The following is a 115,343-nucleotide window of genomic DNA, read 5'->3' as shown; positions in this document are numbered from 1 at the left end:
TTGCCTGTTGTTAGAATCGCGTCCACCTTTTGGAGCGGTCGTTTCCATATTAGAAATCGATTTTTTGTTGAGTTGCAGATTTTTCAGTTTTCTTTTTTTCATAAGTTTACGTTTAAAAAATTAATAGTGTTTAACAATCTTCCCAATCACAAGAACCGCCAGAACCACAATTGGCTTGTGTTTGACAGTTATTTGTGTTGTTTCCTCCATCATTTCCACCATCATACGGACAATAGCAATCGCTCATAAAATTAGGATCGTTAGATGGACAATCTTGCCAAAAGCAAGAACCGTTATTTGATTCATAACCACCTTTTACAGCAGTTCTTTCCAAATTGGAAATTGATTTTTTGTTAAGTTTTAATACTTTGATTTGTTTTTTCTTCATATTTTAAATTACTACAATTAATAACAAGCTTAACATTGTCCATTATACCACTGAACTCCGTAACCATAACATTGTGATTGTGGCCAATTAATGGGCATCCCGCCAGTTCCGCCACAAAATCTAGTTCTTCCTCCATTAACTTCTTTTTGGTCTTTTTTGTCTAGCGCTTTTACACCTTTTACGTTTAAAATGTTTTTTAACATGGTTATGTTTTTTTGGTTATCTCTGAAAAGTAAAAAAAACAAATGAAAACTAATTACGGAAATACCATACTTAACATTTGAAAATCTGTTGTTTAGCAGAGTTCTTAATAATTTCCGTAGTTTTGAGAAAATCGATTCACTATATAATTACAGAAATATCCATGAAAACATTCAAAAATTGTGTTTTTTTAGTGCTTACCGTACTTTTTGTAAGCTGTTTAACTACCGAAAAAGAAATGAAAGAAATTAGCAATTATGCCAACGATACACATTCGTATGCAAAACCAAACGAAGCTGTCGCAAAACATTTAATATTAGATGTTGATGTTGATTTTGATAAGGAAATCATCACAGGAACGGCAACATATACAATAGAAAGTATCAATGCTTCCGAAATTGTTTTTGACGCGAAAAACTTAGTGATTCAACAAACTTTGGTAGATGGAAAGGAAGTGAAATTTAAGCTTGGCGCGAATGATCCTGTGTTGGGACAAGCGCTGATAATTCCTATTGAAGCTGATTCAAAAATTGTGGCAATTACGTATGAAACAACAGATAAAACAGAAGCATTACAGTTTTTAAATCCGCAGCAAACTGCCGATAAGGAACACCCGTTTTTACTCACGCAAGGACAAGCAATTTTAACGCGAACATGGATTCCTATTCAAGATAGTCCACAAGTACGATTAACATATTCCGCGAAAGTGAAAGTTCCAAAAGAATTGATGGCAATAATGAGTGCCGAAAATCCAAAAGAAAAAAATGACAGCGGACAGTATCGTTTTGAAATGAAACAACCTATTTCACCGTATTTAATAGCCTTAGCAGTTGGTGATTTAGTCTATAAAGAAATCAGTCCTAGAACTGGTGTGTATGCTGAAAAGTCAATGATTGATAAAGTACATTACGAATTTGCAGATATGGAAAAAATGGTGAAAGCTGCTGAAGATTTATACGGAGCCTACGCTTGGGATCAGTTTGATGTCGTAGTACTGCCTCCAAGTTTTCCGTTTGGTGGTATGGAAAATCCGCGATTAACGTTTGCTACACCAACTGTAATTGCCGGCGATCGTAGTTTGACAAGTTTAATTGCACACGAATTGGCACATTCATGGTCAGGGAATTTAGTAACAAATGCTACTTGGAACGATTTTTGGCTCAACGAAGGTTTTACCGTATATTTTGAAATGCGTATTATGGAAGCGTTGTACGGAAAAGAATATGCAAACATGCTTGCTTCTATTGGAAGACAAGATTTATCTGAAGAAATAAAAAACTTCCGTAATCAGCCAGAAGCGACACGATTAAAGTTAGACTTAGAAGGAAAAAATCCGGATGACGGAATGAATAGCATTGCTTACGACAAAGGATATTTGTTTTTGCGAACACTTGAGGAAAAAGTGGGACGTGAAAAAATGGACGCTTTCTTAAAAGATTATTTCAACAAGCACGCGTTTTCTACCATGACTACAGAGAAGTTCGTCAACTATTTACATGATGAATTATTGTTAAAGAATAATGTTGAATTTAACGTAGATACTTGGGTTTACAAAGCTGGAATTCCTGGGAATGCTTCCAAAATTATTTCAGATAAATTTTCAGAAGTAAACAAAGTTTTGTCTGATTGGCAATACAAAACGATTAGTGCGGAGGAAGTTTGTGAAAAAGATTGGAACATTCAACAAAAAATACATTTCATTAGAAACATTCCTGAAGAACTATACGACGGATTGTTTGAAGAATTAGACAGCGCTTGTAATTTTTCAAATGCTACAAATTCTTATATCGCAATGGTTTGGTTTGAGCAAGCCATCAATCATGATTACCACGGCAATAATGTTGATGCACAAATAGAAAACTTTTTGATGACTGTTGGTCGTCGTTGGTATGTTTCTACAATTTACAAGGCATTTAAAAGAAATGGGAAACTAGATGAAGCTAAACGAATTTATGAAAAAGCACGACCAAATTATCATTCAGTTACCGTAAATACGATTGATGAAATGTTGGGAGTTTCGTATGAGTAGCATTTATATGAATATAATAAAAAGAAAAAAGGATACAATAAGGGCATATTGTATCCTTTTTCTAAATGAGATGATATCTAAGCCAGCAGGTTAAGGCGTGGAATAATGACTTAAATATACTTAGTAAATAATTTATCAGATTATTATTATAAAATTCGGAAATATTTACAACATTTCGTTACGGTTTTACCGTATAAGCACTATTAGTTTGCTATTGAAACGTCAGTATTTTTGTAGGAATTTATAATCTTAATTCTTTTCGTAAAACGCTATCTTTTACGCTATTTTTTGACCAATATGGACTTTTCAATTGTTTGATTCTCGTAGCTTTAGTAGTTAATGTTTTTGCAGAATTTCCGTAACCGCTTGTTGAAATTTCAGTCCAACCTGTAATGTCGTGCGGAAAGCTAGTATTAAAGTTGATACTTAATTTTCTGTTCAATTTTGGATAGTTTATAGTATAAGTTGATGTTGCTCCAGAGGTTGTTAATGTTGCAGAAGCTTTGTATGTTTTTAGCGGAATGTGTTTCATACGCAATACCTCAAAAGCAGGAATGATTTGTTGAGTTCCCACGGGTAATTGTGTCGGATCGATTCTGAGTTTTGTCCACAATTCATCTTCTAAAATTGCTTTCTCAACGGAAAACTTTTGATCGGATTCACTTTCAAAATACGAATACGATTGTACGTTAAATTCTGATCTGTTATTAAGTTGTGTAAAAACATGTCCACACCATTCTTGCATGGAAGATGTCACTTTAATCGCATGTTGGTTGTTGGCTACAGGATAAAATGTGCTCGACATGATGCTATACGGATAGATTCCGGTGTAAAATTTTTTGGTAGCGTTCAATTTTAAAATTGACACATTATTCGATCGTTGTTGATCTGCTTTTACCTGTTTCTCAGGATTGAAATCTTCTGTTACATAAATTAACACTGCTTTTCCTTTGTGAATTTCGCCATAGCGCGCTTGTTCCAATTCGAAGGAAGTCAATTCGGCTTCTCCTGCATACCAATACTTTTTAAAAGCTTCTGAAGTGGCTTGTGCAGGTTTTTTGGTGGTAGTTTTTACTGTTGAAGTTATATTTTTTGTCGTTTCTGCGGAAGCGTCATTTTTAACATTCGAACAGGCAATAATGGTTCCTATAATGGTAATTCCTGCTAAAATAAGTTGTCGGGAAATGGATTTCATCGTTTTTTTATAAAGATATTTAAAAACGACGATATTATCAATGAATTTTATAAGGTGTTGATTTTTGGAAAAAATTATATCGAAAGTTGCTTTACATGAAATTTTAAATAAGTAATAAAAGGAATTATATCGTTAAAAATGTTTGATATAAAGTTTGCGGATAAAAAACTATCTTTGTTATACAAAAAGTTAGATTATGAACATCGAAGCCACAAAATTAGAATTAATGCATCTTTTATTACAGACAGAGAAAGAAAGTATTCTTAAGAAACTCAAATCTGTTTTTGATGAAGAACAAGCAGATTGGTGGAGTGAAATGTCTGAAAGTGAACAGCAAGAAATTAAAACTGGTTTAGCGCAAGCAGATAATAATGAATGTATAGCTAATGATGCAGTAATGAAACGCTTTGGTAAATGGCATTAAAAATTGTTTGGACACCACAAGCACTACAAGGATTAGAGAAGGTTTTAGAGTATTTAGATAAAGAGTGGACACAAGAGAAATTCTAAATTTAGAAAAGCAGATAAGCGATCTTTTGAACCGTATAAGTAAATATCCTAAAATTTATCCTCAAACGGGGAATTTCACTAATGTTCACAAAGCACTTATTGATAAAAATAATTATGTAATCTACAGAGTTCGACCTAAAAAGCAATTAATTGAAATCATTAATTTTCGAGGAACTAAACAAAAACCAATAAAATAAAAGAACTTAAAAAAGTAATCTATAAGCAAATTTCTTATTTTAAATTCTCTCTCCAATTTTTCGCAATACTACTAATCATTCAAACTGTTAAAACAGCTTCAATGTATTTTTTCGAATTCGAAAACTTACAATTACAATAATTAATAAGGTAATGATGGCAGCAATGATACAGATGAAACTGAAAGATGCTTCTTGTTTTAGTTGAATTGGTGCCGTATCACCATGCAACACAAATCCTGCCCAATAGAACGGTTTTTTAAAGTTAGCATCGTCCGTATTTTTTAGGTAATTCATCTTTGCATTTTGCAACGCACGTGTTTTGTTTTCCCCTTTTTTAAGGTTTTTGTAGAAATCTACCATGATCTCCTGCGTTACTTTATCAGGAACTTCCCATAAGCTCGCCAAAGTTGATGGAACGCCAGCCAAAGTAAACGCTCTGTTGAGTGAAACCATTCCTGTTGAAGCGTCTAATTTGCCTTTGCCTGTGTTGCATGCACTTAAAACGGCCAACTCAGAGTTGAGGTGCAATCCATACAGTTCTTCAAGATACATTTTGGTTTCTTTGTCATTTTCATTGAATAATAAATGACTCAATTCTGGTATTTCGTTGTTCACATTTGCGTGCATTGCCAAGTGAATAATTTTGGCTTTGCGAGAATATTTGATAAAATTGTCTTTGGTCGCTAAAACAGCTTCAAAAAGTTTACTTGGAAAAATAGTGTTGAGCGATTTTGATTCGTTTTCTGCGCCATACAAACGATATTTGTTATCACGTAACGCAAGTTGCCCTATGTTTCCCTTTTTTTCTGGATATTGTGGCGTAAATACCACAAGGTTGTCATTTTTTAAAGTCAGATTTGACTCGTTTTTGTGATGAACAAATACCAAATGTGTTGCATAATTGATCGTAGCTTCTTCAATTAAATACTTTTCATTTGTGGTGATTAAGGTTTCAAACGGCAAGTAATGCAAAACATTATCAGGAATAATGGTGAGCGCGCTAAAATTTGTAGTTTCAAAAGGAAACAAATTTTTATACAAAGCATTTGCGATTTTTTTGTCTTCTTGTTGCTTGCTAAGTTGATTGTAATAACGTTCAACAGTTGCTAAAATTTCCGTTGAATTGTCTAATTCATAAAAATCAATTTGATCTTTTGTGATTTTGTAAACAATCAATTGATCGCCAATTTTTTGATATTTTACAATTACTTGAGAAGGTTTCATGTTTGCCTGAGTTGCGTTGATATCAAACGCTTCAAAAGCAAAGTTGGCAATGTTAGGAAATTGTTGTTTTAACGTTGTTAATTGCTGTTTTAATTTTCGTTCATAATCAAAAATAGCAGTTGTGTCTTTTCTGCGTTTTGCAATAACCAAAGCTTTTCGTAATGCTTGTTCTTTTTGGATCAATGCATCAGAAATATTGGTTTTATTCAAGAATCTACTTTGATGAAATTTTTTCCAAGCCAATCTATTTTCAATCACTTCCATTCGGTTCAGTAATGTTTCAATGTTGAAATTGTGATGACCAAAACCGAGTTTTTTCATTTTTAAAATTCCACCAATCGCCGTTTGGTAATACGTAGTGAGTTTGTCGTTGAAACGTTCTTCACGATAACAATTTTCAAACTGAATTAATCCTAATTTATACATTTTGGAGGCAAGCGAAAGTATTGTGGGATCTTTTGGATATTTTTTTACGATTGCATCTGCCATTTCCACTAAAATGCCCGTTTCATTTAAGTCATAACTCGGCACAAAGTTTGAAAATTCTTTTTTTAATGGACTTTTTCCTTTGTGAATGGCAACTATGGAATTTTCTAGGGAATGAATGACTTCTTGTTTTTCATCTAACGCAAGTAAAATATTAGCCTTTTCTGCTTCAAAATAAGAGCGACGATCATCATTTTTTGGTAATTTTTTTAATAATGAATTGATTAATCGTACAGATTGTTTGTATTTCTTTTCAAATTTAAATGCTTTTGCTTTGTTGAATTGAAATTGATAATAATGTGTTTCGTAATATGTTTTGTCTAAGTTTTGAAGCGCTTTTTGAAGGTTTGCATGTGCCAAATTGCAATCGGAAATTGTTACTGAATCTTTTCGTAAATATGCGTCGCCCAACATATTTAGTGCAACAGCATACATGCGTTTTTCTGCAGTGTTGAATCTTTTTTGACGCTTTATTTTTTCTAAATTTTGAATATGTTTTTTGAGTGTTGTAATGTCTTTTTCCGTAAAAACAGTTTTATTGCTTAAAATTTCCGTCGCTTTGTATTGAAACAATACGGGTTTGGAAACCTCATCTTTTACAGTAGCAATATTGTCTTTATGTGTTGCATATAATTGTCGTGCTTTTTTTAGGTAATTGTTCGCTTCTTCTTGAAAACCAAAACTTGCTGCCGAACCTGCAATATCGGCATAAATTGAAAGTAAATAATCGTAGTTTGGTTGCTGTACAGTTTCCATGATGGAAGCCGCTTTTTTTGAACTTTCGAAAGCATCGAGATAGCTTCCCAATTCGTATTCAGAGAATGCACGTTCGTAATGCAATTCTGCTTTGTAATTTATTCCTGCATCAGTTTTTGGACAAGATATAATTCCTTTGTTGTATGATTCAATAGAAACATCAAAGCGTTGTAAGTAATATTCAGAAGCACCTTTGTAAAAGTAGAGTGTTGCGGTTGCTAAGCTGTCTAATTGTTTTGTATTTGTAGCCAATAAATCAATGGCTTTTTCTGTTTGTGCTAGCGTTTTGGTGTAGTTTTTTGCATTGTATGCAATTGTGGCAGATTTCAGTATAGTTTGTGGTGTTTCTTGCGCATGCAAAAATTGCAACGAAGAAAGAAAACATGAAATAATAATACAAAGTATAATTTTTTTCACTTACTGGGTTTTTTTAGGGAATCTCATTCAAGATACATAAAGTCGTGCGAACAATTTGTAAATTCTTTGTGAGATTGCACTTTTAATGTATGAATAGCACTATATTTTATATGAACGGTATGTGAATCGTATGTTGTTGATTCACAACCGTCCATAAGTATAACAATTCGAAACGTAAAAAACCGACATTGTTATTTGTTGATTGCGGGAACTGTTTTAGTGTATATTTAGTTTTCTGGTAATTGCTCTTGTATTTGATAGGTACTAAAGTTTAAAAAATTTCCTGGATGCGCTAAGACATTTTGAAGAATTATTGGAGAATCTGGCTCAGTTCCTGTATATTGTGTTTTTCCGTCCATATTGATGTCGTGGATATTATATCCGTTTACGACGTAGGTTGGGAAATTGAGAAAGTTGCCCGAATCATTTAATACTTCCGATAAAATACTTGGTACATCTGGATTTGTGCCTGAATATTGCACAATATCATCACCATTTACATTTCCTGTCCAAAGTGCCATAGAATTGTTGGCTAATTGTATTTGTGCATTTGTGCCAAAGGTTGCAAATGCAGTGTCTGTAAAATCGACTATTGTTGTACTGGCTTCAGTAAGAGCAATTGGATTTGCAGACATGACACTTAAATGATTCCGATGTTTTATGACTACATAATGATTGCTAGGTGGTGCGTTTAAAATTAATGAGGAGTTTCCATCTAAGGCAACGACATCTCCATCGCGTTGCAGTAATGCTGATGTTGCCGCTACAATTTTTGTATTGTCATTTGCTTGTCTTAATTCTACCCAAACCCAATCTACTATTGCATTATTACCTGTTGTAGTAAATACCGAAGCATTAACAGTTGCATTATCTGCGTATGGACTTGTGGTTGGAATGAAATCGTTTGATCGTAAATCGTCGTTCATTAAACCGACAGTAGTTGGACTTAACGATGGACCTTGTAAAAAAACAATTGGATTTATTTTAATTTTAAGATTTGCACGAATAAAACCTTCTGAAATGGTCATACTTCCTTGATATTCTCCTGTGAAAGTTTCCCCTAAAGTGTATAATATTTGAATATTTTCAACAGTAGTTATGTTGCCACCACTATCAATACTACTCTTTAAAAGTTGTTGCCCAAACGTATCATAAGAAATCAAAAATGCAATCACTAATATTATATTTTTCATAGGATATTTTTTTAATTTTCTTGATATTGAATTTGTATGGATCGTACATTTGTATTAGGCACATCCCAATTTTGTCCGTTGATTGGAATTACTCTTACTATGTACATGAAATTTTCATTATCAATGGTTTCTGAAAGTCCTGTTACTGCGTCTGATCTATTACTACTCATATTTCCAGAACTATTAAATAAACCTATAGAAACAACGGAAGATCCATTAGTAGCAGAAATACGATATAAAGAAAATTGAAGGTTTGTGCTTGTCGAATTATCCAAATAGTTTGCTGTATATCCAGTAATAGTAACGCCATCTGGTAAATGAACAGGTGCTGTTATAGCTCTTTCTGCAACATTGTCAGAAAGATATACAAAAGTAAAGTTTCGTCTAATTTGAGCATCCGAAAAACTCGCTTCAAAATCATACGGACCAATTGAATAATTTTTAGTATTTGTTATACTCGCCACCAAATCTCCATCAGCAGTTACTTTTACATTTCGCGTTCCAGTTCCAGATAAATCATCAATATTTACTGTTCCATCGATCATTACTTTAAAAGCGGTGCTACTTAATGAAGAATTAAAAGGTCCTGGAGATCCGTTTCCTACCATAAATATAGCATCAGGATCATCAAAATTATGTCTTCCTACAGCAATGGCTCCTCTACCAGATGCAGTGGTTTGTTCTCCCAGAGCGACAGCGTTATAGCCTGTAGCAACAGTGTTTAATCCAAAAGCAATAGAATTTTCACCAATGTTTGCATCATTCCAATAGGAGTAATTAAAGGTTCCTCCATTGGTACTTCCTGCACGCAATGCGCCTTTACTTTTATCAAAAAAGAAGCGTTTATCGTCGTTGTTTGTGCTAAAATCATTTTCAAACTGATTCGAACCAGCAATGATACTTCCATTACTTTTTACTACAAATGCATTTTGACGTTCGGTATCGCTTGTTCCGTTACCAACAATCAGTGAAGCACTATTATCTTCTACATTGTATGTACCATTTACAAACTGACTTGAGTTGTTCGATTTTGTACCAACTCCAACGACCAAAGATGCATATCCGCCAGCAATTGTTCCATCGCCTAAGGCAGTAGAATAGGAAGTAATTGCTTGTGTATCTTTTCCAAAAGCAGTTGTCCCAACGCCATTTGCTCTAGTGTTTCTACCTGCGGCAAACGAATATAAGCCACGATTGCTATCATTCCATTGTGTACCGTCAACAGAACCTACTCTGAAGGCAACTTTCGATTTATCAAAGAACATTCTGCCATCCAAATTGACATTGTTTTCATCTTCCGTACTTGTGCTTCCAACTACAAAATCAGCATTTGTATTCGTTGCCGAAATTCTGTTTGGAGTTGCTTCCGAAAAAGGACTTACATCGCCTGTTGCACTTACAGTTTCTGCATGTAATGCATATGGAACGGTTTTAAATTCAGTTGTGCCAAAATCTACAAATCCGCTTCCAGAATCTATTTCCGTTTTTACGAAATGTGTGTCAAATCCCCAATTAATCATTTGAAAATCTCCAGAAACATTCACGCCTTCTCCAATATTCACAATTACAATTCCATTGGCGTTTGTGGTAGTTGTATGTGTTTCTTGATATACTATATTGGTCGCCATGTTTCCTTCAAAAATGGTAAATTGAATAGTAACCGATTGATTTGCCATAGGTAAACCGTTAGTATCAGCAATCACAGCTTTGTAATTGATACCTCGTGTTTGCGAAAATGAATTTATGCTATAGAAAAGCATCAGGAGAAGAAGTGAAAATCGTGCTTTCATCTGTTGGTTAGTTTTTGAGTAGTTTAAATATTTTTGATTGCGTTTTGGAAGTGATTTCAACCAAGTACATTCCGCTAGTAAATGTGGAGATGTCTATAGATTTTTGTGAATTTTCTAATTTTCCTTGCGCAATCAAATGTCCTAAAGTATTGTAAATGTTGTATTGCATTTGATTCGTAATATTGGAAAATTGAATCATGTTGGAAGCAGGGTTTGGGTACATGTTCATTGCGTTTGTTTCAAAACTTTCAACATTTAACACGCTAGCATCTTGCAGACTTGTCAGTTCGGTTCCGTTGCCAGATTTGTTTCCAGCAAACCAGAGTTTATTTTGGTATTCAATTAATGAATTGACCTGAACTTGTATAATTTCTTCAGAGCTTCCTGTTAATGCTTCTGTTCCCGCAGGCGTTCCATCCGTAACCCACAATTGTTGGGAATCAAAATAGAAAAGTTTGTTGGCGTAATTAATTGCTCTTAAAAACTCGATAGATTCTCCTGTATCGGTAGCACTTACTACTTTTACAGTTCCGCTTTCTGTTCCGTTTGTTTTCCACAATTCAAAATCGGAAGTAGTATTGTCAGAAGCCACAAAATACAATTCGTTGTTATACTCAGTAAAATTTGGAATATTCAATCCGCTAGCAAGATTATCCGTGTCAATATCTTTTACTAAACTTGCTGTGGTTCCATCCGTTTTCCAGAGTTCCGAACCAATAATTTGTCCAGAAGTTCCGTTGTAGCTTCTTGCTTTAAAGTAGAGTTCGTTGTTAAAAATAGTCAAATAAGAAGGATTGCTTCCAGTGCCAAATGCAGGATTTAGATTGTTTGGAAAAATATCATGCTTGATGATTGTTCCTGCAAAAGTTCCATCGGTAACCCACAATTCACGTCCGTTATTGGTATTTTCATCCTCAGCAGTAAAGTATAATTCGTTGTTAAAAACGATCATTTCAGCAATATTATCCAAACTACTGCGAACAAGTTCTGTATTTGCGGTTGTTCCATCGGTTTTCCACAATTCACCGTTTCCGTTACGATTTACATAAAAATAGAGTAATCCGTCAAATACAACACCGATGATATTTTTACCAGGTTTTGTCATAAATGTTGGTGCGCCATTTTGTGCATCTTCAAAGTTTTTTACGGAAACTGTTCCAGCTTCGGTACCATCTGTTTTCCAAAGTTCTATAGAAGAATTAGTGTATGCGCGGAAGTATAATTCGTTGTTATATTCCACAAATAATTGATTGATATCATTCGAATTAAAATCCAAACCGTTTGACGAACCACTTCTGATGTCTTTTACCAAAACTGTGCCCGCGTCAGTTCCGTCGGTTTTAAATAATTCTTGTCCTATGCCAGAAACGAATGCCGAAAAGTACAATTCGCCATTCATCACATAGAATGATTCTGGAGAATAACCGCCGCCGCCATTCAAATTGGTAGCTATAATTTGTGTTCCAGCTTCTGTACCATCACTTTTATATAATTTTTTAAATGAAGGTGTAATTTCAAATGCCTGAAAGTACATTTCACCGTTCATTTCTGTGATGTACGTTGGAGAACTTCCGTTGCTTCCCGACCAAATATCAATTTGCTCAAAGGTATATTGTGCGTTTGCTTGCGTTGCTAAAAGCATTACAAGTCCGAGTAGTATTTTTTTCATCGTATTACTTTTATTTCATTTTAGATTGATTCACAGAAAAGCTCACTTTTACATTGCTAGTTATGGTATTTTTAGAACCATCATCCATGCGAATTTCCATGGTAAGTGTATCTTCAAATTCTCCAGAAACGACTCTGCGTTTTTTCACGACACCTTCTTTCCAAGGTGTTACTTTTGTAATTTTTGTAGTGCTACAACCTGTAAAATCTCCATTAATTCGATCGTAAGTTTGATTGCCTTTCAAATCAATAAAATTTAAGCTTCCACAACCTGAAGTACTCGGTTTTGGTTGGTGTGTTCCAACTGTTGGTTCTCCCAAAAAATAACGGTTGATGTAATGAACTTGAAAACCACTTTCAGTTGTCAATTTGGAAGCGTTTACATTACTTGCACCTTCAAAAAACTCAATATTTGCTTGGCTTGCAAAGTTTCCTTTTTCAGGATAAAATGTGTGTGTTCCTTGTAATGGTCCGTCACTAAATGTAATGGTAATAAAGTGTTTTTTACTTTGAGAAAAAGCAGCTGTAGTGCATAAAAATAATAGAATATATAAATGTTTCATTTTGATTTTTTTAATGTTGAGATTTGGTTTTTTACATTGATTTGTATGCGCTTGCGTCAATCTGTACGTTTGCGTTTGTATCAACTTTAATCACTTTCATGGTGGCACTTTCGTTAGAAGAAACATAATTGAGTTCCATCACAAAACCTTCAAACGGACCATCATTTTTCATTCCTAAAATTGGTACAAACTTGCCTTTAATAGGGAAGTTGTTTGAAACCCACGCATGTACTTTTCCACCATCATTTTCGTAGAAATATTCATGACAGGTATATCCAAGAATTGTTTTCGTTTTTCCAGTTTTTACCAAATCACTTTTCTGCGGAACTTTATCAGCATAATCCAACTGACCTAGTTCTTCGTTGGTCACTTTCTTTTTAATCTTCATTCCAGGCATGTCCATAAACATAATGCTAGATGTTGGTGTAATCACTGTGTAGACTTGTCCACCAGAATCGTCGCCACCATTATCTAGTTTCATGCAAATAATGTTCGGATTTTTCTTTTCAAATAAAAACTCAATTTGAGCTTTGTCGTTTCCATCGGCTTCCATTTCAAGCGTAATACTTTGATTGAAGGTGTAGGAATTACCAGCATTTTTGTTTTTTGAAGCTTTTTTATTGCCTAAAACCTTGTCGAGCATATTGTCTGCGGCTTTTTCGGCTTCTTCCATGGCTTTTTCTTCCACTTTTTGCTCCACTTTATTTTCTACCTTGTTTTGAATACGCTTTAAGAGTTGCGAATTCGCATTTTGTGCCGCCAAAAAGAAGCAAACACAAGCGCTCATTTTAAAAATTGTTTTCATGATTTATTACGTTTCGTTTCCTCTTTATATATTTACAGGAAGAAAGGTTAACATCGCAGGGAATTTTTTTTAAGTTGAATTTAAACTTGAAATCAAATTTGAAAAAATCTTAACTTCCTAGTTAACCTTTTGCCCTGATACGACACTGAATGGAAAAGCAACAATTAGATTTACAAGCACGATTGCGCAATGATGACAAAAAAGCGTTAGAGGAAGTTTATGTGCTTTATAAAGAAGCTTTTATAAATTATGGTTTGCGATTCCAATTGGAAAAAGAAGATTTGATCGACGTGTATCAAGACAGTGTTATTGCGATGTATCAAAATTTTATTCGTAAAAAAGTACAGTTAGAAAAAAGTACGTTAAAAACGTATTTATTCAGTATTGGAAAACATAAAATTTATGACCGATTGAAAGAACGAAAGTTATTTGTTGGTGGCATAATTGTAGAAGATGATTATGAAGAAATGGTATTGGATGAAAGTACGCTAACCAATGAGCAAGCGCAATTGCGAAAGTATTTTGGTCACTTAGGCGAAAGCTGTCAACATATTTTAAAATTGTTCTATTATCGTAGTTTAACGGTAAAAGAAATCATTGAGCAAACGCATTACAAAGATGCGAACACCGTGAAAAGTCACAAATCGAGGTGTTTGAAAAAATTAATCGCACTGATAAAACCGAATTAATGGAAAACGAAGAATTGATTCAAAAATATATACAAGGAACGTTGGATGAAGTCGAACAAAAGCAGTTTGATACTTTATTAAAATCGAATCCTGAATTTGCCAATGCTGTAGCTGAATTTAAAAATGTTCATGCCGCCATTAGTTCGCATGAAAAAGACCAATTAAAGTCACATTTGCAAACTTTTGAAGCGACTCAGGAAGCATCTGAAGCTACTGAAAAACCTTCCAGAAGTTACAAACGTTTGGCAATTGCGATTGTATTATTACTGTTTTTTGGGTTGCTTGGGAATTACATTATTCAACAAGCAAATACAAATGAAATATTGTATGCAACGTATTTTGAACCGTATCCGAATGCATTGCAACCTGTGACACGCGGACCAAGTGATGGAATGTTGCTTACAGAAGCAACGCGCGCTTATGAAGCTAAAAATTACGAAGAAGCGATTAAAACTTTTGATTTGATTCAAGCAGGATTAGACAATCCAGATGTGGAAATTTCATTTTACAAAGCCATGAGTTTACTCAACTTAGGGAAAGAAAAAGAAGCGTTGGATATTCTTCGCGAAATAAAACATCAAAAAACACGATTTACACCACAAATTTATTGGTATGGCGCATTAATTCATGTAAAATTTGATGAAAACGAAAAAGCATTAAAAGCGTTGAATTATTTGGACGAAATTCAAACGACATACAAAGCAAAACAAAGAGCTATATTGAAAGCGAAGTTGGAGTAATAAATTTGAAACTTTATAACAAAAAAGCTTAAAATTAATTTATAAAGTAGCCTTTGAGTTTCTTTTCATCATCATCATAAAATAAATCTAGTTCATAAGTTTCTTTTATAGGTTTTCCATGCCATTTTATGATGTCAAATTGCAATTCACGTAAGTTTTTACGAATCAATCTATTGCACTTTCTATTGCTGAAATTGTCCCAAAAAATATCCCATTTCGATTCTGAAAAAGAAGCAATTTTAACTTTGGTCACTTTTCCTTTTTTGCCAATAGTTATGATGTATTTATCATCGCAATAATCTTTGGAAAGTGTTTCCCAATCTAGTTTTTTAACTTGCTCAAAGAGAATTTTAGGAATTGATTTTTGGTTAATTCTTGAAATTCCATTTTCAACCTCAATATGATTGTCAAGTAGCTTTCGTTTTTTTAGATTCCCTTTTCTAAAGTGTAAAATTTCTTCTTTCAAATAAGTAGTTTCTGCAACTCCGTCCCATCGTAACATTTTATCTTTTGGAATGACTAGAAAGGATGAAAACCAAGTAGCTTTTACCACACCATTCTTAAAATGAGGGAATACAGTTTGTAGAATTTTCTTGCTGTGCTTTGCATCTTTAATATCTGTTAAGTACAGTTGGTTGTTTTTGAATTCCCAAACAGCTTGAAATCCTCGCCAAAGATTTGTGCCAATATGTAAGCCTTTTTCAAACTTTGAAATCGTGTGAGATAGTTTGTCAAATTTTTCTTGGGAAAGTCCTTCCAGCGGTAATGTATAGATGTAAATAGTATCATTGCCAATTTTTAACAAATCAGGTAATTGCGGACTTGTCGCAAAGACGAAGTTTGACGATATGGTTAATAAGAAGATAAATAGTAATCTCATTTTTAATATGTATAAATGAACTCATATTTGGGTTTCCCAAACGTCAGCTCGATTGACACGCTCTGAAATTTGAAGTACAAGAATTTCTAAGTACACAGCAATTCAATATGTAACATTCAAAATTCAACATTTTCTATATTAAAACAACGTTTCAATCTCAGATAAAACCTTGTATACCAAATGCGTTGGTAAACCTACTACATTCGCATACGAACCTTCAATACGTGCAACTTTTGTGTAACCAATCCATTCTTGAATGCCGTACGCGCCAGCTTTGTCAAATGGTTTAAAATTGTTGACATAATACCAAATTTCATCGTCTGTCATATTTTCAAAATACACTTTTGTGATTTCATGTACTGTTTTTTGAGAAGTCGCAGTGGTAAAGCAAACAGACGTGATGACTTCGTGACATTTTCCGCTCATAACTTTTATCATATCAAAAGCTTCTTGTGCATCTTGCGGTTTTGCTAGCGAAACGCCTTCGTGCCAAACAACGGTATCGGAAGTCACTAAAACCTCATGCTCTTTCAATTCATCTTTAAAAACGGAAGCTTTCAATTGTGCGAGATAATCTGAAATTTCGTGGTGTTGCAAATGTTCAGGATAAACTTCATCTACAGATTTTAAACGGATTTCAAAGTCTAATCCTAGATCTTTAAAAAACTGCTGTCTTCTTGGCGAACCAGAAGCTAAAATAATATGGTATGTTGAAGAAAGTGTTTCGAGCATAATTTTTAAGATAATAACAATTCAATCAAATCAATAGGATCAAAATAATAAAATATAATTGTTGAAAGAATTCCGAATAACATGATAAATTTCAACAATAAAGACAGCATTTTGTATTCTCGTTTGGAATCTGCTTGCCAAATTTTGATGATAAAATACAAAAGCGGTAATAAGATTGTAAACAATGTGTAAACCGTTGTGACCGTTTTTCCTTGAAGATAAATACTTGTTATATATAGTATAAAACAAATTAAAAGCGCTGCTAAAATCGCAATAATTTTGTTAACTCTATTTCTTCCTAAAACAATTGGTAACGTAGAAATATTTGCGTTATAGTCACCATTTACATCTTCAATATCTTTGACCAATTCTCGCATGAGATTGATTAAAAAAGCAAAAGTTCCATAGATATAAATTGCAATGAGCGAAACATCTTTAAAATAATTATAGTGTTTTCCACGAATGGTATGTCCTTTATCAAAAGCAATCAGGATGAATAAACTACTGGCAACCAAAGCAGAAACTACAATATTTCCAATTAGTGGAAAGCCTTTTAAATATGAACTATATAAGAACAACAATACAGCGATTCCGATAAATAGTAAAGAAATCCACCAACGGTCAATCATAAAACCAGCGTAACTTCCCAAGCCAATTCCCACGAAAGTGAACAAGAAATAGCCTAGATATGCATTCTTTTTTGAGATAAACGTATCAATAAAAACCTTGTGTGGTTTGTTGATGCGATCCGTTTTTACATCAAAAATATCATTGATAATATTTCCGCCTACGGCAATGAAAACTGTTGCCAAAACTACACATGAAAATAGGTCAATCTTAATATAGCATTTATCAAAAGGAACAATCCAATAATAAAAAAACAGCAATTGTGTCAAGGCAATCATGACTAAGTTTGGAAACCGAATGAGTTGTAGAAACTTTGTCATGAATCTAGGTTTAATCGTATTTTGCGTCAAAATTCTCGTCCCAAGTTCCTTGTACTTTCATCACTTGCGAAATTACGTCTCTTGCCGCGCCTTTTCCACCATCGACATGCGAAATATAGTCACAAATTTCCAATACTTCATATGCGGCATCTTGCGGACAGCATGACAAACCTACTTGTTTTAACACAGGAACATCAGGAATATCGTCGCCCATGTACAACACATTTTCAAGCTTGATGTTTTTCTTCGTCAGATATTCATCTAATTGAACAACTTTTTGATGCGCACCTAAGTAAATATCAGTAATTCCCAAACCTTGCAAACGCTTGCGAACACCTTCGTTGGTTCCGCCAGAAATGATACACACATTATAACCTTTTATAACGGCAGTTTTGAGTGCATAACCATCTTTAATATTCATTCTGCGTAGCATTTCGCCAGAGGAAGTTACGGTTACAGTTCCATCAGTCAATACACCATCAACATCAAAAATGAGCGTGGTAATTTGATTTAAATATTCTTTATAGCTTTTATCTTCCATAGGTTTTTGCAATTGATTGCGTGAGCAATGTATATATTTCTTTGTGAATGTCTTTGTCTAGTTTTTCCAAATGATCGTCAATGGTTTTTTGATCGCCACGTTTTGCAGGACCAGTTTGTGCCATGTACGGCGTTAACGTATGAATTTTATTCGCAGTTTCCTGAATGAGTGGATGTAAAATTTCAAATGGAACATTATTGGCTTCGCTAATTTCATGCGCAATTCGATACATATGATTGCTAAAATTATTCACAAAAACAGCCGAAACATGCAAGGCACGACGTTGCTCTGAACTAATTTTATACGAATTGCTTCCAATCGCATCAGCAATTGATTTTAAAATCTTAAAATCTGCTTTTTCGCCCGTTTCCAAACACAGAGGAATTTTAGTAAAATCTACTTTGACGCCTTTGGTAAAGGTTTGCAACGGATAAAAAACTCCGCGCCTGTTTTTTTTGTGCAACATATGCATGCTCGCACTTCCTGAAGTATGCACTACCAAACGATCTGTAAATGGCAATTTGTTAGCGATGGCAGCAATGGCATCATCCGCAACAGCGATTATATAAATATCGGCTTCTAACAACTCTTTTAAGCTTGTCGTTGTATTTGTAGCGTTAAAATAGGACAATGCTTTTTGACTTCTGTTATATACCTGAACAACTTCTAAGCCTTCTGTAGCTCGAAATACCGTATATAAATGTTGCGCCAAATTTCCAGCACCTAAAATGACCATTTGTATCATGCCGCTAAAATAACAACACTTTGTGGTTTTTAAAACTTTACGGAACTACTTTTCTGTCTATAAAAGTGAATTGATACGAAAAAGAAGGTTTTATCCTGACAAAAACACCAAATATGACCAATATCATATTTTAAAATATTGAGAGTGTAGATATTTGTCAAAAATAAAAACAATAATACATAACATCATGACACTATACACACAATATTACAGCGAGTTTAAAGACAAATACACCATGTACATTCCGTTAACAATTATTCTACAGAGTTGTTTAGGAGGAATAGCGGCAATGTATATTTTAATGAACGGATTGGATAACATGTCAGGGTTAATTCAATTATTTTTCTGTGTAATATTGACTTCATTTTACAATGCAGCAATCTTAGCACAGCTTAGAGAAAAATGGGTTTTCAACATGTTAATCATAAGCTTGCTATTCAGTATGTTTGCGATCATTTTTAATGCATTGTAAATTAAAAAAGCATAAAGTTTCCTTAATTCATATAAGTTATTAAATAGCTGAGTTTGGTGCAAACATACTAAACTTGGCTATTTTTGTGTTTTGTGTTTTTTGATTGAATTATTGAAAAAAATCTAACAAGTCTAAAAAGGTCTAACAATTCTAGCGAGTCTAACAAGTCTAATAAAGTCTAACAAATGAAAAAAGATATTCAAAATAGGGCAGATGTTCATTTATTGGTGACGACGTTTTACGCAAAAATTAGAAAAGACGAAATTTTAGGTCCAATCTTTAACAATCGCATTCAACATTGGGATGCACATTTGGAGCATTTGACAGATTTTTGGGAAAGCAGTTTGTTCTTCGTCAATAAATACAAAGGAAATCCATTAGAAAAGCATATTGAAGTTGATGCCGCAATACATCATATCATCAATGAAAAGCATTTTGGAATTTGGCTCAATCACTGGATTCAAACCTTAGATGCACTTTTTGAAGGCGATAAAACAAGCATTGCAAAAAACAGAGCTCGCAAAATGGGCACGTTCATTTACATCAAATTATTTGAAGCTAGAACAGCAAAATAAATCCCTCTTTTTAGAATATTCCTAAATAAGCATAAATTGAATGTTAAATAGACTTTAAATTATGTAAAATACCGTATTTTTGCATACTGAAATTTTGATCTAAACGATAACGCTACACAATGGGTAATATCCTCAAGAATATCCTCTTTTCTACACGATTAATGGCTGTCCTTTTCTTTTTATTCGCTTTTGCCATGGGAATAGGAACTTTTGTAGAAAGTGAATACAGCACAACAACCGCAAGAATTTACGTTTACAATGCATGGTGGTTTGAAGTAATAATGCTTTTTTTCATGATAAATTTCTTCGGAAACATCTTTCGCTATCGCTTGCTTCGCAAAGAAAAATGGGCAACATTGCTAATTCATTTATCTTTTATATTTATTCTTTTGGGAGCATTTATCACGCGTTATGTAAGCTACGAAGGTGTCATGCCGATTCGTGAAGGCGCCACAGAAAATACGTTTCTTTCTGAAAAAACATACATCAAAGCGATGGTTGATGGTGAAATTAATGGAAAACCTAGACGTAAAACGTTGAAAGGTGATTATTTAGTTTCTTCTGAAGGAATTGCGTCAGGATCGTGGATGCAAGGAAGTTTCCCTTGGAAAACAGACTTTAACGGTCAGCCGTTTAGCATTGACTACAAAGGATTTATTCAAGGTGCGGAAGAAGGCATTTTGCCAGATGAAAATGGAGAAGAATATTTAAAAGTTGTAGAATCTGGAGGTGGAGATCGTCACAATCACTTCTTAAAATCGGGAGAAAAACCTAGCAACTTACACAACATACTCATCACATTCAACAATCCGACAGATGGCGCTATCAACATTATGAGTGACGAATACGGAAATTATACCATAAAAAGTCCGTTTGGTGGTGAATACATGATTATGGCGGCACAGCAGAAAGGAAAAGTATACAAAGACAGTGTACAGCCTTTTCAATTACGTTCGTTATATAATTTAGCAGGATTGCAATTTGTAATTCCTGAACCAGCAATAAAAGGAAAAATTGGTGTGGTAGAAACTCCTGCACAACTCAAAGATCAGGCAGATGCCATTATTTTAGAAGTATCTAGCAAAGGGGAAACCGAAGAAGTTCGCGTCATGGGCGGAAAAGGTCGTACCAATGCTCCAGTAAAAATTACCGTAGGCGGATTGGACTTTTGGTTATCTTTTGGAGCAGAACAACTCACACTTCCTTTTAGTATCAAACTAAATGACTTTATTGCCGAACGTTATCCCGGAACACAAGAAGGTGGCGGTTATAAATCATTTATGAGTAAAGTTACTTTAGTAGATGAACCTTCGTTTGATTATGATATTTATATGAATCACATTATGGATCATAAAGGATATCGTTTCTTTCAGGCACAATTTGACAGAGACGAAAAAGGAACCATTCTTTCCGTAAGTCACGATTATTGGGGAACAAATATTACGTACTTAGGTTATATGTTGCTTTACCTTGCTTTAATGGTAATTTTATTTGACAAAAACACACGTTTTGGCGATTTAAAAAAGCAATTAGAAAAAGTGAAAAAACGTAAAAAGACATTGACAGCTATTGTTTTATTGTTCTTCAGTTTAGGAGCATTTGCACAAGAAACAAGCTCTGAAAATACTATTCAGCAAGATACTGTTGAGCAACAAGTAGAAGATGCGCACGCAGGACACAACCATGCGCCAGGTGAAGATCACGATCACGAGGTTGTTACGCAAAGCATTACGGACAAACAAATAGATTCTATCATTGCAGCAAATTTAGTTCCTAAAGAACATGCAGATAAATTTGGTCGTTTGGTCATTCAGGATAATGGGCGTATGAAGCCTATAAATACGTATGCGCAAGAATTACTTCGTAAACTGAGTAAATCAAATACTTACAAAGACAGTATTTCAGCAAATCAGGTATTGCTTTCCATGATTCAATATCCAAAATTATGGTACAATGCCCATTTTATCAGCCTAAAACGTCAAAAGCATGACAGTTTGCGTAAAATTATTGGTGTAGAAAAAAGTGATGGTTATGCCATGTTACTAGACTTCTTTGATGAAAGAGGACAATACAAATTAGCTCCTTACTTAGAAGATGCATACAAAACCAATACGCCAAATCAGTATGAAAAAGCGATCAAAGAATTTGATTTAAAACTCGGATTACTCAACCGAGCAGTTTCAGGAGAAATCTTAAAAATATTTCCAATTCCAAATCACGAAGATAACGATTGGATTTCGGGTGAAGATTATAGAACAAATCCAAATAGAGGATTTCAACCAAAAGACTCTTTGTATGAGCGTTACGTAAAAAATGCAATTCCTGTGTATACGCTCATCCTAAATGCAGCACAAAAATCAGGTGATTACACAGAAGCAGACAAAATGCTCGAAAGTTTCCGTAAGCGTCAAGAAGAATTTGGAAGTACAATTCTTCCTTCTATTGAAAAAATTGATGCGGAAATCATCTACAATAAATACAACATTTTCGAAAAACTAATGATCTTCTATTTATTAGTTGGTTTGTTAATGTTCATCTTTATTATTATCCAAATTTTTGACGACAACAAAGGCTTACGCTTTATTATCAAACTATTTAAATGGTTGGTAATAGCGTTATTTTTTGTACATACTGCTGGACTTATTGCGCGTTGGTATATTTCTGGTCATGCACCGTGGAGTGATGCATACGAGTCCATGATTTACGTAGCTTGGGCGTCCATGTTGTTTGGGTTACTATTTGGACGAAAGTCAGATTTAACCACTGCTGCAACCACATTTGTCGTTGCCATGATTTTATGGGGCGCACATATGAATTGGCTTGATCCCGGAATTGCCAATCTGCAACCTGTATTAAACAGTTATTGGTTGCTCATTCACGTTGCAGTTATTGTGGCGAGTTATGGACCTTTTGCACTTTCTATGATTTTAGGAATAGTATCGCTATTGCTCATTATTCTTACGAATAAAAAGAACAAAAAGCGTATGGAACTTAACCTAAAAGAAATTACAATCATCAATGAAATGTCGGTAACGGTAGGTTTGGTCATGTTAACCATTGGAAATTTCCTTGGTGGAATGTGGGCAAATGAAAGTTGGGGACGTTATTGGGGTTGGGATCCAAAAGAAACGTGGGCGTTAATCAGTATCATGGTGTATGCGTTTGTCTTACACATGCGATTGGTGCCAGGATTGCGTGGACGTTGGTTTTTTAATTGGATGACAATTTCTGCATTCGGATCAATCTTATTTACGTATTTTGGAGTGAATTTTGTCCTTAGCGGATTACACTCGTATGCTACAGGTGACGCCGTTTTAGGATTACCTTTTGTGCTAACCGCTACTTTTATTTGGTTGGTGTACGGAGGAATCAGCTATTGGAGATATCGTATTCATTATAAGAAGTAGTTTTTTTTAGTAATAAATATTGAATTTTGAATTTAGCGAAGCAAAAAAGTAGGCATTAGCTTTTGGGAATTAGGTATTAGTCAAGTTCTAAGAGAAATTGGAAATTTAAACTAGAAATACGAACATACTTTGAGCGACAGTGATATTTAAATTTTAATGTGCCAATTTGAAAATTTGGAAATGTATCAATTAGTTTCAAACAATATTCAAATTTTTCTTAGAAATAACCTTGAATGATTGAATTTTAAATCTTTGAATTGAGCGAAGCGAAAAAAATCAGGCATTAGCTTTTGGGTATTAGGTATTAGTCAAGTTTTTAGAGTAATGGGGAATTTAAACTAAAATACGAACATACTTTGAGCGACAGCGATATTTAAATTTTAATATGCCAATTTGAAAATTTGGAAATGTATCAATTAGCTTCAAACAATATTTAAATTTATCTTAGAAACAACCTTTAATCATTAAATTTTTGAATCCTTGAATTAAGCGAAGCGAAAAAAATCAGGCATTAGCTTTTGGGTATTAGGTATTAGTCAAGTTCTTAGAGTAATGGGGAATTTAAACTAAAATACGGATATACTTTGAGCGACAGCGATATTTAAATTTTAATATGCCAATTTGAAAATTTGGAAATGTGTCAATTAGTTTCAAACAATATTCAAATTTATCTTAGAAACAACCTTGAATGATTGAATTTTTAAATCCTTGAATTAAGCGAAGCGAACAAAAATTTGGTTTATCTACGAACAGATTGCCACGTTGCTATGCTTCTCGCAAAGGCATATACCAATAATTTTAAAATCTAGTACCGAAGCGGTCTAACATCTAAAAGCGATAGCGATCTAACAGGCGAAGCCGATCTAATATCTAAGGCTAAGCCAAACCTAAAATCCAATTGCCTTATCATCTCCACGCGTATCTGCACCACCTTCTAAGGTTCCGTCAGGTAAGACCAAAACACCTTCTACTTTTCCAATCACAATACTTTCACTGACATCAATGGTATAGCCAAGACGCTCCAATTCTTTTCGTACTTCTTCACTAAAACCATTTGGTTCCATCTTTACCGTATCGGGTAACCATTGGTGATGAAATCGCGGTTGATTGATCGCTTCCTGCATGCCCATATCATATTCATGTATATTTAAAATAGTTTGCAAAACCGACGTAATAATCGTTGATCCGCCAGGCGTTCCGACAACCATATACAACTTGCCATCTTTCTCTACAATGGTAGGTGTCATAGAACTTAACATACGTTTTTGAGGTGCAATTTTATTTGCTTCCGAACCAATCAATCCAAACATATTTGGTTCGCCAGGCTTTGAACTAAAATCATCCATTTCATTATTTAAGAAAAAGCCCAATTCCTCACAATACAGTTTGGAACCATACGCACCGTTAATTGTTGTAGTGACAGAAACCGCATTTCCAAACTGATCTACGATAGAGTAGTGCGTCGTTTCATCACTTTCCACAATGTTAATGGTTCCGTGAGATACTTCCGAAGAAGGTGTAGCTTTCTCAAACGAGAATGATTTCATACGTTCTTTTAAATAGGAATCACTTAATAAATCTGCAGGAATATCCACAAAATCAGGATCGCCCAAATGAAAACCTCTATCAGCATACGAACGTCGTTCCGCTTCTGTAATCACCTGAATCGATTGTACTGTATTGTGTCCTAAACTATCTAAATCAAAAGGTTCAATAAATTTCATAATTTGTTGCAAGCAAAATCCACCACTAGAAGGTGGCGCCATCGAAATAATACGCAAATCATCATACATAAATGTGATTGGTTTTCGCCATTTCACTTGATAATTCATCAAATCTTTCATAGTCATAATTCCACCAGATTTCTTCATAAAAGCAACTAATTTTTGACCTGTTTCACCTCGGTAAAATTCGTCACGTCCATTGAGTTTTATACGTTCTAGCGTTTTTGCGAGTTTCAAGCGTTTTATTGTATCTTTAGCTTTCCATTGTGTTGCAAAAAAGGAAGAATCACCATTTACTTCAACAATCAAATCGCGATATTTTTCAAGTCTTTGCTGTTGTTTTTCAGTCACAACGACACCTTTTTTTGCCAAAGCAATTACAGGATCAATAATTTCGCTCATCGGCAGCTTTCCATATTTTTCATGTGAAGCGTAAATTCCAGCGATATTTCCAGGAATTCCAACTGCCATCGCGCCAAGCGTACTTTTTCCTTTAATAATGCTATCATTTTCATTTAAATACATTTTTTCATACGCCAACAATGGTGCTTTCTCTCTAAAATCCAATGTGCCAATTTCGCCATTTTCCATACGATATACCATAAATCCGCCGCCGCCCAAACTTCCTGCATACGGATATGAAACAGCCAGCGCAAGTTCGACCGCAGCCATGGCATCAAATGCATTTCCGCCTTTTTGCAGAATCATATTTCCTATTTTTGAAGCTTCTTCACGCGCCGAAACTACCATCGCATGTTTTGCAATGACGCCTTTAATTTTTGATTTTTCAGTTTTTTTTGGTTCTTGTTTGCATGAAAATAGCAAGATGCTACAAAGAAAAATATAGCGTAAATTTTTCATAAATGCGTATGTTTTAATTCGATTAGTTTCTGTTTTGAAAATTCGATCAATTCACTAAAAAAAGAAGTAAATTCTGCTTCAAACTCATCATAAAATTCTTGAAGTTCTACTACGGCTAAATTCATCTTTGAACGGTTCTGTGTTCGTCGGTTCATTCCTTCCAAAACCTTTGTTATTCCTTCAATAGAAGCATAACTTAGTAACCAATTTTCATGAATCATGTGTGGAAGCAAACGTTGCACATTCGGCGGAAGAAGTTCAAAATTATCTTCTAATAAATGATAAAAATCGTCCACGAAAGTTTCTAACGGAACAGATGAATAATTTTTCCAGTTTTTAGCTAAAAAATGATCGTATAAAATATCAACAATAACGCCACTGTAATGACTGTAATTTTTGTGCAAACGTTTCGTGCTGAGTCGCACCGTAGGATGCGCGTCTGTAAACGTGTCAATGTTTCGATGAAGCAAAATACCATGCTGAATTTGTAGTGGATATTCTGTATATTTTTTCCCTCGAATACTATCTGCGATAAAGTTTCCAATCTTTATATTGTCATCGTCTTGAGAAAGGTAAACATGTGCTAAAAAATTCACGTAACGTTTTTTAAATTAAGCATCGCCAAAAGCAGCAAAGCGATTTCTCTAAATTACATAAATATTCGTTTACAGAATTATGAAATCATTAATAATTATGAGTTGGGAATGAAATCCATCAATATCTTTTATATTTGCCTGAATTTTAATTAATAGAAGTATGACTTTAATCAAATCAATTTCAGGGATTCGAGGAACAATAGGAGGAAGTGTTGGTGATAATTTAACACCAATTGATGCAGTAAAATTTGCAAGCGCCTACGGAACTTGGTTGAAAAATGAATATAATAAATCTGAGCTTACGGTAGTGATTGGTAGAGATGCCAGAATTTCTGGAGCCATGATTCAGAGTTTAGTGGTCAATACATTAGTTGGTTTAGGAATCGACGTGATTGATCTTGGGTTGTCAACAACGCCAACGGTAGAAGTTGCGGTTCCGTTGGAAAAAGCAGATGGCGGTATTATTTTAACTGCAAGTCACAATCCGAAACAATGGAATGCGTTAAAATTACTAAATCATAAAGGAGAATTTTTAAATGGAGCCGATGGTGCGCAGATTTTAGAAATTGCTGAAAGTGACGATTTCGATTTTGCCGAAGTAGACGATTTAGGAACGGTAACACAAAATGATACATACATTGACAAGCATATTGAGGAAGTATTAAATCTTGCGTTGGTTGATGCAGAAGCAATCAAAAAAGCAAACTTTAAAGTCGTGGTAGATGGTGTAAATTCTACTGGAGGAATCGCGATTCCGAAGTTGTTGCGAGCATTAAATGTTGAAGTTGTGGAATTGTATTGTGAACCAAACGGACATTTTCCGCACAATCCAGAACCTTTAAAAGAGCATTTAACGGATATTTCAGAGTTAGTTGTCAAAGAAAAAGCGCATTTAGGTATTGTGGTTGATCCAGATGTAGATCGTTTGGCATTTATTTGTGATGATGGCGAAATGTTTGGGGAAGAATATACACTTGTCGCTTGCGCGGATTATGTATTGGGCAAAACAAAAGGGAATACGGTTTCTAATTTATCATCGTCACGAGCATTACGCGATGTCACTGAAAAACATGGTGGAACATACCAAGCAAGTGCCGTTGGAGAAGTAAACGTAGTGATAAAGATGAAAGAAACGAATGCGGTAATTGGTGGAGAAGGTAATGGCGGAATTATTTATCCTGACTCGCATTACGGACGTGATTCTTTGGTTGGAGTTGCGTTATTCTTGACACATTTGGCAGAAAAAAACATGACTGTTCGCGAATTGCGTGATAGTTATCCGAGCTATTTTATGAGTAAAAATAAAATTCAATTAACGCCAAGTTTGGATGTTGATGCAATTTTAAAAGCGATGGAAGAAAAGTATGCAAACGAAAATGTAACTACAATTGATGGTGTAAAAATTGACTTTCCAGAAAATTGGGTGCACTTGCGTAAATCGAATACGGAACCAATTATTAGAATTTACACAGAAGCAACATCACAATTGGAAGCAGATACCTTGGCATTGCGTGTTATGAAAGAGATTGCTGATATTGCTGGAGTTTAATAAACACGAAAATTCAGAAGAAAAGCTATCCGTTTTGGATAGCTTTTTTTGTAAAATAACGTGAGTTCGAAGTAAGAATTTTAGTTTGAAACTTTTCTTTTCCGCAGTATAGCAAGAGTTTTTCGTTAAAAATTTTCGAAACCTTGGAGAAAATTTAGAAAAACTCATGCGGTTTTAGTTTTTCCCTAAAAGAAAAACTAAAAATACCTCTGGAAAAGTTCCCTTTCTTTTGTTTCTTTTCTTTGGGTAAGCAAAGAAAACGAAAATAAAACATTGAAAATGAATTATATAGCAGGATTATTTCTAAAATTACTGTAAAAATAAATTGAATGATTTATATCGAACAGATGTTAAAATAGTTTAGCATTCAAAGCATTTTAACTTATTTTCATCTACATCTTCACGATCGCTTCCTTTCAGTGGTTTTTCGAGCAATGGTTTTGTGTCTAATACACGTTTAAATTCTTTGGCTAAGACAAGAATATTATCGCGGCGCGCTTTAATTTTTGCAGCAATATCTTTTGCGTATAACGCATACAATTCATCATTCCAATAGCGCAAAGCACTTTCTATGGCTTCATCAGTTAGGTTTTGTTGAATGTATGTAGCTTCCGCAATAAAAATTTCTTCTGGAGTTTCGTGTAGAAAATAGACATCAAAATCATAAATGAGTCCTTCCATATAGTCAATATCTTTTTGAAAAGGGCGCAATTCTTTTACGACATTTTCATTGGTTAATATTGATGGAATCAATCCGCTAGTGGTAAAAAAAGCATTGTCTCGGTCGCCAGGAATTGGATAAGCTGTGTACGTTGAATCATTTTGAGAAACTGCCCAACCCCATTGTTTGGTATGTCTGTCCCAATCGCCAATAATAAGATCGAACAATCGTGCGCGAACGAGACTTTTACGATCAATTTTCAATTGGGTTTTCAAATCCATTTTTAGTTCTTGTAATTCTTCTGTATCTACAAGTTCGGTAACATTTTTATACGACGTCCAATTGACTTTTCCTTCCGTTTCATATTCCAACAAAAACAGGCGATTGCCATATTTTTCATTGTAATTTTTTAGCGTTTTTTGTTTTGGTAAAAAAACGGCTCTCGGATTTGTATGCGGAACGTTGATTGCTTTGGAAAGTCTGGCAACTACAGGAGCTGCGTATGGATGTTGCGATGAAATTCCGTCAATCACAATATTTTCTAGTTTGAGTGTTTTCGCAAATTCAGGAACTAATTTTTCTGGATTTTTATTGATGCTTCGCAATGTGTATACGACACCATCTTTTTTACTTTGTATGCGAAGCGAATGTGTCTGTTTTCCGCCTCCTTCTTTTATAATCTCAACACCACCAAAAAGTGTATCGAGAAAAACAATGGGTAGTTTTACTTTTGTTGCCCAAGCATCACGATAGTTTTCTCCTTGTAATAGTGTTTTGATCATGTCAGATTCGTACAAAGAACTTGCACTTACGACGACTGTTTTGTGTTTTGTGAAATCGGTTTTAGAAATATCTTCAATGTTATGAATGGTGCAAGTTTCAAATGTTTTCTTTGAATTGGCAACACGAATGTACACCACAATAATAATTGCGATAAGCAGAATAGTAGTTATTTTTAAAAACTTTTTCATGTTAGGGAATCAGCTTGTTTTCTCGAGCATGTGCTAATGCTTCTGTGGTATTTTCAATGAGTTTTACTTCAATGTCTGTAGCATTTTCAATAATTGCTTGTACACGTTTCATTTGTCGTTTATTGGTCGTAGTTCTTATGTAAATTGCTTTGATTCGGTTTGGGAATTGTTTGGCAATTTCGATATAAATTTCATGATCCAAATCGACAGCATCGCCAATTAAAACAAATGGCAACGAAGGATATGTATTGAGTATATGTGATATTTTAATGAATTTATTGCGTTCTAAAAAACTTTCTTTCCTTTTATTTTCAAATCCAATATCGCGCAATAACAATGTTCCTTTTGGAAATTCATAAAATTTTAGAAAATCAATTAAGTATTCATGCAGGTTCCACGGACTGTTAGACAAGTAAAAGAAAGGATTGTCTTGTGTTCCGTTATGTCCTTTTTTGAGTAGTGAATAAAATTCCTGTGCGCCATCAAGCGGAACTCGGTTAGAACTGTGTTTAAAGAACGAATTAATGATTACTTTCCATTTAAATGTTGAAGATAATCCTGTTTCAATCACAGTATCGTCCATATCTGAAATGATTCCGAAACCTGCATTTGTTCCAGGAAATAGAATTTCGTCTGTAATCGTATGCGTAATTGTATCGTCAATGATTAGCTCATACGTAATTGGCAACCAATGTGTGTTTTTGGTAGTATTTACTTCAAAAGTATGATCGGTATCTACATGGATATATCCTTCTTTATCTGAAGTTAATTCAATGGTTTTATCGTTAATTGTAACTCTTACAAGTGCATTTTCTACTTCATCTGTTTCAAAGCGTTTATAAGAGTTGTATAAACTTTTGATGGCGCTGTCTTCCTCAGAATGTTTGATGCCTTCATCTTCTAGTACGCGTGCTTGTGCGTAAATTTTATTACGATTAGCATATCCGCCGAAAGGCATCACAATAACTGGATCTTCATCGTCAATTAGTCGTGATATAAATTTAAATAATGGCATATATTATCCTTCTTTGTTTACAATGATCGCATGAATTACACCAGGAATCCATCCTAAAAGCGTTAGTAAAATATTAATTAAGAGTTGACTGCTAATTCCATGTTTTAAAGCTACGGCTAATGGTGGAAAAATGACACTTAGAATAATTGTTAAAATTGACATATTGTGATTGTTTTTATTGATTTAGTCAAAAATACGAGCAAAAACGATGATAGATTAGCTTAGTTGCAATTTTTGTTAACGCTAATGCATGAATGGTTTTTGAGTCTGTTAACAGGTTGTTGACGTTAATTTTTGTAGATTTGAGTATTGCATAAATTTTCTATTCCTGTAGCTCTTATGTTTCTTGTTGTAACAAAACCAACAAATATGCTACCTATTTTAGTAATAGAACACAATCTTCATGGAAACCATATATACACATTGGAAAGAAATGCTCATCAACATGATTGATGAAAAAACAGCAACATACAACCAAGAACTACATAAAAAAGCCGAAACAGATTATTTAAAACGATTGCTCGAAAAAATGGCAACGCATGCGGCTTCTCCTGAAACTTTGGTAACTTTTCAAGAAGAAATGAATGTGCTTGTAGAAGCAATTCCAACTGTAGCAGGTTTTAAAGATAAAGAAATTCGACGCGATTTTATTAAAAAGAAAAGCAAGCTCAAAAATACCGTAATTACCAAACACAAATTAGTCAACAAAGGATATTATGTGAGTATTTGGATGCCTCTTGGAATTGCACTAGGAATGCCATGGGGCGTTGTATTTGGCAATATTGCCTTAGGTTTGCCAATAGGTTTGGCGGTCGGACTTGCCATTGGAAGTTCGTTGGATGCAAAAGCCAAAAAAGAAGGTAGAGTGGTGTGATTTATTTTTTCTTCTGATATTCCTCAGGAACTTTATCGCGATGTTTCCAACGTTTGTGAACCCAATAATAATATTCAGGAACTTCGCGAATTTGCTTTTCTAATTCTCTGTAAAACAATTCAGTCGGTTCATTTTCAGGATAATTTCGGATGCCATTTGGCGTCAAAGGAATAAACGTTCCTTGATAATGTCCGCGTTTTACTTTTTCAATCTTAAAATAAATAAAAGGCATGTTTGCTTTGCGAGCTAAAACCTCAGAACCGTTAAAACAAGGCACGGTAATATTCATAAATTCAGTCCAGTAGTAGTGGGGCAACGGTTTTGGTGACTGATCGCTTACCATATAATAAATAGCAAGTTTGCCAGCATCTTCGTTCTTTTTAATTGTCTTAAACGTTTCTTTCGTAGTAATAAGCGTAGAATTTCGTTTCTCGCGAATGTCACGAACGAGCTTATCAAAATACCTATTTGTTAGTTTCTTGTAAATTCCGTATCCGTGTAGCGACACATATTCTTTTACAATATTCATCCATTCCCAATTGGCATAATGTCCCGAAATTAAGATGATACTTTGTCCTTGCTTTTCATATTCGTTCAACACTTCAATATTGGGGAATACAAATCGTTTGCGTAGCGAAGCATCAGAAATTGTCAGTGATTTTATCATTTCTAGAAACATATCACACAAATGGTGGTAATATTTCTTTTCAATCTTTAAACGCTCTGCATCAGTTTTTTCAGGAAAAACTAATTTTAAATTCCCACGAACAACCTTTTTTCTGTAGCCAATAACATAATATACAAGAAGGTAACAAAAATCAGAAAAAAGATATAGCAACGGAAATGGAAGAATGGAAATCAACCATAAAATTGGATATATAAGAATGAACGCGATAAGCTGCATGTATGTACTAAATTTTGACAAATATAGCTATATTTGACACTTAATTAGGCTATTTGACTATGAATTTGGAATTGGTAACTATTGGTGTAATTGTAGCAAACGTTTTGGTATCTCTCAAAGGCTTTGACGATTACGCTTTTCGAAGTAAATACATGTTTAATGTAGGAGCAATTCATCGTGGAGAACACTTACGAATGATAACATCTGCATTTTTACATGCAGATATGCAACATTTGGCTTTCAATATGATTACGCTATTCTTTTTTGCAAATACAGTCATATTTGAACTTGGAGCTACAAATTTTCTATTAATTTACTTGGGAAGCTTATTGTTAGGAAGTTTGTTTTCATTCTACTTTCACAAAAACGAATATCACTACAGTGCTTTGGGCGCGAGTGGAGCTGTTTCAGGAATACTATTTTCGGCAATATTATTACGACCACACATGATGATTAACTTTATCATTCCTGGATATGTATTTGCGGTAGGATATTTATTGTTCTCTATTTATGGAATGAAAAAAAGAACAGGAAATATTGGTCACGATGCACATTTTGGTGGCGCTGTCGCGGGATTTATAATTACATTAGCACTTCGCAAAGAATTATTATTTGAGCAAACATGGATTGTTATTGCTATGGCAGTTCCGATTATCGCATTGTTTGTATTGAACAAAATGGGGAAAATATAAAAAGTACTTCTTCCAAGAAAAAAATAAGTCGTTTCAAGAGGTTTAAAAAACAAAAAGTCCACACTTACGTGTAGACTTTTCGAGTTAAAGTGGGGAGAGCAGGATTCGAACCTGCGAAGACATAGTCAGCAGATTTACAGTCTGCCCTCGTTGGCCGCTTGAGTATCTCCCCAACGATATTTGTTATAAAATCGGTTGCAAATATACTATTGTTTTTGAACCGTGCAAATAAAAAATATACGTTTTTTTAGTTAAAAAACTAACTTGTTGAAAATCAGTTTTAGAAATTTTAAATTGTATGTGTTGAATATTGAATTAAAGTAAAACAGAATAATCGTAAGTATTCATAAAGTGAAAATTTAAACCCACAACTCACAACTCAAAATTCATAACTACTTACCGAGTAATTCTTTAATTTTAGCTTCCAAAGTTGCTCCACGTAAATTCTTCGCCACAATTTCTCCATCTTCATTTAAAATAAACGTAGCAGGAATTGAACGAACGTTGTATGTACGCGCAATTCCATCTCTAAAGCCATCTAAATTTGATACTTGATGCCAAGGCAATTGATCTTTTTCAATAGCACGAATCCAGTCTTCTTTAGCGTTTTTCTGGTTTGGGCGACCATCTAAAGAAACACCGATAATCTCCAATCCATCTTTGTGATATTTATTGTAAATCTTTACAACATTCGGATTTTCCTTGCGACAAGGTCCACACCAAGCTGCCCAAAAATCAATTACGGTTACTTTTCCTTTAATATCATTTAAAGAAATCTTTTTTCCTTCCGGATTTGGCGCTGAGAAATCTGGTGCAATCGAACCAATAGCCGCACGCAACATTTCTGTTATTTTGATGAATAAATCTTCCGCAATTCGCGTTTTCTTCATATCATCAGGAAGTCCGTCGTAAAAAACTTTTGCTTTTTTTGCGTTTGTCAATTTATTTTGAAGTAGACGATTGACCAACATTACAGAAATATAAGATTTTGGATGATCGATTACGTATTGCTCTTGATATGCAATCGCTTCTTTGTCAATATCACCGATTTGCTTTCTTATTGCAGCGATTACCGCTGTATCTTTCATCTTTACCGCAGCTGCATACCGTTCTCTTACTTTTCCAACTTTTTTAGACAAGGCTCTGGAATTTTCAATAAAATCTACATATTCCTGATTGTGCTTACCACCAGAAACCTTCGATTTAGACAAGCTATCTCTGTACGCTTCTACTTCAACCTTTGCATTTTCAATCAATAAATTAATGTTTCCTTGCGCACCATTTACATAAATAAAACCTAATTGTGGATATTCAACTTTTCCTGTAAAAATAAATTTACCATTCTGAACAATCGCAGTGTCTTTAGGTTGTGGAACACCTTTATCATTCGGAACTTTCAAAAATGCACGCACACCATCAGGAATTCCGCTAATCGTAGTTTCTATCGTATAACCATCAGCTAAACTCGTATCTTTATTTCCTTCTCCACAAGAAGTAAACAATAACATACTGGTAATACATGCAATTAAAAATACTTTTTTCACGTTTGTATACATTTTTATTGAAATATTAAATTAGTTAAACGTGCAAATTTAATTAAATGCAAAGAATTACCCTAAAAAAATCAGAACTGATAACGTACGCCAATGGCTAAATCCATATCCAAATTATCATTAAATCCGTTGTCAAAACCCAATTCAGGTCGTATATCTAGCGAAAGCTGTAACGGAAAATCAAAACTATACTCAATACCAACATCGCCCGCTAAAAAAGCATAAAAACCATCGTTGGTCAAGTTTCTATTGCTATTCCAGCTTCCAACGCCGCCGCCAGCGCCAGCATACCAATTAAATCCACCATCAATATTCCAAATCCATTGGTACAATCCAGTGATTTTATATGCATCGTATGCATCATTGTCTTTCCAGCCTAAATCTAGCTCAAGTCGGTTGTTGTCCCACAAGGCTCTTTGATATGAAATTTCAGTGCCAAAACCATTATTTCCTCCGATTCGTAGTCCAATAGCATTCTCAGAAATCTGTTGTGCAGACGCCATATATCCTACAAATAACATACTTAAAATTACGAGCTTTTTCATGTCTTTTAAAATTTAAGGTGTTTCTAATGTTAGCAGAATTATTCAACAATTATGCCAGTTACATCATTTGTTTTTACTGGAAGATATCACATGTTCATATCTTATTGTGATACGCAACTCATTTGTTATTTATAACTAAAAAAATAAGTTTATATTGCTGCGAAAATTATACAGCAGAACAATAACAGTGGCATGAAGACGAAATTGGAACAATTGAAAAATACCTTTTCAGGAACGATTTTTTACGATGACTTACACAGAATTTTATATGCTACTGATGCTTCTGTATACAGAAAACTTCCACTAGCAGTTGCATATCCTAAAAATACGAGTGATTTAAAATTATTGATCGATTTTGCAACAACACAGAAAACATCACTCATTCCAAGAACCGCAGGAACTTCACTTGCAGGACAATGTGTAGGAGAAGGCATTGTGGTTGATGTATCCAAATACTTTACAAAAATCCTTTCAGTAGATGAAAAAGCAAAAACGGTTACCGTGCAACCTGGCGTTGTTCGTGATGAATTGAACACCTATTTAAAACCATTAAATTTATTTTTCGGACCAAATACATCAACATCCAATCGTTGCATGATTGGCGGAATGGTTGGTAACAATTCTTCTGGAACAACATCAGTTCAATATGGCGTTACGCGTGATAAAATCATTTCCATGGATGTGATACTATCTGATGGAAGCGAAGTTACTTTTGGAGAAATTACTACGGAAGAATTCCATCAAAAAAGAACTTTGACTACGCTTGAAGGTTCAATTTATCAAAAAATATACGAATTGTTGATTGATAAAAACAATCAAGCGCGCATCCGAATTGAATTTCCAAAAGCCGAAATTCACCGAAGAAATACTGGTTATGCTATTGATGAATTGTTGAAAACGCAACCTTTTTCAGAAAATGGAGAAACGTTTAATATGTGCAGATTGCTTTCTGGAAGCGAAGGAACGTTGGCATTTACTACAAAAATCACCTTGCAATTAGACTATTTGCCACCAACACATAGTTGTGTGGTTGCAGCACATTATCGCAGTATTGAAGCTTGTTTGCAATCGGTTTCAGGCACTATGAAACACAATTTGTACACTTGTGAAATGATGGACAAAATTATTTTAGATTGTACAAAGTCAAATCTGGCGCAAGCCAAAAACAGATTTTTCGTAAAAGGCGATCCGCAAGCAATTTTGTTGCTCGAATTGCGCTCAAACACGGAAGCAGATTTAGCCAAACAAACTAATGAACTTATCATTTCCTTAGAAAATGAAGGGAAAAGTTATGATTTTCCTGTCTTAAAAGGTGACGAAATTGCCAAAGCGATGGAGTTGCGAAAAGCTGGTTTAGGACTGTTAGGAAATATCATTGGCGATAAAAAAGCAGTGGCATGTATTGAAGATACTGCCGTTGCGCTAGAAGATTTATCAAAGTACATTTCGGAGTTTTCTCAGTTAATGAAAAACTATCAGCAAGAAGCCGTGTATTACGCACACGCTGGCGCGGGAGAATTGCATTTACGCCCAATTTTGAATTTGAAAAAGAAAGAAGATGTCGTTTTGTTCCGAAAAATTACGCGCGATGTTGCCAAATTAGTTAAAAAATATAAAGGTTCGTTTAGTGGCGAACACGGCGATGGAATTGTGCGTGCGGAGTTTATTCCGATTATGATAGGAGAGAAGAACTACGAATTGTTGAAAGAAGTAAAAGCCGTTTTTGATCCGAATAACATTTTTAATCCAGGGAAAATTGTTGATGCTGCAAAAATGGACACGTCTTTGCGGTATGAAATTGATCGTACAGAACCTGAAATTGAAACGATTTTCGATTTTTCGGACAGTCAAGGAATTTTGCGAGCTGCCGAAAAATGTAATGGTTCTGGCGATTGTAGAAAACCTGCTTCGTTCTCAGGAACGATGTGTCCAAGTTACCGAGCAACGACTAATGAAAAAGATACCACTCGTGCGCGCGCCAATGCGTTGCGTGAGTTTTTAACGGTTTCAGAGAAAGAAAATAAGTTCGATCAACCAGAATTGAAGGAGGTTTTTGATTTGTGTTTGAGTTGCAAAGCTTGCGCTAGCGAATGTCCAAGTAATGTAGATGTTGCCGCGTTGAAAGCAGAGTTTTTACATCAGTATTACAAATCGAATACGCCAACTTTTCGCGACAAAGCGTTTGCGTTTTCTACCAAATCGAATCGATTGGCGAGCAGATTTTCAGGACTTTCAAATTTTGTAAAAACGAATAGTTTTACGGCAAAAATCATTAAAAATAAATTAGGCGTTGCGCAAGAACGAACCTTACCTATTAATTCAAAGAAAACACTCGATAAGATTTTAAAAAAGTCTGTAAGTCAGTTGAATAAAAGTGTTTCTAAAGCTAAAAAAGTATATATTTTTAGTGACGAATTTACCAATTACTTGGAATCGGAAATCGGACAAGACGCATTGGTAGTTTTATCAACATTAGGTTATGAAATTAAGCATGTTGCGCATGAAGAAAGCGGACGTACATTTATTTCGAAAGGTTTCTTAGAAGAAGCAAAAAAAGTAGCGAATAAAAATGTAGAAATTTTTAAAAACATCATCAACGAAAATGCTGTTTTGGTAGGAATTGAACCTTCTGCCATTCTCACATTTCGTGACGAATATATTCGTTTGGCAGATGATAAAGTAGCGGCAAAACATATTGCAGTACATACCTATTTATTGGAAGAATTTTTAGCTGCCGAAATTCAAGCAGGCGAAATTACTTCGGAAGCGTTTACGGAAGAAGCGAAAAACGTAAAAATTCATGTGCATTGCTATCAAAAATCACTCTCTAATCAGAAATGTACGTATGATATTTTGAATCTTCCCAAAAATTATAAACCTACCATTATTGCTTCGGGTTGTTGCGGAATGGCAGGTTCGTTTGGGTATGAAAAAGAACATTACGAAGTCAGCATGAATATTGGCGAACAATCGTTATTTCCAGCAGTTAGAGCTGCGGAAATTGATACAATGATTGCTGCAAACGGAACAAGTTGTCGCCATCAAATTAAAGATGGAACTCAAAAAGAAGCGTTGCATCCAATTACAATTTTAAGACGTGCTTTGCGATGATTTTTTTAGTAAACAACAAACAGGTTCCATTTTTAATTTTCAATCAATCAATCGGACATAACAAACAGGAATAGTTTTCGTGTTGAATGCTAATTTTTTGATTTTGCCTGATTAAAAACACGAGTCAACCAGTCATTTACCAGACAATCTATAATGATATGCACACGTGATTGATCGCTGTTATTTTTAACTTCATGTTCAATATTAAAGTTGCAATACCAACATTCGCCTGCTTTCATCGGAATTGCTTCATCATCCACCAACATTTTAACCTTATCGTTTGTTTGCACAGGAATGTGTAAGCGGATTTTTCCTTGCTCAAAACTATATCCTGTATCTCTGTGTTTTTGAATACTTGCGCCAGCGTCGAGAGTGTGAATGCGAAAGGTTTCTACATCGCATTGAAACATTTCAAAGATGGAAAGCAAATATGGACATTTTTTTAACGCGTTGTTGGGTAAAAAAATAGGAAGTCCGTCTTTCCCAATAATAGGTTCTATAAAATGAATCAGCCATAAAGTTTCTAACATTACAGAGGAATTGTAGATATCTTGATAATCTTCTTTTGAAAATTGAGAAAGTTCTTTTTTTATGACTTCTGCGTCAAATTCAAAAGGTAATTTTAATGCATTCATACAAGCAAAAATTTTTATTTTTAATTACTTGCAAAAACCTCACTTTCATCAGAAAAAGCTTTAAACTCCAACGGATTTCCGCTATAGTCAAATACAAACATGGTACGTTGTTCGCCTGTTTGTCCTTTGTAGCGCGTTTGTGGTTTTACGACAAACTCAATATTATTGGCTTCCAGTTTTTGTTGTATATCTTCAAATTGAGAAATGGTAAGTAAGCAACCAAAATGTGGAATAGGAACATGTATACCATCAACTTTTCCGCAATAATCAAGCTCTGGAAAATTGGAGCTAACATGTCCCGACAATTGATGTCCGAAGAATTCAAAATCAATCCAGTTTTCGGTTGATCGTCCTTCTTTACAATTCAAAATATCAACATAAAATGTACGTGTTGAAGCAATATCTTTTATCTTAAAGGCATAATGAAAAGCATTCATATACTTATTTTTAGAATCCTAAATTTTTTAATGCTACAATTTAGAAAAAGTAAAACGATCATTCTTGGAAATAGAAATAAACTTTTTCAGATTAAACACTGTCAGAAAAGTTTACTAACTATTTTTTTTGTATTTTGAGGTGTTCTTAAAACCTGAATTTTTTGAAAAAAATACTACCTACCATACTGCTAAACTTATTTTTTATACTTCCTGTTTTAAGTCAGGAACTCCCTAAAGAAAAAATACAAGACAGCATTACCAAATATTCTTACTTAACTGAGGAAGCTTCTGATAATTACGACTACAAAGAATCTATAGAAGCAGCAAATATTGCACTGTCGTACGCGATGCAAATTGACGATTTTTACAATATATCAGTCTTATTCAATGATTTGGGATTGGCGTATGAGAGTATTTCCGAATTAGAAAAATCTAAAAAAAATTACCTTCAAGCACTTCGTTATGCCGAAAAAATTAAAAATGACACCTTGCAATGTTGGGTGTATAATAATATGGGAAATATGTATTCGGAAGGTTTTAAAAAGATTGATTCTGCCTTGCTGTATTACAAGAAATCTTTAGAATACGCCCAAAAAACAAAAGATACTTTCGAAATATTAACTCCAATTTTAAATATTGGTTGGACATATATTGACATTAAAGAATTCGATCTTGCGTTGCCATATTTGAACGAATCACAAAAAATGATTTATACACGTCACGGCGACGATCCTGGAAAAGCACAAATTAATTATTTGCTTGGTAGTTATTACATGAACAAAAATGATTTGGAGAAAGCCGATGATTATTTTAAAACTTCTTTACGATTTGCTCATGATGCAGAGATGCTAGGCGAGTTGACAGAAATTTACGAGAAGTATTCTATTCTAGCAAAGAAACAAGGGAACAATGAATTAGCATTGAATAGATTGCAAAAGCATTTAGAATACAAAGATTCTTTATACAATAAAGACAAAGTAAGGGAAACGCAGGCGGCTGTGGCTAAATTTGAAGTAGATGATTACAAAAAGGATTTGGAACGTGCAAAAGCCGCCCAAAAAACACAAGAAACGATTATAAAAAAATCACAGCAAATCTCATATATTCTTATGATTGCAGGTTTTATCCTGATTTTACTGTTGATAAATATGTTTAAGAATTACAAGTTTAGAAACAAAGCACTGTCTAAACTTCGGTTGAAAAATGCGGAATTGCGGGAAGCAAAGGAAGAAGCAGAACAACAAGCCAATTTGAAATCTCAATTTTTTTCAACGGTAAGTCACGAATTACGTACGCCTTTGTACGGTGTTGTTGGTTTGACAGCATTGTTATCAGAAGATTTTCCTAATTTGAAGGATAACGAAAATTTTAAATCGCTTAAATTTTCAAGTAAATACTTATTATCGCTTATAAATAATGTTTTACAGATTAATAAAATTGAATCGAAAGGAGTTACACTTGGGCGAACACCTTTTAAAATTAGAGATTTAATAAATGAAGTTGTCAATTCGTTTAGCTTCGCTATCAATCAAAATAAAAATACTGTTCATCAAGAAATTGATCCAAAAATTCCAGCCGTTTTAATGGGCGATTCGGTACGATTGTCACAAATATTGATGAATTTAATAGGAAATGCTATCAAGTTTACGGAAACAGGAAATATTTGGATTCGATTGGAATTAGTGCATCAAAAAGAAAAAATGCATACCATAAAATTTACAATTGAAGATGATGGAATTGGAATTCCAAAAGACAAACAAGTGTCTGTATTTGAGAAGTTTGTACAGTTGCGTCCGATTGAAAAAAACTATCAAGGAACAGGTTTGGGTTTGTCGATTGTAAAACAATTATTGGTACTATTTGATAGTCATATTAGACTGAAAAGTGAAGAAAACAACGGAACAGAATTTACTTTTGTCATTGCGTTTGAAGAAAGTTGTGAGTCGTCGCTAAAAAGTGCAAATCCTCCAATAGAAAGTATTGATGGTATTGAAAAAAGTATCTTAATTGTTGATGATAATAAAATAAATCGTGTCATTACGAAACGTATTTTGCAAACCAAAGGATACTTGTGTGATGTTGCTGAAGGCGGATTGGAAGCGATTGAATTATTACAGGAAAAAAGATACGATTTGATTTTAATGGATATCAATATGCCGAATATTGACGGAATTGAAACGACAAAACGCATACGTAAAACCGACCAAAAAACGCCAATTATTGCTTTGACTGCTGTAGAAGAAGATCAAATAAAAGATCGCATACACGATGCAGGAATGAACGATTTCATCATCAAACCGTACGATTTAGCTGAATTTCATCAAATAGTTTTAAAAAATTTATACAAGGGCATTATATAAAATACGTACTTCCGTACACGTAAATACTACACAAAATCAATTCGCCAATAAAAAGACTTATGGCAAATGTTACAGGATTTATTTTCATCGCACCAGCCGTGTAGCAAATTAAATCGGTAGGGACAAAAGGGAAAAATGCCCAAAACATGATAAATAGCGGTCCATATTTTCCAGAAAGTTTTTCCTTCACCATATTGGTTGTTTTGGTATTCTTATCAAACAATTTTGCAAAACCGAGTTTATCTGAAAAATAATAAACGATCATTGAAGAAATTACAATTCCGATGACGGAAAGAAGCAACACTAAAAATAAATCATTGGGAAATAAATAGACGCCTGCAAAAATGAGCGCTGTACTAGGAAGCATGACAAATCCTCGAATTAGGTGACAAAAAAAGAAAACAGCCAATCCGTAATTTCCAAACGCTTGAATGTTTTCAGCTATATTTTCTCTGGAAAATGTTTCTGGAAAGATAAAATTATAAACAATAAAGCCAATAATGAGAACAATCCAAAAGCGCCTAAAAAACGTAATGTAACTTTCTTTCATGAATTCTAAATTCGATACAAATACTTGACGACAAAACTATATAAATGTTACGGATTTCCTTTGAAATTTATATAAATTAAAAGATTAAAACTGAACACTTGAAAAATCTAAACAAGTCTAACATGTCTAACAAGTCTAAGAAAGTCTAATACTCAAAAATCAATTCCATCTTAATATCACCACGCGCATACGGATTGTTAGGTTCAATAGGAATTTCTACAAAACCATATTTTCGGTATAAGTAAATAGCATTTTCAAGTTTTCGGTTGGAGTAGAGGATTAGTTTTTCAAACTTCTGATTCTTAGAAAACTCCAAACAATATTGCAACAGTTGTTGTCCAATTTTTTTTCCTCTTAAATGCGGTGAAACTGCCATTTTGCTGAGTTCAAATACACTTTCGTCAATCTTAATCAAAGCAAAAGTTCCAACAATTTCTTCGTTTAATTTGGCGAAAAAAATATGTCCGCCATTATCAATAATATACTTTTTTGCCTGACTCAGCACTTCTTCATCGTGTGGTTCGACATAAAAATAAGTTTCCAACCATTCTACATTCAATTCGTAAAAATTGTTGCTGTATTTTTCATCAAAAGGAATAATTGTGATCGCTTCCATTTTTTACTTGCGAATAAAATCTGTAATTAAATAACTCAATAATTTTCCAATAAGATACATTTCTCGCGGATCATCAGGATTTGGTGCAGCTTCACACAAATGTAAATAGGCTGCATTTTTTTGATTCCCAAAGAAAGATACAAAAGTACGTGCTTGATTTGCGGTAAAACCACTTGGTGTCATTGCGCTACTTGGCACGTTTTCAATAGAATCGCAGTCAACCTCAACACCAAAAGGACGATTGTTTATAAAATTTAAAGCAGTATTTAATTGAAACGAAAAACCTTGCTCTTGACGAATATGGATTCCTTCAAAAGTATTGTATTGTATGCGTTCAGGACAGCTGTCAATAGTTTTAAAAACCTTTTTTGAGGTATAATTTTCGTGCAAGCCAAACATAAAATACTTGTCAATAAAATATTTTTTAAAAGCGTAACTAAAACCATTTCCACTGTGTCTGCCTTCTAAGCTTCTAAAATCGGTATGTGCATCAAAATTGATGACATTTATGGCTTTACTTTTGCCTAACGCTGTTCCTTTACAATTTCCGTAAGCGTTATTATGTCCGCCACCAATTACAATCGGAATCTTTCCTGTGCTTACAATTTGAAACATCAAATAGGTTACTTCTTCATCAATTTTAGTGACCAATTGTGAAAGTAAAATGTGATATTCTGGAGATTTTTCATCAAAACTATCAGCTCTTTTCATCAATTCAGAAAAATCCAAATGTCCTAATACCAACACACGTCTTCCTTTATTAAAAGCATTATCTTGTGTATTTAATAAGGATTTTAATCCTGCTTTCCAAGCAGTTGTTGCGCCAGCTTTTCCACGATTGGCACGAACGCCAATATCTTCGGGAATTCCAAAAAGCACATATTTGGCTTCGCTTTGTTGTAATTGTTCAACTAAATTTTCTTGGGAAGAAAGTGTCTCTACTTTTTCACCAAATTTAGTTTCGCCTTCTCGTTTTGAAATAAGCGCGTTTAGGCTTTCGCGTGTGTACAAATGTAGCATGAGTTGTTGTCGGTTGCGTATTGCTAAAGTACGTTTTTATATGGTTTGATGAAATAATGATTGGAAAAAGATTGTGTTATTTGATTGAACTTTTTGATTTATTCAGAAATAGCAAAAATACATTTCTCACGAATGTTCCAAATTTCTTCAAAAGAGTAGGAGATTTGTTCGTCTGCAATCCATTGTTTGAGAAAGTTTTGATGAAAATCTACTTTGTAACTGCCGATTTGCGGTGGAAGAATTTCTTGTTCAATTAACAAACTGTCTTCGAAAGAAGTTTCATTTTTGGTTGTTCGCGTGACATCTAATAGGTTTCCGTTGATTTTAAGATATATATGCGCTTCGGGAATGTAAGCTAAGTTATAGTTGTCTAAAACCTTTCCAACACCTTTGGTATTTGCTTCGTTCATTTGGTAAATGCCAATAAATAATTTTACGTTTTCCTTCTGACTTTCCACAGCAAGTTGTTTTAAAAACGCGTGTTTTGTGGAACATGTTCCTTTATTTTCGAATACGATCAAATGAAAATTAGTACGATCTGACGTTCTTCCATAAGGCAATTGATTTACGTACGCAATGGCACTTTTAAAATCATAGATTTCCTTTTTCAGCATTAAACTGGACAAGGAACCATTCTGCGGAAGCGGGAAATTTAGCATTTTTTTAGTTATGAGTTATGAGTTGAACGCTCTCTTGAATTTTATTCAAAGAAAAACCTTTTTAATTAGTAACAAACTGACATGTAGCAAACTCCTCGCAGTGACGTTTCTAAGAAGTCTAACAGCGAAGCGTTTCTAACAATCTAACAAGTCTAATTTCAAAGAAAATACGAATTTCAACTAGAAACAGACTGCCACGTCGCGAACTTCTCGCAGTGACGTTTCTAAGAAGTCTAACAGCGAAGCGTTTTCTAACAACCTAACAAGTCTGATTTCAAAGAAAATACAAATTTCAACTAGAAACAGACTGCCACGTCGCGAACTTCTCGTAGTGACGTTTCTAAGAGGTCTAGGATTTCTGTCTTCACAGGAACAAGTCTAACAGCGAAGCGATCTAATATCTAAAAGCGTTAGCGATCTAAAAGCAAAGCGATCTAAATAACCTTTCCATTAATCAAAACCTGTTCAATATTGTTATCGCCAAACGCATATGGCAATACATGAAACGACTCAATTTCTTTAGTAATTATCAAATTGGCAGCTTTTCCGTTCGTAATACTTCCATGCGTTTCTGAAAGTCCCATAGCGTATGCTCCATTGATTGTCGCAGCATTTATGGCTTCTTCTGGCGTCATTTTCATTTTGATACATGCGGTGCTGACCACAAAATTCATATTTCCTGAAGGTGTTGAACCTGGATTGTAATCAGTAGCCAACGCGACAGGTAAACCTGCATCCATTAATTTTCTTGCTTGTGTATACGGAATGCTTAAAAAGTACGAACACGAAGGCAACGCAACTGGCATAGTATCGCTTCCTTGCAATGCGGAAATATCGTCGTCATTAAGTTCTTCTAGATGATCTACAGAAAGTGCGTTGTATTTTACACCTAAAGCTACGCCACCAAATGCATTGAATTGGTTTACGTGAATTTTTGGCGTGAGATTGTATTGTTGTGCCGCTTTTAAAAGTCGTTCAGTATCTTCAAGAGTAAAATAGCCTTTTTCGCAGAAAATATCTACGTATTCTGCCAAGTTTTGTTCGGCAATTTTGGGTAACATTTCATCAATTACCAAATCCATATAACCATCTTGATTGCCTTTGTAATTTGCAGGAATGGCATGTGCGCCCAAAAAAGTAGTTTTTATCGGAAAGTTGTAGGTTTCTTTCAAACGTTTTGCCACGCGTAACATTTTGAGTTCCGCTTCTGTGGTGAGTCCGTAACCCGACTTGATTTCAATAGCGCCAGTTCCTAATTTCATAACTTCTTCCAAACGTTTTGCTGATTGGGCAAAGAGTTTGTCTTCTGAAGTTTCTTGGAGTTTTTTAGCCGAATTTAAAATACCACCTCCACGATTGGCAATTTCCTCATAACTCAATCCGTTGATGCGATCTACAAATTCCTGCGATCTGTCTCCAGCATAAACTATGTGCGTATGACTATCACACCAAGTTGGTAAAACTACTTTGTTGGTACAGTCGATGATGGTATCTGCGGAAGCGATTTCAATAGCTGCCATCAAACCAAAACTTGAAATTTTATCATCAACAATGTACACATACGCATTTTCTAGTTTTGGAAGCGTTTTCATATCACTTCCTGAAACTTTAGAAACGTTGGTTTCACGGACTTGAAGTAATTCTTTGATGTTGATGAGTAAAGTTGTCATGTGCTAAAATTATACGTACAAATGTAGAAGCAAAGTGAATAAATCCCTAATTTTGAAGGAATAAATTCTCAATTATGCGAACTATCGGACTTATTGGCGGAATCACGAGTCAATCGACTATTTTATATTATCAAATTTTAAATAATTTAGCGGCAAAACACAAAGGCGAACCGCATGCAGCAAAGTGTATTATTAATTCGGTTGATTTTGGAGAGATTCAAAAATTGCAACACGACGGACGTTGGGATTTGTTAGATGATATTATGGCAGAAACCGCAAAAAGTCTTGAAAAAGCTGGAGCTGAATGCATTCTGATTTGCGCCAATACCATGCATTTAACTATTGATGCTGTTCGTAAAAGTGTGTCTATTCCTGTGATTCATATTGCAGAAGCGACTGCAGAGAAAATTTTAGAGAAAAAGCTCAATACGATTGCATTACTCGGAACAAAATATACGATGGAGAAAGATTTTTACAAAGCAGTTTTGGCTTCTTTTGGTATAAAAACATTGATTCCGAATGAAGCTGAACGTGAAGAAGTACATCGGGTAATTTATGAAGAATTGTCAAAAGGAATGCTGAAAGAAAGTTCGCGAGAAGCGTATGTAAATATCATTGAACGTTTACAAAAAGAAGGCGCAGAAGGTGTGATTTTGGGCTGTACCGAAATTCCGTTGTTGATACAGCAAGAAGACGTTGCCATTCCTGTGTTTGATACGACAACAATTCACGCTACAAAAGCTATGGAATTGGCATTGAGTTGATTGTAGGATGATTTCTCAGATCATTTTTAGAATTGAAAATTAGTTACTACTTTTATAGATAATTATATGATTACTGGCATAATTATGTAATATAAAAAAGCTCCGAACATATGTTTGGAGCTTTTTGCTTTATACGTATGTTTTGTGATTTATTGCTTTATCAGCTTTTTGTTAACTGTTTGGTTTCCAATTTGTAATTGTAAAATGTACAATCCGCGTTGCAAACCTTGCACGTTAAGTTCATTAGTTACATTCGCTTGTGTCAGTACTTGTTTTCCTGCGATGTCGTAAATACGAACATTTGTAACTTGTACATTATTTTTTGTATTAATGTACACGATGTCTCCATGAGTTGGATTCGGATAGATTTGAAAAGCAGTTGCTTCAAACGTATCAACACTTAATGTTTGCGTGTGTCTTCCTAAATCTGTACATGTGTTAGAAGCAAAAGTATCCCATTCGCTTGCTGTATACGTCGTATTTGGAACGCTGATACTTGGTTTTCTTACCAACGTTGTATTTGATGCATAAGTTGTTCCGTCTCCTAATGTTCCTAAAATATCAATCAACACATCATTTTTAAATAAACCAATCGCGTCATTTCCGTTGAAGCCTGTAATAGTATCATCAGAATCATCTACAACGCCTGTACATACAGCTAGTCCTGTATTTGCAATCACATATACATCGCCATCAGCAATCATGGCACCCGCAGGAAATGTGTAGGTAGAATTCCAAGCTGCATTTCCGTTGGTACTTATTTTTAGTGTGTACATGTTTGCAGGATCATTCAAATCAATTGTAGCTCCTGTATAATTTGCAATTTCAAGTGCTTTATTGAATGAGCTTCCTTCCATATATTCTGAGAAATACAAATTCCCATTTCCGCTTCCGCCACCAGCTAGAGTTGTTCCATTTGCTGCTGCAGATTGTGCTGAAGTGTTTCCTTCTGCATCTTTTGCCAATACTGTAAATGCATATGTTGTAGAAGCAGATAAGCCTGAAACTGTTGTAGTAGTTCCTGCAACGGTTTGATTGAAGGTTCCATCAACAAAAACATCATATTCGGTAACACCAACATTGTCTGTAGAAGCTGTCCAAGAAATATCAATGGTATTGCTTGTTTCGTTGCTTGTCATTACATTCATTGGTACGGTTGGTGCTTCGGTATCACCAGAGTAAATTCCCCAACGATCTTCTGCAGGAGTTCCGCCCCAAATTTGTGTAGCCAAACGCGGATTGTCTATAAATGGATTGCGATTTCCTTGTGCTGTAGCGTTGGAAATATTTTCATGATATGTGTTACGTGCATCTTCCAGAGGCGACACAGGATCGGCAGCATTCCATTCTAATAACAAATCGATCATATTTGAATCTACACTGTTTGTGGTTCCATCTGCAACTAAATTTGGCGCACATTGATTCCCATAACGAATGTACATATACATTACAATTCGGGCAACGTCTCCACGCCAGTCTGGACCGCCTTGAGTGGCATCACCAGGATACCAAAAAGCTCCAACAGTTCCTGAGTTTCCTGAACCTGTAGCAAATAAGCGACTTCCGCGTTGTCCGTTACGTTGTACATCTGTAGGACGTAAATTGTGTGCGTCACTATATGGAGGTCCGTTTGAGGTATTGGAATCTAAATCTGGACTTGCTAATGAATTTGCAAACGTGTGTTCTCTATTCCATTCGCCAACATTTCCTCCATTGTTGTTTTTATTTCTAAATAAATCGTTGGTTACATCGCCATCACTTCCATCTTCCCATCCGTAGAGTAAAAATACGTTGTTGGTATTATTTGGATCAACATCAGTAATCATAATTGCATCCCAAATTTCAGAATATGATAATGAATTTGAATGTGTATTTATTACTTTCGTTGCCAATGCATCACGCAATTGTATTCCTGACAATGTAAGGTTTACATCGTCATAATACGGTTGTTGTGCAACAGCAGTAAAAGAGATCAATCCGATTAAAAAAAGTACTGTTTTTTTCATTGTGTAATATATTGAAATAATTTAGGGTTCTATTTTCGTTGTAGTAACGCCATGTAAAAACCATCAAAACCAGATTCTGATGCTAATAGTTTTTTATCTTCTACTAAAGTAAAATCATCATTGGAAGCTAAAAACTTCTCCACTTGTTCTTGGTTTTCCGATGGTAAGATAGAACATGTAGCATAGACCATTTTTCCGCCCGATTTTACCATGCGTGAGTATCGTTGTAATATATCTTGTTGTGTGTCTTTAATTTTGTCTAGAAATTCTGGTTGAATTTTCCACTTTGCATCTGGATTTCTACGTAAAACGCCCAATCCGGAGCAAGGCGCATCAATCAATACACGATCGGCTTTGTCGTATAATTTTTTAATCACTTTCGTGGAAGTTATCACGCGTGTTTCAATATTATGTGCGCCGTTACGTCGTGCTCTACGCTTAAGTTTGCGCAGCTTTCCTTCGTATATGTCTAAAGAAATTAAGTTTCCTTTGTTTTCCATCAAAGCGGCTAGATGCAATGATTTTCCACCTGCACCAGCACAAGTATCTACGACTTTCATGCCTGGTTTTACATCTAAAAATTCAGAAACTAGCTGTGAATTGGCGTCTTGAACTTCAAAAAATCCGTTTTTAAACGCTTCATTTTTAAAGATATTTGCACGTTCTTTTAGGCGTAATGCTGATGGATGTCCTTTTATGTCTTCTGTTTCATGTTCCAAAGAAGCCAACAAAGCTTTTAGTTTTTCTTTGGTAGTTCGTAGCGTGTTTGCTCTTAAAATTACGTCGGCTTGTTTATTTAACGCATTAATTTCTTTCGTCCAAACGTCTTCGCCTAATTCGGCAACACCTAATTCGTCTAACCAATCTGGAATGGATTCTTTGATTTTTCTGATTTTAGAAACTTCGTCAAAACGCCCTTTTATTCTACGAGTTGGTGTTCCTGCAAGCTGATTCCAGTCTGGTAATTCAATACCGCGTAATGTTGCCCAAACGGCAAAAATGCGCCATAAATTTTCACGAGAGTAGTTTTCTTTAATATCTGCTATTTCAGCATATAAACGTTTCCAGCGAACAATTTCATAAGTAGTTTCTGCAACAAACTTACGATCACGACTTCCCCAACGGGCGTCTCTTTTTAGTAATTTTTCAACTACTTTATCGGCATAAGCTCCTTCATTAAATATCAAGTTTAGTCCATCAATAACGGAAAAAACTAAATTTCTGTGTAATCGCATGTGATTCAAATTAAACCGCAAAGGTATTGTTTTATGTTTATTTTTTGTTTGTTAGTTGTTTCTTTTTTGTACTTGTGCTTATTTGTTGCTGATAATTTTTTCAAAAAGTCATTTTAAAAATTAAAAAGCAGAAAAGTCAAATTCTCTAAAAAACTACTTTACTAACGTGCAGAAAAAGTCCAATGTTGCTTCCGAATGTTCCGCCAACGAATAATCTTCAAGTGTGATGCTGTTGACCAAATCAGGGTTTTTATTAAGGAGTTTTTTACGATTTATTCTATTTGCAATTTCATACGGAATCTGCAACAACCAAGAAGGTACTTTGTGTTCTAGTTTAAAGATATCATATCGTAAAAAGCGTGCGACAGATTTTTTATTTTTCTCATAATACGCTTCAGTTTTTGCATTTCCTTGAACCGCTTGAATGGTATATTTTGAAAATGTTTTTTTGAATAAATTGGACAAATCATCAAAAGTATATTCTTTGTAATGCCAAGGATTTCTCGCAATCGTTTTTACTGCATTTGGTGTAGAAATATATGCTTTGCCATTTGGTTTTAAAACCCGATGAATTTCTTGTACATACAATTCGGCTTCTTTAATATGTTCAATCACCTGAAACGAAACAATGACGTCAAAACTATTCGATTTTAATTGTGTCAACGGCGGAATTTTCTCCTGAATAATTGTCGTATTCGGATATTTATTATTGATAAATTCTGCGGTGTAGGGCGATTTGTCAATCAATGTTAATGTATCAGCATTTTTATACAATAATTCCACTCCATAACCTTCGCCACAACCTATTTCGAGTACGTCTCCATGAATATGTGGCGCCACAATATGATACGCTTTCAAGGTGCGTTGAAATAGCGGATTGTCGGATATAATTTTAGAAGAAGTAACTTCAGTTGAAAATAACATAATCAGGGGAATTAGTATGGCCAATTTCGTTTTTGCCACGTTTGAAAAGCAGCATCAAATTGTTGAAATGTTTCTTTGCTTACAGGCGCATTTTCTATACCGTTTGGAAATTGTTGCATCATTTGAAAATACATGCCTTTTAGGCGATATGCATGCCGTAAATTAATGATTGGATATGGCGGATCGAAAGAAGTCATCCACTGTAATTCGCCCCAAATATTCTGCATGGCAGTACGACAAATTTCAGTTCCTTTTTGTCTATTTCCTGCGCGAACATATAGTTTTCCAATTGCATATGCATATTGTTTATACGGAACAGTTTCGTTTGGAAACAATGCGTTGCATTTATCTAAAACGGCAATTGCTTTTTTGGTGTTTCCTTCTTCCAATAAAGCTTGTGCTAAAAAGTAATAATTTTGACGTAATATTTCTCGTGCGTAGGTAATATTATCACTTTTTATAAATTTATCATTGTTTGAAAAACCTTCAAAATTTACCGTGTCCATTAAGTATGGAAGCATCATTTTAGTGGCAACAATCTTCGGATTTACTTTCGGGTCAGTACGCTGAATTGGTGCTAGTATATTTACCATTCCATGTTGAATAAAATATGGTTCTAAATTCATTAAATGATCTTTCTTTCCGTTGATTGCAAAACAAATAGGTCGTTCGTGAATATTATTCATCAAGAGATTCATCAATACAACTTCATTCATACCATAAAACTTTTTGGCATGTTTCCAAGTGATTGAAGCAGTGTACGAAGCATTTAATTTTGCTGGATCAAAAAGCTTTTTCATCCGTGTCGTATCAATAGGAATAGAAAAAGAAGTGGAAGGAATGTAATGTCGCATGCGTCCGTTCCAGTTAATACGGGTGTTCTCTTGTTTTAGAAATTTAAACAGTATGGGTAATTTTGCAGCTTCCTGAGTTTCTTCCTGCAAAGGAAATAATTTTTCAACACCGCTGACATACAACGCTTTGTCAAGATCAATTTTTATAGGTTTTGAGTCGTAAACGGTATTTTTTAAATTTTCAATATGTGTTTGTATGTTTAATTGGTCAAAATTAATGACGCGAACATCCTTTCGATAGCCTTCAACTTGTTGCAAATACCAAAGTGGAAACGTCATATTGTCACCATTTGTGATGAGAATTGCTTGAGGCGGACAGGCATCTAAATATGCTTTTCCAAAGTAATAGGCAAACTCGTCATGTCCGCGTTGGTGATTGTCCCAACCTTTTGCTAGCAGTTGAATTGGCGCGGCGAGAAGAACGATTGTAGCGACAATTCCAATACGTATTTTTTGGTTTTTAATTTTTTGTAAGGCTTTCGCCAGAAATATCACTGAGAGTCCAATCCACAAGGCAAAAATTACAAAAGAACCGATAAAAATATAATCGCGCTCGCGAATTAAAATACTGGAAGGCACGGGATTTACATAAATGGTAATTCCGATTCCGAAAGTAAGAAAGAGCAATACGGTTGTCCAAAAATACTGTTGGTGTTTGCGCAACGCGATGATTCCCAAAATACCAAGAATAAACGGCAAAAAGTAATACGCGTCGTTTCCTTTATGGTTTTTATAATGTGGCGGAACCACAGCTTGATCGCCAACTCTACTTTTATCCAAAGCATTGATGCCACTAATCCAATTTCCATCTTTGATATAGCCCAAACCGTGATGATCGTTTTGTCTACCAATAAAATTCCAAAACAAATAACGAGCGTTTAACCAAATTACTTGATAGTTGATGAAAAAACTTAAATTTTCACCAAAAGTTGGTTTGTTGATGGTAACCACCTCATCACGTACAGGATATTTGATAGGTTCTCCAAAAATGGGTGTCCATGCTTTGTACTTTTCCGCGTCACCTTTGTCAAACATTCTAGGAAAAAACATCTTGAATTCGTTGGCATAATTCACTTGTTTAAATTTTCCGTCATGTACTTTTACATATTTATTTTGAGCTGCATCGAAGGTATATTCGGGTTTTCCATCTACAAACCCGATATCTTTATCTAAAGGAGCGTTGTACACCGGACCTTTTAGCAGTGGAATAGAAGCAACTCCAAATTGTTCTGCACGCACATATTGTAACATTTTATTGCTATTATCAACACTTTCTGCAATTAAAGTAGTTGCTCCTGATCGTTGTAAAGGCATTAGGAAAGCGCTCATTCCGACTAAGAAAAAAATCGTTCCTAAAGTAAGATGATGAAGTGTAGTTTTTTGACGCTTTCGCGAGAATAACAACAGGAAACTGAATACAAGTGTTACAAGAAGTAATACAATAAGAATTCCTGTGTTTACAGGCATTTTAAACGAATTTACAAGCCAAATATCGGTGTTGTTCGTTAGTTTGATAATTCCCTGAACAATACATCCGTAAATGATAAAAAAAGTGATGCAACCTGTTAAAATGGCAAGGATAAAATTCTTAATGGTAAGTCCAAACTTTTTATGTGTAATGAGGATTGAAAGTGGAATTACGATTGCGATTAAAATTAAATGAACGCCAGTAGCAATGCCTAATAGAAATGTAAATAGGAGTATAAAAATCACTTCTTTTCTTTTGTCTAAAGTTTGTTCCCACAATAACATTATGTGAATCATTCCTGTCATTAAGGCAAATGATAAAGTGTAGACTTCTGCTTCGGTGGAAGCTGTCCAAAAACTATCTGAAAAGGCAAGTGTCAATGCGGCAGTAATTCCTGAAATGAGCACAATTGTAGGTGAGTGCTTACTTTTGGTTTCAGAAAGTATACGCTTGGCTATATTTATAGTGATTCTAAATAATAAAGTAATTGTCAATGCTCCAAAAAATGAAGAAATCAAATTAGTGATTAGTGCAGCTTTAGTTGCAGGGAAAAATGATAAGACAACTTTACAAAGGATTGTATAAAAAGGTGCGCCTGGTGGATGTGATGCTTGAAGTGTATAATTACTCGTGATAAATTCAGGACTATCCCAGAATGTAATGGTGTTTGAAGCGGAAATAGCGTAGACAAAAAACACGAATACAAACAGTATCCAACTACTTAAGTTTTCAGCTTTTGGCATGTACAGTTAGGTTAATTTTACCCTGCAATATAAAAGAATTATTCAATCTAAAAACAACCAATTATAAATAAAAAGGTGTCAAATACACAGATTTGGTAAAAACAGGTATAATTACGCAGCTTTCTTAATGATTAGTTAATTATATTTGAAAGATATGTTAAATTAATATTTTTTATATTTGATTAACCATTTTATTTTTACAAAAAACTAACAACAATTCTATTATGAAAAAACAATTACCCCTCGTAGTTGTGTTTGTATTAAGCTTCCTCGGAATTACGGGCTTACAGGCACAAACGTTAAACGAAACTATGGGTACTGGTTCAGGAGTATCGATTTCTTCTGGAGACTTCAACACATTTTATGGAGATAGTACAGGTAGCTTTGTTACTTCTGGTTCAAGAAATACCTTATTTGGGTATAGTGCAGGGCGAAGCGTCACCACAAGTGAGCTTGTTGCCATTGGATATCTGGCAGGATATTCAAATACAACTGGTTTCGATAACACGTTTATTGGATATGAAGCTGGACGATTAAATATCAATGGTGGAGATAACACCTTTATCGGTGCTGAATCAGGAGAGAATAACACGACTGGTTATGATAACACATTCGTCGGAGAAGAATCTGGAGCAAACAACACTACTGGTTACGAGAACACATTCATAGGAGAAGATGCAGGTTTTAGCAATACTACAGGTTACAAACAAACATTTGTTGGTAATGAAGTAGGTATTTCTTCTGATGTAGGATATCGTAACACTGGTATTGGTAGTGAAGCGATGAGTGATGTTGACGATGGTCACCACAACACGGGAGTTGGAGATTCTGCTGCAATTGATATTGGAGATGGTATTTATAATACAATGGTAGGTGCTGCTGCAGGTGTAGCAACAGAATGGGCAGATTACAACACGTTCATTGGAGCACAAGCAGGTTGGGATAACAACCGTACAAATAATACAGCTAACGCAAACCACAATACATATGTAGGTTTTTCTGCTGGTTTTACAAACCGTGAAGGACAATACAATGTAGGTATGGGATCGCAAGCAGATTTTGACAACACAAACCGTTCTAATACAATGTTCTTCGGGTATAATATTACAGCAAGTAACAACAACGTAATGGGATTCGGTAATGAATCGTTCCTAGATGGACAATACTCTATTTCTATGGGTATCGATCATGATATTCGTGGAGATTATTCTATTATGATGGGGTATTTAGGAAATATGACAAATCTAGCAGACTATTCTGTTGGTATTGGTGATCGTGTAGATATTGAAGAAAATGATGTAGTAGGTATTGGACGTTCTGTAGATGTAGATAATCAATTTGCTGTAGCAATAGGTTCTACAACTGTAGCACAAAATGATGGAGCCATTGTCATTGGTTACCAAGCTACTTCAACAGATCCAAGTGCTTTAGATCCTACAAATAATATTGCTATTGGAGTTGCTGCAAATGTGCAAGGTACAAACTCAGTTGCTATTGGTAATGCAGCTACTGCTATAAATGATAATACTATGGTTCTTGGTGGAGCTACAAATCCATTAAGCGTAGGTATCGGAACAGATACACCAAATGCAAATGCTTCTTTAGACTTAACAGGAGCAACCAAAGGTTTACACTTAAATAGAATGACTACTGCAGAGCGAACAACTTTTGGAAGTTCATTAGGAGCAACCGATGAAGGTATGACAGTGTATGATACCGAAACTGATAGTATTTATTACTGGGATGGAGATTCTTGGGAAACAAATATGAATACAGACGAACAAGCAATTTCGGTTGCTGGTGACGTATTAAGTATTACTGGAAGTGCAGGTACCGTTGATCTTTCTCCATACTTAGATAATACAGATGCACAAGCAATTTCAGTTTCAGGTGATGTGTTGAGCATTACAGGTGATGCAGGAACGGTAGATTTATCTCCATACTTAGACAACACAGATAATCAAGATTTAGCAATTGCAGCGAATGTATTAAGTATTTCTGGTGGTGCTACAACGGTAGATTTATCAGGATATTTAGACAATACGGATAGTCAAGCAATTTCAGTTTCGGGTGATGTACTTAGCATTACAGGTGATGCTGGAACGGTAGATTTATCTCCATACTTGGACAACACCGATAATCAAGATTTAGCAATTGCTGCGAATGTATTAAGCATTTCTGGTGGCGCTACAACAGTAGATTTATCAGGATATTTAGATAATACTGATGAGCAAGATCTATCTTTATCAGGAACAACCTTAAATATTTCTGGAGGAACAGGAGTTGATTTATCAGTAATTCAAGATGGAACAGGAACAGATGCGCAAGCAATCTCAGTAGCTTCTGATATTTTAAGTATCACAGGAAATGCTTCTACGGTAGATTTATCTCCATACTTAGACAATACAGATAGTCAAAATTTATCTTTATCAGGAACAACTTTAAATATTTCAGGTGGAACTGGAGTTGATTTAGCTGTGATTCAAGATGGAACAGGAACTGACGATCAAAACTTAACTTCAGCAACTTTATCAGGAAGTACCTTAACAGTTGCTATTGAAGGAGGAACTTCTGTAAACGTTGATTTATCTCCAATCTTATCCACATTAGAAGCAGAAAATACAGCACAACAAGCTCAAATTGATGATTTAACAACAAGAATTGAAGCAATTGAAGCATGTGCATGTGATGGAACATTATCATTGCCAGGTGGATCGCCAGCATCAAGAAGTGGCGCGGTTTTATATCAAAACATTCCAAACCCTTTCAATGATACTTCTTCAATCCGTTACTTTGTACCACAAGACATGAGTGGAGACGCAAAAATGGTATTTGTAAATACAGCAGGACAAGTAATCTCAATTGTAGATTTAGCTCAAAAAGGAGATCAGGAATTAGACATTAATACAAGAACATTATCTTCTGGTATGTACTACTACACATTGTATGTAGGAACTAAGAAAGTTGCCACTAGAAAAATGATTGTTGAATAATATATTCTTAAGATTCAATCTTTAAAATAACAGAAAAAGCTTCGTGGTTTACGAAGCTTTTTCTATTTTTAAACCATATGAAAACGGCTAACTTAGATCTTCTAAACACAGGATTGATTGTATTATCTTTCTTTTTGGCATATTGGTTGCCCTTTGAACTTTTTCTATTTTCCTATGCAGTTTTAGGACCTTTGCATTATCTGACAGAAATCAATTGGATTCGAGATAAAAACTATTTTGTAGCGAGTAAATTTTGGATTTATATTGTTGTTATCTCTGCAATACTAATATCATTTCCGCCGTTAGTTCGTTTAATCACACCAGAAGAACACATAAATTCAGAAACAATACTTTTTATAACCAATGTTCTTCCTGCATATTTTAACGCCTGTTTATTCATATCAATAGTTGGAGCAATTGGTTTTACCGTATTTAAAAACACCACCTATCAATACATTACCTTTGCTTTAGGTTGTGTATTAGCAGTGGTATTTCACAACTTATCAATATATCATTTGCTAGTTGGTATCTTTCTTCCAACGGTCATTCACGTATACATATTCACAATCTTATTTATGTGGTATGGAAATTTAAAATCAAAAAGTAGAATTGGTAGTTTCAACGTTATTTTAATGTTCTTAGCGCCAGTTTTTATCATTTTTCTAACCGTACGACCTTTTGATTACATCTTAGGTTTTGATACCAAAAACATTTATCAGGACAATATGTTGTTCATCTTAAATGCCAAAATTTCACAAGCTATTGGACTCACGGATGGTACCAGATTTTCCTTTGAAGGAAAGTTATTCATCAAAATTCAAATATTCATTGCTTTTGCTTACACGTATCATTACCTAAATTGGTTCTCAAAAACTTCCGTAATTGGCTGGCACAAACGACTCACACAAAAACGTTCGGTTATCATAGTTACTATGTGGATTGCTTCTGTAGCCTTGTATTTCTACAATTATAAAATAGGCTTTACGTTACTCTTATTTTTAAGCTTTGTTCATGTATTTATGGAGTTTCCTCTAAATATACTTTCAATAAAAGGCATTGGGCAATCAATTTTTAACTCAAACAAAACCTAACATGCGTATTTTAATTTCATTGCTCATTGCGACCTTATTATTCTCTTGTGAAGCAACAAAAAAAGAAGCAACGCCTATTGTCAAAAAAACAATTTCATCTGTTAAAATTACGCCTATTTTTAACGATTCCATCAGCATCAGAGCCATTGCAGTAACGCCAACAAACGATTTGATTTATGGCGGAAATAAAACAACTATCGGACATTACAACGCAACAGCAAACACACATACAAATTTACTTTCAGAAAAAGTATCAGACACCTTAAATGTAAGTTTTAGAGCAGTTGCGCATGTAAATAATACAACGTTTGGAGTCAGTATTGTAAATCCAGCATTGCTGTTTAAAATCACTCAGAATGGCGAAGTAAAGTTAGTTTACAAAGAAGCACACGAAAAAGTATTTTACGATGCAATTGCTTTTTGGAATGAACAAGAAGGCATTGCCATGGGCGATCCGACTGCCGATTGTATCAGTATCATTATCACACGTGATGGCGGAAATACTTGGCAGAAAGTTTCCTGCGATCAACTGCCAAAAGCGAAAGAAGGAGAAGCTGCTTTTGCGGCAAGCAATACGAATATTTCAATTGTTGATGACAATGTTTGGATTGCCACAGGAGGAAAGGCGAGTAGAATTCTGCATTCAGCAGATAAAGGCAAAACTTGGAATGTATTTGAAACGCCAATTGTACAAGGAATTGAAACGACAGGAATGTATTCGCTAGATTTTTATGATGCGAAAAACGGATTTGCGATTGGTGGCGATTATACAAAACCTGATAGCAACGAAGCCAACAAAATTAGGACTTCTGATGGCGGAAAAACATGGCAAATTGTCGCAAAAAACACAAATCCAGCATATCGAAGTTGTGTGCAATATGTGCCCAATAGTGATGCAAAAGCATTGGTCGCAGTTGGTTTCAAAGGAATCGATTATTCAAATGATGCCGGAAACACTTGGAAACATCTTTCGGACGAAGGATTTTACACAATCAAATTTATCAACGATTCCACCGCGTATGCTGCGGGGAAAAATCGTATTGCGAAGTTGAACTTTTTGAGGAATTAATGAAAAGTTTAATTGGACGCATTTTTTTAAAAGAATCAATTACATGTAAAGGTTCAATTGCAGAGTTAAAAGAAAAACTGCAACAAGAAAACGATTGCGAATTTAGCGTCAAATGGATTTCAGATAATGAATTCAAATTTCTTGCAAATTTTTCTGTAGGTACTATTATACTTGATGATAACGCTGCATATTTTGATGGAATAAAAGGATATGCCAAGTTAATTGCTTTGGAAAAAGGTAAAACAGAAATAGTACTTACTACAAAACTACGTATTGAACTATTCTTCACAGGAATTTTGTCTTTCGTATTTCCTATTTTCTTTTTTTTTAGTAATGAAAATCTACCTTTTTGGCTTCTTTTCATGTTTCCAATTGTTACTATATGGTTTTGGTTCGTGTACAGATTTCAGGAGAAAAGACTCTTTAAAAAAGTTAAAAAACACATTAAAAACCAAACTTACTGAAACTTCTCTACAATAGGTTTTACGCAACTATGATTTAGCATATACTGCATAAAATCAAAAGCTGGTTTCGCCATTACGCGACTCATGGCAGGTTCAATAATCGTATTGGTTTCTTTGGAAGCACCTTTCATCAAATCTTTAATTTCAGTATTGTTTTCTTCAATAATTTCTGTAATTCTTCGCACGCAAACAGTATCTTTAATTTGTTGCCCGTAAATTGCCTTTACATCTTCCAAACTAAATTTATGTGGTAAATAGATGCTTTCAAAGCTTATGTTTGCGTTTTTCGAATCCATATAGTGCAACTTATCTTTTATATAACCTGGAAACATCTCTGTTGCCGCCACCGAGTTTAAAATTGCAGAAATTTCACTCGATTTATTAATAGCTCCGCCGTGACAATCTTCCATAATTTCCTGCATGCGATATTTTACATATGCCGATTTATCATTGATAATGTTGATGAAAACTGTTTTTTTTACTGTAGTAGATGTGTCTATCGTATTGATAGCTTCATACAATTTAAAAGCAGATAATAAACCTGAGTTTTCATACAATCCACCATCATTATACTGTCCGACACCTTCAATAGTTGCTGCAGGACTAATCAACGGAAATCGATTTGTAGTAGAAACTGCGTTGTAAAAACTCAATGTTTTATTATTGGGAAGTTCTAAAATATCATCTGCTCCAAAATACAAGCGTTTTTCAGCTTTACCACTAGCAGAAATTGAAACTGCCATTCCTTGTCGTCCTTTAATATTGGTAGTATTGCTTATTAAAATTGGAAAGTGGTCTTTATCTTTATACATTTCTGCCCAATATTGTCTGTATGATTTTTTATTAAATTCATCTTCCGAGAAACCTTCCTCATCTGTATGTTCTGCATACGTACGCATGGCACTGGTTGATCGGTCTTTTCCTTTTAAATCGCAAGGAACCAACATATGTAAAACCCAATCTCTACCAAGCAAGTGTATTACATCCATAGATAAAATATTTTCTGTACCAATATTTCGAATGATGGCTTCTCGTTTTTCTCGTGTTTTATTAACATGTTTAATCGCTGAATAATTAATCAAACCAATCGTTCCGCCAGAAGCGCCAGACAGGCACACGGTTTTGTCATATAGTGTATTGTTTTTATCTAAAGCATTCAACACGGTCATGGTCCACGCATTTGCCTTCATTCCGCCACCATAACAACCAATATAATAACGTGTGTCAGGTAAATTGGCTACATAATTATTCAGGTTTACATCTTCTTTATTTACAGTTTCAGGAATCTGTTCAAGTTCAAATAAATTATTAGCACTTGCCAAGCGGTTCACAATGATAAGTACTAAAACGCTGGTAGCAATTAAGAAAAAGTATTTTGCTTTGTTAGCTAATGCAAAATTTTCTCTTGATAAATTATAATAAATAAAATGTTTCAGGATGATAACGATCATTCCGTACAACAAAAAGAAATAGGAAATAATAATGATGATTGAGTTTACCTTCATCGCCCAAGTGGGAAAAATGTTCAATCCGAATAATAGTAATGCGTTGAAAAATCCAAAATAAGAAACAATTTGTAAAAAGATGATATTGTTGCTCATAGCGCCTAGTGACAAGTTTCCGATTCTTAGTTTAGCTAGTTTTTTAAAAAAAGAAGTTTGCCCGAAATACTCATATTTTTCAAAAGCTTCTACAATTTTCTCCTTTTTTTCTTCATAGCTTCGTGTATCATTTTCGTTATGCATTACTGAAAATGATTTGATAACTGCTTTTATTTTTTCATTAAAAAAGGCATATCTAAAAAGTGTTCTATAGGTTCGATAATATGTATAGGTAATGGCTTGTAATGTAACACATAGCAAACTCAAAACCACTGTAGAATATCTGTAAGGATGTTCAAAAAATAATAACAAAAACAGTAATGCAATATGTGAAAATATAGTAAGTACTAAGAAGATCAAATACGTATTGATTGGAGTCGATAATTTTTCTTTTCCTTCAAGTGTAGCTGTTTGTTGTTTTGCAATTACTGTATTTCCTTGATTTGTATCATACGACATCAGTTCAAAGACGTTATCACCAATTTTACTGATTGCACTTTTATGATCGTGATACCATTTGTCTTTACGTTTTTTTAGCACATACAACCACCAAATTAATCCGAAAACTAATACACTTGCAAGTCCGTTGAGTTTTGAATCGATATTAAAATTAGCATCTGCCGTATACGCCAACATATAAAAAATAGCGCCATAGAAGAAAACACCGATAGTTCTACGTAAAAAACTAATGTAATTTTCATAATCGTTATTGCCTTTATTATCTGCGTTGCGATACCAGATAATTCCAAAAAGACTAACCCTTTTTGAGATTTTCCAAACCTTATCTTTAAACTTTCTGTTGGATTTTGAGAATAAAAAATAATTAGGATAGTGTGAAAGAACAATGCAATACATTGGTGCAAAAATAAGCAGTAATACGATCACAAACCAAACAGGATGATAATACAAATCGACAATAATGGAGTTGAGTTGTGGTGCTTTTGGCAAGGTAAATCCTATGATGATTAAGAATATCAGACTAATCCATGAAGAAGTGATAAATTCTTTAAAGATCACAAAGCGATCTTTTAGAGAATAGCGTAACCAAATAAGCAGTACGACTAAAATACCAAGTGCGTATCCAACTTTTTTAATGTTTACAATCGTTTCAGGATATTCATTGCATAGTATATAATAGGAATTTTCGATGTAATCAAAACCGAGCGCAATAACTGTAAATACAATGAAAAGTTTATAAATCCATGACGATTTGCTCACTTTTGAAGCGACATATTTACGTAGTATAAGCCATAATATATATGCCCAAACAAAATCGAACACAAAAAAAGCGTAAAAAACAGCTTTTTGAAATCCTGTAGTATTTGCTTTAAACCAATCTCCTGTAACTTGTGGTTCTGTAAACTGTGGATGTTGTACCCAATCGTAAATATTGAAGATGTTGCCACAAATCATCATTAAACCAGCCAATACGACAAAGCTGATAATGTAATTTTTAGAAATATGATTGCGTTCAAAATATTTAAACGGACTGAATGGATCTTGTATTTTGGAATTCATCTGTGCTAATTTTCTTAAAACTACAAATGAATTTTGAAAATAAAAATACTTATGTATAGGTATTTTAAAAAATAGCCTAAAATGTAAAAGGAATGCTTTGCACAGCATTCCTTTTAACCAATCACCAAAAAATATAAACAGTGATAAATTATCACCTTTTTACTATTCTATACTTTAGACTTTGTTTGTGACAAAAGGTTTAAAAGTGTAGTGTTTTTTTAAATTAAAAATTATTACTAAATACAAAAAGAGCATTTTCTTTACAAAAAAATGCTCTTTTCTAATCAATGCATAGGTTAAGAATATAAAAATATTCTAGGTTTTTTAGGGCATTGATTTTCGTTTACCTCGTCTGTCACGGAATTGTTTCATCAGTTTTTTATTAAAATCACGTTCTACTTTTTTCAATAGAATGATCTTTTTTGCAGGAAGTACTTTTCGAAGTTTCTGCATTAAATCTCTTTTATTCTCGTACATTTCTTTTTCAAGAGCTTCCAAACGTACCAAGATTTCAGAAGCTTCTGCTTCCGACATGTTATCCATGTTTTTTACTTCTCTTTTTATCTTCAAAAAACCTTTTACACGCAAATCGTGATTTTTTTCATCAAATGCGTTATAAATTGGCCAAAACTTTTGCGCTTCATCAGCAGATAAATTAAGATTTTCCGTAAAGTAAGCAATCTTCAGTTTTTTAATCTTCTCTTTACTTTCTCCTCTTTGCGCTGTTCCGATGAAAAGCCCAAAGCACAAAAATAGTAGTGTTGTATATAATTTCATATGTATATTATTCAATTAATAAATCGTAAGGATCTGCGCTGTTTTCCAAATAATCTATTGTTTCTGTTTCGTTTAAATCTACTTCAAAAATAGTACTAACATCAATATTTTCTTCTTCATACACATTCATCAATTCATAATTATTCAAAGCGATCAAATCGTTTTCTATAAATGAATTAATTTCTGTATTTACAACGTTATCAATGTTAGAAAGTTCACTGCTATCTGAATTTCCAATAAAAGTAATCACTCCTAAAAATAAAATACAAGCTGCGGCTGCATATCCAATATATGTAAAATAGTTTTTCTTTCGCTGTAGCGGAATTACCTTTGTGGTTTCTTCTTTAGCGAATAACTTAGTAGAAAGTGAATCTTCCAAACCATCAAAATACGCATCAGGCACTTTAAATCCTTCTTTTTCAGGAAGCATACTTTCAGAATGTAATGTATCAAAAAGACGGTCTTCAAAAGTATTGAAATAGTCTTTAGGAGTTGTAAATCCTGCTGATTTGTCGTTATGTAATTCGTTCTTTTTCACAATAGTTTGACTCTAAATATAGTAAAAGGTTTAATCTGTTAAAAAGTTTTCTATTTTTTTTACGGCATGATGATACGATGCTTTTAAAGCGCCCACAGAAGTATCTAAAATCTCGCTCATTTCATTATAGGTAATGTCATCAAAATACTTCATATTAAACACAATTTGCTGTTTTTGTGGCAAGGAAGCAATGGCTTTTTGCAGTTTCAACTGAATTTCCTCGCCTTCAAAATAAACATCTGCCTGTAAATTATTTACCAAATGATCTTGCAATTCTTCTGAGGAAATTCCAGATTTCTTTGCACGTTGATTGATAAATGTAATCGATTCGTTTGTTGCAATACGATACATCCAAGAATATAACTTGCTATCTCCTTTAAACTTATCAATACTTCGAAATACTTTAATAAACGTATTTTGAAGCACATCATCGGCATCATCGTGACTTGTTACCATTCTACGGATGTGCCAATACAAGCGTTCTTTATAGGTAGACACAAGCTGACGAAACGCTTTTTGCTGCGTTTTCGGATTCTTTAAATCTTCAATAAGGCTTGTTTCTACGATATTCAAGTGTTTTCTATTTGACTCTTTGACTTTGTAAAGTGGCAAAGGTTTAATTTAAAGGTATGAAATAAAAAATAGTGTATCTTGAATTGGGATTTACGATTATAAATTTTTTGAATCCCACCAACGTCAGATCGAGTGGAGTTTTAGATTAAAATTTCGTATCGAGATCTACTAATAAATAGTATTTTTAAAGTACTTCTATAGTCCTATTGAGCGTAATCGAAATACATTTTTTCTGCATTTTATTGCGAAAAAACGTTCGAAGTGACGCTTTGTAATTTGAAGAAGTGTAGTTTTTTAGCACACGGCAATTCAACATTCAACATTCAACATTTAAAATTTAGCATTCAACATTTCAAATCGACTGCATCTGAACCAATTTCGTATACACCATATTGTTTCGAATCAATTCTTCATGCGTTCCTTGCTCCACAATTTCACCTTTTTGCATTACGACAATCATGTCTGCATTTTGAATTGTAGACAATCTGTGTGCAATGACAATCGACGTTCTGTTTTTCATCATGTTTTCCAAAGCAACTTGCACCAAACGTTCACTTTCCGTGTCTAGGGCAGAAGTAGCTTCATCCAAAATCATGATCGGTGGATTTTTCAAAACGGCTCTAGCAATGCTCAGACGTTGTTTTTGTCCACCAGAAAGTTTTACACCAGAATCTCCAACGTTATGATCGAGCAGTTCGGGAATGTCTTTGACAAATTCCCAAGCATTGGCAATCTTTAAAGCTTCAATCACTTCTTCGTCGGTTGCATCTTGTTTTCCAAGTTTTACATTGTTGCGAATGGTGTCATTAAACAAAATAGAATCTTGTGTAACCAATCCCATCAAACCACGTAACGAAGCTTTGGTGAGCGATTTGATATTTTCTCCATCAATTTCAATACTTCCTTCATTTACATCGTAAAAACGCGTAACAAGGTTTGCAATCGTGCTCTTTCCACTTCCAGATTGTCCAACCAACGCTACCGTTTTTCCTTTTGGTATTTTTAGCGAGAAGTTTTTGAGTACGAGTTCGTCTTCGTATTTAAATGAAATATCATTCAATTGAATTTCAGAAGTAAATTCGCCTTTTACTTTAGCATCTAAAGCATCTGTAATTGGAGATTCAGTATTGAGTATTTCCAATACACGATCAGCCGAAGCATTTCCTGCTTTTACTTTGTAACTCGCTTTACTAATCGCTTTCGCGGGAGTCAAAATGTTGTAAGCTAATGCCATGTATGTAATGAATTGGTCAGGTGTCAATACTTTATCAATCAAAACTAATTTTCCACCATAGAGTAAAATAACAGCAATTACAACGATTCCTAAAAATTCACTTGTTGGAGAAGCTAAATTTTGTCTGTGTGCTAAGTTATTTGAATATTTATATAATTTGGAAGTAGAGCTGTTAAATGCATTATTGAAATGTTTTTCGGCGTTGAATCCTTTGATGACTTTCAATCCGTTAAGCGTTTCATCTAAAATAGAAAGAAAAACACCATTTTCTTTTTGAACTCTATCAGAATGTTTTTTGAGACTTTTACCAACTTTTGAAATGATAAATCCTGAAATTGGAATAAAAATAAATACAAATAATGTTAGTTTAGCGCTGATAGAAAACATCACAATAATGGTAAAAATGATGGTTAAAGGTTCTCGAACTAACAATTCTAAAATTGCCAAAAGCGAATTTTGAATTTCATTAACATCTCCTGAAATTCTTGCAATAATGTCACCTTTTCTTTTTTCTGAAAAATAGGAGACAGGCAATGTGGTTACTTTATGATATAACTTATTTCGAATATCTTTTAAAATTCCATTTCTAAGGTACGCTAAAAAGAAATTTGAAAAGTAACCTGCGGCATTTTTAAGTAAAAATGTAGAAATAACAATACAAATCATCAAAATTAAGACTGCATATTGTCCATCTTCTTCTACCTTTTGAGTGATAAAAAAGTTTAAATAATCATTTAAATAATCTCCATAACCTCTAATTCCTTTATAAGTTTCTCTGATCGGTTCTACGGTAATTGGCTCCGCCGTTTTCAACAATACTTTCAACATCGGCATGAGCGATACAAAAGAAAGCGTTCCGAATAAGGCATACAAAATGTTGAAGAAAATATTTAAATATGCATACTTTTTATAGGGAATTATATAATGAGATAATTTTTTTATGTAATCCATTTAGTCGAGTTTCATTTCTTGTACGATGCGAGCTATTTTTGCATCGAGTTGTTTTTCTACGTTTGCAAAATCTTCCTTATTTGCTAATGGCAGATTTACACTAAAGTAGAATTTAATTTTCGGTTCTGTACCGCTCGGACGTGCTGCAATTTTAGTGCCATCAGCCGTGTAATAAATCAAAACATTTGATTTAGGAATCGAAATTGGCGTGCTTGTGCCAGCTTCAATGTCAGTTGTCATAGATGTTTGATAGTCTTCAATTCGCACTACTTTTGAACCGTCAAGCGTTGTTAATGAATTTTCTCTCAAGTCAATCATAGTCTGCTTTATCTCAGCGGCTCCATCAATTCCTTTTTTAACCAAAGAGATCAATTTTTCTTTGTAAAAACCATGTGCTACATACATGTCAATTAACGATGCATAAAATGAACTTCCATTGGCTTTTGCTGTCGTTGCAATTTCGCATGCCAATAATGCAGCCGTTACTGCATCTTTGTCACGTACAAAATCGCCTGTCATAAAACCGAAGCTTTCTTCGCCTCCGCCAATAAATTCCATTTCAGGAAAATCTTTAATCATTTTGGCAATCCATTTAAAACCTGTCAATCCAATTTTACATTCAACATCATATGCATTTCCTAAGGTTGTCATCATTGGTGTTGATACAATTGTCGAACCTATAAACTGCTTTCCGTTAATTTTGTTATTATTTTTCCATTGTTGCAACAAGAAATCGGTCATCACAACCATCGTTTGATTTCCGTTGAGTAGAATCATGTTTCCTTCCAAATCGCGCACGGCAATTCCCAAACGATCACTATCAGGATCCGTTCCAATCACAATATCTGCATTTGTTTTTTCGGCTAATTGCAACGCCATTTCTAAGGCTTCAGGTTCTTCAGGATTTGGTGAAACTACCGTAGGAAAATCTCCATCGGGTTTCGCTTGTTCTTCTACAATATGAACATTGTTGTAACCAGCACGTTTCAAAACTTCGGGAATCATCGTAATAGAAGTCCCATGTAAAGAGGTAAAAACAATAGTTACATCATCTTTATTTGGTGCTTTAAAATCTGCATTGGCAACGCTTGCCTTGATAAAGGCTTCATCAACATCAGTATCGATTAAGTGAATTAAATCTGCATTTGCATCAAACTGAACTTGAGCAAAATCTAAGGCATTAATCTCCTCAATAATTTCACCATCTTGTGGAGGAACAATTTGTCCGCCATCAGTCCAATATACTTTATAACCGTTGTATTCTGGCGGATTGTGAGAAGCTGTCAACACAATTCCACAATGACAATCTAAATACTTTACGGCAAACGATAATTCGGGCGTTGGACGCAAATCTGAAAATAAATACACTTCAATTCCATTTGCCGAAAACACATTAGCAACCACTTGTGCAAGTGATTTACTGTTATGTCTACAATCGTACGCAATGGCAACTTTAAGCTGTTCATTTGGATATGTTTTTTTTAGGTAATTACTCAATCCTTGTGTATTTTTACCTAAAGTATATTTATTGATTCTATTCGTGCCAGGTCCCATAACACCGCGCATTCCACCAGTTCCGAAAGCCAAATCTTTATAAAAACTTTCCGTGAGTTCTTTTGGATCTGAATCGATAAGTTGTTGAACTTTTGCCTGTGTATCTGAATCGAAACTTGAAGAAAGCCATGCAGTTGCTTTGTCCAAAATTTGAGTATCAATCTTTGCCATGTATAGAAATTTAAGCTACAAAAATAATGAATTCATTTGGTTTCTATTTTGATACGGTAAATATTTTGGATAACTTTATTGTCCGATTATACCGCTATGAAAAAAAATCCTCTAAATTTTTTTTGCATACTCCTATTTTTTTCAATCTCGGTAAGCGCACAACGGGAAACTGCCAATTGGTTTTTCGGAGTCAATGCTGGTCTAAATTTTAATACGGGAACACCGATTATTTTAGATACGGGACAAGTAGATACACTAGAAGGATGCTCAACGATTTCTGATGCCAATGGTTCACTGTTGTTTTATACAGATGGAGTTACCGTTTGGAACAGTATGCATGATGTAATGACCAATGGAACAGATTTGATAGGAAGTTTATCAAGTACACAATCGTGTGTCATTGTTCCAAATCCTGGAAACGATAACATTTTTTACATTTTTACCACAGATGTGGTGGATGCGTACAATGGAAATAATGCCGGACCAAGTAATGGTTTTAATTATTCTATTGTTGATATGTCGCTTGGCACAGGATTGGGCGCAGTAACGTTAAAGAATGTAAATTTATTACCGAATACTTCCGAGAAGGTAAGTTCTACCTTAAGTTCAGATGGAAATTTTTGGGTAGTTACACACCGAAACAATCAGTTTTTTTCGTTTAAAGTAACTGCGGCAGGTGTCAACACGATTCCTGTAGTTTCAAATACAGCACAATCAATTCCTGATTATAGAAACATTAGAGGAAATATGAAAATTTCACCTAACGGCAACAAGCTTGCCATTGCGCATACCTTATTTGAGCCTGAGCAAGCAGGTTCTTTGTACTTGTATGATTTTGATTCGACTACAGGTTTTGTGACAAATGGAGAGTTTTTAGCAGATGATCTTATGTTTTATGGTGTAGAATTTTCTTCGAGCTCACAACGTCTGTATGCTTCTGGTAAATTATTTGGAGAAAATTCTTTGGCAAACATGCAAATTCAACAATACAATGTTGCTGCCGCAGATGTTGCAAATACTAAATACGTTGTTCACGATTATGCACAAGCTCAGGTAATTCCTTCTTTGGCGGGAAGTTTACAACTTGGATTGGATAAGCGTATTTATCACGCTTTACCAGGTTCAAACTTATCAACTATCAATTCGCCAAACCTATTGGGAGCATCTTGCGATTTTGACTTTCAAAGTGTTGATTTAGGATTTAATTTTTCTCGTTTCGGATTGCCAGCTATGGTACAATCGTATTTTGAAAGTATTGCTACCATTGAAAATTTTTGCTTAGGCGATCAAACGACATTCACAGTTGCTTCTGAAAATGATATCACTGGAATCACTTGGAATTTTGATGATCCAGCTTCAGGAAGTGCAAATACGTCAAATGCAATCAATGCAACACATACTTTTTCTAGTGTCGGGTCGTACACCGTAACCGCAAATGTGACATTTTCAAACGCACCCGATCAACTATTTACAGAAATCGTAGTCATTCAAGATACACCAAATATCGCGCCTGTATTTACACTCGAACAGTGCGATGTAGATGAAAATGATAGCGATGGTTTATCAATCTTTAACTTAGAAGAAGCTATTACAGTAATTGAAGAAGATAATGGAAGTGACAATATTGATGTGATGTTTTTTGAAAATATAAACGACGCACAACTCAATGAAAACATGATTAGCGATTATTTCTATGCAAATACCACAAACAATCAAATATTGTATGCGCGTGTGTTTTCGTATGTAGATTGTTTTACGATTACGCAAGTGCGATTGCAAGTAAATTCAGGAACCAATTTGGGCGAATATGATACTATTGAAGTGTGCGAATTAAATGGTACAAGCATTTCGGTTTCACAAATAGAAGAAACTCTAGAAAATGACTTTTCTGGCGCAACTATAAGCATGTACAATACTAGAAATGACGCGCTATTACAAGAAAATCAATTGACTGATTTTACGCCTATAAACGCAAGTTCTAATGACGAATTGTACTTTAGAGTTTCCTACGGAAGCAACTGCGGATTTATTGGAAGTGTGCTCATCACTGTGGTTGGTCAGCCAGAAGTAGGCGATCAGCAAGCATTTTTATGTGGAGCAGAAGGCGCGGCTGTTGAATTGGCTTTTGAGGAAAGTTTTTCAAGCTATTTGTGGTCTACCAATGAAACAACACCTTCCATTATGGTTACAGAAATAGGAACCTATACAGTTACAGTGACCAATAGTGCAGGATGCGAAAAGGAAGTTTTGTATGTGGTTAGTGAAGAACCGCCACTGGAAATTGAGCGCATTGAAGTTAATGATTTTCAAGATGTAAATACGATTAAAATTATTGTTGCCGCAGAAAACGATCAGGAAAACATCAGTTATTCTCTAAACGGAGGAAACTCTTTTATAGAAAGTAACGAATTTGTAAATATTTATCCTGGCGTGTATGATGTTGTTGTTCGTCGTGGCGAATGTAACGCTGCTGCGGAAACGATTTTAGTTGGAGGATTTCCAAAGTTCTTCACACCAAATGGCGATAATATCAATGATACATGGCAATTATTGCAAAAAGAATATTATCCGAATGCTACCATAGAATTGTATGATCGTTACGGGAAAAATTTAAACTACATCAAAGCAGATAGTGAATGGGACGGAACGTATAAAGGAGTGCCATTACCTTCAGGAGATTATTGGTACAAACTCACGCTAGAAAACGGAAGAATCATCAAAGGAAATGTAACGTTGAAGCGTTAAAAATTTTCAGTTTCACTAATCTTGTAGCGTTCCTTATCACGTTTGCTTCGCAACACAATTTCACCAAGAAAACCAGCTAAGAAAAACTGTGTTCCGATAATCATAGTCGTTAGGGAAATATAAAACCACGGATTATTTGTGACAAGAATGGCTGGCAAATCATACGCAAGTTTGTATAATTTGGTAATTCCGATATATCCAGCCGCAGCAAATCCGATCATAAACATCAACACGCCCAAAGCGCCAAACAAGTGCATCGGACGTTTTCCGAATTTAGACAAAAACCAAATCGTAATCAAATCTAAAAAACCATTGATAAAGCGGTCATAGCCAAACTTGGTTTTTCCGTATTTACGCGCTTGGTGAATGACTACTTTTTCCCCAATATTGTTAAAACCAGCATTTTTAGCCAATACAGGAATGTATCTGTGCATTTCTCCATACACATCAACATTCTTTATCACAATATTCTTATAAGCTTTTAAACCGCAGTTAAAATCGTGTAGTTTCAATCCTGAGGTTCTTCTCGCAGCCCAATTGAATAATTTTGAAGGAATATTTTTCGCAATGACCGAATCGTAGCGTTTCTTTTTCCAACCAGAAACCAAATCATAATTTTCTGTTGTAATCAGATTGAATAATTCTGGAATTTCATCAGGACTATCTTGCAAATCGGCATCCATCGTAATGACAACATCGCCAGAAGCTCTTTTAAAACCTGCATGCAATGCTTGCGATTTTCCATAATTCTTTAAAAAACGAATTCCTTTAACTTCTGTGTGCTTTTGAGACAATTCATGAATAATCTTCCAAGAACGATCGGTACTTCCATCATCGATAAAAAGGATTTCATACGAGTATTTATTGGCTTCCATCACACGTGAAATCCACGCATACAGTTCTTGCAAAGACTCATCTTCATTAAGTAATGGGATCACTACAGATATATTCATAAATTGATCTTATCGTTGTTTGTAAAAGGCATTGATGACCAATGACGTAATCAAAGAAACAAAAAATCCTGTAAACAGACTCTTTAAAACAATATCAATAAACCAATTGAATTTATAATTCTCCTTATAAAAGGTAATCTTTTCAGTAACTTCTTCTGGTGAAAACTGAGAATCGAGTTGTAAATCCTTTTTGGCAACCGTTGCTAATTTTTCTACATAATCAGGTTCTATAAAATTGGCATGCAAAATTTGATACAACCAAAAAATAATTCCACCTAATAGAATAACGCCAATTCCTGTCTGTAATCCTTTGCGAATGCTAAACAATTCACCTTTAAAATCTTTATTGACTCTCAAAATTGCAACAACGATAAAAATTACCGAAATTGGCAGCATTAAAATGGCAAAAATATTTGTAGCATCTGTGTGAATATTTTGCTGATATTGCAGCAGAAAAGCTAGAATATTCAAAATTCCTAAGGCAATTCCGAAATGTGATGTTTTTGAAAACATGAAGGTGTTTTTATATGCAGGAGACAAATATAGAAATTCAAGCTTAGAAAATGTCAAAATATTTTTATTTAAATGTTGCACATTCAGAAATAATAATTAAATTTGCACCTCGAAAATTGAGAAAGTTATAAAAGAATACAAAGATGAAACAAGGTATACATCCAGAAAATTATAGAGTAGTAGCTTTTAAAGATATGTCTAACAATGATGTATTTCTTACAAAGTCTACGGTAGATACAAAAGAAACTATCGAAGTTGATGGTACTGAGTATCCGTTATACAAATTAGAAATTTCAAGAACTTCACATCCTTATTACACTGGTAAGTCTAAATTAGTAGATACAGCAGGACGTATTGACAAGTTCAAAAACAAATACGCGAAATTCAAGAAGTAAGAATTTTGATAATATCACACAAAATGTCTTTCAGGAAACTGAGAGACATTTTTTTTTGAAAAATAACTACATATAGTGCTATATTTACAAAAACTCAGCAAACATGAATTATATTCTCTTTGATGGAACGGTACGAAATGCATTGTTGCCATTTACTTACACAAGACCTGTAGCCGATATTAGAGTTGGAATACTGACAATTAGAGAAAAATGGGAAGCATTCTTAGGTGGAACAACCACAACAATTACAGAAGAATACCTATCTGAAAAATATCCAATGGTAGAACTAGAAGAAAACGTAATGATTAATGCTTCTTTTCTGCCAAATGCTGAATTAGTTGCACTGATACAAGGATTAACCGCAAACCAAGCAATCTTTGCAGGAGATGAAATCATCGCTTTTCACACTACAGATCAACAAGATGAGGTTGATTTTGATACGTATGACATTATTTCGTATGAAGCAGCATGTTTGCGAATTGAAAATACGTGGGATATTTTCTCTAAAAATGCAGAAGCCATTCAGGCGGATTTCAACTTAATTACACGAGACAGAACATCACAGCCAATTCCAGCAACGGTAAACGTCATTGCGCCAGAAAATATTTTCATTGAAGAAGGAGCAATGCTTAATTTCTGTACACTCAATGCGAGTTCAGGACCAATTTACATAGGAAAAAACGCAGAAATCATGGAAGGTTGTGTGGTTCGTGGTGCGTTGGCAATGTGTGAAAACTCAGTATTAAAACTTTCTGCTAAAATTTACGGAGCTACTACACTTGGACCATATTGCAAAGTTGGAGGAGAAGTGAATAACTCCGTATTAATGGGCTATTCCAACAAAGGACATGATGGCTTTTTAGGAAACTCAGTCTTGGGAGAATGGTGTAATATCGGAGCAGACAGCAACAATTCAAATCTCAAAAATAACTACGCGCCAGTGCGTTTGTGGAGTTATGAAACGGAAAACTTTGCCAAAACAGGATTACAGTTTTGCGGGCTCATGATGGGCGATCACAGCAAGTGCGGAATCAACACGATGTTCAATACAGGAACGGTAGTTGGTGTAAATGCAAACATATTTGGTTCAGGTTTCCCTAGAAACTTTGTGCCAAGTTACAGTTGGGGCGGCGCAAGCGGATTCACAACGTACTTAACTAAAAAAGCTTTTGAAGTTGCAAAAGTAGTCATGGCACGTAGAAAAGTCGAATTTACAGCACAAGACGAAGCCATACTGACACATGTTTTTGAAGAAACTAAAAAGTGGCGTAAGGATTAAATAATAACAATAAAAAAATAAAGAGAAATGTTAGGATTAGTACTGATATATTTTGTTGGAAAACAATTTTATGACATGGCAAAAAAATACGATCAATCAGCTTGGTTGTATGCCATACTTGGTGTAGTATCTTATTATGGAGGTATCATTGCTGGAGGAGTAATTTTGGGAGTAATCATAGGATTATTTTTCCCTGAATTTCTAGATACAACTTCAGAAACCGTATTAGGATTGATGACCATTCCTATTGGAATATTAGCATGCTGGGGATTTTATCAATTACTCAAAAGAAAATGGACAAAAGATTTTGAAGAAAAAGAACGCAACAAGCCAAAAATTGAAGACATCGGAAAATCAGAAGAAGAAAAGCCTACAGAAGATTTTTTAATTGGAAATAGAAATTTAGACGATCTAGGAAAAAAGAAAGACGATGGATTTCGTTTCTAAAAATAACAAAGCCGTTACTCAAAAAGTAACGGCTTTTTATATAAATTTCAGGTTTTAAATTGCTAGAATTGAAAGATTAGTGGAACTTCTTTTGAAAACTTGTGTACAAACAAAAAGTAATACATCACAGCGATTAAAATTATACCTGTAATCGTAAATACTAAAATCGTTTTTCTTCGTGCTTTTCGTTGCTGCTCTTGCACTTCATCTCTCACTTTGTTCAACGTATACTGTGAAGCTTCTTTGTAAACTGCTTCAGACGATTCTGTACCAATATAGCGCTCAACGCGTTCAAGCTTGTTGATGCGTTTGCGTTTGTTATTTCGAATAACATTATTTGCATGTGATAAAAATCCTGACATAACTTTAGTTTTTGGTTAAACACAAATTTTAAGCGTTAATGTGTAACTGAATTTACAATCGTCATAATTATTACGATTGTTACAGGAATTGCCAATGCAAAAGCTAATATCAATTTATTTCTTTCTTTGCGTTCTTGTTTTTTTATTTTTTCCTGAATTACCATCAATTGTTTTTTGGTAGCTTTTGGAAATTCCTTTATAATCTTTTTTCCTTCAAATCTCAATAAATGTGTGCTGAATGGCGTGTGTTGCTTCCTTCGTTTCTTATCTCTTTTGAATGCTTCTACAGCATAAAGTCCAAATCCTGATCCTAACATAATCTTCTTCTTTAATAATTCAACATACACTATTGGTATATAAAAGAAGCGAAATGTTACAATTTTTGAAAGTTATTTCGCTTTTTGAACACGTTTTAACTCCAACAAATTCAACGCATTAATGCCTAAACCTTCTACATTTTCCTGTGTAAATCGTACTACTTGATCGTAATACAGAGGAACCAATGGCGCTTCGGAAATCAGCAAAGAATCCATTTTTGTATACAAGTTGGCACGTGTAGTTGCGTCCGTTTCGCGCAAAGCGGTTTCGTACCATTCATCAAACTGTGCGTTCTTAAAATGTGTATAATTTGGACCGTTTGGTGTAAAGTTTTTACTGTAAAATAAAGACAAATAGTTTTCTGCATCTGGATAATCGGCAATCCAACTTGCTCTAAAAATGGGCAATTCCCCTTTTGATCGTAATTCGCGTAAAGTAGAAGCAGGAATGACATTTACACTCGCTTTAATACCAATTTTTTCTAGCTCTCGCTGAATATACTCGCAGAAATTCAAATACTGTCCGTTGGTAGTAATAGCAACTTCTGGAGACGTATTTCCTGTTTCTTCAACATATTGCTTCACCAGATTCTTCGCGGTTTCAGGTTGATAATCAAATCCTTTGATATTTGCAAAACCTGGCAAACCTTTTGGGATAAAACCATGAATGGCTGGCGTTCCAATGCCACTTCGTAAATACGTAATCATCTTTTGACGATCAAAACTATAATTCATCGCTTTTCGTAACAAATGATGACTTGATATGTTTGTACTATCGCCAATATAAATTCCTAAATATTCGGTGTTTAAATATGGTCCAGAAATCATATTCACATTTTCTGCGTACGTTTTACGTAATTTTCCAGAAGCATCTAAAATTTCATCTTGATACGACGGATCAAGCGAGTTTAAAAAATCAATATTTCCTTGAACAAACTGTAAAAATTCACTCTGTTTATCAGGTAAAAACGTAATGGCAACAGCTTCCAAATATGGTAAATTTTCCCCAGAAGCATCTTTCTCAAAATACTTCGGATTCTTGCGCAAAACCAACTTCGTATTTTCTTCCCAAATCTTAAACTGAAAAGGTCCAGTTCCAATTGGATTTGCTCTAAAATCATTGCCGTAATGTTCCACAATTTCTTTCGGAACTACCGAACAATATTTCATTGTAAGCAAACTTAAAAAAGCAGGGAAAGGTTGTTTTAGGGTGATTTGAAACGTTGTAGCATCAATCGCTTTAAAGCTTTCAACACTCTTAAAAATCCAGCGTCCACTAGAAGCAATTTTATCATCTAAAATTCGTCCAAAACTATATTCAAAATCATACGCATTAACGGTTCGTGTACGTTTATTTCCAAACAATTCGTGTTCGTGAAACAGTACATCATCACGCAAAGTAAAAACATACGTTAATGCATCTTCTGAAACTTCCCAAGACTTTGCAATAGCAGGAATCACGTTCAAATCGGTATCCATTTCCACCAAGCCATTAAACAGTTGATGAACTGCCCAAATATTCCGCTGATCTTTCGCAAAAGCAGGATCTAACGACGTAATATTTGCATGCTCGTTATAACGAAAAACCAAATGATCCCGATTCTCTGTGCTGTTTTGTTGACATGAAAAAGAAATCAACAATAAACAAAAGATTGATATAGAACTAATTACCAATTTAAAATGTTGCATTGTTAATTTTATCATATGCTGAAATAATTGTAAATTTGCAGGCTTTTGCCTTTAATAATTACACGATAACGTGTTCATTAGAAGGTTTAAAAATACATAATAAAAAACACAAATCGCTACCGTTTTGGTAGAAAAGTACAGGAATGAACGATAGAAAAAAAGTCGCTTTTTATACGCTAGGTTGCAAACTGAATTTTTCAGAAACCTCTACCATTGCCAGAAACTTTCAAGAAGAAGGATTTGAAAAGGTAGATTTCTCTGAACACGCTGATATGTATGTAATTAACACATGTAGTGTAACGGAAAACGCGGATAAACGCTTTAAAACGATCGTAAAACAAGCGCAAAAAGTAAATCCCGATGCGTTTGTCGCAGCTGTTGGTTGTTATGCACAACTAAAACCAGAAGAATTGGCAGCAGTTGATGGTGTAGATTTGGTACTTGGCGCGACAGAAAAATTTAAACTCACATCGTATATAAACGATTTGTTGAGCCGTCCTGAGCGAAGTCGAGGGATCGGAGAAGTGCATTCCTGCGAAATTGAAGAAGCCGATTTCTATGTTGGAAGCTATTCTTTTGGAGATCGCACGCGTGCATTTCTAAAAGTGCAAGATGGTTGTGATTACAAATGTACGTATTGTACCATTCCGTTGGCAAGAGGAATTTCTAGAAGTGATACACTCGAAAATGTACTGAAAAATGCCAAAGAAATCTCAGAAAAAAATATCAAAGAAATCGTTTTAACAGGCGTAAATATTGGCGATTATGGGAAAGGTGAATTTGGAAACAAAAAACACGAACATACTTTTTTAGAATTGGTACAAGCATTAGATACTGTTGAAGGAATTGAACGTTTACGAATTTCCTCAATAGAACCAAACTTGTTAAAAAACGAAACGATTGACTTTGTTTCAAAAAGCAACACGTTTGTGCCACATTTTCACATTCCACTGCAAAGCGGAAGCAACACACTTTTGCGTTTAATGCGTCGTCGTTACATGCGTGAATTGTATGTAGATCGTGTCAGAAAAATAAAGGAAGTCATGCCAGATGCTTGTATTGGTGTTGATGTTATTGTTGGTTTTCCAGGAGAAACTGACGAAATTTTCCTAGAAACCTACAATTTCTTAACGGAATTAGATATTTCATATCTACATGTATTTACGTATTCTGAACGTGAAAATACGGTTGCTGCCGAAATGGAAGGCGTTGTACCGCAAAATGTGCGTAAAAAACGTAGTAAAATGTTACGTGGTTTGTCTGTCAAAAAACGTAGAGCATTCTACGAAAGTCAACTAGGCAAAACGAAAACGGTTTTATTTGAAGGCGAAAACAAAGAAGGTTACATTCACGGTTTTACCGAAAACTATGTAAAAGTAAAAGCGCCTTGGAATCCAGCATTGGTCAATACGCTTCATAAAGTAAGTTTGACTAAAATTGACGATGATGGAATGGTTCGTTTTGATTTTGTCAATGAAATGGTAGCTTCAAGCTAGTTGCAAATGCTTTATTTCTTATCATTAAATCGATTAGAAACCAATCTTCATCGAAAGAATGGTATGATTCATGTAATTATCATATCATAACACAAGTTATTACTATATTTAACTTCTAAATTGGCATTTTATGAAAACAACACTACTCTCTATATTAGTCTTTACATTAATTAGTTGTAATGCTTCTTCAAAGGAATTCATTGGAACTTCATGGAAAGTTACTAGCTTAAATAATCAAGGGAAATCGGTTGCAGTTACGAATGATGTAATTTTAACCATTAAAAGTGATACAGAATTTACACTAAAACTAGATAAAAATAATTGCTTCGGAACGTACGCAATCACAGGGAAAAATACTATTAAATTAAGTGGTTTAGGTTGTACGGAAATGTGTTGTGACTCTGATTTTTCAATGGCAGTTAGTAGCGCTTTATATGATGTTTCTACCATAAATTTAAACAAAGATAAAGTGACTTTGTCGGGAGAAAATACAACTATTAAATTCGTAAAATACGATGCTTCTCTACAAGGAAGAAAGTCAATAACGAAAGAAACGGGGAAATTCACAAGAGAGGAAAAAATACCAACCCCAGAAACAACTGATGTTGGAAAATTTGAAAAGCCTGCAAAAGATGATGCTTCTGTAAATGGAACTCCAAAAGGCAACTTCATAACCTTATACAAATCTCCATGCAAAGGAACTTGTGAAGAATTTACCATGTTGATGTATGAAGATGGAACTGTGATTTACACAGGAAAGTTCAATGCGGAAGTTCAGGGAAAACATATGACAAAACTAGCGGAAAGCAAGTCAAAATCGTTATTCCAAGAATTTGAACAAGCAAATTTCAATAATTTTAAAGCGAAATATGACAACGAGCGCATCATGGATTTGCAGAATACATATTTGACGTACAAGGGCAAAAAAATTCACATACGATATAAAAATGCTGCGCCTAAAAAATTACAGGCATTGCTTGAAAAAGTAGAAAATCAGGCAAATGAAGTATTGCAAAAGCTAAAGAAAAAATAACAAAGAACAAAGAAAAGGGAACTGTCTAAGTTCCCTTTTCTTTGTTCTTTGTTCAGAATTAGATTCGTACACCAACAGGCAGTAAATCTTTATATTCTTTGTGCTTACGTAAAAAACTAGCAATTCTTGGACTAGTCGGTACGACTCTCAAGTTTCGTTCTTGAATACTGTCTAAAACAGTTTTGATGAATGAATTTTTAAATTCAATATCATCAAGTTCTTCAGGAACAATTAATTTTGTCAAAAAGATTTTACGCTCTTGAAGTGAATACTCGATTTTTGCAATACCGTGATCTGTTTTGTACTCAAATTGACGTAAAAATTCGTTATCGTTGATAACTATTTCATTATCCATAGCAGTTTAATTTAAATTAATCTTAAAATGGTGTGATTAGAAAGAAAAATGTTGGGTTAACTTTTGCAAAGATAAGAAATTTACAGTAGATTTCCGAGTTTTTAGTACGACTATCTGTATGAAACAAGAAAAAACACCTGTATATTTTATGCCAGGGATGGCGGCAAATCCTTCTATATTTAAACATATTAAACTATCTGAGGATGAATTCGACACCTACTTTTTAGAATGGTTTCTTCCCGAAAAACAAGAAACATTAGCGGATTACGCACTGCGAATGACGCAAAAAATAAAACATAAAAACATCATCTTAATAGGTGTTTCTTTTGGTGGAATTTTGGTGCAGGAAATGGCAAAACATATAAAAGTTAGAAAACTTTTTGTGATTTCAAGTGTAAAAACAAAACACGAATTACCTCGCCGAATGAAATTCGCAAAAAGGACTAAAATCTACAAATTACTCCCAACAAGTTTAGTTAATAACATAGAAGTGTTGAGCAAATTTGCGTTTGGAAATTTGGCAACAAAACGTTTGGAGCTTTACGAAGAATATCTTTCTGTGCGCGACAAAAGCTACATCGATTGGTCTATTGAACAAATCATCAATTGGGATCAAGAAAAACCGTTGCCAAATACAATTCACATTCACGGTGAAAAAGACCTCGTGTTTCCTATGCGTCATATTTCCAATTGTATTGCTGTCAAAAACGGAACGCATATCATGGTTATCAATAAATTTAAATGGTTTAATGAAAACCTTCCAAGGTTGATTCAAGAGTAAAAATCCTTCTCCTTGTAATTTTTCTTCAATTTTAACAACAAATTACCAAGATACTAGCGTGATTGTAAATCAGTTTGTTATTTTTGTAATTACTACCCAATCTTTTTTACAATTCACCAAAAATAGCTAACTTAAAGTCGATTAAGAAAATATTTAAAAAAAAAGTACACATGCGTAAAATTAAGAATGGATTTGCCTTTTTAGGACTACTATTTCTCGGAATATTATTAATGAATGCCGTACAGCAAGAAAAAGGAATTACAGCAGCAACAACTTCTGAAACTCAAAAAACAACAAATGTTGCAGAAAAAGCAGCACGAAACAACGGAAACGATTACAATGTATACGCGTTAGACCTTCCAGAAACGCTTAATTTTGCGGGAGAAGAAGTGCCGCTACACTTGCCAGACATCAGAGAACGCATGGATCGTGAATTGTTGGTAAATACATACTGGCAATCAAACGGATTACTCTTATTTAAACGTGCAAACAAATATTTTCCAGTTATTGAACCAATTTTAAAAGAATACGGAGTTCCTGACGATTTCAAATATTTAGCTGTCATTGAAAGCGGATTGCAAAACGTAACATCGCCAGCAGGAGCCAGAGGTTTTTGGCAAATTATGAAAACCACTGGACGCGAAAATGGCTTGGAAATTAACTCAAACGTAGATGAACGTTATCACTTAGAAAAAGCAACACGCGTAGCTTGTAAATACTTATTAGCTTCCAAAGAGAAATTTGGAAATTGGACAGCGGCAGCTGCTGCCTATAATGCAGGAAATGCTGGAATTGGGAATCGTATGGAAGATCAACAAGTAAATTCATACTACGATTTATTACTCGGACAAGAAACAGGTCGTTACATCTTTAGAGTTGTGGCTTTAAAAGAAATCTTTACCAATGCAAAAAAATATGGTTTCAACTTTGAAGACAAACACTTGTACAATCACATTCCAACGTATGAAGTAGAAGTAGATACAGCCGTAACAAACTTTGCAAGCTTTGCGAAAGACTTCGGAATCAACTATAAAATCTTAAAAATCCACAATCCGTGGTTGCGCGAAAACAAATTGAATAACAAATCGCGAAAACTATATAAAATCGCAATTCCTGAAAAAGGGTATTATACGAAATAATTTAAAATTCTGAATTCAGAATTCTGAATTAGAAAATCTCCCAATAAGTTGTGTTAGACTTTTTGGGAGATTTTTTTATTAAAAAGTAACATCTATACTTTAAAACAAATTCACAAAAAACAAACCAACGAAAAACAAAAAACAAAAATTGCTTCTTACCTAAAATTTTCGTTCTTTTGAGTGTTACCAACCGATGTACACACAAGTCATCACTTTTTTACCTTCTTGAGCATACAAAATAACATACTACAAACCATTCATCATTTACGAACTTCGGGACAATTTGTGCTATACACAAACCAACCAAAAATAAGCGCAAGTGAACTCAATGATGTAGCTGATTTTTTAGCACAAGAATATGAAAATGAATCACTTAATTACCCGTTTGAAGCACCAAAATTTCACAGAGAAGCTGCCGTTTGGGGAGCAAAAACAATCTATTATGCAGCACAGTTTTTGGCACATCGATTGGAAGAACCAAAAAATCTCGGGAAGTTTTTCGAAGCGTTCAAAGGTAAATTGTCGCCAGAAGTACAACTTTCAGCCGACATATCACTGCGATTTTTACCCTTCATTATCAAAGAATTAGAAAGCATTGACTTTGACGATTGGCTCATCAAAATACTCAAAAAAAACATGCAAGGATTTCAATATTCGGCAATTGGTCACGACCTAGAACTTGAAATCAATGAAGAACAATTGGCAACACTCTTTCAAAATAATTGTTTCCGAACATTATTTATAGACAGAGTTATTGAAAAAAAAGATATTGGCTTAACGGCACACAAAATCATTCACGAAAACGTCGCTATTCACTTAGGAGAACACACAAATCACTTTTGGAGAGCGTTTATTTCTGAAGCAAAAACACTATGAACGAAACAATAAAATTACGCGCAATACTCGATGAAATCAAAAACATCTTCGTAGGTAAAGATGAAGTCATCGATCTATTAGGAATTGGTCTCTTGGCGAGAGAAAACGTATTCCTTTTAGGACCTCCAGGAACCGCAAAAAGTGCGATTGTAAAACAATTATCAAGTCATGTTATTGGCGGAATTAACTTTGATTATCTATTGACACGATTTACCGAACCAAACGAAATCTTTGGTCCGCTAGACATCCGATTGCTAAAAGAAGGAGAATTGGTCACCAACACAGACGGAATGCTTCCAGAAGCTTCCTTGGTGTTTTTAGACGAAATATTCAATGCAAATTCAGCGATTCTAAACAGTTTACTCATGGCGTTGAACGAAAAAATATTCCGTCGAGGAAAAGAAACAAAAAAATTGCCTGCGCTAATGTTCATCAGCGCGAGTAATCAATTACCAGAAGACGAAGCGTTGGCAGCTTTACTTGATCGTTTTCTAATTCGATTAAAAGTAGACAATGTAAAACCAGATCGCTTAGAAGAAGTATTGCAAGCAGGTTGGAAGCTAGAACGAAACGAAAAATCAGCACAAACGTTAATCTCTCCAGAGGAAATCAAAGGTTTACAAAGCAAAGTAAAAGAGGTTGATTTGGCATCAATTCGAAGTTCGTACATTGCGTTGATTCACAGTTTGCGAAACACAGGAATAGAAGTGTCGGACAGACGTGCGGTAAAAATGCAAAACTTGGTGGCGGCAAGTGCAATGCTCTGCGATCGAACAGAAGCCATTCTTTCCGATCTTTGGGTTTTAAAATATATATGGAGCACGGAAGAACAAATAGAAACGCTTCAAGCAACAGTAAATGCATTGATAGAAAAGGAAGAAACTGACGAAAAAGCACATCCGCAAGCGTTTTTCAACAAAGCACCAAACCCAAAAGAGTTGATGAATGAAGTGGAAAACTTAAAAAATAAGTTCGCTTCCGCAGAATTGTCTCTGCAAGAATTAAACGTCATTAAAGACAAATTGCGCTACCTGCAAAATCGTACCGATTGGGTAAAAGATCAGCAGAAAAAACAATACATAAACACGGAAATAGATCAATTGTGGAAACAGATCTTACACAAGGCGTAACCGAATATTGGTTGCGATTGCCTTCAAAATACAAAGAAAAACTAGCGCAAATTCGTGTTTGGAAATCCTTGCGAATGGCAACGGATATGGACGATATTTGGGTGCGAGGTATTGCGCCACATCAATTGCACAGTCCAGAAATACGTAGCATTCCATTCAAAAAAATATACTTTCAGCGTGACAATGCATTATTTCTCTTAGGAGGAAACTTGCCCGAAGAACGTTTAAAAACTTCCATGCTGTGGTCGCCAATAGACAAAGCATTGCCTGTAGAAACGCCCGAATATAACTTTAACTATTTTGGTGTTCACGAAAAGATTCAATTCAACATTATACCTTCAACGGTAGAACGAACGCCAAAAGCACAATTGGTTACTTTAGAAACGCTAGATATGGTCATTCCGAAAATGCCAGCCATTCGTTTGCAACACATTCAGTGGACCATCATCAACAAAAAAGCATTGTTATTTGGAGCGCCATTATTATCCATTCCAGGGAAAACCTATTGGCAAGTACAAAACTTTCTACTTCCAACAGGTTACGATTTAGAATATCCAGAATTAAGTAGTTATTTCAACAATATTATCAATCAAAATACTAACGATTACATCATTGTAAATCCAGATAGTACGTATTTTAGACTATCACAAGAAAACATTAAAAAACTTACAATCAGCGGCTACCGATTGTCACGATAACTTATGAGCGAAACGCAGACAAAAGCAGCATATTACTTTCAATCCTATACAGATTATTTCTGGCAATGGGAGATTGATTATATGTTTAGTGGTACTGTCATTGAAGATATTCATGACTTTTCGGGCGGCATCAATTGTATTTCTATTCCTGATGGAATGACGATTGCTTACAAAGAGCAAATTGAAGAAGTATTGCAATCCATTGCTCCTGTAGGTTTTCCGCCATTTGGTGCAATAATACTCACGTTTTTAGCAACAAATACAGGTGAGGTTCGTGTTGCTATTGATGAAATTTTCAGTGAAATATTAACACAGCACACCAACTTTCCAAATGTAGATCATATTGATTTTGCTGCTGCACAAGCCTTTTTGCAAAACCTCATTACGTTGCCAGCACAATACAAAAAGGGAAACAACAGAGTAGATTTATTTGTCTTCCTATTTCAAACGGCAAATCACAGTTTGAGTTCAAAATATACGGATGAAATCTTAACCACAATCAAAAATAAAAACTTTGAGCTGAATGCGTGTAGTGAAAAAATGGACATTACAGTTTCGGCGTTGAGTAAAGATATTAATGCGTTAGCGTTATTGCACAAACGATATCCAACGGTAAATGCATTGCTAAAAGCGTGGTTGAAAATTGAAGATATTCCAATTGAACCTGAAGATACGGAAGTGGAATACTTTAGCGAAGATCCAGATTTGGTTCAGGAACTTATTGAAGAACCAAAAACGTTTTTCATGGGAAGCTTAATCAAGCGATTATGGTCTGGAATTCAGTTGCCAATGCATTACGTACATCCTGGAGAAATGCCGCTTGGTGGAATTTCAGATATCACAAACAAAGGAAAATTCGATAATATATTAATCTCAGAATTCGCCAATGACGATTTGGTCTTTTTACACAGAATCGCCAACAAAGAAGCACTATTCATTCGTCGCGAAACGACTCCAGAAGAAGATTTACGCACACGTATATTCTTAATCGATACCACCATAAAAAGTTGGGGAACGCCCAAAATATTACTGTATGCAACGGCTTTTGCGCTTGTTCATCATCCAAAAAATGAAATGAGTTTTCAGTTGTACGCTTTGGCAGATACTTTTCAGGATTTAAAGTTTGATACGAAAGTAAATATCTTGGAAGGTTTGCAAATCACATCGCCAGCATTGGATGCCTCTGATGCAATTGAAGAATTCATCAATCAGTGTGAAGAAGAAAATATTGAAATTACCTTTTTTACAGCACCAAAAACATTACATCATGCCAATATTCGTAAAATATTCAACAAATATCATGACAAATTTGGTGGTGTAATTACGGCAGATAATCAAGGAAATATTGATGTGTATAAAATGAAAAGTGGTTCCAAACGCTTATCAAAACACATTCAATTGCCATTGGCAGAACTTTGGGCAAATCCAACATGTCGAAGAAAAAATCGAAAGAAATCAATGCAAAAAGCAGAAGGTCAAAATACAATAAATTATCCTATCTTATATGGTTTTCCTACACGAGGAGTTGCGTATTTTTCAGATGAAAATTGCACCTATGTTTTGCGAAAAAACGGAGACTTATTCAAGACAGATATGCGTAGTAAAGGTTTTGAAATGATTCGTAAAGAAATTCGGTTTATCACAGGAATCAAACAACAAAAAAACGCAGTATTATATCAAGATGAATTGATGATATCATACTTAAACGCAAATAAAGAATTGGTTTTTAAAACAGAAACTAAAACTTATGTCTTCACAGGAGATTTTAGCGCGTATAATAGCGTATCATTGAAAAATTTGGTTTGTTATGATGACGAAATCTATTTAGTTACAAAGAAATATTACAGTGATGTTCCGTCGTATGCAAAATTTGACTTATATGAAAAAACATATCAATCAGTAGTAACACCAAGTGCGGGATTGCAAAAGCAATACAAAAATTATGTAGAAAACCAGCTATCGTATTTTGAAGGCTCTGTACTGTCAAAAATCACGTCAATTACGATCACTACAGACTTAGAGTTGATTTTTAACGGCAAGCACAAGTTGGAAACAAGAGCAGATTATATCGAATATAGAATGATTTCTTCGGAAGAAGAAGAAAAGCTAGATTATAAGTATACAACATATGTGAACAAGCGTAAAATGCTTGGCGAATTTTCAAACGGAAGTAAAATTACGATTGATAAAAACGGAATCATTAAATTTGAAAGTGCGAACGATGAAATACCTACATTCTATTTGGCTTCGTATATTGGAATAAAAATAGCGCTTGCAACCGAAGATGAATTTGCAGGAAATAATTATTTCTATGCAGGAGAGTTTCATCAAGAAAGAATACGAGTGGCATCATTCAGACTAAAATATCTAAATCCATTTTTACAAAATATCCTTGATTCATGAAGTTAGGATTGGTACATACAGACGTAAATCCGCATCCAAGATGTGGAATTTTTATCAAGCACGCTTCTCCAAAAGCATGGTTGGCAGAAATTACACGTATGCAACTCAAACTTTCAGATTGTATCATTTATCCGTGTCCGGGATTGGATGCCAACAGTATTTCAGGAATTTTGATTATTTTTAAAAGCACACACAAAAATCTCGATATTGCAAACAATGCTTGTGTTCAAAAAGCAAATACAGGTTTTTACATTCCAGATAATACACGCTTAAATATGGCGTTGACAGATGAAGAATTTGCAAAAATGTTTCAGGGGAAACCACACTTTTTTCATCACGAATTAGGATTGATAGAACTCAAAGAACAATTGAGATGGGAAACCATTTTGCAAGCTCCAGAAGCACATTTTCCTACGATTGAAACTCCTGCAAAAGGTGTCAACATTCCTTCGAAGGTCACGGCGTTTAGTGTAGAAATTGAGGAAAAAGAAGAAGAAAAAGCCTTAGAAAATCCGTTTGGAGATGAACCTGTAGATCCAAAAGATGTGCCTTTTGATATGAAAAAGGTCTTGCAGGGAAACAACAAAGAAGTAGAAAAATATTTAAAATACTTAGAAAGAAATCCAGATGCTGCGCTAAAAATGGCAGTTCCGTTAGATATGATGGGAACTTCACGCGGAAAAGCTTTTGCGAAATACAAATTTAAAAGTAACTTTTTTGAATCTCTTGGTTTTGGTGAACTGTCTGAGAAGGGCAGTAGTACACTAAAAACGCTTATCGGTATCATCGCGATTATCGCCGTATTTTGGATAGGATATGAAGTGATTCAACAAGTAAATAAAAAGCAGATTGAAGTTGTTGCGGGCGAAACGACATTCAGTTCGGAAATTGATGACGAAACCATCACAGAAACACCAGCTACAGAAGAAATGGTGGTTGAAAGTACAGATATGGATGATGTTAACAGCCAAAATTGGAATCGTTCACAAAACAATTACAAACCTATTACAGTAACGCCAGACAGTAATATTGTTGAAAATATTCTGTTGGTATTTGCCATTGTAGTATTAGTACTTTTAATTCTGTATTTGGCGCAATATCAAAAAGGAAAATCACAAAAAGCAGTAAAAAACAAATCGTCATCACCTTCATGGTTAGATTTACCAGAAGAAAGTGAAATATTTTCTTTTACGGAAGAAGAAGAAAAAGAAAGTGGCTTTTATTTTGGTGGTGACGAGCTATCAACCAAAGGAAAACTATTGGCTTTTGGAACCATTGTAGGATTATTAATCTATCTATTTTACCCAATGTTGGCAATGGATGGTGCAGGGATATTATTTATATTAATCATGGGTTCTATAGTTGTTCGACTCTTATATTTATTAATCAGAAAAAACAAATCAATCATCGATGAGTAATCAGAAAGAAAGCAAGTTTCATGCGAAGCTGATTTACTTTATCGTCTTCGTCCTGTTTTTTAAATTAGTATATGTAATTATCACATCCATCATTTATGGAAGTTTGATGGATTTCATCTGGGCATTTATCATTTTGGTAGTGGTATTTTTTGTGACGTCAGTTTTGATAAATGCACTTTTTGACAACAGTTCGAAAGGTAGTTTTGGCGGTGGAAGTTCTACGGTAGGCGAAAGTCAATTTCAAACACTTATGAATCGTTATGAAAAACTCTGTGACGATTTCATCGAAAAGAAACAATACAAAAAAGCCGCATATATTCAAATGAAACTATTGCGCAATCCGTATCGAGCAGCCAATATCTTAAAAGAAGGACATTTATACAACGAAGCGGCGCGTGTATATCTAAAACGATGTCATAGCAAAGAAGATGCCGCAGAATGCTATGAAATGGCGCGCTCGTATACAAAGTCAATCAAATTGTATAGCGAATTGGAAATGAACGAAAAAGTTGGTGACATTTATACCAAACTAAAAGATACCAAAAAAGCACAACATCACTATCAAATTGTGGTTGATGATTACAAACTCAACTATCAATACGTAAAAGCTGCGTTGATCTGTCGTAAGAAAATGAACGATACAAATACGGCTAACGAATTGCTAATCAAAGGTTGGAAAGATCAAAAAGATCCTGTCAATTGTGCCAATAATTTCTTTGCAAACTACAACAATCAGGCAAGTTTGCAAACGGTATTAGCCAATTTCAAAAAAGAAATGGTAAACAATCGTAATGAGTATAACTTCTTAAAAGTTTTAAAGTTAGAATACAACAGAGACATTGCTCCTAAGGAAGACATTCAGGAAATGGCGTATGAATTAATTTCAAAAAACAATAATAACAGTGAAGTACTCAGCTTACTAAAACACTTTGTCAATGACGATTCGCAACTTCAAACCGACATGATTCGTCACCGTAGGAGTATTGTTAAAAAATTTACTCGATAATCGATATTTAAAATGCTTCGTGGGCTTGCCCTAAAGTAGTTGACTTAAACACTTTTCAAAATAAAAAAAGCGACTTACACAAGTCGCTTATTAAAAATATTATCTTCTTCGCATATGCTGACGATTGCCGTAATGCTGTTTAGGAGCACTTGCAGCGCGTTTCATTTGTTGTTCCATCATCTTCATCTGTTCAGAAAGCATTCCGCGTTTATCAAGAGCCTTGGCTTCTTTCATTAAATTCTTGGCTTCATTCTTTCTATTTTTCTGTGCTGCAATTCCTGCTAGCGTCATTTTTACCATTGCCATATCATGGTCCATGCTCAAACCTAACTTTTCAGCTTTGCGCAGGTGTTTCTCAGCTTGTGTCAAATTATTCTGAGAAGCCATAATTCCGTGTAAATAATAATAATAGCCTTGTTGCTTTGTTGTTAACGCTGTTTCAGGATTTTTAATCTTTGCCAAAAGACGTTTTGCACCATCAAAATCTTGCTTACGTAACTTTAAGAATGACAGAAGAATAAATTCATTCTTAAAATACAATAAAATAAAAATGGCGGCTAACAGAATTAAGAAAATTCCATTACCAATATAACTTTCATAAATTTGGTAAATTGCAAACGCAAAAATAGCTGCGGCTATAATTAATTTGATATTTTTGTTGAACATAAAAACGGTATATAATTATCGAGGTTGCAAATGTATAAAAAACAATCGGAAATATTTTTTAAAATGTATTTGTTAAAGTAAAAACTCTTTGTATATTTGCGCCGCACTTTTAGAAAGGAATCTCGCGTGCACTTACAAATATTTTCAAGAGAAATTAAAGATATATAAAGTAATGAAAAGAACATTTCAACCATCGAAAAGAAAAAGAAGAAACAAGCACGGTTTCAGAGAAAGAATGGCTTCTGTGAACGGGAGAAAGGTGCTAGCTCGTAGGAGAGCAAAAGGAAGAAAGAAAATTTCTGTGTCATCTGAATTAAGACATAAGAAGTAATGTTATAGATATCATACAGATAAGGTGTTGTTTTTTTTAAGCAACACCTTTTTTGTACCCAAACGTTTTTTTATTTTTACGCAACACAATACAATACAATACAACACAAACTAATGCCAAAAAGAGAAGACTTAAAATCAATTTTAATTATCGGATCAGGACCAATTGTAATTGGTCAAGCTTGTGAATTTGATTATTCAGGATCACAGGCGCTACGTTCATTAAGAGAAGACGGAATCGAAACGATTCTTATCAACTCAAATCCCGCAACCATCATGACCGATCCATCTATGGCGGATCATGTATATCTGAAACCATTAACCACAAAATCAATTATTGAAGTCCTAAAAAAACATCCAAATATTGATGCTGTTTTACCAACTATGGGAGGACAAACTGCATTAAACCTCTGTATTGAAGCAGATGAAAAAGGAATTTGGGAAGATTTTGGCGTAAAATTAATCGGTGTTGATATTGAGGCGATCAACATTACGGAAGATCGTGAAAAGTTCAGAGAGTTGATGGGACAAATTGGTGTCGGAATGGCGCCGCAAGCAACAGCAACTTCTTTCTTAAAAGGAAAAGAAATTGCACAAGAATTTGGTTTTCCATTAGTAATTAGAGCTTCCTACACACTTGGTGGAGCAGGAGCTTCTATTGTATACGATCCAGAAGATTTTGACGAATTGTTACGTCGCGGACTTGAAGCATCACCAATTCATGAAGTGATGATCGATAAAGCGATGATGGGTTGGAAAGAATACGAACTAGAATTACTTCGTGATAAAAACGACAACGTAGTTATTATCTGTTCTATCGAAAACATGGATCCGATGGGAATCCACACAGGAGATTCTATCACAGTTGCACCAGCAATGACATTATCAGATCGTACCTATCAAAAAATGCGTGATATGGCGATCAAAATGATGCGTAGTATTGGTGATTTTGAAGGTGGATGTAATGTGCAGTTTGCAGTAAGTCCAGATGAAAAAGAAGAAATCATCGCTATTGAAATCAATCCACGTGTATCGCGTTCTTCGGCATTGGCAAGTAAAGCTACTGGATATCCAATTGCAAAAATTGCTGCAAAATTAGCTATCGGATATTCATTAGATGAATTAGACAACCAAATTACAAAATCGACCTCAGCATTATTTGAACCAACACTTGATTATGTAATCGTAAAAATACCACGTTGGAACTTTGACAAATTTGAAGGTTCAGATCGTGAACTTGGACTTCAAATGAAAGCCGTTGGTGAAGTAATGGGAATTGGACGTTCGTTCCAAGAAGCTTTACACAAAGCTACACAATCACTCGAAATAAAACGTAACGGACTTGGTGCTGATGGAAAAGGATATAAAAACTACGATCAAATATTAAACAAACTACGACATGCTTCTTGGGATCGTGTATTTGTGATTTATGATGCAATTCAGATGGGAATTCCATTGAGTAGAATCTACGAAATCACAAAAATTGATATGTGGTTCTTAAAGCAATATGAAGAACTATACAATCTTGAAAAAGAGATATCTTCACACAATAAAATTGATAGTATTTCGAGAGATTTACTTTTAGAAGCCAAACAAAAAGGATTTGCCGACCGACAAATTGCGCACATGTTAGGCTGTTGGGAAAGTGAAGTTTACAAAAAGCGTGAAGAACTCGGAATTAAACGTGTATATAAATTAGTAGATACGTGTGCTGCGGAATTTACAGCAAAAACACCATATTACTATTCTACGTTTGAAGCTGAAATTGAAACAGCTGATGGAAACCGTTACGTACACAATGAAAGTATTGTAACGGACAAAAAGAAAATTGTTGTATTAGGTTCTGGTCCAAACCGAATTGGACAAGGAATTGAATTTGATTACTGTTGTGTGCATGGTGTGTTAGCTTCCGCAGAATGTGGATATGAAACCATCATGATTAACTGTAATCCTGAAACAGTTTCTACAGATTTTGATACGGCTGATAAATTATATTTTGAACCAGTTTTCTGGGAACACATTTACGATATCATTCGCCATGAAAAACCAGAAGGTGTCATTGTGCAACTTGGTGGACAAACAGCGTTGAAATTAGCTGAAAAATTAGATCGTCATGGAATCAAAATCATTGGTACAACCTATCAATCGCTTGATTTAGCAGAAGACAGAGGAAGTTTCTCTACCTTATTAAAAGAAAATAACATTCCATATCCAGAATTTGGAGTAGCCGAAAATGCGGATGAAGCGTTGGCGTTAGCTGATGAATTAGACTTCCCAATCTTGGTAAGACCTTCATATGTTCTTGGAGGACAAGGAATGAAAATTGTGATTAACAAGCAAGAATTAGAAGAAACTGTTGTTGATTTACTACGTAAAATTCCAAACAACAAACTTCTACTAGATCATTACTTGGATGGAGCGATAGAAGCAGAGGCAGATGCAATTTGTGATGGTGAAAATGTATACATCATCGGAATTATGGAACATATTGAACCTTGCGGAATTCACTCTGGAGATTCAAATGCCACGTTGCCACCATTTAACTTAGGTGAATTTGTGATGCAACAAATAAAAGATCACACCAAAAAGATCGCTTTGGCGTTAAATACTGTTGGTTTAATCAACATTCAGTTTGCGATTAAAGATGACATGGTGTACATCATTGAAGCCAATCCACGTGCTTCTCGTACGGTGCCATTCATCGCGAAAGCATACAAAGAACCGTATGTAAACTATGCAACAAAAGTGATGTTGGGTGAAAAGAAAATAACGGACTTTGATTTCAATCCACAGTTAGAAGGATACGCAATCAAGCAACCTGTATTCTCATTCAATAAATTCCCGAACGTAAACAAGCGTCTAGGACCAGAAATGAAAAGTACTGGAGAAAGTATCTTATTTATTGACAGTCTAAAAGATGACGATTTCTATAACTTATATTCACGTAGAAAAATGTATTTAAGTAAATAATATTTCGACTCCGCTCAATATTCTTTATTTATTGTGCGTAGTTTGAATTTATCAAATCATAAAATATAAAAACGCTCTCAGAAAGCCATTTGGTTTTTGGGAGCGTTTTTTTGGTTTGCATCATGCGAACTCTATTCAGTTGCTCATTACAGAACCATACGTGAATTAGTGCTAAAACAGAAGTAGTAGGTTATTGAGATTTCAGCAATTTCAAAAGAAATTTTGATCTTTTATAAGATTATTTTTATAAAAATCAATTTGGAACGACTAGCAATCAATTAACTAAAAAAATAACTATTTTTATTTAGAATGAATTAAAATAAATTCTATATTTGCGATCAAATTATATAGAATGAGTCTAATTAAAGATAAAAGCTACTTCTTTTTATTACTATTTGTCACAGGAATTTCCCTTGCGCAAAAGCAAGAAATGAAGCAAGATTCTGTTCAAGTTGAAATGTTAGAAGATGTTTTAATTACTGCTACACGTACCAAACGCCAACTTTCTTCACTACCACTTCCAGCAACTATTGTATCTAAAAAAGATTTAAAAACAATCAATGCCGTAAGGTTGAGCGATATTCTTAATGAGCAAAGTGGATTGATTACTGTTCCCGATTTTGGTGGTGGCGAAGGAATACAAATGCAAGGATTGGATGCAGCATACACGCTAATTTTAGTAGATGGTGTTCCACTTATAGGTCGCTCAGCAGGAACTCTAGACTTAGATCGAATTACTGTTGGAAACATCAAACAAATTGAAATCATCAAAGGAGCATCGTCTTCACTCTACGGAAATGAAGCGCTTGGAGGCGTAATTAATATTATAACAGACACACCAAAATATGGAATTAACGGAAGCATTCAACAGCGTACAGCTTCTTTTGAAACCTACGACACACGTGCAGATATTGGTTATAAAAATGACAAATTTAGTATTTCAGGTTTCATCAATCGATATAGTAGTGGCGGTTTTGATTTAAACGAAAATACAATAACCAATACCGTTGAACCTTTTGAAAATTATACACTATCTGCAAAGGCTACATATGACTTTTCAGAGAAAACCAACATAGTGCTTTCCGGAAGATTTTTTACTCAGTCGCAAGACAATATTGCTTCAGAAATTTTACAAGGAGAAAGTACAATTGACGAATGGAATCTTCACACCAAATTAGATCACACTTTTAATGAGAAGTGGGAAAGTTCTATGGAATTTTACGCAACAAATTATAAGGCTACAGAGTTTTTGAATGACAATTCTAACAATACACGTTTTAGCGATGCGTTTTTCGATCAAATTATGATTCGTCCAGAATTACGAACTGTGTATAAAGCTTCTGAGAAAGCTTCATTTATTGGCGGAATTGGATATACGTATGAAACCTTAGATCGTACATTTTTTAGTGAATCACCCGAATTTAAAGCACCTTACGTATACGCTCAGTATGATGGTAATCCGTTAAAAAAGCTAAATGTTATCATTGGTGCGCGTTTTGACAATCACAATGTATATCAATCACAATTCAGTCCAAAACTAGCACTTCGTTATGAAATTACTCCCAAACTAGCTGTAAAAGGTTCAGCAGGCTATGGATTTAAAGCGCCAGATTTTAGACAACTATATTTCAACTTTACCAATGCTACAGTTGGCTATACTGTGTTAGGATATGACGCTGTTCCAGAAGCTATTGCGCAATTAGAAGCAGAAGGACAAATTGCCAATCAGATTGTACCTGTAAGTGTATTTTCTGAAGAACTAAAACCAGAAAGTTCTCTTGCGATAAATGCTGGGTTTGATTACAAACCAACTCAAAAAATCTCTATTGGAATAAATGTATTTAAAAATTTAATTGATGATTTGATCGATACGAGAATCATTGCCAATAAAACCAACGGACAAAATGTGTTTAGCTATACTAATATTAACGAAGTATACACACAAGGTTTGGAATTTTCTTCCACATGGAAAATCACAAAAAACATCAAATTTTCTGCTGGTTATCAACTATTATTTGCAAAAGATAAAACCGCAGAAGAAGCTTTTGAAAATGGAGAAGTATTTGCGCGTGAAAATCCAAGTTCTCCATCTTTTCAACTAGAATCTTCCGATTATTTCGGATTGTTCAATCGTTCACGACACATGGCAAACGGAAAACTTTTCTATAAAATACCCAAATGGAATTCCAATGCAAACATAAGAACTGTATATCGAAGTAAATACGGTATTGCAGATTCGAACGGTAATGGCTATCTGGATAAGTATGATGATTTTGTAAATGGTTATTCTATTTGGGACATCGCTTTCAATAAAACTATATATGATAAGTACACATTCGGACTTGGAGTAGACAATCTGTTCAACTTTACTGATCCACAAAATATCAGCAACATCGCTGGACGAATTATATACGGAAACTTAACAATTCAATTCTAACATATTTTTTTAAACACTAATTACAATGAAAACTATCAAACTTTTAACCTTTGTCTTACTAAGTATCGGATTTATTGCATGTAGCAATGATGATAACGATGTAACTCCAGTACTTTTACCTGTTAACTCAGAAGCTGTGAGTAACTTACACGCGCCGCAAAATGGAGGGCAAGGACAACCAGTATCTGGTACATTTACTAAATTCAACTTTGCTACAGGACAAGAAACTACAAGTGATACAGAATGGGACATCGCTTTTAGAGGAACAACTATCATTATTAATGGCGGAACTTCTTTAGGAACAACTGATGAGCCAGATCGTACAGGAAATGGCGCAGTTTATATTACAGATGGAAGCATGAGTACAGTAACGGAAGTTATTACAGAAAATTTAGTGCAAGACAGCAGCTCAAGCTATGCAATTGCCACAGGAAGCGGAAATGGTTGGTATACCTATGCAGGACCACCATCTCACTTAATCAATCCAACTCCAGGAAAAATAATAGTGATTAGAACACACGACGGAAAATATGCAAAAGTAGAAATCTTAAGCTACTACAAAGATGCTCCCGCAAATCCTGATGCTTTCGTTGATGAAAGTCGCTACTTTACATTCAACTATGTATATCAACCAAATGATAATGTGACTACTTTCTAATACTACATCATAATAATTAAAAAGCATACACAAGCTACATTTAGAAAACATTAAAAACCGCATACAATGAAAAAAATCGCAACCATTTTCATGCTGAGTTTGCTCACAACTAGCATTACATTCGCACAAAGTAAGAAAAAGAAGGACAGAAATGCCATTAAAGAAATGTGTGGCTGTTTTGAAGTAACCTTCAATTTTGCAGAAACTTTTCAATACAGTCAAGATTCCTTATACAAACCTTCTGAAAACAAAACGGCAAAAGGGTTGGAATGGGCACAGTTAGTTGTAGATGAAAATAATAAAATCTCTATTCAACATCTATTACAAGTAGGAAACCCAGCAAAGCCACATATTGTAAAACATTGGAGACAAGATTGGCTATATGAAAACACAGATTTTTATAGATACAACGGAGACAACAATTGGTTGTATGAAGAAAAACCAAGATCTGATGTGAAAAGGCAATGGACACAAAAAGTATATCAAGTAGACGACAGTCCACGCTACGAAGGTTCAGCTACTTGGGTACATATCGATGGAAAAAGTTATTGGGAAAATACTACCGATGCACCATTACCAAGACGTGAATATACCAAACGAAGTGATTATAATGTTACCGTTAGAGGAAACCGACACCAAATCACAGATGAAGGTTGGATACACGACCAAGACAATCTAAAAGTAATTCGTGAAGCTGGAAAAGATGATATCATTCTAGCAAGTGAAAAAGGATATAATGTCTACAAAAAAGTAGCAGACAGTCGTTGTAAAGCTGCCGCAGATTGGTGGAAAGAACATCAAAAAAAATGGGCTACAGTGCGTGACAAATGGACTGAAGTATACAATAGAAACTCTGACTTATCTCTAGAAACTAAAGTAGATAATAAAGTATTGTACAAGCATTTATTTAATGATGAGATCACTAAAAAAGAAGACATTGACCAAGTGATTGAATCGTTTGTAAAAAAGTAACCTATGAAGTATAGTAGCCTATTTTTAAGTTGTGTTTTATTATTTCTAAGCTCCGTAAGTTTTGCTCAAAAATCCAATGCATTTTTGAGTAGAGCTTATTGGAAAACAAATCCAACCATTATAGATATTGAAAAAAAGATAGCCGAAGGAAACGATATTGCTGAGCTTGATGGCAATATGTTTGACGCAGTTTCTATGGCATTGATTGAAAAAGTAGATAATGAAACCATAAAATATATTCTTTCTAAAAAAGGAAATGATGTTAACAAATTAACACATGATGGACGAACATATATATTTTGGGCAGCCTACAGAAACAATCTCGAAATGATGCGATTTTTAGTTGAAAAAGGTGCGAAAACAGATATCATCGATAGCCATGGATATTCTTTAGTTAATTTTGCAGCCGTTACAGGTCAGTTAAATACTGAGTTGTACAATCTTTGTCTCACTTACGGTGCAAATTTTTCTACAGATACAAACAAACAAGGAGCAAACGCCTTGCTGTTAGTAGCACCTTTTGCTAAAAACTTCGAAATCATTGAGTACTTTACCTCTAATGGACTTTCAATAAAAAGTACAGATGCTCACGGAAATGGTATTTTTAATTACGCAGCTAAAGGAGGAAATATCACTTTCCTAAAAAGCTTAGTCGACAAGGGAATTGATTACCGTAAAATTAGCAAAAACAATGAAAATGCGATCATTTTTGCAAGTCGTGGATTGCGAAGAAAAACCAATTCTCTGTCAACCTTTAAATATTTAGTTTCTCTAGGAATCTCAGCAAATATTACAACGAATGAAGGAGAAACACCTTTACACTCATTAGCATCAAAATCGAAAGATATTGCAACTTTTAAATTTTTTATTGGTGAAGGTGTTGATGCAAACCAAGTAAATAAAGATGGCAACACGGCTTTACTTATTGCGGCTTATAGAAACGAAGAAACAATAGTTCAATATTTAATATCAAACACAAAAAATAGCAATCATCAAAACAAGGAAGGACGAAGTGCATTGGCAAATGCTGTATACAGAAACTCCCCTGAAATTGTTGCTTTGCTATTAAAAAATAATGCGGATGTCACTGTAGTTGATAAAGAAGGACATAATCTTGGATATTACCTATTGAAAAATTTCGAGAGTCAAAAACAAGACAATTTTGATAAAAAGCTCGCAATGCTTCAAGCAAAAGGTTTTAATCTCACAAAACCTCAAGCTAACGGAAATACGCTATATCACTTAGCAATAGACAATGAAAATCTTGATCTTATAAAGTATATCAAATCATTAAATGTCAATGTAAATCAAAAAAATAAGGAAGGAATCACGCCATTACATTTAGCTGTTATGAAAGCAAAAAACACCAAAATTATCAAGTATTTGCTTTCTATTGGTGCAGACAAATCTCAAAAAACAGATTTTGAAGAAACCGCATACGATTTGGCTAAAGAAAATGAAATATTGCAAAAGGAAAACATAGACATCAACTTTTTAAAATCTTAAAATGAAAAACACAAAATTTATACTCGCAAGTATTTTTAGTATTCTTTTTATTGGAATGTTGACAAGCTTTACAGCAGTTGAAAATTCTAAATATAAATGCATGATTCAGATGAAAAACTACACAGGTGAAGGTGCATACGTAGTTATTTCATTAATAAACAATCAAGGAGAATATCAACAAACATTGTACGTACAAGGAAATGATGATGAATGGTATTCTGATATCACCGAATGGTGGAAATTTCACGGAAAAAGACGACCAGATATTGATGCCATTACTGGAGAAACTATCAGTGGAGGCGAGCGTAAAATAAGCATTATCGAAATTCCAAATGATAAAATTGACGCAGGCTACAAAATTCGTTTCGAAACTGCCGTTGAAGATCAGGAATATTACACAGATGATGTAGAATTTGAACTAACTTCTCAAAGTGTAAAAAGTAAAGTAGAAGGTAAAGGCTTTATACGATACATAAGAATGATTCCGCAAAAATAAGACAACATTTCAATGATAATTTCAATTTGGAGATATAGCCATTTGCTGTTGGCTATATCTTCTTCCCTTTTTATAGTGATTGCTTCTATTACAGGAAGTATTTTAGCTTTTGAACCAATCTCAAATCAGCTACAACCATTTGCCATTCACAATTTAGACGAAATTTCAATTACAGAAATGGTGACAGCTTTACAATCGGAATATGAGGAAATCATTGATGTAAGCGTAACCAACGACGATTTTGTAATTGCTTCTGTCATTACCCAAGAAGGGAACAGTGAAACATTTTACATCCATCCAAGTTCGGGTAAAAAAGTAGGGAATCTTATTGAAAAAGAAGGGATTTACAAATTTGCCACCAATCTACATCGTTCTTTATTTCTAAAAAGTACAGGAAGATTCATAGTCGGTTTTGTCTCTTTTCTACTATTACTTATTATCATCACAGGCACAATTCTAATTGCAAAACGACAAGGTGGCTTCAAACGTTTCTTCTCAAAAGTGGTCAAAGAAGATGCAAAACAATATTATCATATACAATTAGGGAAATTATGTTGGATTCCGCTTGTCATCATTACCCTAACAGGTGTGTATTTATCACTAGAAAAATTTTCATTACTACCGAATTATAAAGTGACACACCAAGCTGTTGAAGCATCAGAAACAGCAAAAAAACATATTGAAACAGCCAATTTTTCAATCTTTCAAAATACGATGTTGGCAGAAATTAAAACCATTGAATTTCCTTTCTCGGAGGCACCTGAAGATTACTTTTTGTTGGAATTAAAAAATAAAGAATTAGTAATACATCAATATACAGGCGAAATTTTAAGTGTGTACGAATATCCAATCGTGGCGCTTGCTTCCTATTGGAGTTTACTATTGCATACAGGACAAGGAAGTATCATATGGGCAATAGTATTATTACTGACAAGTTTTTCCATTCTTTACTTTATGTATTCAGGTTTTGCCATGACGCTCAAACGTACCAAAAAGCAACACATTCCTAAAAATATCTATAAAAAAAGCACAGCCAAATTTATCATCTTAGTAGGCTCTGAAACAGGAAATACATATCGTTTTGCCAGTATGTTCTTTGATGCGCTTATCGCGAATGGACAAAAGGCATTCATAACACAATTAAATACGTTTGAAACCTACGAAAATGCTGAACATCTTATCATTATGACAGCTACGTATGGCGAAGGAGAAGCACCAAGCAATGCAAAAAACTTTCTATCTCTACTAAAAAAAACATCATTTGATCAAAAAATAAAATACTCTGTAGTAGGTTTCGGTTCATTAATGTATCCTGACTACTGTAAATATGCAATAGACATAGATCAATCTTTACAAGGTCATAAAAATTTTGAAGCTACAATACCAATCTATAAAATAAACAATCAATCGTTTACAGCTTTTGAAAATTGGGCAAACGCTTGGGCAGATTATACCAAAATTCCAATCTCAATAAAAAAACCAACAGCAAACATCAACCTTAAAAAATTACGCGAATTCAAAGTTATCAAACGTTCACGCCTTAATATTGATGATACTTTTACAATTCATCTTCAACCTGTAAAAAAACAAAAATTTCAATCGGGCGATTTACTGTCTATTTATCCTGAAAAAGATTTAATTGAGCGACAATATTCAATTGGAAAAATTGGGAATGAAATCATACTAAGTGTCAAAAAACATGAATTTGGCATATGCTCATCATACCTTAGTCAACTTTCAGAAAACGACATTGTAAAAGCCAAGATAAAGCGCAATCCTGAATTTCATTTTCCAAAATACGCCAATGATATAATTATGATTGCTAATGGTACTGGGATTGCGCCATTTTTGGGAATGATAAATGAAAATACCGATGCTAGAAATTTATATCTTTTTTGGGGAACGCGTACCAAAGCTTCAACAGCTATTTACAAAGAAATTCTTGATGAAAGTATTGCTTCTGATCGACTTACCAATCTGCACATTTCATATTCGCAAGAAACTACTCAGAAAGAATATGTACAAGATGCGATTGCGACACAACAAAATTTTATAGCACAAGTATTACAAAATGATGGTGTAATTTTAATATGTGGTTCTGTTGCCATGCAAAATCAGGTATTGCATATTTTGGAAACCATTATAAAATCAAAATTATGCATGTCACTAAGTGATTTTGAAAACAATGAACAAATTCTCATGGACTGTTATTAAAATAAGCGAAAATCACGAATCATACGTCAATACTAAGCACAAACTGAATTTTAGTATCAATTTCTATAAAATAAAATACACGATAAAAAATCGCGACGAGTTCAATAAACAATTCCTAAATCTTTTCCGTATTTTTATAAAAAAGAAAAATCTAAAGAAACACTGCTGTTTCTCCTAGAAAACCTGAAAAAGAAAGAAACGATTAATGGCAAGCATGAACTTTAATTACGGAAAAGGTTTTACCTTTAGTAAGCACATTCCAGAAGAAGTCTCACATTTTGAACGTGTGTTTGACATCTTCAAGGACATTCTCACACATACATCGGGCGACATTGAAGAAGCATTCGATTGGCTTGATACACTCGATAAAGAATATAACATTTTCACAGAAGATTACACGCTAGAAGACTTTGAAAACGATCTAAAAAAGCGAGGCTACATCAAAGAAGAAATTGATCCTGAAAAAGGAAACACAGGCAACGGAAGCGGAAAAGGTAAAAATGTACTCACAGCAAAACTCGAAGCTGCCTTGCGTTCGTATGCACTCGATCAAATATTCGGAAAACTCAAAAAAAGCGGACTAGGAAATCACAATACATCAAAACTAGGAAAAGGAGACGATCGAAATGGTGAACATCGTGCGTATCAATTCGGAGACGATCTCGCAATGATAAACATGACAGAAAGCATCAAAAATGCACAAGTCAATCATGGAATTGGTGATTTAAAAATTACAGAAAATGATCTCATCGTAGAAGAAACCAAACACAAAGCACAAATGAGTACGGTATTAATGATTGATATCAGTCACTCCATGATTCTTTACGGCGAAGATCGTATTACACCAGCCAAAAAAGTAGCTATGGCGTTGGTGGAATTAATTCATCGCAAATATCCAAAAGACTCTATTGACATCATTGTGTTTGGAAATGAAGCTTGGCCTATAAAAATCAAAGACTTGCCATACCTAAAAGTAGGTCCGTATCATACAAATACAGTGGCAGGATTGGAATTAGCAATGGATATTCTCCGCAGAAAGCGAAACACCAACAAACAAATCTTTATGATTACAGATGGAAAGCCAAGTTGCTTAACATTACCCAATGGCGAATTCTACAAAAATAGTTTCGGACTCGACGAACGTATTGTTGCCAAATGTCTAACCAAAGCGGCACAAGCACGTAAACTCAAAATTCCAATCACAACCTTTATGATTGCACAAGATCCACATCTGCGAAGATTTGTAGAAATATTTACCGAACAAAACAGAGGAAAAGCCTTTCTCACAGGACTATCTGGCTTGGGACAAATGATTTTTGAAGACTACGAAAAAAATAGAAAACGGAGAATTCGTTGAAAAAAGTTATGAGTTTGTGAGTTTGTGAGTTTGTGAGTTGTGAATTATGAGCTTATGAGTTGATAAGTTTGTGAGTTGTGAGAGTTTTCAAAGAAAAGTGTTCTCTAATATTATTCCCGCAAACAAGCTAAAAACAAATTAACAAATCCACGAACAACAAACAACAAAAAAAAACTATACCTTAAATCTCCAACCATGTGGATCTTCTGAAACATTGTACTGAATATCCATCAACTTTTGCTTAAAAAACGAAGCATACGAATCTTCCATTTTTGGTAAATCAAACTCGTCTCCTGCATGTTCAAAACCTGCAATCGGATTGATTACTGCGGCAGTTCCTGCACCAAAAATCTCTTTCAACGTTCCGTTTTTAGCAGCTTCCTTAATCTCGTCCACACGCACACGACGTACTTCTACCTCAATTCCGTTATCTTTTGCCAACTGAATCACACTCTTACGCGTAATTCCATCCAAAATTCGGTCATTATTCGGAGCTGTCAACAACGTGTCACCAACTCTAAAGAAAATATTCATCGTTCCAGCTTCTTCCAAATACTCATGTGTATTGGCATCTGTCCAAATAATTTGCTGATACCCTTTAGCATGTGCCAAACTCGTTGGGTAAAACTGCGCACCATAATTTCCTGCGGCTTTCGCATAACCAACGCCACCATCGGCAGCACGACTAAACTCCTCCGCAAACAGTACTTTCACTTCTCCTGCATAATACGATTGCGCTGGCGAACAAATAATCATAAACTTATAACTATTAGAAGGTGAAGCAGAAATCGCAGCTTCCGTAGCAATCACAAACGGACGAATATATAATGAATTTCCTTTTCCTTTCTGAATCCAATCTTTCTCCATATGCAACAACTTGGTCAATCCTTCAAAGAAAAACTCTTTAGGAAACTCTGGAATCGCCATACGGTGAGAAGACTTATTAATACGATTAAAATTATCCTCTGGACGAAACATCCAAATCTGATCGTTCTCGTCTTTAAAAGCTTTCATACCTTCAAAAACCGCCTGTCCGTAATGAAAAACACGTGCAGAAGGATCAATCGTAAGTGGCTGATATGGCATAATCTCAGGTGTCTGCCAAGTTCCATCAATATAATCACACACAAACATATGATCGGTGAAAATTTTTCCAAAAGTTAAATTATCAAAATCAACTGTTGAAATCTTGCTTTCAGAAATTTTTGTAATTTTTATATCAATAGACAGGTCACTCATCGTAAATAATTCTTAATTTTGTGCAAAGGTACAAATAATTTACCTTTAAAAGAATCTTAGTTTTAAACAAAAATTCGTTGATAAAATTAAAGATTCGTAAAAAAACCGCAATAATTTTAAGAAATATTTAATAAAAATGAAGAAAATTGTATTTTTAGGACTACTCTTAGTAGCATTTGTAGCTTGTAAAGACTCGAAAAATAATGAAAAACCTGCACAAGAAAGCACAAAAGAAATGGCATATGCTTCTTTTGGAGAAAAAATTGACGCAGAAAATGTGTTGACTACGGCGCAAATCAATGAAAAATATAACAATCTAAAAGTAGGAGATACGCTAGATGTAAAATTTACCTCAAAAATCAACTCAGTATGTTCCAAAAAAGGATGCTGGATGCGTTTGGATTTAGGCGAAGAAAAAGAAGTCATGGTAAAATTTAAAGACTACGGATTTTTTATGCCACTTGATGCAGAAGGAGAAGTAATTGTAAATGGAAAAGCATTTGTTCAAGAAACTTCTGTTGATGAACTCAAGCACTATGCAGAAGACGCAGGAAAATCGGAAGAAGAAATTGCTAAAATTACAGAACCATCTAAAACACTTTCATTTGTGGCAGACGGTGTTTTATTGAAAAAATAAACTTGAAACGAAAAATAATCACCACCAAAGACGGATCAACAACGATTCATCTAGAAGATTGGAATGAACAATATCATTCTACACATGGTGCCATTCAAGAAGCACAACACGTTTTTATAAAAACGGGTTTGCATCACTTACAAAAAATGTTCAATCCTGTACAAATTCACATTCTAGAAATTGGATTTGGTACAGGATTGAATGCTTTTATAACCTTTCTGGAAGCGCAAAAACATCAAGTTGATATCAACTATCATGGTGTAGAGGCGTATCCTGTCGCTTCCGCAGAAATCACTCAGTTAAACTACATCCATCAGTTAAAAGCTGAAAATGATCGTGCTACATTTACAAAAATGCATGCCTGCGATTGGGAAACAGAAACAGCACTTTCAGAAAACTTCAAACTTACCAAACGGCAACAATTCTTTGACGAAATAAACGATCAAGCAAAATTCAATCTCATCTACTTTGATGCTTTTGGCGCACGTGTACAACCAGAATTGTGGACAGTTGAAATCTTTCAAAAAATGTACGAGGCATTGAAAAAAAATGGAGTTTTAGTCACGTATGCCGCAAAAGGAAGTGTACGTCGTGCCATGCAAGAAGTTGGTTTTACAGTAGAACGATTGCCTGGTCCGCCAGGAAAACGCGAAATGCTTCGAGCTACAAAAATTAACTAATATTTAGGATTCTAAAACAAGCGAAATTCATTTAGTCTGTTCTTTTTGGCGTATTTTTACAATGAAAAAGAAAAACTGTTCTCTTAGCGAGATTAACTAAAAAAAATCAGATGAAAATACTTATTTGTGGCGAAACAGGATTAATCGGTTCAGCATTAAGCGAACGATGTCTAAAGGAAAATCATCAAATCCATTATCTAACAACACGAAAAAGTAAAATAGAAGCATCTGAAAACAGAAAAGGTTTTCTTTGGAATCCTGCCAAAGGCGAAATTGATGAAGCTTGTTTCGAAGGCGTAGATGCCATTGTAAATCTTTCAGGTGCAAATATTGCCAAACGCTGGACAGAATCCTACAAACAGGAAATCTTAGCGAGTCGTGTAGATACTGCCAACGTACTATTCAAAGCACTTCAAAATAGAAAAGATCACACTGTCAAACACTACGTTTCAGCGTCCGGAACAGCAATCTATCCAAGTTCGCTTACAGAAAACTATTCTGAAGACATTCAAAATCTAGCAGATGACTTTCTAGGAAGTGTCGTAAAACAGTGGGAATTGCATGCCAATCAATTCAAATCATTAGAAATTCCTGTAACCATTTTGCGTACAGGATTGGTCTTTGCTGCAAATGGTGGCGCATTAGTTGAAATGGTAAAACCTGTAAAATACGGAGTTGGCGCTGCAATAGGTTCAGGAAAACAATGGCAATCGTGGATTCATATCAAAGATATTGCAGGTATTTACTATCATGTGCTTACCAATAACATTATTGGCGTTTACAATGCTGTCGCACCAAATCCTACAACAAATAAACTGCTTACCAAAGAAATTGCGGCGGTACTCAACAAGCCTTTCTTTATGCCAAATATTCCAAAATTTATGATGAAATTGATTTTGGGCGAAATGAGCACATTACTACTATCAAGTCAAAAAGTAGACTCAGAAAAAATAGAAAACACAGGATTCAAATTCAACTATCCAATGTTGACTCCTGCGTTAGAAAATATACTCAAAAAATAAACCGACGCGAAGTCGGTTTATTTAAAATCTTAATATGTAAGTAACAATTATTTTGTTCCTGTAAGGTTTACAGACAACTCTACGTCATCACTAATGGCTCTATCTTTTACAGTATCTGCTAAAGAAGAAGAACCATACGTCATTCCAAAATCAGCTCTATTTATCGTAAACACTTCGCTTACAATCATCGCTTTATCACCTTCAACACTTACTTTAGCTGGGAAAGAAATATTTTTCTTTACACCTTTCAACGTTAAATTTCCTTCCACCATTGTTTTTCCATCTTGCTCTTTCACGCCAGTTACAGAAAACGCAGCGCTTCCATGATTCTCAGCATCAAAAAAGTCTTTAGATAACAAATGTCCTTTCAACTTTCCATTACCTTCATCATCAGCAGGAATATCTAAAACTTTCAGTGATTTAATATCAATAATGAAGTTTCCACTCTCTAACTTTCCGTCTTTTACTGCAAAAGTTCCTGAAGAAACATCCATAGTTCCATTGTGACTTCCGCCAATAACTTTCGAACCTTTCCAAGTTACAGTAGTATTTGCAGAATCAACTTTATACTTTACAGCTTCGGCAGTAACTTCTTTTTCAGCCTTTGCATCATCAGCTTTTGTTTCATTTTTTTTATCTCCACAAGAAACAGTCAACAAAGCAACTACTGTGAATGCAACAATACTTAAAAATTTTCTTTTCATAGAACGAGGTTTTATTAATTATTAAAAGTTAAGTTGTAAAATTACTAAATGTTTAGCTTTCTTTTTAAAAAATCAAACAAAAATATTTTGATGACATTTTGACATTTTTCCATAAATGGCAGTACTTTTGCAAACTAATTGACAAATAATAAAATTTTTTGGACATATACCATGAGCAAAAAAAACGATCATACAACAGAAAAGGAACAGCCAAAGGCGCAAACTGAAGCGACACAAGAAGAAACAAAAACGGCTGAAACAACTGAAAATACAGTAGAAGAAGTTTCTGCGGAAGCAAAACTACAAGAAGAATTAGCAAAAGAAAAAGACAAGTTTTTACGTCTATTTGCTGAATTTGAAAATTATAAAAAGAGAACAAGCAAAGAACGTGTAGAGTTATTCAAAACGGCAAGCAAAGATGTGGTCGTTGCCATGTTGCCAGTTTTAGATGATTTTGACAGAGCCTTGACAGAAATTGCCAAAACTGATGCAGAAGACCTAAAAAAAGGTGTCGAACTCATTAGCAACAAGCTACGAGAAACACTAAAAGCAAAAGGTTTGGGCGAAGTTGAAGTAAAAGCTGGAGACACGTTTGATGCAGAAGATCATGAAGCGGTAACACAAATTCCTGCGCCATCTGATGATATGAAAGGAAAAATCATCGATGTACTTGAAAAAGGATATACGCTAGGAGACAAGGTAATTCGTTACCCTAAAGTAGTTGTAGGACAATAATAAAAAAGCATTTTAAAGTTGTTTGCAACAACAAAACGATCTTTTTGAAACAAGTTTTAAAGGAAAATGAAACAAGATTATTACGAAATATTAGGCATTAGCAAAGGAGCTTCGGCAGCTGAAATAAAAAAAGCATACCGAAAAAAAGCAATTCAATATCATCCTGACAAAAATCCAGATGATAAAGAAGCGGAAGAAATGTTTAAAAAAGCAGCAGAAGCGTATGAAGTATTAAGCGACGACAACAAAAAAGCACGCTACGATCAATATGGACATGCGGCATTTGAAAACGGCGGCGGCTTCGGCGGCGGTGGTTTTGGTGGCGGCATGAACATGGACGACATCTTTAGTCAATTTGGTGATATCTTCGGTGGCGCATTTGGCGGCGGCGGTGGCGGATTCAGTGGATTTGGCGGCGGTGGCGGCGGAAGACAACGACGCGTAAAAGGAAGCAACCTAAGAATTCGTGTAAAACTTACGTTAGAAGAAATCGCAAACGGAGTAGAGAAAAAAGTAAAAGTTCGTCGTAAAGTGCAAGCGGCTGGTGTAAGCTATAAAACCTGTGAAACCTGTAATGGTTCTGGGCAAATGACGCGAATTACCAATACAATTCTTGGTAGAATGCAAACCTCAACAACCTGTAGTACTTGTGGTGGTGCTGGTCAAGTAATTGACAAAAGACCAGCAGGAGCAGACGGGCAAGGATTAAAAGTTGCAGAAGAAACAGTAGCCATCAAAATTCCTGCGGGAGTAGTAGAAGGCATGCAATTAAAAGTATCAGGAAAAGGAAACGAAGCGCCAGGAAACGGAATCGCAGGAGACTTATTAGTTGCCATTGAAGAAAAAGAACACGATTTCTTAAAGCGTGAAGGCGACAATCTTCATTACGACTTATACATTAGTTTTTCTGAAGCTGCGCTAGGAAGTTCAAAAGAAATTGATACCGTAACAGGAAAAGTTAGAATCAAAATAGATTCAGGAGTACAATCTGGAAAAATATTGCGCTTACGCGGAAAGGGAATTCCGAGTATCAACGGATATGGAAAAGGCGATTTGCTAGTGCACATCAACGTTTGGACGCCAAAAACATTGACAAAAGAACAACGAAGTTTCTTTGAAAAAATGGCAGAAGAAGAAAATTTCATTCCAAATCCAGAGAAAAGCGATAAGTCATTTTTTGAAAAAGTCAAAGACATGTTTTCGTAATTCTTTTGGTATTACGAAAAAAAAACTATCTTTGATAAGTTACTGGCTGAAACCAGCTAGTAATTTTTTCTTTTTCATAGCAATTTTTTCCCATCCTTGATTATTTTTAAGGGTGGGTTTTGCTTTATATTTACACCCAGTTGTAACAAAATACCCAATATAATTACGTATATAAAAAAATCTAAATGAGTTCAATTCTCCAGGCGAAAGACGTCGTTAAAAAATATGGTGATTATACTGCATTAAATAAAGTTTCTATTGATGTGCCTAAAGGAAGTATCTTCGGACTTCTCGGTCCAAATGGAGCAGGAAAAACATCACTCATCCGAATCATCAATCAAATTACAGCACCAGACGCAGGAAAAGTTTTGCTTGATGGTGAACCATTAAAACAACTCCATATTCAAGATATTGGCTACATGCCAGAAGAACGCGGTTTGTACAAATCAATGAAAGTTGGCGAACAAGCACTGTATTTGGCGCAATTGAAAGGATTGAGCAAATCGGAAGCAAAAATGCGCTTGAAATATTGGTTTGAAAAATTTGAAATTTCAGATTGGTGGAACAAGAAAATTCAAGAATTATCAAAAGGAATGGCGCAAAAAATACAGTTTGTCGTAACCGTGTTGCATCAGCCAAAACTTCTAATTTTTGATGAACCGTTTAGCGGATTCGATCCTATAAATGCCAACAGAATTAAAGACGAAATCATTCAACTTCGTGACGAAGGTGCCACAGTTATCTTTTCTACACACCGAATGGAATCTGTAGAAGAAATGTGCGATCATATTGCATTAATTCACAAATCAAATAAAGTATTGGACGGAAAACTCACCGACGTAAAACGTCAATATAAAAGCAATACGTACCAAGTTGGAATTACCGCAGGAAACAATCAACAATTACGAAATGTATTAAGCGACAAGTTTGAATTATCAGATGCCAATTTTAAATCTATTGATGACGATTTAAAAGTAAACATCAAACTAGAAAATGGCGATACTTCCAACGATTTATTATCGTATCTCACTTCGCAAGGACAAGTGAATCATTTTGTAGAAGTAATTCCAAGTGTCAACGATATCTTTATTCAAACCGTAGAAAACAATAATTAGGACTATGAATCATTTACCACTAATTATCAAAAGAGAATACTTAACGAAAGTTAAAAACAAGTCCTTTATTATTATGACATTTTTGAGTCCGTTGATTATGATCGGACTTATCACGTTAATTGTCTACTTAACACAATTAAACAATAATAAAGAACGCACCATTTCTATTTTGGATGAAACAGGAACAATTTCGGAAGTTTTTAAAACCGAAAAAGTGAGTGAAGATGTATATACGAAATATAATTTTTTGCCAAATATTTCTTTAGAAGAAGCAAAAAAGCAGGTGCAAGAAGCAGAAGAATACGGTTTGTTGCACATTCGTCAAATGGCTTCCATGGAGGAAATTGCGAAACAAATAAAATTTTACTCAGAAGATTCTCCTTCATCTAACTTTATTTCTCGTTTAGAACGAATTTTAAACGAAAAACTCACAGAAGAAGCGCTTATAAATAATAATGTAGATGTCAAATTGGTAGAAAGTTCTCAAATGGATATTTCTATCGGGCAAGAAACTTTTTCGGGAGAACGCAGTTCTAAACTTATCAATTATTCCAAATTAGGTTTTGGTTTGGCAGCTGGATATTTACTTTTCATGTTTATCATCATCTACGGAAACATGATTATGCGTAGTGTGATAGAAGAAAAAACCAACAGAATTATTGAAGTTATCATTTCTTCGGTAAAACCTGTACAGCTCTTAATGGGAAAAATCATTGGAACCTCATTAGCAGGAGTTACACAGTTTTTAATGTGGATTGTTTTAGGCGGAATTATGATTGCGATTATTTCCTTAGTTTTTGGAGTAGATTTTAGCGGAATGCAAGCAGAACAACAACAAGCTTTAATGGCGCAAGGAGAAAATGTAGACATGCAAATGCAGATCACAGAAATCATTCAAAGTTTGCCACTTGCAAATTTAATCGCCGCTTTCTTCATATTTTTTATTGGTGGATATTTACTATACAGTTCGTTATATGCTGCTATTGGTGCGGCAGTAGACAATGAAACAGACACACAACAATTTATGATGCCTATCATTATGCCACTCATGCTGTCTGTATATGTTGGAGGATTTACGGTATTGGAAGATCCGCACGGAACGGTGGCTACGGTATTTTCGTTCATTCCATTTACATCGCCAGTTGTAATGTTGATGCGAATTCCTTTTGGAGTTCCATTATGGCAACAATTACTTTCGGTGGCAATTTTGTATATTTCCTTCACGGGAACTGTTTGGTTTGCTTCAAAAATTTACCGTGTAGGTATTTTAATGTATGGAAAAAAACCAAGTTACAAGGAAATATTTAAATGGTTGAAATACTAATGTAAATGGACGCACTTCAGGAATTTTTAGACCGTTCTATCTACTCAAACGATACGATACATATAACGATAAAAGCTGTTCTAGTTTTAATCGTAGTACTTGTCGTAACACAAGTGGTTTTAAAATTCACCCGAATTGCGGTTACAAGAAGATTAGATGCCGAAGGAAAAGATCGTTTCAAAACGGTCTTTACATTTTTAAAATACTTTATATTTTCTGTAGTCATTGTGATGTCGTTAGATGCTTCTGGTGTGCAAATCACAGCACTTTTGGCAGCTTCTACAGCATTATTTGTGGGTATTGGACTCGGAATGCAAAAACTATTTCAGGATATCATTTCTGGAATTTTTATTTTGGTAGATCGAACCGTTACAGTAAATGATGTTATTGAAATCGACAAAAAAGTAGGGAAAATTACCGAAGTTGGTTTGCGTACCACCAAAGCAATAACACAGGATGAAAAGATTTTAGTCATTCCAAATCATAAGTTTTTAAGTGAAATACTATACAACTGGACACAAAATGATGTGATGACGCGTGAATCTATTAGTGTTGGAGTTGCGTATGGTACGGATATTGATTTGGTAAAAGCGTTACTTTTGGGAATTGCAGTGCAAGATCAAGCAATTTTAAACGAGCCAAAACCGACGATCTTTTTTGAAGATTTTGGAGATAGTGCTTTGAAATTTAAGCTACATTTTTATATTGGAGATAGCTTTCATTTGCCAGCAGTACAAAGCAGATTGCGATATAAAGTATACAACACATTTAATGAAAACAACATAAGCATTCCATTTCCTCAGCGCGATGTGCATGTTTATAATGCAAAAAAAGAATAATATGCCAAAAATATTAGTAATAGAAGACGAATCGGCGATTCGTAGAGTATTAGTGAAAATCCTTTCAGAAGAAAATGATACGTATGAAGTGTCGCAAGCGGAAGATGGATTGGCTGGAATTGAAATGGTAAAAAAGGAAGATTATGATTTGGTACTGTGTGATATAAAAATGCCAAAAATGGATGGTGTGGAAGTATTGGAAGCAGCCAAAAAAATTAAACCTGAAACACCTTTTGTGATGATTTCTGGTCACGGAGATTTAGATACCGCTGTAAATACGATGCGAATTGGAGCGTTTGACTACATATCAAAACCGCCAGATTTAAACAGATTACTCAATACAGTTCGAAATGCGCTTGACAGAAAAGAATTGGTTGTTGAAAACAAACGATTAAAAAAGAAAGTCAGTAAGAACTATGAAATGATTGGGGATTCTGATGAAATTCAACAAATCAAAGATATCATTGAAAAAGTAGCACCAACAGATGCACGTGTACTAATTACAGGACCAAACGGAACAGGAAAAGAATTAGTTTCCCATTGGTTGCATCAAAAAAGTGACCGAAGCAAAGGACCGATGATTGAAGTAAACTGTGCGGCAATTCCTAGTGAATTGATAGAAAGTGAACTTTTTGGTCATGTAAAAGGAGCATTTACAAGTGCAAACAAAGACAGGGCAGGAAAATTTGAAGCAGCCAATGGCGGTACAATTTTCTTAGATGAAATTGGAGATATGAGTCTTTCGGCGCAAGCTAAAGTATTGCGTGCATTGCAAGAAAGCAGAGTACAACGAGTTGGTAGTGACAAAGACATCAAAGTAAATGTGCGTGTCATTGCGGCAACGAATAAAGACTTAAAAAAGGAAATTGCTGATGGAAAATTCCGTGAAGATTTATATCACAGATTGGCAGTTATCTTAATCAAAGTACCTGCATTAAACGATCGTAGAGAAGATATTCCTTTATTGATAGAATATTTTGCAGGAAAAATTGCGACAGAGCAAGGAACAGCAGCAAAGAAATTTTCAGACAAAGCTGTCAAACTCTTACAAGAATACGATTGGACAGGAAACATTAGAGAATTACGAAATGTAATAGAACGATTAATAATTCTCGGAGGAAAAGAAGTCACCGAAGAAGATGTGAAATTATTTGCTTCTAAATAAAACAAAAGCGCCAACTCATTAAAGTTGGTGCTTTTGTTTTATATTGAAAGATTGAATGATTGAACAATTGTGATGCTTTAGCCTTTAAACTATAAATACCATAAAACACTATTTTGAAAGATAAATTTTCGATTTATAGTATCAAGAAGTATTCTGCATACTCTTGAATTTAATTTTTTGTGATTTGTCATGCAAGCAAAATTTACTTTGATAAGTTTATAACGATCATTTTTCAACTATTTATTATTAATGAAAAAAATAGCATTAATCCCTGTTTTAGAAATAGAACCATATGATTTTAGTAAAAAGGAATACCAATTTCCTTTAAAGACTTTCGCTAAAGCTCCTTTGGAATGGTACGAATTCTGGGTAAAAAGTATTTCTGATAGTAATTAGGAAAACTTAATACCAATAAAAAAAGGATCTTATTTCGTGGCAATTGATACAATAGAGGACAAAGAACTTGAAATTATAGTAGCTACATATTTAAAAGACAAAAAACTAACTGAATACGAAGATTGTTTAAATGCTTTTTTTGGAGGAATCGTACTGAAAGAAGGTTCCGAAATCATTATTCAACCGCAATGTTGTGGTGATATTAGTGATATTACTAAATGGGAAACTATTGGAGAAATGAACTCCAGAAATTGGAAACAATTGTGGATTGGTCATCCTTGGGTATATGTCAAAAAACAAAATGCTGATATAGAATTTACAGAATATACCGAAGATGATAAAGAAATGGAAGAACTAAAAATTCAATACAAAGCTTCACAAGAAATAATCGTTGAAGAATTCCAGAAAGCAAGAAAAATATTAATTGATTTTCAACAAAGAATATATCAAATTCTAAAGAAAAAGAATATCGAAAATGCTTTAGAAATAGCTAAAATCATTACCGGAACAAATGATTGAGATATTAGTATTGAGAAGTTTCAAAGGAAATACGGTGTAAACTTTGAAGCTTTCCCACAAACAAGCTAAAACAATTCAACATCCAACATTTAACATTTAGCATTCAAGAATAAGTCTAAAAGCAAAGCGATCTAAAAAAAAGTATTGAGAATTGAGATTTTAGTATTGAGAAGTTTCAAAGGAAACTCAGTATAAACTCTAAAACATTTCCACAAACAAGCTAAACAATTTAAAATTCAGCATTCAACACTCAGCATTTAAAAATAAGTCTAAAAGCAAAGCGATCTAAAAAAAAAGTATTGAGAATTGAGATGTTAGTATTGAGAAGTTTCAAAGAAAACTCAGTGTAAATTTTGAAACATTTCCACAAACAAGCTAAACAATTCAACATCCAACATTTAACATTCAGCATTCAAGACAAGTCTAAAGCGAAGCGATCT

The 115,343-nt window shown here is 34.5% G+C and carries 99 protein-coding genes and 1 tRNA gene; 51 read left to right on the top strand and 49 right to left on the bottom strand.

Annotated features, from left to right (window positions below):
- Positions 1-130 precede the first annotated feature (130 nt).
- Positions 131-388: a hypothetical protein gene (locus tag KAOT1_RS08595; RefSeq protein ID WP_007094382.1), complete on the bottom strand. Its 258-nt coding sequence runs from the start codon at positions 386-388 to the stop codon at positions 131-133.
- A gap of 29 nt (positions 389-417) precedes the next feature.
- The gene (locus tag KAOT1_RS22840) at positions 418-591 is read right to left on the bottom strand and encodes a hypothetical protein (protein ID WP_007094381.1); all 174 of its coding nucleotides are present in this window, start codon (positions 589-591) and stop codon (positions 418-420) included.
- A 161-nt stretch (positions 592-752) separates the two neighbouring features.
- On the opposite strand from KAOT1_RS22840, the gene KAOT1_RS08590 reads away from it, so the two are divergent.
- Positions 753-2,618 (top strand): hydrolase/aminopeptidase, encoded by a 1,866-nt coding sequence (locus KAOT1_RS08590; RefSeq protein ID WP_007094380.1) that lies wholly within the window; start codon positions 753-755, stop codon positions 2,616-2,618.
- 241 nt (positions 2,619-2,859) lie between these two features.
- Here KAOT1_RS08590 and KAOT1_RS08585 read toward each other — a convergent pair whose 3' ends face one another.
- Entirely contained in the window at positions 2,860-3,813 is a 954-nt protein-coding gene (locus KAOT1_RS08585; RefSeq protein ID WP_007094379.1) for a hypothetical protein, read from the bottom strand.
- Between the two features lie 196 nt (positions 3,814-4,009).
- On the opposite strand from KAOT1_RS08585, the gene KAOT1_RS08580 reads away from it, so the two are divergent.
- Positions 4,010-4,237 carry a hypothetical protein gene (locus KAOT1_RS08580; protein WP_007094378.1) on the top strand — a complete coding sequence of 76 codons (228 nt, stop codon included), beginning with the start codon at positions 4,010-4,012 and terminating at the stop codon, positions 4,235-4,237.
- 370 nt (positions 4,238-4,607) lie between these two features.
- On the opposite strand, the gene KAOT1_RS08570 is transcribed toward KAOT1_RS08580, so the two are convergent.
- The 6 genes from KAOT1_RS08570 to KAOT1_RS08545 form a co-directional block, all read right to left on the bottom strand.
- Positions 4,608-7,403 carry a CHAT domain-containing protein gene (locus tag KAOT1_RS08570; RefSeq protein ID WP_007094376.1) on the bottom strand — a complete coding sequence of 932 codons (2,796 nt, stop codon included), beginning with the start codon at positions 7,401-7,403 and terminating at the stop codon, positions 4,608-4,610.
- 227 nt (positions 7,404-7,630) lie between these two features.
- Complete coding sequence (locus KAOT1_RS08565; RefSeq protein ID WP_007094375.1) at positions 7,631-8,596, bottom strand: hypothetical protein; 966 nt, start codon at positions 8,594-8,596, stop codon at positions 7,631-7,633.
- Between the two features lie 11 nt (positions 8,597-8,607).
- Positions 8,608-10,386 carry a Haemagluttinin domain protein gene (locus KAOT1_RS21960; RefSeq protein WP_007094374.1) on the bottom strand — a complete coding sequence of 593 codons (1,779 nt, stop codon included), beginning with the start codon at positions 10,384-10,386 and terminating at the stop codon, positions 8,608-8,610.
- Positions 10,387-10,393: 7 nt separating this feature from the next.
- Positions 10,394-12,055 carry a T9SS type A sorting domain-containing protein gene (locus tag KAOT1_RS08555; protein ID WP_007094373.1) on the bottom strand — a complete coding sequence of 554 codons (1,662 nt, stop codon included), beginning with the start codon at positions 12,053-12,055 and terminating at the stop codon, positions 10,394-10,396.
- 10 nt (positions 12,056-12,065) lie between these two features.
- Positions 12,066-12,617, bottom strand: a complete 552-nt coding sequence (locus KAOT1_RS08550) for a hypothetical protein (RefSeq protein WP_157560084.1) — start codon at positions 12,615-12,617, stop codon at positions 12,066-12,068.
- 31 nt (positions 12,618-12,648) lie between these two features.
- Entirely contained in the window at positions 12,649-13,422 is a 774-nt protein-coding gene (locus KAOT1_RS08545; RefSeq protein ID WP_007094371.1) for a DUF4412 domain-containing protein, read from the bottom strand.
- Positions 13,423-13,571: 149 nt separating this feature from the next.
- Here KAOT1_RS08545 and KAOT1_RS08540 point away from each other — a divergent pair, with 149 nt between their 5' ends.
- Together KAOT1_RS08540 and KAOT1_RS08535 are read left to right on the top strand one after the other, a co-directional pair.
- Positions 13,572-14,111, top strand: coding sequence for an RNA polymerase sigma factor (locus tag KAOT1_RS08540; protein WP_007094370.1), 540 nt, complete (start codon positions 13,572-13,574; stop codon positions 14,109-14,111).
- Positions 14,111-14,851, top strand: coding sequence for a hypothetical protein (locus KAOT1_RS08535; protein WP_007094369.1), 741 nt, complete (start codon positions 14,111-14,113; stop codon positions 14,849-14,851). The genes KAOT1_RS08540 and KAOT1_RS08535 overlap by 1 nt, the downstream gene beginning before the upstream one ends.
- Before the next feature lie 34 nt (positions 14,852-14,885).
- On the opposite strand, the gene KAOT1_RS08530 is transcribed toward KAOT1_RS08535, so the two are convergent.
- The 5 genes from KAOT1_RS08530 to KAOT1_RS08510 form a co-directional block, all read right to left on the bottom strand.
- Entirely contained in the window at positions 14,886-15,731 is an 846-nt protein-coding gene (locus KAOT1_RS08530; RefSeq protein ID WP_007094368.1) for a hypothetical protein, read from the bottom strand.
- A gap of 138 nt (positions 15,732-15,869) precedes the next feature.
- On the bottom strand, positions 15,870-16,463 hold the full coding sequence (locus KAOT1_RS08525) for a Maf family nucleotide pyrophosphatase (RefSeq protein ID WP_007094367.1): 594 nt from the start codon (positions 16,461-16,463) through the stop codon (positions 15,870-15,872).
- Positions 16,464-16,468: 5 nt separating this feature from the next.
- Positions 16,469-17,410 (bottom strand): geranylgeranylglycerol-phosphate geranylgeranyltransferase, encoded by a 942-nt coding sequence (locus KAOT1_RS08520; RefSeq protein WP_007094366.1) that lies wholly within the window; start codon positions 17,408-17,410, stop codon positions 16,469-16,471.
- A 10-nt stretch (positions 17,411-17,420) separates the two neighbouring features.
- Positions 17,421-17,951, bottom strand: a complete 531-nt coding sequence (locus tag KAOT1_RS08515; protein WP_007094365.1) for a KdsC family phosphatase — start codon at positions 17,949-17,951, stop codon at positions 17,421-17,423.
- A complete protein-coding gene (locus tag KAOT1_RS08510; protein ID WP_007094364.1) occupies positions 17,941-18,696 on the bottom strand; it encodes a Rossmann-like and DUF2520 domain-containing protein in 756 nt (251 codons plus the stop codon). Before KAOT1_RS08510 ends, KAOT1_RS08515 begins: the two co-directional genes overlap by 11 nt.
- A gap of 187 nt (positions 18,697-18,883) precedes the next feature.
- Between KAOT1_RS08510 and KAOT1_RS08505 the strand changes: the two genes are divergently transcribed.
- The 3 genes from KAOT1_RS08505 (at position 18,884) to ccsA (ending at position 23,150) form a co-directional block, all read left to right on the top strand.
- Positions 18,884-19,168 carry a hypothetical protein gene (locus tag KAOT1_RS08505; RefSeq protein WP_007094363.1) on the top strand — a complete coding sequence of 95 codons (285 nt, stop codon included), beginning with the start codon at positions 18,884-18,886 and terminating at the stop codon, positions 19,166-19,168.
- Positions 19,169-19,353: 185 nt separating this feature from the next.
- The gene (locus tag KAOT1_RS08500; RefSeq protein ID WP_007094362.1) at positions 19,354-19,743 is read left to right on the top strand and encodes a group III truncated hemoglobin; all 390 of its coding nucleotides are present in this window, start codon (positions 19,354-19,356) and stop codon (positions 19,741-19,743) included.
- A gap of 119 nt (positions 19,744-19,862) precedes the next feature.
- Positions 19,863-23,150 (top strand): cytochrome c biogenesis protein CcsA, encoded by a 3,288-nt coding sequence (ccsA, locus tag KAOT1_RS08495; RefSeq protein WP_040559427.1) that lies wholly within the window; start codon positions 19,863-19,865, stop codon positions 23,148-23,150.
- Positions 23,151-24,037: 887 nt separating this feature from the next.
- On the opposite strand, the gene ggt is transcribed toward ccsA, so the two are convergent.
- Positions 24,038-25,735, bottom strand: coding sequence for a gamma-glutamyltransferase (gene ggt / locus KAOT1_RS08490; RefSeq protein WP_007094360.1), 1,698 nt, complete (start codon positions 25,733-25,735; stop codon positions 24,038-24,040).
- Complete coding sequence (locus KAOT1_RS08485) at positions 25,732-26,331, bottom strand: acyl carrier protein phosphodiesterase (RefSeq protein WP_007094359.1); 600 nt, start codon at positions 26,329-26,331, stop codon at positions 25,732-25,734. The genes ggt and KAOT1_RS08485 overlap by 4 nt, the downstream gene beginning before the upstream one ends.
- Positions 26,332-26,491: 160 nt before the next feature.
- On the opposite strand from KAOT1_RS08485, the gene glmM reads away from it, so the two are divergent.
- Complete coding sequence (gene glmM / locus KAOT1_RS08480) at positions 26,492-27,880, top strand: phosphoglucosamine mutase (protein ID WP_007094358.1); 1,389 nt, start codon at positions 26,492-26,494, stop codon at positions 27,878-27,880.
- Positions 27,881-28,240: 360 nt separating this feature from the next.
- Here the strand turns inward: glmM and KAOT1_RS08475 are convergent, their stop codons facing one another.
- From KAOT1_RS08475 to KAOT1_RS08465, 3 genes are read right to left on the bottom strand one after another with little or no spacing between them, the layout of a single operon-like run.
- Positions 28,241-29,512 (bottom strand): hypothetical protein, encoded by a 1,272-nt coding sequence (locus KAOT1_RS08475; RefSeq protein WP_007094357.1) that lies wholly within the window; start codon positions 29,510-29,512, stop codon positions 28,241-28,243.
- Between the two features lies 1 nt (position 29,513).
- Complete coding sequence (locus KAOT1_RS08470; RefSeq protein WP_007094356.1) at positions 29,514-30,527, bottom strand: App1 family protein; 1,014 nt, start codon at positions 30,525-30,527, stop codon at positions 29,514-29,516.
- Positions 30,528-30,530: 3 nt separating this feature from the next.
- Positions 30,531-30,689: a YqaE/Pmp3 family membrane protein gene (locus KAOT1_RS08465; protein WP_007094355.1), complete on the bottom strand. Its 159-nt coding sequence runs from the start codon at positions 30,687-30,689 to the stop codon at positions 30,531-30,533.
- Between the two features lie 241 nt (positions 30,690-30,930).
- On the opposite strand from KAOT1_RS08465, the gene KAOT1_RS21955 reads away from it, so the two are divergent.
- Positions 30,931-31,401, top strand: coding sequence for a hypothetical protein (locus KAOT1_RS21955; RefSeq protein WP_007094354.1), 471 nt, complete (start codon positions 30,931-30,933; stop codon positions 31,399-31,401).
- Between the two features lies 1 nt (position 31,402).
- Here the strand turns inward: KAOT1_RS21955 and KAOT1_RS08455 are convergent, their stop codons facing one another.
- Positions 31,403-32,305 (bottom strand): lysophospholipid acyltransferase family protein, encoded by a 903-nt coding sequence (locus tag KAOT1_RS08455; RefSeq protein WP_007094353.1) that lies wholly within the window; start codon positions 32,303-32,305, stop codon positions 31,403-31,405.
- Between the two features lie 59 nt (positions 32,306-32,364).
- Here KAOT1_RS08455 and KAOT1_RS08450 point away from each other — a divergent pair, with 59 nt between their 5' ends.
- Positions 32,365-32,997 (top strand): rhomboid family intramembrane serine protease, encoded by a 633-nt coding sequence (locus KAOT1_RS08450; RefSeq protein ID WP_007094352.1) that lies wholly within the window; start codon positions 32,365-32,367, stop codon positions 32,995-32,997.
- Positions 32,998-33,087: 90 nt separating this feature from the next.
- Here KAOT1_RS08450 and KAOT1_RS08445 read toward each other — a convergent pair.
- The 3 genes from KAOT1_RS08445 to KAOT1_RS08435 all read right to left on the bottom strand — a co-directional run bounded on the left by KAOT1_RS08445 (position 33,088) and on the right by KAOT1_RS08435 (position 35,095).
- Positions 33,088-33,169: transfer RNA gene (locus tag KAOT1_RS08445), tRNA-Tyr, on the bottom strand.
- Positions 33,170-33,389: 220 nt separating this feature from the next.
- A complete protein-coding gene (locus KAOT1_RS08440; RefSeq protein ID WP_040559963.1) occupies positions 33,390-34,541 on the bottom strand; it encodes a TlpA disulfide reductase family protein in 1,152 nt (383 codons plus the stop codon).
- Between the two features lie 80 nt (positions 34,542-34,621).
- Positions 34,622-35,095 (bottom strand): hypothetical protein, encoded by a 474-nt coding sequence (locus KAOT1_RS08435; RefSeq protein WP_007094350.1) that lies wholly within the window; start codon positions 35,093-35,095, stop codon positions 34,622-34,624.
- 192 nt (positions 35,096-35,287) lie between these two features.
- Between KAOT1_RS08435 and KAOT1_RS08430 the strand changes: the two genes are divergently transcribed.
- Positions 35,288-38,206 carry an FAD-binding and (Fe-S)-binding domain-containing protein gene (locus KAOT1_RS08430; protein ID WP_007094349.1) on the top strand — a complete coding sequence of 973 codons (2,919 nt, stop codon included), beginning with the start codon at positions 35,288-35,290 and terminating at the stop codon, positions 38,204-38,206.
- An 89-nt stretch (positions 38,207-38,295) separates the two neighbouring features.
- On the opposite strand, the gene KAOT1_RS08425 is transcribed toward KAOT1_RS08430, so the two are convergent.
- Together KAOT1_RS08425 and KAOT1_RS08420 are read right to left on the bottom strand one after the other, a co-directional pair.
- Positions 38,296-38,841, bottom strand: a complete 546-nt coding sequence (locus KAOT1_RS08425) for an aspartyl/asparaginyl beta-hydroxylase domain-containing protein (RefSeq protein WP_007094348.1) — start codon at positions 38,839-38,841, stop codon at positions 38,296-38,298.
- A 20-nt stretch (positions 38,842-38,861) separates the two neighbouring features.
- On the bottom strand, positions 38,862-39,278 hold the full coding sequence (locus KAOT1_RS08420) for a VOC family protein (RefSeq protein WP_007094347.1): 417 nt from the start codon (positions 39,276-39,278) through the stop codon (positions 38,862-38,864).
- Positions 39,279-39,439: 161 nt separating this feature from the next.
- Between KAOT1_RS08420 and KAOT1_RS08415 the strand changes: the two genes are divergently transcribed.
- Entirely contained in the window at positions 39,440-41,638 is a 2,199-nt protein-coding gene (locus KAOT1_RS08415) for a tetratricopeptide repeat-containing hybrid sensor histidine kinase/response regulator (RefSeq protein WP_007094346.1), read from the top strand.
- Here KAOT1_RS08415 and KAOT1_RS08410 read toward each other — a convergent pair.
- From KAOT1_RS08410 to hutI, 5 genes are all read right to left on the bottom strand, one after another.
- The gene (locus tag KAOT1_RS08410) at positions 41,631-42,188 is read right to left on the bottom strand and encodes a TVP38/TMEM64 family protein (RefSeq protein WP_007094345.1); all 558 of its coding nucleotides are present in this window, start codon (positions 42,186-42,188) and stop codon (positions 41,631-41,633) included. The genes KAOT1_RS08415 and KAOT1_RS08410 overlap by 8 nt on opposite strands.
- A 145-nt stretch (positions 42,189-42,333) precedes the next feature.
- A complete protein-coding gene (locus KAOT1_RS08405) occupies positions 42,334-42,804 on the bottom strand; it encodes a GNAT family N-acetyltransferase (RefSeq protein WP_007094344.1) in 471 nt (156 codons plus the stop codon).
- Positions 42,805-42,807: 3 nt separating this feature from the next.
- Entirely contained in the window at positions 42,808-43,824 is a 1,017-nt protein-coding gene (locus tag KAOT1_RS08400) for a formimidoylglutamase (protein ID WP_007094343.1), read from the bottom strand.
- A 98-nt stretch (positions 43,825-43,922) separates the two neighbouring features.
- On the bottom strand, positions 43,923-44,483 hold the full coding sequence (locus KAOT1_RS08395) for a hypothetical protein (RefSeq protein WP_007094342.1): 561 nt from the start codon (positions 44,481-44,483) through the stop codon (positions 43,923-43,925).
- A gap of 434 nt (positions 44,484-44,917) precedes the next feature.
- Positions 44,918-46,153 (bottom strand): imidazolonepropionase, encoded by a 1,236-nt coding sequence (hutI, locus tag KAOT1_RS08390; RefSeq protein WP_007094341.1) that lies wholly within the window; start codon positions 46,151-46,153, stop codon positions 44,918-44,920.
- A gap of 74 nt (positions 46,154-46,227) precedes the next feature.
- On the opposite strand from hutI, the gene KAOT1_RS08385 reads away from it, so the two are divergent.
- Complete coding sequence (locus KAOT1_RS08385; protein WP_007094340.1) at positions 46,228-46,917, top strand: aspartate/glutamate racemase family protein; 690 nt, start codon at positions 46,228-46,230, stop codon at positions 46,915-46,917.
- A gap of 149 nt (positions 46,918-47,066) precedes the next feature.
- On the opposite strand, the gene KAOT1_RS08380 is transcribed toward KAOT1_RS08385, so the two are convergent.
- From KAOT1_RS08380 to KAOT1_RS08365, 4 genes are all read right to left on the bottom strand, one after another.
- The gene (locus KAOT1_RS08380; protein ID WP_007094339.1) at positions 47,067-48,923 is read right to left on the bottom strand and encodes an endonuclease; all 1,857 of its coding nucleotides are present in this window, start codon (positions 48,921-48,923) and stop codon (positions 47,067-47,069) included.
- A 29-nt stretch (positions 48,924-48,952) separates the two neighbouring features.
- Positions 48,953-50,158, bottom strand: coding sequence for an RsmB/NOP family class I SAM-dependent RNA methyltransferase (locus KAOT1_RS08375; protein WP_040559425.1), 1,206 nt, complete (start codon positions 50,156-50,158; stop codon positions 48,953-48,955).
- A gap of 153 nt (positions 50,159-50,311) precedes the next feature.
- Positions 50,312-51,082 carry a class I SAM-dependent methyltransferase gene (locus KAOT1_RS08370; protein ID WP_007094337.1) on the bottom strand — a complete coding sequence of 257 codons (771 nt, stop codon included), beginning with the start codon at positions 51,080-51,082 and terminating at the stop codon, positions 50,312-50,314.
- An 11-nt stretch (positions 51,083-51,093) separates the two neighbouring features.
- Positions 51,094-54,147, bottom strand: coding sequence for a protein O-mannosyl-transferase family (locus tag KAOT1_RS08365; protein WP_007094335.1), 3,054 nt, complete (start codon positions 54,145-54,147; stop codon positions 51,094-51,096).
- 224 nt (positions 54,148-54,371) lie between these two features.
- Here KAOT1_RS08365 and KAOT1_RS21950 point away from each other — a divergent pair, with 224 nt between their 5' ends.
- From KAOT1_RS21950 to KAOT1_RS08345, 4 genes are all read left to right on the top strand, one after another.
- The gene (locus KAOT1_RS21950; protein ID WP_007094334.1) at positions 54,372-57,140 is read left to right on the top strand and encodes a T9SS type A sorting domain-containing protein; all 2,769 of its coding nucleotides are present in this window, start codon (positions 54,372-54,374) and stop codon (positions 57,138-57,140) included.
- 77 nt (positions 57,141-57,217) lie between these two features.
- A complete protein-coding gene (locus KAOT1_RS08355) occupies positions 57,218-58,231 on the top strand; it encodes a hypothetical protein (RefSeq protein WP_007094332.1) in 1,014 nt (337 codons plus the stop codon).
- Position 58,232: 1 nt separating this feature from the next.
- Positions 58,233-59,300, top strand: coding sequence for a WD40/YVTN/BNR-like repeat-containing protein (locus KAOT1_RS08350; protein WP_007094331.1), 1,068 nt, complete (start codon positions 58,233-58,235; stop codon positions 59,298-59,300).
- Positions 59,300-59,764, top strand: a complete 465-nt coding sequence (locus KAOT1_RS08345; RefSeq protein WP_007094330.1) for a hypothetical protein — start codon at positions 59,300-59,302, stop codon at positions 59,762-59,764. Before KAOT1_RS08350 ends, KAOT1_RS08345 begins: the two co-directional genes overlap by 1 nt.
- Here the strand turns inward: KAOT1_RS08345 and KAOT1_RS08340 are convergent.
- From KAOT1_RS08340 to KAOT1_RS08315, 6 genes are all read right to left on the bottom strand, one after another.
- On the bottom strand, positions 59,758-62,883 hold the full coding sequence (locus KAOT1_RS08340) for a patatin-like phospholipase family protein (protein ID WP_007094329.1): 3,126 nt from the start codon (positions 62,881-62,883) through the stop codon (positions 59,758-59,760). The genes KAOT1_RS08345 and KAOT1_RS08340 overlap by 7 nt on opposite strands.
- Before the next feature lie 324 nt (positions 62,884-63,207).
- Positions 63,208-63,660, bottom strand: coding sequence for a hypothetical protein (locus KAOT1_RS08335; protein ID WP_007094328.1), 453 nt, complete (start codon positions 63,658-63,660; stop codon positions 63,208-63,210).
- A gap of 7 nt (positions 63,661-63,667) precedes the next feature.
- Positions 63,668-64,198 carry a hypothetical protein gene (locus KAOT1_RS08330; RefSeq protein WP_007094327.1) on the bottom strand — a complete coding sequence of 177 codons (531 nt, stop codon included), beginning with the start codon at positions 64,196-64,198 and terminating at the stop codon, positions 63,668-63,670.
- A gap of 30 nt (positions 64,199-64,228) precedes the next feature.
- Entirely contained in the window at positions 64,229-64,771 is a 543-nt protein-coding gene (locus KAOT1_RS08325; RefSeq protein ID WP_050765313.1) for an RNA polymerase sigma factor, read from the bottom strand.
- Positions 64,772-65,123: 352 nt separating this feature from the next.
- A complete protein-coding gene (locus KAOT1_RS08320; protein WP_007094325.1) occupies positions 65,124-66,956 on the bottom strand; it encodes an ABC transporter ATP-binding protein in 1,833 nt (610 codons plus the stop codon).
- Positions 66,957-68,681: a phospho-sugar mutase gene (locus KAOT1_RS08315; RefSeq protein WP_007094324.1), complete on the bottom strand. Its 1,725-nt coding sequence runs from the start codon at positions 68,679-68,681 to the stop codon at positions 66,957-66,959.
- Between the two features lie 96 nt (positions 68,682-68,777).
- On the opposite strand from KAOT1_RS08315, the gene KAOT1_RS08310 reads away from it, so the two are divergent.
- Positions 68,778-71,426 (top strand): T9SS type B sorting domain-containing protein, encoded by a 2,649-nt coding sequence (locus KAOT1_RS08310; protein WP_007094323.1) that lies wholly within the window; start codon positions 68,778-68,780, stop codon positions 71,424-71,426.
- On the opposite strand, the gene KAOT1_RS08305 is transcribed toward KAOT1_RS08310, so the two are convergent.
- Positions 71,423-72,379, bottom strand: coding sequence for a glycosyltransferase family 2 protein (locus KAOT1_RS08305; RefSeq protein WP_007094322.1), 957 nt, complete (start codon positions 72,377-72,379; stop codon positions 71,423-71,425). The two genes, KAOT1_RS08310 and KAOT1_RS08305, sit on opposite strands and share 4 nt — an antisense overlap.
- Positions 72,380-72,388: 9 nt before the next feature.
- On the bottom strand, positions 72,389-72,892 hold the full coding sequence (locus tag KAOT1_RS08300; protein ID WP_007094321.1) for a DUF4199 domain-containing protein: 504 nt from the start codon (positions 72,890-72,892) through the stop codon (positions 72,389-72,391).
- Between the two features lie 143 nt (positions 72,893-73,035).
- Here KAOT1_RS08300 and KAOT1_RS08295 point away from each other — a divergent pair, with 143 nt between their 5' ends.
- The 3 genes from KAOT1_RS08295 (at position 73,036) to KAOT1_RS08285 (ending at position 75,013) form a co-directional block, all read left to right on the top strand.
- On the top strand, positions 73,036-73,287 hold the full coding sequence (locus KAOT1_RS08295; protein ID WP_007094320.1) for a type B 50S ribosomal protein L31: 252 nt from the start codon (positions 73,036-73,038) through the stop codon (positions 73,285-73,287).
- 103 nt (positions 73,288-73,390) lie between these two features.
- Complete coding sequence (locus KAOT1_RS08290) at positions 73,391-74,566, top strand: GlmU family protein (RefSeq protein WP_007094319.1); 1,176 nt, start codon at positions 73,391-73,393, stop codon at positions 74,564-74,566.
- A 27-nt stretch (positions 74,567-74,593) separates the two neighbouring features.
- A complete protein-coding gene (locus KAOT1_RS08285) occupies positions 74,594-75,013 on the top strand; it encodes a hypothetical protein (RefSeq protein WP_007094318.1) in 420 nt (139 codons plus the stop codon).
- A gap of 62 nt (positions 75,014-75,075) precedes the next feature.
- Here KAOT1_RS08285 and KAOT1_RS08280 read toward each other — a convergent pair whose 3' ends face one another.
- From KAOT1_RS08280 to KAOT1_RS08270, 3 genes are all read right to left on the bottom strand, one after another.
- Entirely contained in the window at positions 75,076-75,375 is a 300-nt protein-coding gene (locus KAOT1_RS08280) for a hypothetical protein (protein WP_007094317.1), read from the bottom strand.
- Between the two features lie 35 nt (positions 75,376-75,410).
- Positions 75,411-75,692, bottom strand: coding sequence for a hypothetical protein (locus KAOT1_RS08275; RefSeq protein WP_007094316.1), 282 nt, complete (start codon positions 75,690-75,692; stop codon positions 75,411-75,413).
- Between the two features lie 72 nt (positions 75,693-75,764).
- A complete protein-coding gene (locus KAOT1_RS08270; protein ID WP_007094315.1) occupies positions 75,765-77,381 on the bottom strand; it encodes an ABC transporter substrate-binding protein in 1,617 nt (538 codons plus the stop codon).
- 143 nt (positions 77,382-77,524) lie between these two features.
- On the opposite strand from KAOT1_RS08270, the gene mtaB reads away from it, so the two are divergent.
- Both mtaB and KAOT1_RS08260 read left to right on the top strand, forming a co-directional pair.
- The gene (mtaB, locus tag KAOT1_RS08265; protein WP_007094314.1) at positions 77,525-78,877 is read left to right on the top strand and encodes a tRNA (N(6)-L-threonylcarbamoyladenosine(37)-C(2))-methylthiotransferase MtaB; all 1,353 of its coding nucleotides are present in this window, start codon (positions 77,525-77,527) and stop codon (positions 78,875-78,877) included.
- A gap of 130 nt (positions 78,878-79,007) precedes the next feature.
- On the top strand, positions 79,008-79,910 hold the full coding sequence (locus KAOT1_RS08260) for a DUF6438 domain-containing protein (protein ID WP_007094313.1): 903 nt from the start codon (positions 79,008-79,010) through the stop codon (positions 79,908-79,910).
- Between the two features lie 58 nt (positions 79,911-79,968).
- On the opposite strand, the gene KAOT1_RS08255 is transcribed toward KAOT1_RS08260, so the two are convergent.
- Positions 79,969-80,265 (bottom strand): GNAT family N-acetyltransferase, encoded by a 297-nt coding sequence (locus tag KAOT1_RS08255; RefSeq protein WP_007094312.1) that lies wholly within the window; start codon positions 80,263-80,265, stop codon positions 79,969-79,971.
- A gap of 118 nt (positions 80,266-80,383) precedes the next feature.
- Here KAOT1_RS08255 and KAOT1_RS08250 point away from each other — a divergent pair, with 118 nt between their 5' ends.
- From KAOT1_RS08250 to KAOT1_RS08215, 8 genes are all read left to right on the top strand, one after another.
- Positions 80,384-81,046: an alpha/beta hydrolase family protein gene (locus KAOT1_RS08250; RefSeq protein WP_007094311.1), complete on the top strand. Its 663-nt coding sequence runs from the start codon at positions 80,384-80,386 to the stop codon at positions 81,044-81,046.
- Positions 81,047-81,216: 170 nt separating this feature from the next.
- On the top strand, positions 81,217-82,185 hold the full coding sequence (locus tag KAOT1_RS08245) for a lytic transglycosylase domain-containing protein (RefSeq protein ID WP_007094310.1): 969 nt from the start codon (positions 81,217-81,219) through the stop codon (positions 82,183-82,185).
- Positions 82,186-82,365: 180 nt separating this feature from the next.
- A complete protein-coding gene (locus tag KAOT1_RS08240) occupies positions 82,366-83,061 on the top strand; it encodes a hypothetical protein (protein ID WP_007094309.1) in 696 nt (231 codons plus the stop codon).
- A complete protein-coding gene (locus tag KAOT1_RS08235; protein WP_007094308.1) occupies positions 83,058-84,191 on the top strand; it encodes an AAA family ATPase in 1,134 nt (377 codons plus the stop codon). Before KAOT1_RS08240 ends, KAOT1_RS08235 begins: the two co-directional genes overlap by 4 nt.
- On the top strand, positions 84,164-84,889 hold the full coding sequence (locus KAOT1_RS08230) for a hypothetical protein (protein ID WP_007094307.1): 726 nt from the start codon (positions 84,164-84,166) through the stop codon (positions 84,887-84,889). The genes KAOT1_RS08235 and KAOT1_RS08230 overlap by 28 nt, the downstream gene beginning before the upstream one ends.
- A 3-nt stretch (positions 84,890-84,892) precedes the next feature.
- Positions 84,893-87,292, top strand: a complete 2,400-nt coding sequence (locus tag KAOT1_RS08225; RefSeq protein WP_007094306.1) for a hypothetical protein — start codon at positions 84,893-84,895, stop codon at positions 87,290-87,292.
- On the top strand, positions 87,289-88,710 hold the full coding sequence (locus KAOT1_RS08220) for a hypothetical protein (protein WP_007094305.1): 1,422 nt from the start codon (positions 87,289-87,291) through the stop codon (positions 88,708-88,710). The genes KAOT1_RS08225 and KAOT1_RS08220 overlap by 4 nt, the downstream gene beginning before the upstream one ends.
- The gene (locus tag KAOT1_RS08215; protein WP_007094304.1) at positions 88,703-89,716 is read left to right on the top strand and encodes a tetratricopeptide repeat protein; all 1,014 of its coding nucleotides are present in this window, start codon (positions 88,703-88,705) and stop codon (positions 89,714-89,716) included. Before KAOT1_RS08220 ends, KAOT1_RS08215 begins: the two co-directional genes overlap by 8 nt.
- A gap of 99 nt (positions 89,717-89,815) precedes the next feature.
- On the opposite strand, the gene KAOT1_RS08210 is transcribed toward KAOT1_RS08215, so the two are convergent.
- Positions 89,816-90,382 carry a tetratricopeptide repeat protein gene (locus KAOT1_RS08210; protein WP_007094303.1) on the bottom strand — a complete coding sequence of 189 codons (567 nt, stop codon included), beginning with the start codon at positions 90,380-90,382 and terminating at the stop codon, positions 89,816-89,818.
- A gap of 172 nt (positions 90,383-90,554) precedes the next feature.
- On the opposite strand from KAOT1_RS08210, the gene rpmH reads away from it, so the two are divergent.
- From rpmH to KAOT1_RS08170, 9 genes are all read left to right on the top strand, one after another.
- A complete protein-coding gene (gene rpmH, locus KAOT1_RS22320) occupies positions 90,555-90,713 on the top strand; it encodes a 50S ribosomal protein L34 (protein WP_083777297.1) in 159 nt (52 codons plus the stop codon).
- Between the two features lie 113 nt (positions 90,714-90,826).
- Positions 90,827-93,682, top strand: a complete 2,856-nt coding sequence (gene carB, locus KAOT1_RS08205; RefSeq protein WP_007094301.1) for a carbamoyl-phosphate synthase large subunit — start codon at positions 90,827-90,829, stop codon at positions 93,680-93,682.
- Between the two features lie 352 nt (positions 93,683-94,034).
- Positions 94,035-96,119: a TonB-dependent receptor plug domain-containing protein gene (locus tag KAOT1_RS08200; protein WP_007094300.1), complete on the top strand. Its 2,085-nt coding sequence runs from the start codon at positions 94,035-94,037 to the stop codon at positions 96,117-96,119.
- A 25-nt stretch (positions 96,120-96,144) separates the two neighbouring features.
- Positions 96,145-96,777 (top strand): HmuY family protein, encoded by a 633-nt coding sequence (locus KAOT1_RS08195; RefSeq protein ID WP_007094299.1) that lies wholly within the window; start codon positions 96,145-96,147, stop codon positions 96,775-96,777.
- 66 nt (positions 96,778-96,843) lie between these two features.
- Positions 96,844-97,749: a DUF6607 family protein gene (locus KAOT1_RS08190; RefSeq protein ID WP_007094298.1), complete on the top strand. Its 906-nt coding sequence runs from the start codon at positions 96,844-96,846 to the stop codon at positions 97,747-97,749.
- Between the two features lie 3 nt (positions 97,750-97,752).
- The gene (locus KAOT1_RS08185) at positions 97,753-99,255 is read left to right on the top strand and encodes an ankyrin repeat domain-containing protein (protein ID WP_007094297.1); all 1,503 of its coding nucleotides are present in this window, start codon (positions 97,753-97,755) and stop codon (positions 99,253-99,255) included.
- Position 99,256: 1 nt separating this feature from the next.
- Positions 99,257-99,751, top strand: a complete 495-nt coding sequence (locus KAOT1_RS08180; protein WP_007094296.1) for a DUF2271 domain-containing protein — start codon at positions 99,257-99,259, stop codon at positions 99,749-99,751.
- 12 nt (positions 99,752-99,763) lie between these two features.
- The gene (locus KAOT1_RS08175; RefSeq protein ID WP_050765233.1) at positions 99,764-101,965 is read left to right on the top strand and encodes a PepSY domain-containing protein; all 2,202 of its coding nucleotides are present in this window, start codon (positions 99,764-99,766) and stop codon (positions 101,963-101,965) included.
- A gap of 205 nt (positions 101,966-102,170) precedes the next feature.
- Entirely contained in the window at positions 102,171-103,322 is a 1,152-nt protein-coding gene (locus KAOT1_RS08170; protein WP_007094294.1) for a vWA domain-containing protein, read from the top strand.
- 174 nt (positions 103,323-103,496) lie between these two features.
- Here KAOT1_RS08170 and KAOT1_RS08165 read toward each other — a convergent pair whose 3' ends face one another.
- Entirely contained in the window at positions 103,497-104,561 is a 1,065-nt protein-coding gene (locus KAOT1_RS08165; protein WP_007094293.1) for a branched-chain amino acid aminotransferase, read from the bottom strand.
- A 136-nt stretch (positions 104,562-104,697) separates the two neighbouring features.
- Here KAOT1_RS08165 and KAOT1_RS08160 point away from each other — a divergent pair, with 136 nt between their 5' ends.
- From KAOT1_RS08160 to KAOT1_RS08150, 3 genes are all read left to right on the top strand, one after another.
- Positions 104,698-105,198: a DUF4920 domain-containing protein gene (locus KAOT1_RS08160; RefSeq protein WP_007094292.1), complete on the top strand. Its 501-nt coding sequence runs from the start codon at positions 104,698-104,700 to the stop codon at positions 105,196-105,198.
- Between the two features lie 2 nt (positions 105,199-105,200).
- Complete coding sequence (gene mnmD / locus KAOT1_RS08155) at positions 105,201-105,878, top strand: tRNA (5-methylaminomethyl-2-thiouridine)(34)-methyltransferase MnmD (protein WP_007094291.1); 678 nt, start codon at positions 105,201-105,203, stop codon at positions 105,876-105,878.
- A gap of 110 nt (positions 105,879-105,988) precedes the next feature.
- Positions 105,989-106,900, top strand: coding sequence for a TIGR01777 family oxidoreductase (locus tag KAOT1_RS08150; RefSeq protein ID WP_007094290.1), 912 nt, complete (start codon positions 105,989-105,991; stop codon positions 106,898-106,900).
- Positions 106,901-106,947: 47 nt separating this feature from the next.
- On the opposite strand, the gene KAOT1_RS08145 is transcribed toward KAOT1_RS08150, so the two are convergent.
- Entirely contained in the window at positions 106,948-107,604 is a 657-nt protein-coding gene (locus KAOT1_RS08145) for a YceI family protein (protein ID WP_007094289.1), read from the bottom strand.
- Between the two features lie 171 nt (positions 107,605-107,775).
- Here KAOT1_RS08145 and KAOT1_RS08140 point away from each other — a divergent pair, with 171 nt between their 5' ends.
- From KAOT1_RS08140 to KAOT1_RS08110, 8 genes are all read left to right on the top strand, one after another.
- Positions 107,776-108,339: a nucleotide exchange factor GrpE gene (locus KAOT1_RS08140; RefSeq protein ID WP_007094288.1), complete on the top strand. Its 564-nt coding sequence runs from the start codon at positions 107,776-107,778 to the stop codon at positions 108,337-108,339.
- Positions 108,340-108,405: 66 nt separating this feature from the next.
- The gene (gene dnaJ / locus KAOT1_RS08135) at positions 108,406-109,545 is read left to right on the top strand and encodes a molecular chaperone DnaJ (protein ID WP_007094287.1); all 1,140 of its coding nucleotides are present in this window, start codon (positions 108,406-108,408) and stop codon (positions 109,543-109,545) included.
- 185 nt (positions 109,546-109,730) lie between these two features.
- Entirely contained in the window at positions 109,731-110,660 is a 930-nt protein-coding gene (locus tag KAOT1_RS08130; RefSeq protein ID WP_007094286.1) for an ABC transporter ATP-binding protein, read from the top strand.
- Positions 110,661-110,664: 4 nt separating this feature from the next.
- Complete coding sequence (locus KAOT1_RS08125; protein ID WP_040559422.1) at positions 110,665-111,984, top strand: ABC transporter permease; 1,320 nt, start codon at positions 110,665-110,667, stop codon at positions 111,982-111,984.
- Between the two features lie 5 nt (positions 111,985-111,989).
- The gene (locus tag KAOT1_RS08120) at positions 111,990-112,823 is read left to right on the top strand and encodes a mechanosensitive ion channel family protein (RefSeq protein WP_007094284.1); all 834 of its coding nucleotides are present in this window, start codon (positions 111,990-111,992) and stop codon (positions 112,821-112,823) included.
- 1 nt (position 112,824) lies between these two features.
- Positions 112,825-113,988 (top strand): sigma-54-dependent transcriptional regulator, encoded by a 1,164-nt coding sequence (locus tag KAOT1_RS08115; RefSeq protein ID WP_007094283.1) that lies wholly within the window; start codon positions 112,825-112,827, stop codon positions 113,986-113,988.
- Between the two features lie 249 nt (positions 113,989-114,237).
- Positions 114,238-114,384, top strand: a complete 147-nt coding sequence (locus KAOT1_RS23535) for a hypothetical protein (protein ID WP_007094282.1) — start codon at positions 114,238-114,240, stop codon at positions 114,382-114,384.
- A gap of 36 nt (positions 114,385-114,420) precedes the next feature.
- On the top strand, positions 114,421-114,903 hold the full coding sequence (locus KAOT1_RS08110) for a hypothetical protein (protein WP_007094281.1): 483 nt from the start codon (positions 114,421-114,423) through the stop codon (positions 114,901-114,903).
- The last annotated feature ends 440 nt before the right edge of the window (positions 114,904-115,343 follow it).

It is taken from the genome of Kordia algicida OT-1 (genome assembly GCF_000154725.1).
GTDB lineage: Bacteria > Bacteroidota > Bacteroidia > Flavobacteriales > Flavobacteriaceae > Kordia > Kordia algicida.
The sequence above is the reverse complement of the archived record's forward strand: the minus strand, read 5'-3'. Positions and strand labels throughout refer to the sequence as shown.

What these genes read in the sequence shown, in the direction of transcription:
- KAOT1_RS08595 (WP_007094382.1), bottom strand. Translation starts at nt 388, where the DNA reads ATGAAGAAAAAACAAATCAAAGTATTAAAACTTAACAAAAAATCAATT.
- KAOT1_RS22840 (WP_007094381.1), bottom strand. Translation starts at nt 591, where the DNA reads ATGTTAAAAAACATTTTAAACGTAAAAGGTGTAAAAGCGCTAGACAAA.
- KAOT1_RS08590 (WP_007094380.1), top strand. Translation starts at nt 753, where the DNA reads ATGAAAACATTCAAAAATTGTGTTTTTTTAGTGCTTACCGTACTTTTT.
- KAOT1_RS08585 (WP_007094379.1), bottom strand. Translation starts at nt 3,813, where the DNA reads ATGAAATCCATTTCCCGACAACTTATTTTAGCAGGAATTACCATTATA.
- KAOT1_RS08580 (WP_007094378.1), top strand. Translation starts at nt 4,010, where the DNA reads ATGAACATCGAAGCCACAAAATTAGAATTAATGCATCTTTTATTACAG.
- KAOT1_RS08565 (WP_007094375.1), bottom strand. Translation starts at nt 8,596, where the DNA reads ATGAAAAATATAATATTAGTGATTGCATTTTTGATTTCTTATGATACG.
- KAOT1_RS21960 (WP_007094374.1), bottom strand. Translation starts at nt 10,386, where the DNA reads ATGAAAGCACGATTTTCACTTCTTCTCCTGATGCTTTTCTATAGCATA.
- KAOT1_RS08555 (WP_007094373.1), bottom strand. Translation starts at nt 12,055, where the DNA reads ATGAAAAAAATACTACTCGGACTTGTAATGCTTTTAGCAACGCAAGCA.
- KAOT1_RS08550 (WP_157560084.1), bottom strand. Translation starts at nt 12,617, where the DNA reads ATGAAACATTTATATATTCTATTATTTTTATGCACTACAGCTGCTTTT.
- KAOT1_RS08545 (WP_007094371.1), bottom strand. Translation starts at nt 13,422, where the DNA reads ATGAAAACAATTTTTAAAATGAGCGCTTGTGTTTGCTTCTTTTTGGCG.
- KAOT1_RS08540 (WP_007094370.1), top strand. Translation starts at nt 13,572, where the DNA reads ATGGAAAAGCAACAATTAGATTTACAAGCACGATTGCGCAATGATGAC.
- KAOT1_RS08535 (WP_007094369.1), top strand. Translation starts at nt 14,111, where the DNA reads ATGGAAAACGAAGAATTGATTCAAAAATATATACAAGGAACGTTGGAT.
- KAOT1_RS08530 (WP_007094368.1), bottom strand. Translation starts at nt 15,731, where the DNA reads ATGAGATTACTATTTATCTTCTTATTAACCATATCGTCAAACTTCGTC.
- KAOT1_RS08525 (WP_007094367.1), bottom strand. Translation starts at nt 16,463, where the DNA reads ATGCTCGAAACACTTTCTTCAACATACCATATTATTTTAGCTTCTGGT.
- KAOT1_RS08520 (WP_007094366.1), bottom strand. Translation starts at nt 17,410, where the DNA reads ATGACAAAGTTTCTACAACTCATTCGGTTTCCAAACTTAGTCATGATT.
- KAOT1_RS08515 (WP_007094365.1), bottom strand. Translation starts at nt 17,951, where the DNA reads ATGGAAGATAAAAGCTATAAAGAATATTTAAATCAAATTACCACGCTC.
- KAOT1_RS08510 (WP_007094364.1), bottom strand. Translation starts at nt 18,696, where the DNA reads ATGATACAAATGGTCATTTTAGGTGCTGGAAATTTGGCGCAACATTTA.
- KAOT1_RS08505 (WP_007094363.1), top strand. Translation starts at nt 18,884, where the DNA reads ATGACACTATACACACAATATTACAGCGAGTTTAAAGACAAATACACC.
- KAOT1_RS08500 (WP_007094362.1), top strand. Translation starts at nt 19,354, where the DNA reads ATGAAAAAAGATATTCAAAATAGGGCAGATGTTCATTTATTGGTGACG.
- ccsA (WP_040559427.1), top strand. Translation starts at nt 19,863, where the DNA reads ATGGGTAATATCCTCAAGAATATCCTCTTTTCTACACGATTAATGGCT.
- ggt (WP_007094360.1), bottom strand. Translation starts at nt 25,735, where the DNA reads ATGAAAAATTTACGCTATATTTTTCTTTGTAGCATCTTGCTATTTTCA.
- glmM (WP_007094358.1), top strand. Translation starts at nt 26,492, where the DNA reads ATGACTTTAATCAAATCAATTTCAGGGATTCGAGGAACAATAGGAGGA.
- KAOT1_RS08475 (WP_007094357.1), bottom strand. Translation starts at nt 29,512, where the DNA reads ATGAAAAAGTTTTTAAAAATAACTACTATTCTGCTTATCGCAATTATT.
- KAOT1_RS08470 (WP_007094356.1), bottom strand. Translation starts at nt 30,527, where the DNA reads ATGCCATTATTTAAATTTATATCACGACTAATTGACGATGAAGATCCA.
- KAOT1_RS08465 (WP_007094355.1), bottom strand. Translation starts at nt 30,689, where the DNA reads ATGTCAATTTTAACAATTATTCTAAGTGTCATTTTTCCACCATTAGCC.
- KAOT1_RS21955 (WP_007094354.1), top strand. Translation starts at nt 30,931, where the DNA reads ATGGAAACCATATATACACATTGGAAAGAAATGCTCATCAACATGATT.
- KAOT1_RS08455 (WP_007094353.1), bottom strand. Translation starts at nt 32,305, where the DNA reads ATGCAGCTTATCGCGTTCATTCTTATATATCCAATTTTATGGTTGATT.
- KAOT1_RS08450 (WP_007094352.1), top strand. Translation starts at nt 32,365, where the DNA reads ATGAATTTGGAATTGGTAACTATTGGTGTAATTGTAGCAAACGTTTTG.
- KAOT1_RS08435 (WP_007094350.1), bottom strand. Translation starts at nt 35,095, where the DNA reads ATGAAAAAGCTCGTAATTTTAAGTATGTTATTTGTAGGATATATGGCG.
- KAOT1_RS08430 (WP_007094349.1), top strand. Translation starts at nt 35,288, where the DNA reads ATGAAGACGAAATTGGAACAATTGAAAAATACCTTTTCAGGAACGATT.
- KAOT1_RS08425 (WP_007094348.1), bottom strand. Translation starts at nt 38,841, where the DNA reads ATGAATGCATTAAAATTACCTTTTGAATTTGACGCAGAAGTCATAAAA.
- KAOT1_RS08420 (WP_007094347.1), bottom strand. Translation starts at nt 39,278, where the DNA reads ATGAATGCTTTTCATTATGCCTTTAAGATAAAAGATATTGCTTCAACA.
- KAOT1_RS08410 (WP_007094345.1), bottom strand. Translation starts at nt 42,188, where the DNA reads ATGAAAGAAAGTTACATTACGTTTTTTAGGCGCTTTTGGATTGTTCTC.
- KAOT1_RS08405 (WP_007094344.1), bottom strand. Translation starts at nt 42,804, where the DNA reads ATGGAAGCGATCACAATTATTCCTTTTGATGAAAAATACAGCAACAAT.
- KAOT1_RS08400 (WP_007094343.1), bottom strand. Translation starts at nt 43,824, where the DNA reads ATGCTACATTTGTACACACGCGAAAGCCTAAACGCGCTTATTTCAAAA.
- KAOT1_RS08395 (WP_007094342.1), bottom strand. Translation starts at nt 44,483, where the DNA reads ATGCTAAATTTCCCGCTTCCGCAGAATGGTTCCTTGTCCAGTTTAATG.
- hutI (WP_007094341.1), bottom strand. Translation starts at nt 46,153, where the DNA reads ATGACAACTTTACTCATCAACATCAAAGAATTACTTCAAGTCCGTGAA.
- KAOT1_RS08385 (WP_007094340.1), top strand. Translation starts at nt 46,228, where the DNA reads ATGCGAACTATCGGACTTATTGGCGGAATCACGAGTCAATCGACTATT.
- KAOT1_RS08380 (WP_007094339.1), bottom strand. Translation starts at nt 48,923, where the DNA reads ATGAAAAAAACAGTACTTTTTTTAATCGGATTGATCTCTTTTACTGCT.
- KAOT1_RS08375 (WP_040559425.1), bottom strand. Translation starts at nt 50,158, where the DNA reads ATGCGATTACACAGAAATTTAGTTTTTTCCGTTATTGATGGACTAAAC.
- KAOT1_RS08370 (WP_007094337.1), bottom strand. Translation starts at nt 51,082, where the DNA reads ATGTTATTTTCAACTGAAGTTACTTCTTCTAAAATTATATCCGACAAT.
- KAOT1_RS08365 (WP_007094335.1), bottom strand. Translation starts at nt 54,147, where the DNA reads ATGCCAAAAGCTGAAAACTTAAGTAGTTGGATACTGTTTGTATTCGTG.
- KAOT1_RS21950 (WP_007094334.1), top strand. Translation starts at nt 54,372, where the DNA reads ATGAAAAAACAATTACCCCTCGTAGTTGTGTTTGTATTAAGCTTCCTC.
- KAOT1_RS08355 (WP_007094332.1), top strand. Translation starts at nt 57,218, where the DNA reads ATGAAAACGGCTAACTTAGATCTTCTAAACACAGGATTGATTGTATTA.
- KAOT1_RS08350 (WP_007094331.1), top strand. Translation starts at nt 58,233, where the DNA reads ATGCGTATTTTAATTTCATTGCTCATTGCGACCTTATTATTCTCTTGT.
- KAOT1_RS08345 (WP_007094330.1), top strand. Translation starts at nt 59,300, where the DNA reads ATGAAAAGTTTAATTGGACGCATTTTTTTAAAAGAATCAATTACATGT.
- KAOT1_RS08340 (WP_007094329.1), bottom strand. Translation starts at nt 62,883, where the DNA reads ATGAATTCCAAAATACAAGATCCATTCAGTCCGTTTAAATATTTTGAA.
- KAOT1_RS08335 (WP_007094328.1), bottom strand. Translation starts at nt 63,660, where the DNA reads ATGAAATTATATACAACACTACTATTTTTGTGCTTTGGGCTTTTCATC.
- KAOT1_RS08320 (WP_007094325.1), bottom strand. Translation starts at nt 66,956, where the DNA reads ATGGATTACATAAAAAAATTATCTCATTATATAATTCCCTATAAAAAG.
- KAOT1_RS08315 (WP_007094324.1), bottom strand. Translation starts at nt 68,681, where the DNA reads ATGGCAAAGATTGATACTCAAATTTTGGACAAAGCAACTGCATGGCTT.
- KAOT1_RS08310 (WP_007094323.1), top strand. Translation starts at nt 68,778, where the DNA reads ATGAAAAAAAATCCTCTAAATTTTTTTTGCATACTCCTATTTTTTTCA.
- KAOT1_RS08305 (WP_007094322.1), bottom strand. Translation starts at nt 72,379, where the DNA reads ATGAATATATCTGTAGTGATCCCATTACTTAATGAAGATGAGTCTTTG.
- KAOT1_RS08300 (WP_007094321.1), bottom strand. Translation starts at nt 72,892, where the DNA reads ATGTTTTCAAAAACATCACATTTCGGAATTGCCTTAGGAATTTTGAAT.
- KAOT1_RS08295 (WP_007094320.1), top strand. Translation starts at nt 73,036, where the DNA reads ATGAAACAAGGTATACATCCAGAAAATTATAGAGTAGTAGCTTTTAAA.
- KAOT1_RS08290 (WP_007094319.1), top strand. Translation starts at nt 73,391, where the DNA reads ATGAATTATATTCTCTTTGATGGAACGGTACGAAATGCATTGTTGCCA.
- KAOT1_RS08285 (WP_007094318.1), top strand. Translation starts at nt 74,594, where the DNA reads ATGTTAGGATTAGTACTGATATATTTTGTTGGAAAACAATTTTATGAC.
- KAOT1_RS08280 (WP_007094317.1), bottom strand. Translation starts at nt 75,375, where the DNA reads ATGTCAGGATTTTTATCACATGCAAATAATGTTATTCGAAATAACAAA.
- KAOT1_RS08275 (WP_007094316.1), bottom strand. Translation starts at nt 75,692, where the DNA reads ATGTTAGGATCAGGATTTGGACTTTATGCTGTAGAAGCATTCAAAAGA.
- KAOT1_RS08270 (WP_007094315.1), bottom strand. Translation starts at nt 77,381, where the DNA reads ATGCAACATTTTAAATTGGTAATTAGTTCTATATCAATCTTTTGTTTA.
- mtaB (WP_007094314.1), top strand. Translation starts at nt 77,525, where the DNA reads ATGAACGATAGAAAAAAAGTCGCTTTTTATACGCTAGGTTGCAAACTG.
- KAOT1_RS08260 (WP_007094313.1), top strand. Translation starts at nt 79,008, where the DNA reads ATGAAAACAACACTACTCTCTATATTAGTCTTTACATTAATTAGTTGT.
- KAOT1_RS08255 (WP_007094312.1), bottom strand. Translation starts at nt 80,265, where the DNA reads ATGGATAATGAAATAGTTATCAACGATAACGAATTTTTACGTCAATTT.
- KAOT1_RS08250 (WP_007094311.1), top strand. Translation starts at nt 80,384, where the DNA reads ATGAAACAAGAAAAAACACCTGTATATTTTATGCCAGGGATGGCGGCA.
- KAOT1_RS08245 (WP_007094310.1), top strand. Translation starts at nt 81,217, where the DNA reads ATGCGTAAAATTAAGAATGGATTTGCCTTTTTAGGACTACTATTTCTC.
- KAOT1_RS08235 (WP_007094308.1), top strand. Translation starts at nt 83,058, where the DNA reads ATGAACGAAACAATAAAATTACGCGCAATACTCGATGAAATCAAAAAC.
- KAOT1_RS08225 (WP_007094306.1), top strand. Translation starts at nt 84,893, where the DNA reads ATGAGCGAAACGCAGACAAAAGCAGCATATTACTTTCAATCCTATACA.
- KAOT1_RS08220 (WP_007094305.1), top strand. Translation starts at nt 87,289, where the DNA reads ATGAAGTTAGGATTGGTACATACAGACGTAAATCCGCATCCAAGATGT.
- KAOT1_RS08215 (WP_007094304.1), top strand. Translation starts at nt 88,703, where the DNA reads ATGAGTAATCAGAAAGAAAGCAAGTTTCATGCGAAGCTGATTTACTTT.
- KAOT1_RS08210 (WP_007094303.1), bottom strand. Translation starts at nt 90,382, where the DNA reads ATGTTCAACAAAAATATCAAATTAATTATAGCCGCAGCTATTTTTGCG.
- rpmH (WP_083777297.1), top strand. Translation starts at nt 90,555, where the DNA reads ATGAAAAGAACATTTCAACCATCGAAAAGAAAAAGAAGAAACAAGCAC.
- carB (WP_007094301.1), top strand. Translation starts at nt 90,827, where the DNA reads ATGCCAAAAAGAGAAGACTTAAAATCAATTTTAATTATCGGATCAGGA.
- KAOT1_RS08200 (WP_007094300.1), top strand. Translation starts at nt 94,035, where the DNA reads ATGAGTCTAATTAAAGATAAAAGCTACTTCTTTTTATTACTATTTGTC.
- KAOT1_RS08195 (WP_007094299.1), top strand. Translation starts at nt 96,145, where the DNA reads ATGAAAACTATCAAACTTTTAACCTTTGTCTTACTAAGTATCGGATTT.
- KAOT1_RS08190 (WP_007094298.1), top strand. Translation starts at nt 96,844, where the DNA reads ATGAAAAAAATCGCAACCATTTTCATGCTGAGTTTGCTCACAACTAGC.
- KAOT1_RS08185 (WP_007094297.1), top strand. Translation starts at nt 97,753, where the DNA reads ATGAAGTATAGTAGCCTATTTTTAAGTTGTGTTTTATTATTTCTAAGC.
- KAOT1_RS08180 (WP_007094296.1), top strand. Translation starts at nt 99,257, where the DNA reads ATGAAAAACACAAAATTTATACTCGCAAGTATTTTTAGTATTCTTTTT.
- KAOT1_RS08175 (WP_050765233.1), top strand. Translation starts at nt 99,764, where the DNA reads ATGATAATTTCAATTTGGAGATATAGCCATTTGCTGTTGGCTATATCT.
- KAOT1_RS08170 (WP_007094294.1), top strand. Translation starts at nt 102,171, where the DNA reads ATGGCAAGCATGAACTTTAATTACGGAAAAGGTTTTACCTTTAGTAAG.
- KAOT1_RS08165 (WP_007094293.1), bottom strand. Translation starts at nt 104,561, where the DNA reads ATGAGTGACCTGTCTATTGATATAAAAATTACAAAAATTTCTGAAAGC.
- KAOT1_RS08160 (WP_007094292.1), top strand. Translation starts at nt 104,698, where the DNA reads ATGAAGAAAATTGTATTTTTAGGACTACTCTTAGTAGCATTTGTAGCT.
- KAOT1_RS08150 (WP_007094290.1), top strand. Translation starts at nt 105,989, where the DNA reads ATGAAAATACTTATTTGTGGCGAAACAGGATTAATCGGTTCAGCATTA.
- KAOT1_RS08145 (WP_007094289.1), bottom strand. Translation starts at nt 107,604, where the DNA reads ATGAAAAGAAAATTTTTAAGTATTGTTGCATTCACAGTAGTTGCTTTG.
- KAOT1_RS08140 (WP_007094288.1), top strand. Translation starts at nt 107,776, where the DNA reads ATGAGCAAAAAAAACGATCATACAACAGAAAAGGAACAGCCAAAGGCG.
- dnaJ (WP_007094287.1), top strand. Translation starts at nt 108,406, where the DNA reads ATGAAACAAGATTATTACGAAATATTAGGCATTAGCAAAGGAGCTTCG.
- KAOT1_RS08130 (WP_007094286.1), top strand. Translation starts at nt 109,731, where the DNA reads ATGAGTTCAATTCTCCAGGCGAAAGACGTCGTTAAAAAATATGGTGAT.
- KAOT1_RS08125 (WP_040559422.1), top strand. Translation starts at nt 110,665, where the DNA reads ATGAATCATTTACCACTAATTATCAAAAGAGAATACTTAACGAAAGTT.
- KAOT1_RS08120 (WP_007094284.1), top strand. Translation starts at nt 111,990, where the DNA reads ATGGACGCACTTCAGGAATTTTTAGACCGTTCTATCTACTCAAACGAT.
- KAOT1_RS08115 (WP_007094283.1), top strand. Translation starts at nt 112,825, where the DNA reads ATGCCAAAAATATTAGTAATAGAAGACGAATCGGCGATTCGTAGAGTA.
- KAOT1_RS23535 (WP_007094282.1), top strand. Translation starts at nt 114,238, where the DNA reads ATGAAAAAAATAGCATTAATCCCTGTTTTAGAAATAGAACCATATGAT.